Source organism: Streptomyces sp. NPDC050147, assembly GCF_040660195.1.
Lineage (GTDB): Bacteria > Actinomycetota > Actinomycetes > Streptomycetales > Streptomycetaceae > Streptomyces.
Genome location: NZ_JBFALJ010000009.1, coordinates 5,210 through 113,857 on the forward strand (window position 1 = coordinate 5,210; position 108,648 = coordinate 113,857).

101 protein-coding genes and 2 tRNA genes are annotated in these 108,648 nt (G+C 70.0%); 56 read left to right on the plus strand and 47 right to left on the minus strand.

Annotation, left to right across the window (positions count from 1 at the left end; genetic code table 11):
* Nucleotides 1-239: 239 nt before the first annotated feature.
* Entirely contained in the window at nucleotides 240-1,205 is a 966-nt protein-coding gene (locus AB0I94_RS15900; RefSeq protein ID WP_363310158.1) for an SGNH/GDSL hydrolase family protein, read from the minus strand.
* A gap of 199 nt (nucleotides 1,206-1,404) precedes the next feature.
* Between AB0I94_RS15900 and AB0I94_RS15905 the strand changes: the two genes are divergently transcribed.
* The gene (locus AB0I94_RS15905; RefSeq protein WP_363310372.1) at nucleotides 1,405-1,803 is read left to right on the plus strand and encodes a nuclear transport factor 2 family protein; all 399 of its coding nucleotides are present in this window, start codon (nucleotides 1,405-1,407) and stop codon (nucleotides 1,801-1,803) included.
* Nucleotides 1,804-1,807: 4 nt separating this feature from the next.
* Here the strand turns inward: AB0I94_RS15905 and AB0I94_RS15910 are convergent, their stop codons facing one another.
* Nucleotides 1,808-2,176: a PH domain-containing protein gene (locus AB0I94_RS15910; protein WP_363310159.1), complete on the minus strand. Its 369-nt coding sequence runs from the start codon at nucleotides 2,174-2,176 to the stop codon at nucleotides 1,808-1,810.
* 181 nt (nucleotides 2,177-2,357) lie between these two features.
* On the opposite strand from AB0I94_RS15910, the gene AB0I94_RS15915 reads away from it, so the two are divergent.
* Both AB0I94_RS15915 and AB0I94_RS15920 read left to right on the plus strand, forming a co-directional pair.
* Nucleotides 2,358-2,831: a carboxymuconolactone decarboxylase family protein gene (locus AB0I94_RS15915; protein WP_363310160.1), complete on the plus strand. Its 474-nt coding sequence runs from the start codon at nucleotides 2,358-2,360 to the stop codon at nucleotides 2,829-2,831.
* A 74-nt stretch (nucleotides 2,832-2,905) separates the two neighbouring features.
* Nucleotides 2,906-3,592, plus strand: a complete 687-nt coding sequence (locus AB0I94_RS15920; protein WP_363310161.1) for a helix-turn-helix domain-containing protein — start codon at nucleotides 2,906-2,908, stop codon at nucleotides 3,590-3,592.
* A 157-nt stretch (nucleotides 3,593-3,749) separates the two neighbouring features.
* On the opposite strand, the gene AB0I94_RS15925 is transcribed toward AB0I94_RS15920, so the two are convergent.
* A tRNA-Gly gene (locus AB0I94_RS15925) sits at nucleotides 3,750-3,823 on the minus strand.
* Nucleotides 3,824-4,338: 515 nt separating this feature from the next.
* On the opposite strand from AB0I94_RS15925, the gene dcd reads away from it, so the two are divergent.
* Entirely contained in the window at nucleotides 4,339-4,914 is a 576-nt protein-coding gene (gene dcd, locus AB0I94_RS15930) for a dCTP deaminase (protein WP_363310162.1), read from the plus strand.
* 8 nt (nucleotides 4,915-4,922) lie between these two features.
* Complete coding sequence (locus tag AB0I94_RS15935; RefSeq protein WP_363310163.1) at nucleotides 4,923-5,420, plus strand: phosphoribosyltransferase; 498 nt, start codon at nucleotides 4,923-4,925, stop codon at nucleotides 5,418-5,420.
* A 79-nt stretch (nucleotides 5,421-5,499) separates the two neighbouring features.
* Here AB0I94_RS15935 and AB0I94_RS15940 read toward each other — a convergent pair whose 3' ends face one another.
* The 8 genes from AB0I94_RS15940 to AB0I94_RS15975 all read right to left on the minus strand — a co-directional run bounded on the left by AB0I94_RS15940 (nucleotide 5,500) and on the right by AB0I94_RS15975 (nucleotide 18,240).
* Nucleotides 5,500-6,468 carry a Yip1 family protein gene (locus tag AB0I94_RS15940; protein WP_363310164.1) on the minus strand — a complete coding sequence of 323 codons (969 nt, stop codon included), beginning with the start codon at nucleotides 6,466-6,468 and terminating at the stop codon, nucleotides 5,500-5,502.
* Nucleotides 6,469-6,605: 137 nt separating this feature from the next.
* A complete protein-coding gene (locus AB0I94_RS15945; protein ID WP_363310165.1) occupies nucleotides 6,606-8,078 on the minus strand; it encodes an FG-GAP repeat protein in 1,473 nt (490 codons plus the stop codon).
* A 173-nt stretch (nucleotides 8,079-8,251) separates the two neighbouring features.
* The gene (locus AB0I94_RS15950) at nucleotides 8,252-9,685 is read right to left on the minus strand and encodes an integrin-like protein (RefSeq protein WP_363310166.1); all 1,434 of its coding nucleotides are present in this window, start codon (nucleotides 9,683-9,685) and stop codon (nucleotides 8,252-8,254) included.
* A gap of 55 nt (nucleotides 9,686-9,740) precedes the next feature.
* The gene (locus AB0I94_RS15955) at nucleotides 9,741-11,150 is read right to left on the minus strand and encodes an FG-GAP-like repeat-containing protein (RefSeq protein ID WP_363310167.1); all 1,410 of its coding nucleotides are present in this window, start codon (nucleotides 11,148-11,150) and stop codon (nucleotides 9,741-9,743) included.
* Nucleotides 11,151-11,228: 78 nt separating this feature from the next.
* A complete protein-coding gene (locus tag AB0I94_RS15960) occupies nucleotides 11,229-12,713 on the minus strand; it encodes an FG-GAP repeat protein (protein WP_363310168.1) in 1,485 nt (494 codons plus the stop codon).
* Nucleotides 12,714-12,962: 249 nt separating this feature from the next.
* Nucleotides 12,963-14,333, minus strand: coding sequence for an FG-GAP repeat protein (locus AB0I94_RS15965; RefSeq protein ID WP_363310169.1), 1,371 nt, complete (start codon nucleotides 14,331-14,333; stop codon nucleotides 12,963-12,965).
* Between the two features lie 113 nt (nucleotides 14,334-14,446).
* Nucleotides 14,447-15,772 carry a VCBS repeat-containing protein gene (locus tag AB0I94_RS15970; protein ID WP_363310170.1) on the minus strand — a complete coding sequence of 442 codons (1,326 nt, stop codon included), beginning with the start codon at nucleotides 15,770-15,772 and terminating at the stop codon, nucleotides 14,447-14,449.
* A gap of 182 nt (nucleotides 15,773-15,954) precedes the next feature.
* Complete coding sequence (locus tag AB0I94_RS15975) at nucleotides 15,955-18,240, minus strand: (Fe-S)-binding protein (RefSeq protein ID WP_363310171.1); 2,286 nt, start codon at nucleotides 18,238-18,240, stop codon at nucleotides 15,955-15,957.
* Between the two features lie 368 nt (nucleotides 18,241-18,608).
* Between AB0I94_RS15975 and dnaK the strand changes: the two genes are divergently transcribed.
* From dnaK to AB0I94_RS16000, 5 genes are all read left to right on the plus strand, one after another.
* Nucleotides 18,609-20,483, plus strand: coding sequence for a molecular chaperone DnaK (dnaK, locus tag AB0I94_RS15980; protein ID WP_363310172.1), 1,875 nt, complete (start codon nucleotides 18,609-18,611; stop codon nucleotides 20,481-20,483).
* Nucleotides 20,480-21,238 (plus strand): nucleotide exchange factor GrpE, encoded by a 759-nt coding sequence (gene grpE / locus AB0I94_RS15985; protein ID WP_363310173.1) that lies wholly within the window; start codon nucleotides 20,480-20,482, stop codon nucleotides 21,236-21,238. Before dnaK ends, grpE begins: the two co-directional genes overlap by 4 nt.
* Nucleotides 21,239-21,279: 41 nt before the next feature.
* On the plus strand, nucleotides 21,280-22,485 hold the full coding sequence (dnaJ, locus tag AB0I94_RS15990) for a molecular chaperone DnaJ (RefSeq protein ID WP_363310174.1): 1,206 nt from the start codon (nucleotides 21,280-21,282) through the stop codon (nucleotides 22,483-22,485).
* 1 nt (nucleotide 22,486) lies between these two features.
* The gene (locus tag AB0I94_RS15995; RefSeq protein WP_363310175.1) at nucleotides 22,487-22,951 is read left to right on the plus strand and encodes a helix-turn-helix domain-containing protein; all 465 of its coding nucleotides are present in this window, start codon (nucleotides 22,487-22,489) and stop codon (nucleotides 22,949-22,951) included.
* A 100-nt stretch (nucleotides 22,952-23,051) separates the two neighbouring features.
* Nucleotides 23,052-23,567 (plus strand): hypothetical protein, encoded by a 516-nt coding sequence (locus AB0I94_RS16000; protein WP_363310176.1) that lies wholly within the window; start codon nucleotides 23,052-23,054, stop codon nucleotides 23,565-23,567.
* A 107-nt stretch (nucleotides 23,568-23,674) separates the two neighbouring features.
* Here the strand turns inward: AB0I94_RS16000 and AB0I94_RS16005 are convergent, their stop codons facing one another.
* Together AB0I94_RS16005 and AB0I94_RS16010 are read right to left on the minus strand one after the other, a co-directional pair.
* Nucleotides 23,675-23,854 (minus strand): DUF397 domain-containing protein, encoded by a 180-nt coding sequence (locus tag AB0I94_RS16005; RefSeq protein WP_363310177.1) that lies wholly within the window; start codon nucleotides 23,852-23,854, stop codon nucleotides 23,675-23,677.
* A 2-nt stretch (nucleotides 23,855-23,856) separates the two neighbouring features.
* A complete protein-coding gene (locus tag AB0I94_RS16010; protein WP_363310178.1) occupies nucleotides 23,857-24,753 on the minus strand; it encodes a helix-turn-helix transcriptional regulator in 897 nt (298 codons plus the stop codon).
* Between the two features lie 261 nt (nucleotides 24,754-25,014).
* Here AB0I94_RS16010 and AB0I94_RS16015 point away from each other — a divergent pair, with 261 nt between their 5' ends.
* Nucleotides 25,015-25,482 carry an ATP-binding protein gene (locus tag AB0I94_RS16015; RefSeq protein ID WP_363310179.1) on the plus strand — a complete coding sequence of 156 codons (468 nt, stop codon included), beginning with the start codon at nucleotides 25,015-25,017 and terminating at the stop codon, nucleotides 25,480-25,482.
* 370 nt (nucleotides 25,483-25,852) lie between these two features.
* Here AB0I94_RS16015 and AB0I94_RS16020 read toward each other — a convergent pair whose 3' ends face one another.
* Nucleotides 25,853-26,851: a helix-turn-helix transcriptional regulator gene (locus tag AB0I94_RS16020; RefSeq protein WP_363310180.1), complete on the minus strand. Its 999-nt coding sequence runs from the start codon at nucleotides 26,849-26,851 to the stop codon at nucleotides 25,853-25,855.
* 316 nt (nucleotides 26,852-27,167) lie between these two features.
* Between AB0I94_RS16020 and AB0I94_RS16025 the strand changes: the two genes are divergently transcribed.
* Nucleotides 27,168-27,560 carry a hypothetical protein gene (locus AB0I94_RS16025; protein WP_363310181.1) on the plus strand — a complete coding sequence of 131 codons (393 nt, stop codon included), beginning with the start codon at nucleotides 27,168-27,170 and terminating at the stop codon, nucleotides 27,558-27,560.
* Nucleotides 27,561-27,675: 115 nt separating this feature from the next.
* Here the strand turns inward: AB0I94_RS16025 and AB0I94_RS16030 are convergent, their stop codons facing one another.
* Entirely contained in the window at nucleotides 27,676-28,122 is a 447-nt protein-coding gene (locus tag AB0I94_RS16030; protein ID WP_363310182.1) for a TIGR03618 family F420-dependent PPOX class oxidoreductase, read from the minus strand.
* A 155-nt stretch (nucleotides 28,123-28,277) separates the two neighbouring features.
* Here AB0I94_RS16030 and clpB point away from each other — a divergent pair, with 155 nt between their 5' ends.
* Nucleotides 28,278-30,923 (plus strand): ATP-dependent chaperone ClpB, encoded by a 2,646-nt coding sequence (gene clpB, locus AB0I94_RS16035; RefSeq protein ID WP_363310183.1) that lies wholly within the window; start codon nucleotides 28,278-28,280, stop codon nucleotides 30,921-30,923.
* A 103-nt stretch (nucleotides 30,924-31,026) separates the two neighbouring features.
* Entirely contained in the window at nucleotides 31,027-31,566 is a 540-nt protein-coding gene (locus AB0I94_RS16040; RefSeq protein WP_363310184.1) for a YbjN domain-containing protein, read from the plus strand.
* A gap of 27 nt (nucleotides 31,567-31,593) precedes the next feature.
* Here AB0I94_RS16040 and AB0I94_RS16045 read toward each other — a convergent pair whose 3' ends face one another.
* Entirely contained in the window at nucleotides 31,594-32,130 is a 537-nt protein-coding gene (locus tag AB0I94_RS16045; protein ID WP_363310185.1) for an ATP-binding protein, read from the minus strand.
* Between the two features lie 175 nt (nucleotides 32,131-32,305).
* Between AB0I94_RS16045 and AB0I94_RS16050 the strand changes: the two genes are divergently transcribed.
* Nucleotides 32,306-33,220 (plus strand): helix-turn-helix transcriptional regulator, encoded by a 915-nt coding sequence (locus AB0I94_RS16050; RefSeq protein ID WP_363310373.1) that lies wholly within the window; start codon nucleotides 32,306-32,308, stop codon nucleotides 33,218-33,220.
* The gene (locus AB0I94_RS16055) at nucleotides 33,183-33,314 is read left to right on the plus strand and encodes a DUF397 domain-containing protein (RefSeq protein WP_363310374.1); all 132 of its coding nucleotides are present in this window, start codon (nucleotides 33,183-33,185) and stop codon (nucleotides 33,312-33,314) included. Before AB0I94_RS16050 ends, AB0I94_RS16055 begins: the two co-directional genes overlap by 38 nt.
* A gap of 74 nt (nucleotides 33,315-33,388) precedes the next feature.
* Here the strand turns inward: AB0I94_RS16055 and AB0I94_RS16060 are convergent, their stop codons facing one another.
* Nucleotides 33,389-34,594, minus strand: coding sequence for a pyridoxal phosphate-dependent aminotransferase (locus AB0I94_RS16060; protein WP_363310186.1), 1,206 nt, complete (start codon nucleotides 34,592-34,594; stop codon nucleotides 33,389-33,391).
* A gap of 720 nt (nucleotides 34,595-35,314) precedes the next feature.
* Between AB0I94_RS16060 and AB0I94_RS16065 the strand changes: the two genes are divergently transcribed.
* From AB0I94_RS16065 to AB0I94_RS16110, 10 genes are all read left to right on the plus strand, one after another.
* Nucleotides 35,315-35,833 carry a DUF2617 family protein gene (locus tag AB0I94_RS16065; RefSeq protein ID WP_363310187.1) on the plus strand — a complete coding sequence of 173 codons (519 nt, stop codon included), beginning with the start codon at nucleotides 35,315-35,317 and terminating at the stop codon, nucleotides 35,831-35,833.
* Nucleotides 35,834-35,947: 114 nt separating this feature from the next.
* Nucleotides 35,948-37,495, plus strand: a complete 1,548-nt coding sequence (locus tag AB0I94_RS16070; protein ID WP_363310188.1) for a polyamine aminopropyltransferase — start codon at nucleotides 35,948-35,950, stop codon at nucleotides 37,493-37,495.
* 46 nt (nucleotides 37,496-37,541) lie between these two features.
* Nucleotides 37,542-38,348: an SRPBCC domain-containing protein gene (locus AB0I94_RS16075; RefSeq protein WP_363310189.1), complete on the plus strand. Its 807-nt coding sequence runs from the start codon at nucleotides 37,542-37,544 to the stop codon at nucleotides 38,346-38,348.
* A 31-nt stretch (nucleotides 38,349-38,379) separates the two neighbouring features.
* Nucleotides 38,380-39,171 carry an aldose 1-epimerase gene (locus AB0I94_RS16080; protein ID WP_363310190.1) on the plus strand — a complete coding sequence of 264 codons (792 nt, stop codon included), beginning with the start codon at nucleotides 38,380-38,382 and terminating at the stop codon, nucleotides 39,169-39,171.
* A 30-nt stretch (nucleotides 39,172-39,201) separates the two neighbouring features.
* A complete protein-coding gene (gene pyrE / locus AB0I94_RS16085) occupies nucleotides 39,202-39,753 on the plus strand; it encodes an orotate phosphoribosyltransferase (protein WP_351167044.1) in 552 nt (183 codons plus the stop codon).
* A 130-nt stretch (nucleotides 39,754-39,883) separates the two neighbouring features.
* Nucleotides 39,884-40,915, plus strand: a complete 1,032-nt coding sequence (gene fbaA, locus AB0I94_RS16090) for a class II fructose-bisphosphate aldolase (protein WP_363310191.1) — start codon at nucleotides 39,884-39,886, stop codon at nucleotides 40,913-40,915.
* 78 nt (nucleotides 40,916-40,993) lie between these two features.
* Entirely contained in the window at nucleotides 40,994-41,407 is a 414-nt protein-coding gene (locus AB0I94_RS16095) for a DUF3151 domain-containing protein (protein ID WP_361829148.1), read from the plus strand.
* A gap of 158 nt (nucleotides 41,408-41,565) precedes the next feature.
* Complete coding sequence (locus AB0I94_RS16100) at nucleotides 41,566-42,387, plus strand: tryptophan 2,3-dioxygenase family protein (RefSeq protein ID WP_363310192.1); 822 nt, start codon at nucleotides 41,566-41,568, stop codon at nucleotides 42,385-42,387.
* The gene (gene kynU, locus AB0I94_RS16105; protein ID WP_363310193.1) at nucleotides 42,380-43,591 is read left to right on the plus strand and encodes a kynureninase; all 1,212 of its coding nucleotides are present in this window, start codon (nucleotides 42,380-42,382) and stop codon (nucleotides 43,589-43,591) included. Before AB0I94_RS16100 ends, kynU begins: the two co-directional genes overlap by 8 nt.
* Nucleotides 43,592-43,739: 148 nt before the next feature.
* Nucleotides 43,740-44,615: an alpha/beta hydrolase gene (locus AB0I94_RS16110; protein ID WP_363310194.1), complete on the plus strand. Its 876-nt coding sequence runs from the start codon at nucleotides 43,740-43,742 to the stop codon at nucleotides 44,613-44,615.
* A gap of 17 nt (nucleotides 44,616-44,632) precedes the next feature.
* Here the strand turns inward: AB0I94_RS16110 and AB0I94_RS16115 are convergent, their stop codons facing one another.
* From AB0I94_RS16115 to AB0I94_RS16135, 5 genes are all read right to left on the minus strand, one after another.
* Entirely contained in the window at nucleotides 44,633-45,850 is a 1,218-nt protein-coding gene (locus AB0I94_RS16115) for a cytochrome P450 (RefSeq protein WP_363310195.1), read from the minus strand.
* A 40-nt stretch (nucleotides 45,851-45,890) separates the two neighbouring features.
* Nucleotides 45,891-46,559, minus strand: a complete 669-nt coding sequence (locus AB0I94_RS16120) for a response regulator transcription factor (protein WP_363310196.1) — start codon at nucleotides 46,557-46,559, stop codon at nucleotides 45,891-45,893.
* Nucleotides 46,556-47,824, minus strand: a complete 1,269-nt coding sequence (locus AB0I94_RS16125) for a histidine kinase (RefSeq protein WP_363310375.1) — start codon at nucleotides 47,822-47,824, stop codon at nucleotides 46,556-46,558. Before AB0I94_RS16125 ends, AB0I94_RS16120 begins: the two co-directional genes overlap by 4 nt.
* An 887-nt stretch (nucleotides 47,825-48,711) precedes the next feature.
* The gene (locus AB0I94_RS16130; RefSeq protein ID WP_363310197.1) at nucleotides 48,712-50,325 is read right to left on the minus strand and encodes an ABC transporter permease; all 1,614 of its coding nucleotides are present in this window, start codon (nucleotides 50,323-50,325) and stop codon (nucleotides 48,712-48,714) included.
* Nucleotides 50,322-51,236 carry an ABC transporter ATP-binding protein gene (locus AB0I94_RS16135; protein WP_363310198.1) on the minus strand — a complete coding sequence of 305 codons (915 nt, stop codon included), beginning with the start codon at nucleotides 51,234-51,236 and terminating at the stop codon, nucleotides 50,322-50,324. The genes AB0I94_RS16130 and AB0I94_RS16135 overlap by 4 nt, the downstream gene beginning before the upstream one ends.
* Before the next feature lie 102 nt (nucleotides 51,237-51,338).
* Here AB0I94_RS16135 and AB0I94_RS16140 point away from each other — a divergent pair, with 102 nt between their 5' ends.
* Nucleotides 51,339-51,848, plus strand: a complete 510-nt coding sequence (locus tag AB0I94_RS16140; protein ID WP_363310199.1) for a helix-turn-helix domain-containing protein — start codon at nucleotides 51,339-51,341, stop codon at nucleotides 51,846-51,848.
* Nucleotides 51,849-51,882: 34 nt separating this feature from the next.
* Here AB0I94_RS16140 and AB0I94_RS16145 read toward each other — a convergent pair whose 3' ends face one another.
* Nucleotides 51,883-52,743 carry a diacylglycerol kinase family protein gene (locus tag AB0I94_RS16145; RefSeq protein WP_363310200.1) on the minus strand — a complete coding sequence of 287 codons (861 nt, stop codon included), beginning with the start codon at nucleotides 52,741-52,743 and terminating at the stop codon, nucleotides 51,883-51,885.
* A gap of 131 nt (nucleotides 52,744-52,874) precedes the next feature.
* On the opposite strand from AB0I94_RS16145, the gene AB0I94_RS16150 reads away from it, so the two are divergent.
* Nucleotides 52,875-54,158 carry an adenylosuccinate synthase gene (locus AB0I94_RS16150; RefSeq protein WP_363310201.1) on the plus strand — a complete coding sequence of 428 codons (1,284 nt, stop codon included), beginning with the start codon at nucleotides 52,875-52,877 and terminating at the stop codon, nucleotides 54,156-54,158.
* An 89-nt stretch (nucleotides 54,159-54,247) separates the two neighbouring features.
* On the opposite strand, the gene AB0I94_RS16155 is transcribed toward AB0I94_RS16150, so the two are convergent.
* From AB0I94_RS16155 to AB0I94_RS16175, 5 genes are all read right to left on the minus strand, one after another.
* Nucleotides 54,248-54,790: a hypothetical protein gene (locus AB0I94_RS16155; protein WP_363310202.1), complete on the minus strand. Its 543-nt coding sequence runs from the start codon at nucleotides 54,788-54,790 to the stop codon at nucleotides 54,248-54,250.
* Between the two features lie 76 nt (nucleotides 54,791-54,866).
* Nucleotides 54,867-56,414, minus strand: a complete 1,548-nt coding sequence (locus AB0I94_RS16160) for a substrate-binding domain-containing protein (protein WP_363310203.1) — start codon at nucleotides 56,412-56,414, stop codon at nucleotides 54,867-54,869.
* Between the two features lie 101 nt (nucleotides 56,415-56,515).
* Nucleotides 56,516-58,510 carry a serine/threonine-protein kinase gene (locus AB0I94_RS16165; protein ID WP_363310204.1) on the minus strand — a complete coding sequence of 665 codons (1,995 nt, stop codon included), beginning with the start codon at nucleotides 58,508-58,510 and terminating at the stop codon, nucleotides 56,516-56,518.
* A 79-nt stretch (nucleotides 58,511-58,589) separates the two neighbouring features.
* Nucleotides 58,590-59,129 carry a MarR family transcriptional regulator gene (locus tag AB0I94_RS16170; RefSeq protein ID WP_363310205.1) on the minus strand — a complete coding sequence of 180 codons (540 nt, stop codon included), beginning with the start codon at nucleotides 59,127-59,129 and terminating at the stop codon, nucleotides 58,590-58,592.
* The gene (locus AB0I94_RS16175) at nucleotides 59,126-59,722 is read right to left on the minus strand and encodes a DJ-1/PfpI family protein (RefSeq protein WP_363310206.1); all 597 of its coding nucleotides are present in this window, start codon (nucleotides 59,720-59,722) and stop codon (nucleotides 59,126-59,128) included. Before AB0I94_RS16175 ends, AB0I94_RS16170 begins: the two co-directional genes overlap by 4 nt.
* Before the next feature lie 154 nt (nucleotides 59,723-59,876).
* Here AB0I94_RS16175 and AB0I94_RS16180 point away from each other — a divergent pair, with 154 nt between their 5' ends.
* Both AB0I94_RS16180 and AB0I94_RS16185 read left to right on the plus strand, forming a co-directional pair.
* Entirely contained in the window at nucleotides 59,877-60,542 is a 666-nt protein-coding gene (locus AB0I94_RS16180; protein WP_363310207.1) for a DUF4956 domain-containing protein, read from the plus strand.
* Entirely contained in the window at nucleotides 60,539-61,351 is an 813-nt protein-coding gene (locus tag AB0I94_RS16185; protein WP_363310208.1) for a VTC domain-containing protein, read from the plus strand. The genes AB0I94_RS16180 and AB0I94_RS16185 overlap by 4 nt, the downstream gene beginning before the upstream one ends.
* On the opposite strand, the gene AB0I94_RS16190 is transcribed toward AB0I94_RS16185, so the two are convergent.
* Together AB0I94_RS16190 and AB0I94_RS16195 are read right to left on the minus strand one after the other, a co-directional pair.
* Nucleotides 61,284-62,636, minus strand: coding sequence for a HAMP domain-containing sensor histidine kinase (locus AB0I94_RS16190; protein ID WP_363310209.1), 1,353 nt, complete (start codon nucleotides 62,634-62,636; stop codon nucleotides 61,284-61,286). The two genes, AB0I94_RS16185 and AB0I94_RS16190, sit on opposite strands and share 68 nt — an antisense overlap.
* Nucleotides 62,636-63,397 carry a response regulator transcription factor gene (locus AB0I94_RS16195; RefSeq protein WP_363310210.1) on the minus strand — a complete coding sequence of 254 codons (762 nt, stop codon included), beginning with the start codon at nucleotides 63,395-63,397 and terminating at the stop codon, nucleotides 62,636-62,638. The genes AB0I94_RS16190 and AB0I94_RS16195 overlap by 1 nt, the downstream gene beginning before the upstream one ends.
* Nucleotides 63,398-63,469: 72 nt before the next feature.
* Between AB0I94_RS16195 and AB0I94_RS16200 the strand changes: the two genes are divergently transcribed.
* The 5 genes from AB0I94_RS16200 to AB0I94_RS16220 all read left to right on the plus strand — a co-directional run bounded on the left by AB0I94_RS16200 (nucleotide 63,470) and on the right by AB0I94_RS16220 (nucleotide 69,592).
* Nucleotides 63,470-63,961 (plus strand): hypothetical protein, encoded by a 492-nt coding sequence (locus AB0I94_RS16200; protein WP_363310211.1) that lies wholly within the window; start codon nucleotides 63,470-63,472, stop codon nucleotides 63,959-63,961.
* A 211-nt stretch (nucleotides 63,962-64,172) separates the two neighbouring features.
* Complete coding sequence (locus tag AB0I94_RS16205; protein WP_363310212.1) at nucleotides 64,173-65,534, plus strand: aspartate aminotransferase family protein; 1,362 nt, start codon at nucleotides 64,173-64,175, stop codon at nucleotides 65,532-65,534.
* Nucleotides 65,535-65,677: 143 nt separating this feature from the next.
* Nucleotides 65,678-66,391, plus strand: a complete 714-nt coding sequence (locus AB0I94_RS16210; protein WP_363310213.1) for a GntR family transcriptional regulator — start codon at nucleotides 65,678-65,680, stop codon at nucleotides 66,389-66,391.
* Nucleotides 66,388-68,832, plus strand: a complete 2,445-nt coding sequence (locus AB0I94_RS16215; RefSeq protein WP_363310214.1) for a dolichyl-phosphate beta-glucosyltransferase — start codon at nucleotides 66,388-66,390, stop codon at nucleotides 68,830-68,832. Before AB0I94_RS16210 ends, AB0I94_RS16215 begins: the two co-directional genes overlap by 4 nt.
* Nucleotides 68,833-68,941: 109 nt before the next feature.
* Nucleotides 68,942-69,592 (plus strand): hypothetical protein, encoded by a 651-nt coding sequence (locus tag AB0I94_RS16220; protein ID WP_363310215.1) that lies wholly within the window; start codon nucleotides 68,942-68,944, stop codon nucleotides 69,590-69,592.
* A gap of 186 nt (nucleotides 69,593-69,778) precedes the next feature.
* Here the strand turns inward: AB0I94_RS16220 and AB0I94_RS16225 are convergent, their stop codons facing one another.
* Entirely contained in the window at nucleotides 69,779-70,552 is a 774-nt protein-coding gene (locus AB0I94_RS16225; RefSeq protein WP_363310216.1) for an SLATT domain-containing protein, read from the minus strand.
* A gap of 344 nt (nucleotides 70,553-70,896) precedes the next feature.
* Between AB0I94_RS16225 and AB0I94_RS16230 the strand changes: the two genes are divergently transcribed.
* The 3 genes from AB0I94_RS16230 to AB0I94_RS16240 all read left to right on the plus strand — a co-directional run bounded on the left by AB0I94_RS16230 (nucleotide 70,897) and on the right by AB0I94_RS16240 (nucleotide 72,767).
* Entirely contained in the window at nucleotides 70,897-71,238 is a 342-nt protein-coding gene (locus AB0I94_RS16230; protein ID WP_363310217.1) for a YbaB/EbfC family nucleoid-associated protein, read from the plus strand.
* A 157-nt stretch (nucleotides 71,239-71,395) separates the two neighbouring features.
* The gene (recR, locus tag AB0I94_RS16235) at nucleotides 71,396-71,995 is read left to right on the plus strand and encodes a recombination mediator RecR (protein ID WP_125514107.1); all 600 of its coding nucleotides are present in this window, start codon (nucleotides 71,396-71,398) and stop codon (nucleotides 71,993-71,995) included.
* Nucleotides 71,988-72,767 carry a DUF5063 domain-containing protein gene (locus AB0I94_RS16240; protein ID WP_363310218.1) on the plus strand — a complete coding sequence of 260 codons (780 nt, stop codon included), beginning with the start codon at nucleotides 71,988-71,990 and terminating at the stop codon, nucleotides 72,765-72,767. The genes recR and AB0I94_RS16240 overlap by 8 nt, the downstream gene beginning before the upstream one ends.
* A gap of 71 nt (nucleotides 72,768-72,838) precedes the next feature.
* Here the strand turns inward: AB0I94_RS16240 and AB0I94_RS16245 are convergent, their stop codons facing one another.
* Nucleotides 72,839-73,240 carry a hypothetical protein gene (locus AB0I94_RS16245; protein ID WP_363310219.1) on the minus strand — a complete coding sequence of 134 codons (402 nt, stop codon included), beginning with the start codon at nucleotides 73,238-73,240 and terminating at the stop codon, nucleotides 72,839-72,841.
* An 84-nt stretch (nucleotides 73,241-73,324) separates the two neighbouring features.
* Between AB0I94_RS16245 and AB0I94_RS16250 the strand changes: the two genes are divergently transcribed.
* From AB0I94_RS16250 to AB0I94_RS16290, 9 genes are all read left to right on the plus strand, one after another.
* Complete coding sequence (locus tag AB0I94_RS16250; protein ID WP_363310220.1) at nucleotides 73,325-74,119, plus strand: helix-turn-helix transcriptional regulator; 795 nt, start codon at nucleotides 73,325-73,327, stop codon at nucleotides 74,117-74,119.
* Nucleotides 74,116-74,373 (plus strand): DUF397 domain-containing protein, encoded by a 258-nt coding sequence (locus tag AB0I94_RS16255; RefSeq protein ID WP_363310221.1) that lies wholly within the window; start codon nucleotides 74,116-74,118, stop codon nucleotides 74,371-74,373. The genes AB0I94_RS16250 and AB0I94_RS16255 overlap by 4 nt, the downstream gene beginning before the upstream one ends.
* Before the next feature lie 421 nt (nucleotides 74,374-74,794).
* Nucleotides 74,795-75,814: a hypothetical protein gene (locus AB0I94_RS16260; RefSeq protein ID WP_363310222.1), complete on the plus strand. Its 1,020-nt coding sequence runs from the start codon at nucleotides 74,795-74,797 to the stop codon at nucleotides 75,812-75,814.
* Between the two features lie 32 nt (nucleotides 75,815-75,846).
* Nucleotides 75,847-76,143 carry a plasmid partition protein ParG gene (locus AB0I94_RS16265; protein WP_363310223.1) on the plus strand — a complete coding sequence of 99 codons (297 nt, stop codon included), beginning with the start codon at nucleotides 75,847-75,849 and terminating at the stop codon, nucleotides 76,141-76,143.
* An 8-nt stretch (nucleotides 76,144-76,151) separates the two neighbouring features.
* Complete coding sequence (locus AB0I94_RS16270) at nucleotides 76,152-76,511, plus strand: hypothetical protein (protein WP_363310224.1); 360 nt, start codon at nucleotides 76,152-76,154, stop codon at nucleotides 76,509-76,511.
* Nucleotides 76,512-76,830: 319 nt separating this feature from the next.
* Complete coding sequence (locus AB0I94_RS16275) at nucleotides 76,831-78,102, plus strand: aspartate kinase (protein WP_363310225.1); 1,272 nt, start codon at nucleotides 76,831-76,833, stop codon at nucleotides 78,100-78,102.
* Nucleotides 78,099-79,163, plus strand: a complete 1,065-nt coding sequence (locus AB0I94_RS16280; RefSeq protein ID WP_363310226.1) for an aspartate-semialdehyde dehydrogenase — start codon at nucleotides 78,099-78,101, stop codon at nucleotides 79,161-79,163. The genes AB0I94_RS16275 and AB0I94_RS16280 overlap by 4 nt, the downstream gene beginning before the upstream one ends.
* 336 nt (nucleotides 79,164-79,499) lie before the next feature.
* A complete protein-coding gene (locus AB0I94_RS16285) occupies nucleotides 79,500-80,159 on the plus strand; it encodes a SigE family RNA polymerase sigma factor (RefSeq protein WP_363310227.1) in 660 nt (219 codons plus the stop codon).
* Nucleotides 80,160-80,449: 290 nt separating this feature from the next.
* Nucleotides 80,450-81,490 carry a hypothetical protein gene (locus AB0I94_RS16290; protein ID WP_363310228.1) on the plus strand — a complete coding sequence of 347 codons (1,041 nt, stop codon included), beginning with the start codon at nucleotides 80,450-80,452 and terminating at the stop codon, nucleotides 81,488-81,490.
* 133 nt (nucleotides 81,491-81,623) lie between these two features.
* On the opposite strand, the gene AB0I94_RS16295 is transcribed toward AB0I94_RS16290, so the two are convergent.
* Together AB0I94_RS16295 and AB0I94_RS16300 are read right to left on the minus strand one after the other, a co-directional pair.
* Nucleotides 81,624-82,526 carry an SURF1 family protein gene (locus tag AB0I94_RS16295; RefSeq protein ID WP_363310229.1) on the minus strand — a complete coding sequence of 301 codons (903 nt, stop codon included), beginning with the start codon at nucleotides 82,524-82,526 and terminating at the stop codon, nucleotides 81,624-81,626.
* Nucleotides 82,527-82,615: 89 nt separating this feature from the next.
* Nucleotides 82,616-84,391, minus strand: a complete 1,776-nt coding sequence (locus AB0I94_RS16300; protein ID WP_363310376.1) for a prolyl oligopeptidase family serine peptidase — start codon at nucleotides 84,389-84,391, stop codon at nucleotides 82,616-82,618.
* A 141-nt stretch (nucleotides 84,392-84,532) separates the two neighbouring features.
* On the opposite strand from AB0I94_RS16300, the gene AB0I94_RS16305 reads away from it, so the two are divergent.
* Complete coding sequence (locus AB0I94_RS16305; protein ID WP_363310230.1) at nucleotides 84,533-85,372, plus strand: class I SAM-dependent methyltransferase; 840 nt, start codon at nucleotides 84,533-84,535, stop codon at nucleotides 85,370-85,372.
* 55 nt (nucleotides 85,373-85,427) lie between these two features.
* Here the strand turns inward: AB0I94_RS16305 and AB0I94_RS16310 are convergent, their stop codons facing one another.
* The 3 genes from AB0I94_RS16310 to AB0I94_RS16320 form a co-directional block, all read right to left on the minus strand.
* Nucleotides 85,428-86,027 (minus strand): hypothetical protein, encoded by a 600-nt coding sequence (locus AB0I94_RS16310; protein WP_363310231.1) that lies wholly within the window; start codon nucleotides 86,025-86,027, stop codon nucleotides 85,428-85,430.
* A gap of 103 nt (nucleotides 86,028-86,130) precedes the next feature.
* Nucleotides 86,131-86,688, minus strand: a complete 558-nt coding sequence (locus AB0I94_RS16315) for a hypothetical protein (protein WP_363310232.1) — start codon at nucleotides 86,686-86,688, stop codon at nucleotides 86,131-86,133.
* Nucleotides 86,689-86,801: 113 nt separating this feature from the next.
* Nucleotides 86,802-87,251: a DoxX family membrane protein gene (locus AB0I94_RS16320; RefSeq protein WP_363310233.1), complete on the minus strand. Its 450-nt coding sequence runs from the start codon at nucleotides 87,249-87,251 to the stop codon at nucleotides 86,802-86,804.
* A gap of 177 nt (nucleotides 87,252-87,428) precedes the next feature.
* Here AB0I94_RS16320 and AB0I94_RS16325 point away from each other — a divergent pair, with 177 nt between their 5' ends.
* A complete protein-coding gene (locus tag AB0I94_RS16325; RefSeq protein WP_363310234.1) occupies nucleotides 87,429-88,679 on the plus strand; it encodes an amidohydrolase family protein in 1,251 nt (416 codons plus the stop codon).
* Between the two features lie 117 nt (nucleotides 88,680-88,796).
* On the opposite strand, the gene AB0I94_RS16330 is transcribed toward AB0I94_RS16325, so the two are convergent.
* Both AB0I94_RS16330 and AB0I94_RS16335 read right to left on the minus strand, forming a co-directional pair.
* Nucleotides 88,797-89,729, minus strand: coding sequence for an FkbM family methyltransferase (locus AB0I94_RS16330; protein ID WP_363310235.1), 933 nt, complete (start codon nucleotides 89,727-89,729; stop codon nucleotides 88,797-88,799).
* 92 nt (nucleotides 89,730-89,821) lie between these two features.
* Nucleotides 89,822-90,760 (minus strand): alpha/beta hydrolase, encoded by a 939-nt coding sequence (locus tag AB0I94_RS16335; RefSeq protein WP_363310236.1) that lies wholly within the window; start codon nucleotides 90,758-90,760, stop codon nucleotides 89,822-89,824.
* Between the two features lie 163 nt (nucleotides 90,761-90,923).
* Between AB0I94_RS16335 and AB0I94_RS16340 the strand changes: the two genes are divergently transcribed.
* Nucleotides 90,924-91,544: a TetR/AcrR family transcriptional regulator gene (locus AB0I94_RS16340; protein ID WP_363310237.1), complete on the plus strand. Its 621-nt coding sequence runs from the start codon at nucleotides 90,924-90,926 to the stop codon at nucleotides 91,542-91,544.
* Nucleotides 91,545-91,547: 3 nt separating this feature from the next.
* On the opposite strand, the gene AB0I94_RS16345 is transcribed toward AB0I94_RS16340, so the two are convergent.
* The 5 genes from AB0I94_RS16345 to AB0I94_RS16365 form a co-directional block, all read right to left on the minus strand.
* A complete protein-coding gene (locus AB0I94_RS16345) occupies nucleotides 91,548-92,309 on the minus strand; it encodes a glycosyltransferase family 2 protein (RefSeq protein WP_363310238.1) in 762 nt (253 codons plus the stop codon).
* Between the two features lie 3 nt (nucleotides 92,310-92,312).
* The gene (locus AB0I94_RS16350; RefSeq protein WP_363310239.1) at nucleotides 92,313-93,101 is read right to left on the minus strand and encodes a GntR family transcriptional regulator; all 789 of its coding nucleotides are present in this window, start codon (nucleotides 93,099-93,101) and stop codon (nucleotides 92,313-92,315) included.
* A gap of 586 nt (nucleotides 93,102-93,687) precedes the next feature.
* On the minus strand, nucleotides 93,688-97,710 hold the full coding sequence (locus tag AB0I94_RS16355) for an AAA family ATPase (protein WP_363310240.1): 4,023 nt from the start codon (nucleotides 97,708-97,710) through the stop codon (nucleotides 93,688-93,690).
* Between the two features lie 610 nt (nucleotides 97,711-98,320).
* Nucleotides 98,321-98,394, minus strand: a tRNA-Pro gene (locus AB0I94_RS16360).
* A gap of 131 nt (nucleotides 98,395-98,525) precedes the next feature.
* A complete protein-coding gene (locus tag AB0I94_RS16365; protein WP_363310241.1) occupies nucleotides 98,526-99,452 on the minus strand; it encodes a metallophosphoesterase in 927 nt (308 codons plus the stop codon).
* Nucleotides 99,453-99,527: 75 nt separating this feature from the next.
* Between AB0I94_RS16365 and AB0I94_RS16370 the strand changes: the two genes are divergently transcribed.
* Nucleotides 99,528-99,992 carry a GatB/YqeY domain-containing protein gene (locus AB0I94_RS16370; protein ID WP_363310242.1) on the plus strand — a complete coding sequence of 155 codons (465 nt, stop codon included), beginning with the start codon at nucleotides 99,528-99,530 and terminating at the stop codon, nucleotides 99,990-99,992.
* A gap of 132 nt (nucleotides 99,993-100,124) precedes the next feature.
* Here AB0I94_RS16370 and AB0I94_RS16375 read toward each other — a convergent pair whose 3' ends face one another.
* The gene (locus AB0I94_RS16375) at nucleotides 100,125-102,401 is read right to left on the minus strand and encodes a transglycosylase domain-containing protein (protein ID WP_363310243.1); all 2,277 of its coding nucleotides are present in this window, start codon (nucleotides 102,399-102,401) and stop codon (nucleotides 100,125-100,127) included.
* Between the two features lie 416 nt (nucleotides 102,402-102,817).
* On the opposite strand from AB0I94_RS16375, the gene AB0I94_RS16380 reads away from it, so the two are divergent.
* The gene (locus AB0I94_RS16380) at nucleotides 102,818-103,162 is read left to right on the plus strand and encodes a WhiB family transcriptional regulator (RefSeq protein ID WP_167828965.1); all 345 of its coding nucleotides are present in this window, start codon (nucleotides 102,818-102,820) and stop codon (nucleotides 103,160-103,162) included.
* Between the two features lie 97 nt (nucleotides 103,163-103,259).
* Here the strand turns inward: AB0I94_RS16380 and AB0I94_RS16385 are convergent, their stop codons facing one another.
* Both AB0I94_RS16385 and AB0I94_RS16390 read right to left on the minus strand, forming a co-directional pair.
* Complete coding sequence (locus AB0I94_RS16385) at nucleotides 103,260-104,678, minus strand: ArsA family ATPase (RefSeq protein WP_363310244.1); 1,419 nt, start codon at nucleotides 104,676-104,678, stop codon at nucleotides 103,260-103,262.
* On the minus strand, nucleotides 104,675-105,655 hold the full coding sequence (locus tag AB0I94_RS16390) for an ArsA-related P-loop ATPase (RefSeq protein WP_363310245.1): 981 nt from the start codon (nucleotides 105,653-105,655) through the stop codon (nucleotides 104,675-104,677). The genes AB0I94_RS16385 and AB0I94_RS16390 overlap by 4 nt, the downstream gene beginning before the upstream one ends.
* 82 nt (nucleotides 105,656-105,737) lie before the next feature.
* On the opposite strand from AB0I94_RS16390, the gene AB0I94_RS16395 reads away from it, so the two are divergent.
* The 4 genes from AB0I94_RS16395 (at nucleotide 105,738) to AB0I94_RS16410 (ending at nucleotide 108,485) form a co-directional block, all read left to right on the plus strand.
* Complete coding sequence (locus tag AB0I94_RS16395) at nucleotides 105,738-105,899, plus strand: DUF4177 domain-containing protein (protein ID WP_003975360.1); 162 nt, start codon at nucleotides 105,738-105,740, stop codon at nucleotides 105,897-105,899.
* On the plus strand, nucleotides 105,896-106,366 hold the full coding sequence (locus AB0I94_RS16400; RefSeq protein ID WP_363310246.1) for a RidA family protein: 471 nt from the start codon (nucleotides 105,896-105,898) through the stop codon (nucleotides 106,364-106,366). The genes AB0I94_RS16395 and AB0I94_RS16400 overlap by 4 nt, the downstream gene beginning before the upstream one ends.
* A gap of 87 nt (nucleotides 106,367-106,453) precedes the next feature.
* A complete protein-coding gene (locus AB0I94_RS16405; protein WP_363310247.1) occupies nucleotides 106,454-107,320 on the plus strand; it encodes an NUDIX hydrolase in 867 nt (288 codons plus the stop codon).
* Between the two features lie 334 nt (nucleotides 107,321-107,654).
* Nucleotides 107,655-108,485, plus strand: a complete 831-nt coding sequence (locus AB0I94_RS16410) for an MBL fold metallo-hydrolase (RefSeq protein ID WP_363310248.1) — start codon at nucleotides 107,655-107,657, stop codon at nucleotides 108,483-108,485.
* Nucleotides 108,486-108,648: the final 163 nt, after the last annotated feature.

A 108,648-nucleotide genomic window follows, 5' to 3' on the forward strand; every position in this document is an offset into this window, starting at 1 on the left:
CGTTCAGGGGCGCGGGGAACGGCGCGATCAACCACGACGCACCCGCAGTCAAAAGACGACGGCCGGGCCCCGTCAGGGGCGCGGGGAACGGCGCGATCAACCACGACGCACCCGCAGTCAAAAGACGACGGCCGGGCCCCGTCAGGGGCGCGGGGAACGGCGCGATCAGCCACCACGCACCCGCAGTCAAAAGACAGACGGCACCCACCCCCCCCGGGCCCCCCCGCCCCCCAGCGGAGCTACCCCGCCGAGGCGATGACCCGGGTAATCTCCGCAGCCATCCGCCGGATGCCGGGCGAACGCGTAGGACACGGCCGGGACTTGGCAGTGGTAGGCGCCAAGCAGAAGTGCAGATAGTCGTCCCCACGGTGCATGGCCGCCCGGCCAGAATCCGTGCAGTAGGCCGGGTGCGACCTCTCGTACGCCGTGCACGGCAGCTTCTCCACCCAGGTGTAGCGGTCCGAGGCGGGGGCGACAGTGCGACCCGCGTCGGCGATGACATCACCCGAGGCTTCGGCCTGCGCCGCGTAGATTCCGTTGACGCGCCGCACGCGATCGGGCGTGATGGGGTCGGGGCCCTGGAGGACCCACACGATGCGCGGCCCCCCGCCACCACCCCCACCCGCACCATGGATCTCCGCGGCCAGCGCCCTCGCATCGGCGGCGTACCGGTCGAAGTACTTCTGCCGCGCCTTGTCGTACGTGATGCCGTCCATGCAGGGCGTATAGCCCCACGCGTTGCCCCAGAACTGGAGCACCACGTAGTCCGGCCGCTGCTCGCGCACCAGCGCGGCGGCCTTGTCCTTGTCGGGGACGAGGGAGTCCTCGCCGGAGCCGTCGAGATAGTCGCAGAGGGTGGTGCCGGAGTAGGGCGCACTGCGGTAGCGCGCGCCGAGGTCGGCGCGGAGGAGGTCGCCGAGGACGTTCTGGTTCTCCATGGCGAGGGAGTCGCCGAGGTAGAGCACCTTCGGGGCGCCCGCGCGCCGTGGTTTCTTCGCGGCGCGGTGCCGGGTGGTGGACGAGGGCGGCGAGGAGGGCCGCGAGGCGGACGGCTCGGCGGCGGGCTCGCCCCGCCCGGCGTCGGAGCTGCGCGCGGCGGCGGGAGGCTCCGGAGCTTTCGCGGGCGCGCCCCCGGAGCCGGGGTCACCGCACGCCCCGAGAAGCAGCACAGCGGCCAGCACCCCACCGACCCACGCCTTGCGCATATGCCAACTCCCGTTCAGGCGACCGAAACAGCCCCTTAGGCAAGCACAGTCGCCCGCGTGTGAGAAGGCAGCGGGGTGCGTTGGCGGCCCGGCATTACCCCTGACGTAATCGACCTGGTCCGCGCCGCACGGCAAGCTCAAGTCATCGCAAGTCACTGAAGGAACAACCCGGATGAACGAGCCGCAGGAGGCACCCGCCATGTCCGCACACGACACTTCCGCACACGACACTTCCGCGTACGAGACCGCCGTCGCCCGCTACTTCGAGGCCTGGAACGCGCAGGGCTCCGATGACCTGGCCAAGGCCGTCGCAGCGGCCTGGAGCGAGGACGGCAGCTACACGGACCCGCTGGCCGACGTCGCCGGGCACGCGTCCCTCGCCGCGGTGATCAATGGGGCCCACGAGCAGTTCCCCGGCTTCGAGTTCCGGCAGACGGGACCGGTCGACGGCCACCACCACATCGCCCGCTTCGGCTGGGAACTGGTGTCGGTCGCCGACGGCTCCGCGCCCGTCGCCGGTTTCGACGTCATCACGCTCGCCGACGACGGCCGCATCCGCACCGTGCACGGCTTCCTGGACCGCGTGCCCTCGGCCTGAGGCGTCAGCGCGCCACGTACTGCGTGAGGATCGCCTGCACCTCGTAGATGTCGACGCCCTTGGTGAAGGTCTTCTGGATGGTGGGCAAGGGGGTCCCGGAGATCCAGATCTTCAGCTCGGCGTCGAGGTCGAAGTGCCCGGCGGTCTCCACCGCGAAGTGCGTGATGCTGCGGTAGGGAACCGAGTGGTACTCGACCTTCTTGCCGGTTATCCCCTGCTTGTCGACGAGGACGAGGCGACGATCGGTGAAGAGCATGGTGTCCCGGATCAGCAGGAACGCGGCCTGGACCTGCTCGCCGTGGCCCAGCAGACGCGCGTAGTCCTGCTGCGCGGTCATCGGATCGATCGTGTGCGCGTTTCCGAACAGTGCCATGAGAAACCCCCCATTTAGTTGAACTCACAGGAACACGGAACACCCGACTGTAACGCGCGCCCCGCGAGCAGGGGCCGCCGAACTGAAGGACCGCCGAGCTGGGTTTTCCCCCTGCTGTCACATCTTGCCGAGCGCCTCCGTCAAAGGAGTGGAAGCATCGGCAACGGCATAGGAGATCACCATGGAAGCTCGTCTGAACCTCTTCGGCAGCCCGCTCGCGGCCAAGGTCCTCAAGCACATCAACTCGGCGGGCAGGGTCGTGGCCGACTCGTCCCTGCCCGCTGCGACACAGGAACTGGTGAAGATCCGCGCGAGCCAGATCAACGGCTGCGGTTTCTGCACCGACATGCACACGAAGGACGCCACGCACGCGGGCGAGACCTCGACGCGCCTCAACCTCGTCGCCGCCTGGCGCGAGGCCAAGGTGTTCACCGACGCCGAGCGCGCCGCCCTGGAGCTCACCGAGCAGGGCACCCGCATCGCCGACGCGGCGGGCGGGGTCACGGACGAGGCATGGGCGAACGCCGCCAAGCACTACGACGAGACCCAGCTGGCCGCCCTGGTGTCACTCATCGCCCTGATCAACGTCTACAACCGCGTGAACGTCATAGTCCAGCAGCCGGCGGGGGACTATCAGCCGGGCCAGTTCGGCTGACGGGTTCCGCCGGTAGCATCCCTGCCGGGGAGTGGTCCCCGTTTGGCGTTCGGCGTTCGGCAGGGAGAGTGACGATGACGGGCGGCTCACACCGTGCGACGCCCCCACGGCGACGCGATGCGCGACGCAACTGGGATCTCCTGGTGGGGGCGGCCCGCGAGGTCTTCGCGGAGCAGGGGCTCGAGGCGCCGCTGGACGTGATCGCCCGCCGGGCGGGCGTGGGGAACGCGACGCTCTACCGGAACTTCCCCACCCGCGCCGCCCTCGTCGACGCCGTCTTCCGTGACCTCCTGACGGGGACGATGACCGCCGGTGAGCAGGCGCGGAAGGCCCCGGACGCCTGGGCGGCGCTGAACACGTACCTCCGGGTCGTCTTCGTCACGCTGGCCGCCGACCGCGGCACCAACGACCTCATGACCACCCACCTGGAGGGCATCGAGGCGCTGCAGGCCGTGCACGCCCACAACCGCGAGACGATGGACGTCCTGCTGAGCCGGGGCCGCGAGCAGGGCACGGTCCGTGCCGACGCCACGACGGAGGACGTCCTGTTCGCGCTGGCGGCCCTGGGCCGCGCCATCCCGGCCCTGACATCGGCGACCACCCCCGACGCCTGGCACCGCCCCCTGGCCCTGCTCCTGGACGGACTGCGCGCCGCACCGGCCACGCCACGGTTGCCCGACGCGCCGCTGACCGCCGAGCAACTCGCTTCGGTGCTACAGGAGTTGGGCCCACACCGCGCGCCGCGAGGCACCGCGGGGTGACGTAGCCCACCGGGTGAGGAATCCCACCGGCCCTGGCCGCTCGCCAATGCATGGCCATTACACGGAACGGCGGGCTCGGCCAGAACGATGAGCCGGCAGGAGCGAAGAGGTCGATCCGAACGAAAAGGCCCAGGTCGCTTGACCTGGGCCTGAACTGTGGAGCGGGTGACGAGAATCGAACTCGCACTCTCAGCTTGGGAAGCTGATGTTCTACCACTAAACTACACCCGCGAAAGACACCGTCTGTGGCGGTGTCGTAACGTCGCACACTCTACCTCATCCCAGGCCCCGGGCGCTTTTGCCACGGGGCCCGCGTGCTGTCCGGGGCGTGGATGGCGCTGCGGGACGCGGGAGTTGGGGCGTACCGTGAGTGGCCGGAGTGCCGCCTGGAGGGGCGCCCCATTCGTCCCGTAATGTGGCCTTTCGTCGTCGGCTCGCTCGCGAGCGGATCCCGGCGTGCTGCGAGCTCAACTACGGCTTTGGGGAAGGGACTCGAGGACTTGATGGAGCGCACCGTCGTCCGATGTGCCGAAGGGCACGTGTTCAGCACTGCTTCGTTCCCGATGCAGAAGGCCGACCGGCTCGGACCCGGCCGACTCATCCGCTGTCCACGATGCGCCCGATTGCGGCATGCCGTGCCGGTCGCGTCACAGAAGCGGTAACGACAGCTACGGCTACAGCTACAGCGGGAGCGCGCGGGGCCGTCCGATTGGGGCGGGCCCGCGCGCTCTGCGTATCCTCGGTGCGTGCTTCTCTCAGACAAGGACATCCGGGCCGAGATCGACGCCGGACGAGTACGGATCGCTCCGTACGACGAATCCATGGTGCAGCCCTCAAGCATCGATGTGCGGCTCGACCGCTACTTCCGGGTGTTCGAGAACCACCGCTACCCCCACATCGACCCCGCCGTGGAGCAGGCAGACCTGACACGGCTCGTGGAGCCCGAGGGCGACGAGCCGTTCATCCTGCACCCCGGTGAGTTCGTGCTGGCCTCGACGTACGAGATCATCACCCTGCCCGACGACCTCGCGAGCAGGCTCGAGGGGAAGTCCAGCCTGGGGCGGCTCGGGCTTGTGACACATTCCACGGCCGGTTTCATCGACCCCGGCTTCTCCGGGCACGTGACGCTGGAGCTCTCCAACCTCGCGACGCTGCCCATCAAGCTCTGGCCCGGCATGAAGATCGGCCAGCTGTGCATGTTCCGGCTGACCTCGCCCGCCGAGTCGCCCTACGGCTCGGAGCGGTACGGATCGCGTTACCAAGGGCAGCGCGGGCCGACCGCCTCCCGTTCCTTCCTCAATTTCCATCGGACCCAGGTGTGACATCCAGCATGAGTGACGTGCGCGAGAACCTTACGTACGAGAAGTTCGGCGACGCGGTGCGTGAGCTCGCGCAGACCATCGCCGACGACGGGTACCAGCCCGACGTCATCATCTCCATCGCCCGCGGTGGCGTCTTCGTCGCGGGCGGGCTCGCGTACGCGCTCGACTGCAAGAACATCCACCTGGTGAACGTGGAGTTCTACACCGGGGTCGGGACGACCCTGGAAATGCCCGTGATGCTGGCGCCCGTGCCCAACGTCATCGACTTCACCGACAAGAAGGTGCTCATCGCCGACGATGTCGCCGACACCGGGAAGACGCTGAAGCTCGTGCACGACTTCTGCCTCGACCACGTGGCCGAGGTACGGTCCGCCGTCATCTACGAGAAGTCGCAGTCGCTCGTGAAGTGCGAGTACGTGTGGAAGCGCACCGACGACTGGATCAATTTCCCCTGGAGTGTCGAAGAGCCCGTCGTGAAGCGTGCGGGGCAGGTTCTCGACGCCTGAGCAGCGGCGGACCCGAGCAGCGGCAAAGGAGACGGGCCCCGGCGGAGTGATCCGCCGGGGCCCGTCTCTTCGTACGTCGCTAGAACGTGCCCAGCTTGATGATCGCGAGCAGCGCGAGCAGCTGGATCGACGCCGCGCCGAGCGCCTTCGGCCACGGCAGGTCGTGCGACTTGCTCACCATCGCCGTGAGCAGCGCGCCCGCCGCGACCCAGGTCGCCCAGCCGAGGAGCTGGACGAACGGCTGGCCGCCGCCGAGGAACATCGCGACGACCACGCGGGGCGCGTCCGTGATGGACATGATCAGCATGGAGAGGCCGACCGTCGGCTGCCAGGCGCCGTCGCCGCCGAGCTGGCGGGCGAGGGTGTGCGTGACCACGCCCAGGATGAAGGCGCTGATCGTGATCGCCACCGCCGTCGTCAGGACGTACGGGACGGCCGTGGAGAGGGTGGCGCTGATGGCGTCCTCGCGGGCGCCGTCGAAGCCGAAGATCGCGAGCAGGCCGTAGAGGAACGTCACGATGGCGGCCGGGGCCCACATCGCGTAGTCCCGCATCTGGAGGAAGGTCGGCCCCGGGCGCAGCACGATGCCGCGCAGGAGGTCCTTCCAGTGCAGGCGCGGGCCCACCGGCGCGGGGGCCTGGCCCGCGCGGTAGGTGTCGCCCTGGTTGTACGGGTCCTCGCCCACGGAGAAGGCCTGGGTGTGACCGGGGTTGTTGGCGGCGTACGGATCGAAGCCGCCCTGACCGCCGTGGGCCGGGTCTCCCTGCCCCCCGAAGTACTCCGGCTCCCCGTGGTTGCCGCCCGCCTGCGGCCATTGCTGTCCGCCGTATCCGCCCTGGCCCCGGCCGCCCTGGGGCTGGCCTCCCGGGGGTCGGCCGTACGGCGGCTGCTGCCCGCCGTACGGCTGCGAGGACGGCTGAGGGTAGCCGTACGGGGGCTGCTGGCCCTGGGGGGCCTGCTGCCCGTACGGCTCCTGCCGCGGTCGTTGTTGGGGTCGCGCTTGCGGGGTGCGGTTGTCCCGGCCGCGTCCGATCCTGAATCCAGCCACGAATCGAACGTACCTGGTCTGGAGGGCCCGGGTCGTCCCTCCCCGGGAGGAGAGAGGGCTTTGCCGCTGACCTGTGACAACCCCTAGGGGGACCCTGAGGGGTTTGCCCCAGGGCCCTTGGTGTCGCCCGCCGCCCGTCAGTGACCGAGGACCGCTCCGTAGGCGTACGGGTCCAAGGAGGCGGGCAGGCCGAGGGAGTTCGGTGTGACGACCGAGCCTCCGGCCTTCGCGCCGGGAAGGTCCCAGACGCCGCCGGCGGCGGAGTTCTCGCCGGGTGCGGCGACGGAGAGGTCCGGGACGCCGTCCCCGTTGTGATCACCGAAGGCGAGGGCGCCGCCGAAGAGGTCGCCCGCCTGGGCGGCGCCCGGGATGCCGGGGGAGTTCTGCTGGTAGGCGACCGTGCCGGGGTTCGCCGCGCCCGCCGGGTCGAGCAGGCCCATCTCGCCGCCCTTCAGGACGGTGACACTGCCCGCCTTCGCCGCGCTGCCGATGGCCTCGCCGGGGGCGCCCGCGATCAGGTCGTCGTGACCGTCGGCGTCGATGTCCGCCACGGCGAGCGCGTCACCGAAGCCGTCACCGGTCTCGGCGACGCCCGGCATGCCCGCGGTGTCCTGGTTGAACGTCTGCTGCTCCCAGCCGAAGCTGCCGTTGGCGCCGCCGAAGCGGATGTGGATGCCGCCGCCCTTGGTGAGCTCCTCGGGGCCGCACGGGTCGTCGATGTTCTCGTCGGCGTTCTCGCGGCAGTTGCCGAGGGCGAGGTCGTCGTAGCCGTCGCCGTTGAAGTCGCCGGACGCGAGGGCGTTCGCGGCGCTGTTGGAGTTGTTCCAGAAGTTGAGCATGGAGCCTTCGTCCTTGTTCCAGCCGTAGAGGCGGACGTGGGACTGGGTGTAGGGCTGGTTCTTCGTGTAGTAGCCGAGGGCGAGGTCGGGGCGTCCGTCGGTGTCGTAGTCGCCGGTCGTCATGGTGGGGGCGCGCCCGCCCATGCGGTCGGCCATGATCGGCTGGGTGCGGGCGACGAGCGGGTGGGTGTTCGCGACGACCTGGTCCTTGCCGCCGATGGCGAGGTCGACGTCCGTGTCACCGGTGAAGTCGGCGGCGACGAGGGCGTTCCCGTACGCGTCGCCGGTCTTGGTGCCGCGGGCGGCGGTGTTGGCCCCGGAGAAGCCGTCGCCGGTGCCGTACAGGACGGTGACGGACCCGGCGTCGGTCTTGGCGTCGATGTCCTCGCCGGGGGCGCCGATGACGAGGTCGGCGTACTTGTCGTCGTCGATATGAGCGGCGACGACCGACCCGCCGAACCGGTCACCGGCTTCCGGGGTGCCGGGCACCTCGACGGTGGCCTGGGTGATCCGCCGCACACTGTGCGGGCCGGGCCCGTGCCGGCCACCGAACACCACACTCACGAACCCCGCCTTGGCCTTGTCACCGACACTGCCGCTGGGCACACCGACGAAGAGGTCGTCGTATCCGTCCCCGTTGAAGTCGGCGGTGAGGGGAGCGGGGGCGGCGGCGGGAGCGGCGGTCGCGGTGGCCGCGAAGGGGAGGGTCAGGCCGGTGGCGGCCAAGGTGGTGGCGGTGGCGACGGCGATGGTGCGTGCGCGCAGAGGCACGGAGGACTCCAACTCTAAGATGATCAAGGGGAGTTGGCCGCCGGGGGTGTTACACGGCTTCACTCTTGGGTTGGTTCACCTGTGTGACACTTGGAGTTGGGGAAGGGTTGCCCTGCGCGCACGACTCATGCACACCTCATAAGGACGGACAGGCGTACGTCCCAGGCGCCCGGTCAGTCGTTGACGGCGTCGCCCAGTTGCGAGCCGGCCCCGAGGCCGTAGTCCGCCGCGCTGAAGACGTCGGCCCCGGCTGTCGAGAGCCCCGCGCCCGCCCCGTGCAGCTGCCACACCGCTCCGTTCCCGGAGTCCTCGTACGGAGCTGTCGCGGCGAGGTCGGCCCTGCCGTCGCGGTCGAAGTCCGCGAGCCGGACCTGCGCGCCGAACTCGTCGTTCGACTCCGCGGCGCCCGGCACCCCGGTGGTGTTCTGCGAGAAGCGCTTCGCGCCGGTGGTGGTCGGGCCGGTGGCGGCACCGCGCAGCACCAGGATGTCGCCGACGCGGGTGCGGCCGTCCAGGGACTCGTACGAGACGCCCACCGCCAGCTCCGCCCGGCCGTCTCCGGTGACGTCGGCGATGGAGAGGTCGGCGCCGAACTGGTCGCCGGCCTCGTTGTCACCCGGGATGCCCGCGGTGCCCTGGTGGTAGGTGTGGCGGGTGCGGCCGAGTCCGCCGGTGGCGTCAGCTCCTTCCACGCCGTGGAAGACCATGACGTAACCCGCTTCGTGGCTCGGGTCCGTGATCCCGTTGCTGTTCAGGTCGGGACTCGGCAGGCCCACGGCGAGGTCGGTGCTGCCGTCGCCGTTCAGGTCGCCTGCCGCCGAGGTGGTCCCGCCCGGGAGGGCCGCTCGGTCGTAGAACTCCGAGGGCTCGCCCGTCGGGCCGCTGCCGTAGATCACGGTCGTGCCAGGAACGGTCACGGCGAGTTCGTCCTTGCCGCCACCCGAGAAGTTCCCCACCGCCAACTGGCCCCAGCCCACCCAGTTGTCGCTGTTACGGGCCTCCAACGGCTTCGCTTTCGGAAGGGACGTGCGGCTGAAGGCCCCGTCGAGCAGCCACAGGCCCGACGCGTCCGCGATCACCACCTCGGGTGCCGCGTCACCCACAAAGTCACCGATGGCGGTATCGGCGCCGAAGAACTGCTGGTCGTAGGCGCCTGAATCGGCGAGGTTCGCGCCGCCGCGGAAGGGTGTGGGGCCGCCCCACAGGACGGTGACGGCACCGCGGAGAGACAGATCACCGACGCTCTCACCCTCACTGGTGACGAGCAGGTCGGCGTATCCGTCGCCGTCGAGGTCACCGCTGGAGAGGTCGGTCCCGAACAGGTCCTCCGTCTCGGCGTCGCCGGGGACACCGGAGGAGTTCTGGGTGACGTACACCCGCTTGCCGGTGAGCCCGGAGGCCGAGCCGAAGGTCACGAGAACCGCTCCGGCACGCTTCTTGCCGCCGACGGACTTCTCCGGCATGCCCACGGCGAGGTCCCTGTAGCCGTCGCCGTTGAAGTCGTCGGCGTATCGGGCCGGGGCGGCTGACGCCGTGGTGGACAGAGCCAGTGGGGTGAGTCCTGCCGCTATGAGCGTGAGCGCCGCTGTGGTGACGCGGGTGCGCATGAAAAGGATCTCCAAGTCGGTGACGGGGACGAGACGCAGGAAGGGAACTGGAGCTTCAGCGGGCGAGGACGGAGCCGAACGCGGCGTAGTCGCCCGTTACGCCCAGCTTGTCGGCGCAGAGGTAGAAGGAGCCTGCGACCGACGTGCCGCGGGTGTTCCAGGTGCAGCCGGTGCCGTTCTCGCCGGGGACGCCGACGCTCAGGTCCGCCTTGCCGTCTCCGTTCCGGTCCGCCAGATCGACCGCGGCGCCGAAGGAATCCGAGGTCTCCGCGGCACCCGACACTCCCTCGGTGTTCTCGTGGATTGCCTTGGCTCCCGAGCCGGTCAGCCCTTGCGCGGAGCCGAGCAGGACCGTCACCGAACCGGTGGAGTCCTTGCCGTCAATCGCCTCACCCGGGGCTCCGACGACGACGTCACTGAATCCGTCGTTGTTGGTGTCACCGGTGCTCACCGAGAAACCGAACCGGTCACCACGTTCGCCCGTGCCGGGAATACCGGCGGTGTCCTGATGGATCAGGGTCGGAGTACCGCTGGGATCGATGCCGGCGGGGCCGCCGTACCAGACGGAGATCTGCCCACCGATACGGGCGTCGGGCCGATCCCTCTCCGGGTCCAGTCCGTCGCCGAGAACCAGGTCGCCATAGCCGTCGCCGTTGACGTCGCCGACCGAGCCGGTCGTACCGTCCGCACGCGTCAACTCGGTCCGCTTGTAATGCCCTTGGGCCCAGTCGTCGATGTAGACACGGCCGCCTGGGTCGTCGTCGTACAGCCCGGGCAGCATGATGCGTTCCGCGGTCTTGTCGCTGTCGACGCTGCCCGTGACCGCACCGCGTGTGGAGCCGAGTTGATGGTCTCTGTCATGTGTGAGGGGAACGCCCCGGCGGGTGAACGGTCCCTGGAAGTGCTGGGCGCCGCAGCGCGACCCCACCGTGATGTCGGCGGCTCCGTTGGCATCGGTGTCCCCGGCGGTCAGTGCTTCGGCGAACGCGCACCCGTCGTCCGGTACGGCGGACGGCTTGACCGTTGCTCCGGCACCGAGGCCGGATGCGCCGCCCCAGACGATGGTGAGGCTGCCCGCGTCACGATCGGAGTCCAGGTCTTCGCCCGGCGCGCCGATGAGCAGATCCGCATGGCCGTCCAGGTCGAGGTCACCGGTTGCGAGCGTCTGGCCGAACCTGTCATTGGTCTCCGCCGCGCCCGGTATCCCGGTGCTCGACTGCGAGAGGGTCTGTCGGCGGTCGGCGCTCAGCCCGTTCGCCGAACCGTAGAAGACGACGACCGTACCTGCGGCAACCTTGCCGGAGACGGTGGCCTCGGGGGCGGCTACCACGAGGTCGCGGTAGCCGTCTCCGTTGAAGTCGCCCGAAAGGCCGGACGGGGCGGCGGTGGCGGCGGAGGGCAGGGCGGTGAGCAGGCCCGCGGCGAGCGTCGCGGCAGGCAGGAGTACACGGGCGGGGTGGCGCATGAGGGCTCCGGAGGCATGGACCGGGCCCGCACGGAGGGGTGCGGGCCCGGTGTTCAGAGGGTGACGGGGGAGGGTGGGTCAGTCCGCGAAGTTCGTGCCGAGGCGCGGGGTGCCCGTGGCCGAGATGCCGACCGTGGACGTGTAGACGCCGGAGGTGCCGGCGAGGGTGCCGTCGGGCAGGGCGTCCAGGACGTAGAACGCGCCGTTGGAGCCGTTCTCGCCCGACGCGCCGACGGAGACGTCGCCCCGGCCGTCCGCGTTCAGGTCGTCGATGTGGACGTCGGACCCGAAGAAGTCGTTCTTCTCGTTGGCGTTGGGGATGCCCGGGGAGTTCTGGCTGTAGAGCGCCGAGCCGGCCGTGGAGAGGCCGGAGCCGTCCGCCGCGCCGTAGATGACGGTGATGGAGCCCGCGTCGGCGACGCCCTCCAGGTCCTCGCCGGGAGTGCTCGCGACCAGATCGAGGTGACCGTCGCCGTTGATGTCGCCGAGGTCGAGCTCCGCGCCGAAGGAGTCGCCGTTCTCGCTGCCGCCCGGGATGCCCGCCGTGTCCTGGGTGATGGCCTGGCTGTCGCCGTACGGGCCGTTCGCGTTGCCCTTGACGACGTACACCGTGCCGCCCTTGTTGGCGCCGGCGATGCCCTCGTCCCAGGTCAGGCCGATGATGACGTCGCCGTAGCCGTCGCTGTCCGTGTCGCCCACGTCGGTGATGTGGCCCGCGGGAAGCCGCTGCACGCCGGTCGTGGTGACGCCGTTCGTGCTGCCCGGCAGCCAGAGGTTGGCGTTGTAGTCGTCGGCGGTGGAGAAGCCGTTGACGATCAGGTCGTCCTTGCCGTCGCCGTTGACGTCGCCGGAGTGCAGGTTGAAGGGGCCCGCGTCTTCGCCGCTGTGGATGGGCGGGAGCACGGTGTAGCGGCCGCCGGTGGCGCCGGTGCGCTTGATGCCGCCGTCGAAGATGTCGATGGTGGCCGCGCCCGACGCGGCCCCGACGGCGAGGTCGTCCTTTCCGTCGCCGTCGAAGTCACCCGCCTGGAGGGGGCCGCCGAACCCGTCGTGCTTCGTGGGGCGCGGGTCCGCGATCGTGGAGCCGCCGGAGAGGCCGCTCGGGGAGCCCCACAGGACCTGGACCGTGCCGCCGTCCACGTCGCTGCCGACGTCCTCGCCGATGGCGCCGACGGCGAGGTCGTCGTAGCCGTCGCTGTCGAAGTCTCCGTACGCGGTGTCGGCGCCGAAGAAGTCGCCCTTCTCGGCGGTGCCGGGCACGCCCGCGCTGTTCTGGCTGTAGGTGACGTGGCGCTGCTCGGCGCCACCGTAGGTGACGACGACCTGGCCTGCCTTGTCCTTGCCGCCCACGTTGGCGTGCGGCGCGGAGGTGGCGAGGTCGGCCGCGCCGTCGCCGTTGAAGTCGGCGTCGTCCGGCTGGGTCGCCGCGGCGGGCGCGGCGGTCGCCGTGGTGGCCGTGAGAGTGAGGAGTCCGCCCGTCAGCGCGGCGGCGGTGGCCCTGGCCGCCGCGAGGCGGCCGCGTCTGGATCGGGGGAGCGGGGAAGTGCGCTTGTGCTTGGGCATGGCCTGCGTCTCCTGCGGGTGTGACTGGGGCGGTTGTCGTCGTTTGCCTGGAGTTGGGCCCGATGACACGGCCCCGTCGGCGAGGAGAAGACCGTTGACGGGGGGCAAGGGTTGTATGGGGGGAGGGAGTTGGCTGTGTTGTGAAGTGTGCGCCGTGTGCGGGTAGTTGAGGTGCGTTGCGGGAGTTGAGGTGCGTTGCGGGTGAAACACCGGCTCCGCCGCGTTCGTCCTCGAACGCGGCGGAGGGGGTCAGCGCAACGTCGTGCCGAAGCTCACGCCGCCGAAGCCGAAGTCCGTCCCGTTGAAGGAGGCCGCGTACGACGACGTCAGGCCCGTCGTCGTGCCGCGCAGGACCCACACGGCGCCGGCGTCCACCGTCGTGCCGATGTCCTCGCCGATCGCGCCGGCGGCCAGGTCCGCCTTGCCGTTCTTGTTGATGTCCTTGAGCCGGACGGAGGTGCCGAAGCTGTCGCCCGCCTCGGCGACGCCGGGTACGCCCGCGGTCTCCTGGTGCCAGGCCTTGCCCGAGGTGAACTTGCCCGCGGTGGACTTGAGGAGCGTCACGCTGCCGGTACCGCCCGCCGTGCCGACCTGCTCGCCGGGCACGCCCACCGCGAGGTCCGCGAGGCCGTCGCCCGTGACGTCACCCGCGGCCACGGACCAGCCGAAGCCGTCGTACGCCTCGTCGGCGCCGGGGATGCCCGTACTGGCCTGGTCGTACGTCAGCGGGGCGCCGAACTTGCCGTCGCCGCCGAACCGCACGGTGACCGAACCGCCCTTGCTGCCCCCGGGGTTGCCGGTGACCAGATCGGCGTAACCGTCGCCGTCGACATCACCGGTGGCGGCGGTGTCGCGCGTGGCCGTCGGGTCGGCGCCCTCGCCGAGGATCTCGGCCCGGTAGCCGTAGTCACCGGCGCCACCGTTCATGTGCGCGGTCCAGGCGCCGCCGTCGGCGCGCTCGCCGTACAGGACGAGACCGATGCCGTCCTTGCGCTTGAAGTTGCCCGAGACCATGCCGTCCAGGTGGGCGCCCTCGGGGATGAAGTCGACCTCCAGGCCGTACGCCTGTCCCTGCGCACCGGAGTAGTACCACCAGTTGTCGCCGCTGATCACGGCCAACTGGGGCGCACCGTCGTCGTCGAAGTCGGACCAGGTGGTGGCCTCGCCGAAGCGGCCCGCGGTGTCCTCGGGAGCGTTGACGTGGCCGCCGGAGGTGAAGGCGTTCTTGCCGCCCTTGATGACCGTGACGGAGCCGGAGGGCTTGCCCTCGACCTTCTCGCCGGGTGCGCCGACGATCAGGTCGGCGTAGCCGTCCCCGTTCGTGTCGCCGCTGGTGACGTTCTCGCCGAACTCGTCCTCGGCCTCCATGACCCCGGGCACGCCGGCCGTGTTCTGGGTGACGGTGACGGAGCGGCTTTCGGAGACTCCGGAGGCCGAACCAAACGTCACGGTCACGGAGTTGGAGTTGGGTGTGCCGACCGCGAGGTCGCGGTAACCGTCGCCGTTGTAGTCGTCCTTGAGCGTCGACGCGGCGCTCGCCGTGCCCGCGAGGGGCAGTGTCAGGCCGGTGGCCGCCAAGGCCGCGACGCTCGCGGCGATGGCCAGGTTACGTACGCGCACGTGAGGCTCCCGGGAGTGGAGGACTGCTTCCGGGGATGTGACATGCGGGGCGTACGAATGGTTGTGCGACAGGAGAGGCCAGGTGTCCTGCGGGTGAACGCCGGGTCGGGTCGTCAGGCGCCGTCCCCCAGCGCCAGGAACTCAGCGGTGGAGAAGGTCAGCCGGGGCTTGCGCGAGACCAGGTCGGTCTTCACCCCCGGGTAGACGCCGATCGTGTCCTCGCCGTCGCTCCGGTAGGTGCGCAGGATCAGATCGGCCCGCTCGTCCCCGTCGAAGTCCGCGAGGGCGAGCACCTGCGTGGTGCCCTTGGCCGAAGGGACCACGAGCGCCGAGGCGTTGCTGTCGAGCGGCCCCGTTCGTCCCCTGAAGACGCGGACCTCGCCCGTACCGCCGCCGTCCCCGCTGCTCCCGCCGCTCAGGACGAGCTCGCTCAGGCCGTCGCCGTCGAGGTCACCCGTGTCCACGGCGACGTTCTTGGACTCCATGGCGGCGCGCGCGGTGCCGGGCACGTCATAGCGCAGGGCGACCCCGGCCGGACCCGCGACGGCGGCGTCCATGCCCTTGCCCCTGCCGAAGCGGCCGAACGCGGTGTCCGTGCCCGCGGGGAAGAGCACCCCGGTCTCGGCGGGGCCCTGCGGTCCGCCCAGGACGAGGGCGCCGGCTGCGGCGCCGGACGCGTTCGCCGCCTTGCGGACGAGCAGGTCGTCGTAGCCGTCGCGGTCGACGTCCGTCGCCCTGCCGGTCACGAGGTCGTTGCCCGGCGCGGGCAGCGGCTTGCCCGCGGCGCGCGGGGCGCCGGTCCGCTTGAACGGGCCCCGCAGGTAGCTGAGCCGGGCGCCGCTCGCGTGCAGGACCAGGTCGCTCGCGCCGTCCCCGTCGAAGTCCCCGCACACCGGCTGGTCGGACCAGTCGTTGCCGATGCGGGACTGCGCGGGCACCTTGACCTTCACGGCCTTGCCCTTCAGGCCCTGGGGCGAGCCGAAGAGGATCTGCAGCGGCACGGGCGGGCGGCCGATGCCGTCGTAGGGCGGGTCGGTGGAGACCAGCAGATCGGTGAACCCGTCCTTGTCGAGGTCACAGGAGGCCTCGGACTCGAAGGCGGCGGGCAACTCACCCTTCGTACGCGCGCCGTTGGCCCGCGCGCTCAGCAACTGCCGTGCCCCGGGCCGCAGTCCGCTCTCCGACCCGTAGACGACGCCGATGCCCGCGTCGTCGCCGTGGCCGCTGTGCACGAGGTCGTCGAGTACGAGGTCCGGGGCGCCGTCACCGTTGAAGTCGTCGTCGACCTTGCTGCCCTCGCCCTGCGGGACGGGCTGCTGGGGAGCGCCCTTGCCCTCCATGCTGACGGGCCGGTGCCGGGCGTCGGGCTTGCCCGCCTCGTCGCTGCCGCCGCACCCGGCGAGCAGCAGCGCGCAGCTGACGACGGCTGCCGTGCCCACGACACCCCCGCGCCGCGTCCGTCTGACGCCACGTTCGTCACGTATCCCGGCACTCCGCATGCCCATCACCCACCCCGACCGCCCCACGGACAACAACCAGCACATGATGCTCCCCTTCCGCCCACGCGAAAAGACCGGCCCCGCCCCTAAGGGCGGAACCGGCCTCGAGCAGCAGGACTGCCTTACTTCACCGGCTCGGGCGCCGGTTCGTCCGCGGCCTCGGACTCACCGGCGGGGTCCACCGGGGTCTTCACGGAGTCGAGCAGCAACTGCGCGACGTCCACGACCTGGAGGGACTCCTGGGCCTTGCCCTCGTTCTTCTTGCCGTTGACGGAGTCGGTGAGCATCACCAGGCAGAACGGGCAGGCGGTCGACACGATGTCGGGGTTGAGGCTGAGCGCCTCGTCGACCCGCTCCGTGTTGATGCGCTTGCCGATCCGCTCCTCCATCCACATCCGCGCGCCACCGGCACCGCAGCAGAAGCCGCGCTCCTTGTGGCGGTGCATCTCCTGCTGGCGCAGGCCCGGGACGGCGGACATGATCTCGCGCGGGGGCGTGTAGATCTTGTTGTGCCGGCCGAGGTAGCACGGGTCGTGGTAGGTGATGAGGCCCTCGACGGGCGTCACCGGGATCAGCTTGCCCTCGTCGATGAGGTGCTGAAGCAGCTGCGTGTGGTGGATGACCTCGTAGTCACCGCCGAGCTGCGGGTACTCGTTGCCGAGCGTGTTGAGGCAGTGCGGGCAGGTCGCGACGATCTTCTTCGCGGTCTTCGGCTTGGCCGACTCGGGCGTGGTCCTGCCGTCGTCGTCGAGCTCCTCGCCGAACGCCATGTTCAGCGCCATCACGTTCTCCTGGCCGAGCTGCTGGAACAGCGGCTCGTTGCCGAGGCGGCGTGCGGAGTCGCCGGTGCACTTCTCGTCGCCGCCCATGATCGCGAACTTGACGCCCGCCATGTTGAGCAGTTCCGCGAAGGCCTTGGTGGTCTTCTTGGCCCGGTCTTCGAGTGCGCCCGCGCAGCCGACCCAGTAGAGGTACTCGACCTCGGTGAGGTCCTCGATGTCCTTGCCGACGACCGGCACCTCGAAGTCGAGCTCCTTGAGCCACTCGAGGCGCTGCTTCTTGGCGAGACCCCAGGGGTTGCCCTTCTTCTCCAGGTTCTTGAGCATCGTCCCGGCCTCGGAGGGGAACGCGCTCTCGATCATCACCTGGTAGCGGCGCATGTCGACGATGTGGTCGATGTGCTCGATGTCCACCGGGCACTGCTCGACGCAGGCGCCGCAGCTGGTGCAGGACCACAGGACGTCGGGGTCGATGACGCCGTTCTCCTCGGCGGTGCCGACGAGGGGGCGCTCGGCCTCCGCGATGGCGGCGGCCGGAACGTCCTTGAGCTGCTCGGCCGTCGCCTTCTCGTTGCCCTCCATGTCCTTGCCGCCGCCCGCGAGGAGGTACGGGGCCTTGGCGTGCGCGTGGTCGCGCAGCGACATGATCAGGAGCTTCGGGGAGAGCGGCTTCCCGGTGTTCCAGGCGGGGCACTGCGACTGGCAGCGGCCGCACTCGGTGCACGTACTGAAGTCGAGGAGCCCCTTCCAGGAGAACTGCTCGACCTGGCTGACACCGAACACGGCGTCCTCGGCCGGGTCCTCCCAGTCGATCGGCTTGCCGCCGGACGTCATGGGCTGGAGCTCGCCCAGCGTCGTGGAGCCGTCCGCGTCGCGCTTGAACCAGATGTTCGGGAAGGCGAGGAAGCGGTGCCAGGCGACGCCCATGTTCGTGTTGAGCGCGACGGTGATCATCCAGATGAACGACGTCGCGATCTTCACCATGGCGAAGAAGTACGTGAGGTTCTGCAGCGTGGAGAGGTCCATGCCGCCGAACCACGAGACGAACGGGTACGAGATGAAGAACGACGCCTCGTAGCTGTCCACGTGGTGCTGGGCACCCTCAAGGGCGTGCAGCGTGAAGATGCAGATGCCGACGATGAGGATGACGGCCTCGACGAAGTACGCCTGGCCCTTCTTGGAGCCCGCGAAGCGGGACTTGCGGCCCGGATTGTTGTCGGGCTTGCTCAGCTGCCGGATGACGATGAGCGTCAGGATGCCGACCACCGTCATGGTGCCGATGAACTCGACGAACATGTTGTACGGGGCCCACTCGCCGATGATCGGCAGCATCCAGTCGGCCTTGAAGAGCTGGCCGATGGCGTTCACGATGGTCAGGAGGAGTGAGAAGAAGCCCACCGCCACGAACCAGTGCGCGACGCCGACGACGCCCCAGCGGTTCATGCGGGTGTGGCCGAGGAACTCCTTGGCCACGGTGACGGTGCGCTGCACGGGCTGATCGGTGCGGGTGCCTGCCGGGACGGGCTGACCGAGCCGCATGTACTGGTAGATCTGCACGATGGCACGGCCGAACAGCGCGACGCCGACCGCGATTAGGACCAGCGACACGATGATCGCGGCGAGTTGCATTTGGGGGCTCCTCGGGCCTGCGAGGCGAACTATTACTAAGCGGTAACTTATGCAGTCCGTCTGAGACTACCCACTTACTCAGCCGCACTGTAGCCAGCGAGGCGGTGATCTGCGTCGCTCAGGCATGCCTTGCCGCGTCGCGGGCCGGGGGAGCGCCGCGGGGGAGCGCCCGAAGGGGCGCGGGGAGCGGCGCGACCAGCCACATTCGACCCGCAGGCGGGTGCCTGTGTTACAGCGGAGGGGCGCCTAGTTGCGCGTAAGACCGGGATAAGAGTTGAGCGGCCTCGACTCAGCTCTGTTGACTCCGGCGAAGCGCTAATGCATCCTTGAGTCAGATCCACTCAAGAAGTACATCTGGAGGAACCGAAATGGCACGTGCGGTCGGCATCGACCTGGGCACGACTAACTCTGTCGTCAGCGTTCTTGAAGGCGGCGAGCCCACCGTCATCACCAACGCCGAGGGCGCCAGGACCACGCCGTCCGTCGTCGCCTTCGCGAAGAACGGCGAGGTGCTGGTCGGCGAGGTGGCCAAGCGCCAGGCGGTCACCAACGTCGACAGGACCATCCGGTCGGTCAAGCGCCACATGGGCACCGACTGGAAGGTGGACATCGACGACAAGGGGTTCAACCCCCAGCAGATCTCGGCGTTCATCCTGCAGAAGCTGAAGCGCGACGCGGAGTCGTACCTGGGCGAGAAGGTGGCCGACGCGGTCATCACCGTCCCGGCGTACTTCAACGACTCGGAGCGCCAGGCCACCAAGGAGGCCGGCGAGATCGCGGGCCTGAACGTCCTGCGCATCGTGAACGAGCCGACGGCCGCCGCTCTCGCGTACGGCCTCGACAAGGACGACCAGACGATCCTCGTCTTCGACCTCGGTGGCGGCACCTTCGACGTGTCCCTCCTGGAGATCGGCGACGGCGTCGTCGAGGTGAAGGCCACGAACGGCGACAACCACCTCGGTGGTGACGACTGGGACCAGCGCGTCGTCGACTACCTGGTCAAGCAGTTCAACAACGGCCACGGCGTGGACCTCTCCAAGGACAAGATGGCGCTCCAGCGCCTGCGCGAGGCGGCCGAGAAGGCCAAGATCGAGCTGTCCTCCTCCACGGAGACCTCGATCAACCTCCCGTACATCACGGCGTCCGCCGAGGGCCCGCTGCACATGGACGAGAAGCTCACGCGCTCCCAGTTCCAGCAGCTCACGTCCGACCTTCTGGAGCGCTGCAAGACGCCGTTCCACAACGTCATCAAGGACGCGGGCATCCAGCTCTCCGAGATCGACCACGTCGTTCTCGTCGGTGGCTCGACCCGTATGCCCGCCGTCGCGGAGCTCGTCAAGGAGCTGACCGGCGGCCAGGACGCCAACAAGGGCGTGAACCCGGACGAGGTCGTCGCCATCGGCGCCGCGCTTCAGGCCGGTGTCCTCAAGGGCGAGGTCAAGGACGTCCTGCTCCTCGACGTCACCCCGCTGTCCCTCGGCATCGAGACCAAGGGAGGGATCATGACCAAGCTCATCGAGCGCAACACCACGATCCCGACCAAGCGCTCCGAGATCTTCACGACGGCCGAGGACAACCAGCCGTCCGTCCAGATCCAGGTCTACCAGGGCGAGCGCGAGATCGCGGCGTACAACAAGAAGCTCGGGATGTTCGAGCTCACGGGCCTGCCGCCGGCCCCGCGCGGTGTCCCGCAGATCGAGGTCGCCTTCGACATCGACGCCAACGGCATCATGCACGTGACGGCCAAGGACCTCGGCACCGGCAAGGAGCAGAAGATGACCGTCACCGGCGGCTCCTCGCTGCCGAAGGACGAGGTCGACCGCATGCGCCAGGAGGCCGAGCAGTACGCGGACGAGGACCACAAGCGCCGCGAGGCCGCCGAGTCCCGCAACCAGGGCGAGCAGCTCGTCTACCAGACGGAGAAGTTCCTCGCGGACAACGCGGAGAAGGTCCCCGGTGACGTGAAGACCGAGGTCGAGTCCGCCGTCGAAGAGCTGAAGGAGAAGCTCAAGGGCGAGGACACGGCGGAGATCCGCACGGCCACCGAGAAGGTCGCGGCCGTCTCGCAGAAGCTCGGCCAGGCCATGTACGCGGACGCGCAGGCCGCCGGTGCCGAGGGCGCTGCCCCGGGTGCCGAGGGCGGCGAGGCCCCGAACATGTCCAAGGACAAGGACGACGACGTGGTCGACGCCGAGATCGTCGACGACGAGAAGCCGAACGACGCGAAGGGCGGCGCCGCATGACCGAGGAGACTCCGGGCTTCGGCGACAACGCCGAGAAGCCTGACGTCCCCTCCGGCGCCACCCCTGATGACGCGGCGCCGCAGGCCGCCGAGCCCTCCACTGAGGAGGGCCCGGCGGCCCCGGCCGGGGACGCAAACAAGACATCTGACCAGTCCGGTCAGTCCGGTCAGTCCGCCCAGTCCGCCCAGTCCGCTCAGGACGTCGGTCTGATCGCCCAGCTGGACCAGGTGCGTACGGCGCTCGGTGAGCGCACGGCGGACCTCCAGCGACTGCAGGCGGAGTATCAGAACTACCGCCGCCGTGTGGAGCGGGACAAGGTGACGGTCAAGGAGATCGCCGCGGCGAACCTCCTGTCCGAGCTCCTCCCGACCCTCGACGACATCGGCCGCGCCCGTGAACACGGCGAGCTGGTCGGCGGTTTCAAGTCGGTCGCGGAAGCGCTGGAGACGGTCGTCGCCAAGATGGGCCTCCAGCAGTTCGGCAAGGAGGGCGAGCCCTTCGACCCGACGATCCACGAAGCCCTGATGCACTCGTACGCACCGGACGTCACCGAGACGACGTGCGTCGCGATCCTGCAGCCGGGGTACCGCATCGGTGAGCGCACCATCCGCCCCGCGCGGGTGGCCGTGGCCGAGCCGCAGCCGGGCGCGCAGACGGTCAAGGGTGACGCGGAAGCCACCGGGACCGCTGCTTCCACGGACTCCGCCGACGAGGCGGAGGACAAGGAGACCGGTGGCGGCCCGGACGAGGGCTGACGTATCGGAGTTGTTGTGAAGCGAGAGGAGGGACGTCGGGGATGAGCACCAAGGACTTCATCGAGAAGGACTACTACAAGGTCCTCGGCGTCCCCAAGGACGCCACCGAAGCCGAGATCAAGAAGGCGTACCGGAAGCTCGCACGCGAGAATCACCCGGACGCCAACAAGGGCAACGTCAAGGCGGAGGAGCGCTTCAAGGAGATCTCCGAGGCGAACGACGTCCTCGGCGACCCCAAGAAGCGCAAGGAGTACGACGAAGCGCGTGCTCTCTTCGGCAACGGCGGCTTCAGGGCCGGTCCCCCGGGCGCCGGCAGCGGCGGCTCGTTCAACTTCGACCTGGGCGACCTCTTCGGAGGCGGCGCCCCGGGCGGCGGTGGAGCGGCCGGCGCGGGCGGCTTCGGGGGCGGTCTGGGTGACGTCTTCGGGGGCCTGTTCAACCGAGGCGGCACGGGCGCGGGCGGCGCGGGCACGCGTACGCAGCCCCGGCGCGGCCAGGACGTCGAGTCCGAGGTCACGCTGAGTTTCACGGAGGCGGTGGACGGGGCCACGGTCCCGCTGCGGATGTCCTCCCAGGCGCCCTGCAAGGCGTGTTCCGGCACCGGCGACAAGAACGGCACACCGCGCGTGTGTCCGACCTGCGTCGGCACGGGACAGGTCACGCGGGGCGGAGGCGGCGGTTTCTCCCTCACCGACCCCTGCGTGGACTGCAAGGGCCGCGGGCTCATCGCCCAGGACCCCTGCGAGGTCTGCAAGGGTTCGGGCCGGGCGAAGTCGTCGCGCACGATGCAGGTCCGCATCCCCGCGGGCGTGTCGGACGGCCAGCGCATCCGCCTCCGGGGCAAGGGCGGCCCGGGTGAACGGGGCGGCCCGGCAGGCGACTTGTACGTGGTCGTGCACGTCGACACCCATCCGGTCTTCGGCCGCAAGGGCGACAACCTGACGGTGACGGTGCCGGTGACGTTCGCCGAGGCGGCACTGGGCGGCGAGGTGAAGGTCCCCACGCTGGGCGGCCCGCCGGTCACCCTGAAGCTGCCTCCGGGCACCCCCAACGGTCGTACGATGCGGGCGCGGGGCAAGGGCGCGGTGCGCAAGGACGGCTCGCGGGGCGATCTGCTGGTGACGGTGGAGGTGTCAGTCCCGACATCCCTCTCCGACACGGCGAAGGAAGCCCTGGAGACCTACCGCGAGGCGACTGCGGACGACGATCCGCGGGCAGAACTGTTCCAGGCCGCGAAGGGAGCATGAGATGGACGGCCGTCGTCGACAGTCCAGTTTTGGGCGGGCGTACCAACTGACCGACGAGACGCCGGTCTACGTCATCTCGGTGGCCGCCCAGCTTTCGGGGCTCCACCCGCAGACCCTGCGCCAGTACGACCGTCTCGGCCTGGTCTCACCGGACCGCACGGCGGGCCGCGGCCGACGCTACTCCGCCCGCGACATCGAACTGCTGCGCACGGTGCAGCAGTTGTCGCAGGAAGAGGGCATCAACCTCGCCGGCATCAAGCGCATCATCGAGCTGGAGAACCAGGTCGCGGCGCTGCAGGCGAGGGTGGCGGAACTGTCGTCGGCGGTGGAGGGCGCGGCTACGGCGATGCAGCAGCGCGAGGCGGCGGTGCACGCGTCGTACCGCCGTGACCTGGTCCCGTACCAGGACGTGCAGCAGGCGAGCGCGCTGGTGGTGTGGCGTCCGAAGAGGACGACGGAGCAGTAGGCAGTAGCGCTTAGTAATCTGATGCGTAGGGGCCGGGAGGTGGCAACCTCCCGGCCCCTACGCGCAGTTTGACCGTTTCTCCGGGGGAGTTGAGCCGACGATGGCCATGGTGGGCCTGTTCTGGATCGCCGAGGGCGATGTGTACGTGGGCGCGAAGCCGTCGGGTCTGGCGGCAGGGGTACGCCTGACACCGGAAGGCGTGGTGGCCCTGGGCGACAAGCAGTCGGCGTTCTACCCCTGGGACGAGGTGCGCTCCCTGACGGTCGAGGACGCCCCCGTGAAGTCCCTCAAGCGCCAGGTGGGCGTCCTGGTGGACCTGGCCCTCACGGTGGGCCTCGGCGGCTCGGACGACGCACCGGCGATGACGGTACGGCTCGCGAGGCCGGAGTCCGAGGCAACGGAGCTGACGGCGTACGTGGCAGCGGCAACGGGCTACTCCCAGGCGGAGTACGACCTCTCCCTGACGCTCCTGACCCGCATGACGGAGGGCGAGGCAACGCTCCGCACGACGCTGGCGGCGATGGCGGAGTGGGGCCGAACCCGCGAGGGCGGCTCCCCCCGGGCCCCGGAGCGGGAGACGCTGCTGAGGGAGTGGGCTGAGGGGGGCGCGGCGTAGGAGGGCGGGTACGGCGGCCGGTTGCAAAAAAGTCCCACGCGTGGCGGCTGACTCACCGCGCTGACGTGCGGGAACGCGCACGGGCGGTGGGATTTTTCTGCAGTTCCTCAGCCCTCCTGGGAGAGGGTCTTCAGGAGTGCGGCGAGGGGGTCGCGGGTGGTCGTCAGGATCGTGTCCGGGGTGTCGCTCTCGCGGAGGCGGAGGGTTCCGTCGGGGGCGGTGGCTATGTAGAGGCAGTTCGCCTGGTCCTCGCTGAACGACGACTTCTGCCAGGTGAGTTGGGGCATGGCTAGTCCTCCTGGAGGATGTAGAGCAGATGCTGGATCAGGCTCAGGGAGTCGCGTGACTCGTGAGCGGAGGCGGAGACCGCTGGGTCGATGGGCGGCAGGGCCGCGGCTGCCAGGCGCGCGAAGCGGGACCGGTACTTGGCCACGGCGTCGCTCTCGTGCACGTACAGCGATGTCGCAGGGGTCTCCACGAGCACGGTCTCCAGCGCGGACCCGTGCGACTCGACCATGAGGAACGGAGTGCTGAACGCAGAGAGGCCCTCCGCGGTGAACGGCAGCACCTGAATGGTGATGTGGGGCGGTTCGGCCATCCGAATCAGGTGCAGGAGTTGCTTGCGCATGACGGCTGCGCCACCGAACCGCACGTGCAACGCCGCCTCGTGGATCACGGCATGCAGAGCCGACGGCCGCTCGCGGATGAGGATCTGCTGGCGTTCACCGCGAAACCGGACGGCCCCTTCGAGGTCTTCAGCCGACCGTTCGTCCTGGCTGGACCGGAAGATGGAGCGCGTGTACTCGGGGGTCTGTAGAACGCCTGGGATGAACAGGGACTCGTAGGAGAGCAGGGCGTCGGCTGCTGCTTCCAGTTCCGCCAGGTCCAGGGCCGTCTGCCCGACGACGTGGCGGTACTGCGTCCACCAGCCCTTGCCCTTGTCCTCACCCATGGCGACCAACGCCTCGACGAGCGGTGCTCGCGTGCACCGGTATGCCCGGCACAGCATGCGCAGCTTGTCCGAAGGAATGGCGGTGCGCCCGGCCTCCACATGGCCGAGGTGGGCGCGGCCCATGCCGATGGAGTCCCCGCCCTCCGTCACCGAGAGACCGGCCTGTTCGCGAAGCTTTCGCAGCTCCGCGCCGAGGCGGCGCTGCCGTTCAGTGGTGCTGGTGCGCAGTGCCAACGTGCTTCCTCTTCCCGGGGCTTGGCGTCAGTGTGCCTCGCTTGAGGTACACGGTCCACTTAATCCAGCGAATAGGTCGCACACGTTAACCCTCAGTCATTACCGTGTGTGAGTCGACAGACACGTACTGAAGCCGCTAAACCTCCCCTGCCCATAAGTCGAAAGGCACCCGAGGCCCAGTCAGGGGCCCACGGGCAACGCCATCGCCCGGCGCGGGGTCGTCACCGCACTCACTCCGCACCCCGCGACGGGAGCCGCCCCATGCCCACAGACCGCCTCCGCACCGCTCACCGCCCGGCCCAACTGACGTACGACTACAGCCTGTTCACCCCGGGCGACACGACATCCCCCAAGGTCTGCCGAGACTTTGTACGCACAGTGCTCCGCACCCTGGACCGAGAGGCGCTGGTCATGCCGGCGACCCTCTGCACCTCGGAACTCCTCACGAACGTGCACCTGCACACCAAGGGCTCCGCGATGCTCCGCGTCTTCCTGACCCTCACCCGCCTACGGGTAACCGTCTTCGACGAGAACCAGGACCCACCGGTTGTGGCACGCCCCGCCGCCGGGGCAGCCGCCTGCTGGGGCCGAGGGCTCGCTCTGGTCGCGGAACTCGCCGACGCGTGGGGCGTCGCGGAGGACAGGGCGGGGCGGTACGCGAAGGGGGTCTGGTTCGAGCTGGGGGAGAACGGCGCCGGGGACCAGTTCCGCCCTCACCGCATCGGGTGATCAGGGGCCGTATCCCCTGGTCGGCCCCACCCACGTACCTCACGATCGGCGAGGCGGTCACGGGGGCGCGGCGCGGGTGAGGGACCTCGCCGCTCTGCGGAAGAAGGCTTTCCTTCGCCAAGGAGTCGCCGCGGTCGCGGTAACTCCGAGGCTCAGAAAGAGGACCGAGGCCAGCGGGGTGGCCCAACCGAGTTGCGGCCCCCGCACGGCGGTGGACAGCAGGGCCAAGCCCAGCCAGATCAAGAGGGACCGGACGAAGACTACGCAAGGGAGTTGTGTCACAGGCGGGATTGAAGCCCGGACGTCGGCTTCATCTGCCTCGGTCTATGACGGCCGGCGATGCGAATGCGGCTCAACCATCAGGTGCCCGTCACTCCCTGACGGAGCCGGCGTCCTTTTCCAGGACCCCGGACTGGGCGATCAGGTAACCGAGTTGAGCTCGGCTGCCACTGCCCAGCGCGGCGGCGATCTTGGCGATGTGGGCGCGGCAGGTGCGGACGTTCATGCCCAGGCGGCGGGCGATGGCTTCGTCCACGTGGCCGTCGATGAGGAGCTTGGCGATGGTGCGTTGAACGCCGGTGATGCCGTTGTGCGCCGGGCTGTACGGGGTTTCTTCGCGCAGAGGTGTTGCCTGCTGCCAGAACTGGTCGAATACGGAGACGAGGTACTCGACGAGGCCTGGATGGCGAAGTTCGAGGGCTACTTGCCGGTCACGGCGGGCAGGGATGACAGCGGTCGACCGGTCGAAGATGATCATGCGGTCGATGAGTTGCTCGAGCGTCCTGACCTGGATCTGGCGGGGGTCGAGCTGCTCCAGGTAGGCAAAGACGCCGGGGCCGTGGCGCACCGTGTGCTGGTACAGCGTGCGCATGCGTACGCCTCGGTCGAGGGGTTCCCGCACGCGTGCCAAGGACTGGGAGAGCATGTCGCCGCCGCGGACCCCGCCGGGCTGGATGGTGAGTATCTCGTCTTTGCACGCGGCGGTCGCCGCGTCCAGGGTGGCGTTGATACTCGCCAATCCTTCGAGGACCGTGATTGCGTGTGTGGCCACCGACGGTTGTGAGCTGATGTTCATGAAAGGCTCAAACACATCGGTCAGTTCAATGGTGAGCTTTCTGCGGTCCCGGATCTCACGCTCGATGGGGTGGAGGCGCTGCGCGAGTATGGCCGACGGCGGTACGGGGCGAAGCCAATTCGCATCGTCCGGGTCAGGATGCAGCAGCGCGAATTCCACCAAGCACGGAGCTGGTTCGATCTCCGCCCGTGCGATCCGTCCAGCGCTGAGAGCGCTTGTGTAGAGCCGCGCCCCCTCATCACAGAGCTCGGTAATGGGGTGGGGATGTGTCGGTTTCGTGCTTGTTGTGACCAATTCTCCACCCCCCAGGGTCCTGTACGTACAGGAACATGATGCATCGATCCTGTGGCCTCGACGTGCTGGATTAAGACATCGTCTTCCTGGAGCCGGGGGATAGGACCTACCAAGTGAGGACGAAGCTGACGATGTTCACGAGAATGCTTCGCTCGGCGCTAGTCATGACCGTCGCTGCCGCGGCGTTCACCCTTGCAACCACGGGTGACGTTTCCTGGAACTCCTCAGGGGGTGCCTCAGGAAAGGGTGTCGCTACGCAGGCCGCCAAGGGGGATGTCTCTTGGAATGTCCTGCCTGGTGCTGAGGGCGTCGCGTCATGAGCACTCCCCCCGACGACCGCACCTTCCGCCGAGAAATGGCCACCGCCTACCGCTCTGGTTGGCATTTCATCGATCTCGCCACCGCGATACCCCACGCCGGCGACTCCTTGATGGTCACTCTCCTCGGCGAGCCGATCGTCGTCACCCGTGACGACGAGGAGGAGATCCGGGCCTACCGGTGCCTCCGCAAGCCGCGTGGCGCCCCCCAGCCCGTGCGGTGTGCCATCCGGTACGGGATGGTCTTCGTCAATCTTGACCGGCGTGACCACCAGCTGGTCGGTGAGCCCGGGCAGCCGGGCGGCCGCCAGGGCCAGGACCAGCAGAGTTCCACCAGTTCCACCCGCTCCACCACTACAAGAACCATTACAGCCACCCCCCGCAGCGCCTGACGCGATCCCCCGTCGTTGTACATCGCGCAGGTGCTTCCCCCAGCAGCGGCGCCACCGTGGACCTGAACACGGTGGCGCCGCTGTGTTGTGTGCCGGGACCGGCGCGGGGCCAGGCCTAAGCCACCGCCCCCGCCGACCCCACCGTCACCGCCCGCGCCCCCATCGCCCGCGTCAGCGTGATCTCGATCAGCACCCGGTCCGGATTCGGCCTCGGCACCCTCCCGTACCGCTCCGCGTAGCGCCGCATCGCCTCCGCGATCTCCGCCTCCTCCGTACGCACCTGCGCGTACCCCTCCAGCGTCGCCCAGCGCCGCCCCTCCACCTGGCAGACCGCCACCCGTGCCCCTGCGCCCTCGGCGCCCGTCGCCGCCCTGACGTTGCGCACCTTCGCGCTCGCCTTGTTCGCAAGCACGCGGGCCACGCCCGCCTCCGGGTCGTACGTGACACCGACCGGCACCACGTGCGGGGAGCCGTCGGGGCGCGGTGTCGTCAGCGTGCACAGGTGCCGTTCGCGCCAGAAGCTGAGATAGGCGGCGGTCGGGTGGTGTGGATCCATGGCCATGGCTCCAGAACCTAGCCGCTCTCCGGGCGTCTCCCGGCGCCCCCGACCCCGAACGGCTCCTTGAGTGGAATAGGCTCAACTTTATGTACGCTGTTTAAGTCAGGTGGGCCAGGGCCACCCGTACGGCAGGGACTCGCAAGGAGGAGACGACTCACGTGGACGCCGAGCTGACCAACAGGAGCCGGGACGCGATCAACGCGGCCAGCAGTCTGGCCGTGAAGGACGGGCATCCCGATCTCACCCCCGCGCATCTGCTGCTCGCACTGCTGGAGGGGCAGGACAACGAGAACATCACCGACCTGCTCGCCGCGGTCGAGGCCGACCAGGCCGCTGTCCGTGCCGACGCCGAGCGCGCACTGAGCGGCCTGCCCAGCGTCACGGGCTCGACCGTCGCGCCACCGCAGCCCAACCGCGACCTGCTCGCGGTCATCGCCGACGCCTCGCAGCGGGCGAAGGAGCTGGGCGATGATTACCTCTCCACCGAACATCTGCTGATCGGCGTCGCCGCCAAGGGCGGCCCCGCCGCCGAGGTCCTGAGCAAGCACGGGGCCACCGCCAAGAAACTGCTCGACGCGTTCGAGAAGGCAAGGGGAGGACGTCGGGTGACCACACCGGACCCGGAGGGTCAGTACAAGGCCCTGGAGAAGTTCGGCACCGACTTCACCGCCGCCGCCAGGGAAGGGAAGCTCGACCCCGTCATCGGGCGTGACCAGGAGATCCGGCGCGTCGTGCAGGTCCTGTCCCGGCGCACCAAGAACAATCCCGTCCTCATCGGCGAACCCGGCGTCGGCAAGACCGCAGTCGTCGAAGGGCTCGCGCAGCGCATCGTGAAGGGGGACGTTCCCGAGTCCCTCAAGAACAAGCGGCTCGTCTCCCTCGACCTGGGGGCCATGGTCGCCGGCGCGAAGTACCGCGGTGAGTTCGAGGAGCGGCTCAAGACCGTCCTCTCCGAGATCAAGGAGAGCGACGGGCAGATCGTCACCTTCATCGACGAGCTGCACACCGTCGTCGGCGCCGGGGCGGGGGGCGACTCCGCCATGGACGCGGGCAACATGCTCAAGCCCATGCTGGCCCGTGGCGAGCTGCGGATGGTCGGCGCGACCACCCTGGACGAATACCGGGAGTGGATCGAGAAGGACCCGGCTCTCGAGCGGCGCTTCCAGCAGGTCCTTGTGGACGAGCCGACCGTCGAGGACTCCATCGCCATCCTCCGCGGGCTCAAGGGGCGCTACGAGGCCCACCACAAGGTCCAGATCGCCGACAGCGCGCTCGTCGCCGCCGCCGCGCTCTCCGACCGGTACATCACCTCGCGCTTCCTGCCCGACAAGGCCATCGACCTGGTCGACGAGGCCGCCTCCCGGCTGCGGATGGAGATCGACTCCTCCCCCCTGGAGATCGACGAGCTTCAGCGTTCCGTCGACCGGCTGAAGATGGAGGAGCTCGCGCTCAGCAAGGAGACCGACCCGGCGAGCAAGGAGCGCCTCGAAAGGCTGCGGCGCGACCTCGCCGACAAGGAGGAGGAGCTGCGCGGGCTCAACGCCCGCTGGGAGAAGGAGAAGCAGTCTCTCAACCGCGTCGGTGAGCTGAAGGAGAAGCTCGACGAGCTGCGCGGACAGGCCGAACGCGCCCAGCGTGACGGGGACTTCGACACCGCGAGCAAGCTGCTCTACGGCGAGATCCCCTCCCTCGAACACGATCTGGAGGTCGCCTCCCAGGCCGAGGAGGAGGTCTCCAAGGACACCATGGTCAAGGAGGAGGTCGGCCCCGACGACATCGCTGACGTCGTCGGTGCCTGGACCGGCATCCCCGCCGGCCGCCTCCTGGAGGGCGAGACGCAGAAGCTCCTGCGCATGGAGGACGAGCTCGGCAAGCGGCTCATCGGCCAGACCGAGGCCGTGCGCGCGGTGTCCGACGCCGTACGCCGCACGCGCGCCGGGATCGCCGACCCCGACCGCCCCACCGGGTCCTTCCTCTTCCTCGGGCCGACCGGCGTCGGCAAGACCGAGCTGGCGAAGGCCCTCGCGGACTTCCTCTTCGACGACGAGCGCGCCATGGTCCGCATCGACATGAGCGAGTACGGCGAGAAGCACAGCGTGTCCAGGCTGGTCGGCGCCCCGCCCGGGTACGTCGGCTACGAGGAGGGCGGCCAGCTCACCGAGGCCGTACGCCGTCGCCCGTACAGCGTCGTGCTCCTGGACGAGGTCGAGAAGGCGCACCCGGAAGTCTTCGACGTGCTGCTCCAGGTCCTCGACGACGGGCGGCTCACCGACGGGCAGGGGCGGACGGTGGACTTCCGCAACACCATCCTCGTCCTGACCTCCAACCTCGGCAGCCAGTACCTCGTCGAGCCGGCGACGTCGGCCGAGGAGAAGAAGCAGCAGGTCCTGACCGTCGTGCGGTCCTCTTTCAAGCCGGAGTTCCTGAACCGCCTGGACGACCTCGTCGTCTTCTCGGCGCTCGACAAGGACGAGCTCGCGCACATCGCCGAGCTGCAGATCGGCCGCCTGGCGGCCCGGCTCGCCGAGCGGCGGCTCACGCTGGAGGTGTCGCCCGAGGCGCTGGCGTGGCTGGCGTCCGAGGGCAATGACCCGGCGTACGGCGCGCGGCCGCTGCGGCGTCTCATCCAGACGTCCATCGGCGACCGGCTCGCCAAGGAGATCCTCGCGGGCGAGGTGAAGGACGGGGACACGGTCCGCGTGGACAGGTTCGAGGATGGTCTGATCGTCGGTCCCGCGACCGGCGGGACGGCCGGCGCGACGGGCGGAAGCACTGCCGGAAACACCGCCGGGAAGTCCCTGTGAAGGACTCCAGGAGGGCGTAACCCGGTCACATCGGGGGCGGGGGTTGCGGGCCCCCGCCCGACATGGGGCAGGATGGCGGAATCCGTACGAAGGGACTAAGCACGTGAGCATCGACCCGTCCTCGATTCCGAATTTCGGGGGACAGCCCGAACCGCAGCAGGGCGATGGACCGGCGGGCCCCGTTGTCCCCGACCAGGACCTGGTCAAGCAGCTCCTGGACCAGATGGAGCTCAAGCACGTCGTCGACGAAGAGGGAGACCTCGCGGCGCCGTGGGAGGAGTTCCGCACGTACTTCATGTTCCGTGGCGAGGACGACCAGCAGGTCTTCTCGGTGCGGACGTTCTACGACCGCGCGCACGGGATCGAGGAGAAGGCCAAGCTCCTCGAGGCGATCGACGACTGGAACCGCCGCACCCTGTGGCCGAAGGTCTACACGCACACCCACGATGACGGCACCGTCCGCCTCATCGGCGAGGCGCAGATGCTGATCGGCACCGGCGTCGCGCTCGAGCACTTCGTGTCGTCGACGGTCAGCTGGGTGCGGGCCGCGATCGAGTTCGACCGCTGGCTCGTCGAGCAGCTCGGCCTTGAGGCCGAGGTCGACGGCGCCGAGGGCGAAGAGAAGCCCGGCGACGAGGCCTAGGCCACGCGGCCGGCCCACGTCGCAACGTCACAGCGAGAGCCCGGCAGGGCGCCCACCACTGGGCGCCCCGGCCGGGCTCTCGTCGTGACCGGGGCCCATGCCGGGGCTCATGCCGGGGCTCACGACCGGGACGGGCACCTCCGCCCACACTGTCTTGCCGAGGGGCCGACGAGGCGCCGACCCCCATCGCGCGGCCAGGACATCCACCATGAGCAATCCTCGTCCGGACTCCCCATCGGGGCACGACAAGGGAGGGCCCACGGGTGGCCGCTTCTCCGAGGCGGCGTCCGCGACCTCGATGCGGACGAGGCCCTCAGCCGCGTCGAGAGCGATCCGCAGGCCGAAGTCATGTCCGGGAACCCGGCCATGCTGTACGGCGTTCGCCGTGAGTTCGCCGACGACGAGCGCGACCGCGCACGAAGCGTCGGACACCGGTGGGTAGCCCCACTCCTCCATACGCCGGACGGCGAGCCGCCGGGCCAGCCGCGCACCCCGCGGAGAGGACGTGAACTGCTGGGCGAGCGCGAAGGGCTCGTCCTCCGGAGTGATCGTTCCTGTCAGCACGGCTTGTCCGTCCTTCGCTGTCGAGCCGGGGCATCCCGTGACGTACGCGCTTCGTCACGTTCCGTGTCCAAGAGTCGTCCGATCGCCCTACGCTCGACAGGTGACACAGCCTTACTTTTCAGGCCGTAAGGACGGAAGTGACGCTTTGGCCGACGGAATTGACCCCAGTACGTCGATGGCGGCGCTTTTCGGCACGCGGGTGCGCAAGCTCCGCACGGCGGCCGGACTGACCCAGGCCGAGCTCGGCGCCATGACACACGTGGTGAGTACGCGGATCACGCAGATCGAGCGGGCATCCGGAGCGAAACCGACACTGGAGCTGGCGCGTGCGCTGGACGTCGCTCTCGTCGCCGACAACTTGCTGGTGGAGCTGTGGCCGTACGTGTACCGGGAGGCGTTTCCGGACTGGTCGCGGAGGTTCATGGAGTACTCGGAGCGTGCGGTGACGATCCGTGAGTACGCGGCTCATGTGGTGCCGGGTCTGTTGCAGACGGAGGACTATGCGCGGGCGGTGCTGCGAGTCGGCCGAACGCTCGGCAACAGAGAGCAGTTGGAGGAACGAGTCACGCTTCGCATGGGACGGCAGGGGCGGCTTACTTCCCCCGATCGACCTGAACTGTGGGTAGTTCTCGACGAGGCGGTACTCAGGCGACCGGTCGGCGGTCATGCGGTGATGCGCGCGCAGTTGGCGCGGCTGGTCACCACAGCGGCGGAGGCGTACATCACCGTGCAGGTACTGCCGTTCGACCAGGGCGAGCACGAAGTCATGGGCGGCTCCCTCACGGTGCTCACCATGCCGGACGGCTCGGAGGGCGCCTACACAGAAGGCGCGCACTACGGCCAACTCATCGAGGATCCGGACGAGGTCAGGCGCTTCGCGCTGGCCTACGATCGAATTCGGGCGGCAGCTCTGCCGCCGCTCATGTCAGTGGACATGATCCGATCCGTGATGGAGGGCAACCACCGTGGAGCGAAGGTCCCGTCCCGATCTGAACGGCGCCGCCTGGCGCAAGAGCAGCTACAGCAATCAGGAAGGCGGCAACTGCGTGGAGGTGGCCGACGGATTCCGGGGCGTCGTCCCGGTCCGTGACAGCAAGGTCCCGCACGGCCCGGCACTGTGCTTCGAAGGTGGCTCCTGGGCCGACTTCATAGGCGAGTTGAAGGCTGGGCCCCACCGCCACTGAGGCAGCCGGTTTCTGGCCGCGGCCCGCCTCATGGACTCACCACCGTCGGCGTCGCTACGTGGCCGCCCTGACCGTCAGGCCGTCAGGCGCTGCAGTCGGCTGACGGCCTCCTTGAGGACGTCGTCTTTTTTGCAGAACGCGAACCGCACGAACGGCGCCCCCGCCTCCCGGTGGTCGTAGAAGACCGCGTTCGGGATGGCGACCACGCCGACGCGCTCGGGCAGGGCCCGGCAGAAGGCGAAGCCGTCGGACTCTCCCAGGCGGCGGATGTCGGTCGTGACGAAGTACGTGCCCGCCGGGCGGTAGACGTCGAAGCCCGCGGCCGTCAGGCCCTCGCTCAAGAGGTCCCGCTTGGCGCGCATGCCCTCGGCGAACGACGTGAAGTACGAGTCGGGCAGGGCCAGGGCCTCGGCGATCGCGTACTGGAACGGGCCCGACGACACGTAGGTGAGGAACTGCTTCGCCGAGCGGACCGCCGTCACCAGCTCCGGCGAGGACGTGATCCAGCCGACCTTCCAGCCCGTGTACGAGAACGTCTTGCCGGCCGAGCCGATCGTCACCGTGCGCTCGCGCATGCCGGGGAAGGAGGCGAGCGGGATGTGCGCGGTGCCCTCGCCGTCGTCGAAGACGAGGTGCTCGTACACCTCGTCCGTGACGACGAGGAGGTCCCGCTCGACCGCGAGCCTCGCGATCTCGGTCAGCTCCGCGCGGGTCAGGACCGTGCCGGTCGGATTGTGCGGGGTGTTGAGCAGCAGCAGCCGCGTCCGGGGCGTGATCGCGTCGCGCAGCTCGTCCAGGTCGAGGCGGAAGCGCCCCTCGGCCGCGTCGGGGCGCAGCGTCACGGGGACCCGCTTGCCGCCGGCCAGGGCGATCGAGGCGGCGTACGAGTCGTAGTACGGCTCCAGGGCGATGACCTCGTCGCCGGGCTCGACCAGGGCGAGCAGGGACGCGGCGATGGCCTCGGTGGCGCCCGCGGTGACAAGGACCTCGCGGTCGGGGTCGTACGCGAGGCCGTACCTGCGCTGCTGATGGTCGGCGATCGCCGCGCGGAGCTCTGGGACGCCGGGGCCGGGCGGGTACTGGTTGCCGCGGCCGTCGCGCAGGGCGCGGACCGCGGCCTCGCGGATCTCCTCGGGGCCGTCCGTGTCCGGGAAGCCCTGGCCGAGGTTGATGGCCCCCGTTTTCACCGCCAGAGCGGACATCTCGGCGAAAATCGTCGTACCGAACTCGGCGAGGCGGCGGTTGAGCAGCGGGCGCCCGCTCCCGGATGTGGAGGTCATGACCGCCATCCTGCGCCGAACCTCTGGATTCGCTCAACTCTGCTTTGGGTCGGCTTGCGCGGGGGCATTCCCCTCTCACACGAGAACAACATGCAGAACAGCACGAGAGAAGGCGGACCCACGGGGGGCCTGCTTCGGGGGAACGGAAAGGGGCGTCAAGGTCATGGTCTTGATCTTCGTGGTTGTCGTGGTGGGCCTGATCGCCGGACTCGCGGCGTACGCCGGTCGGGGGAGCGGCAGCCGCTCGCACTCCGGTGCGGCCGGAGCGTCGGGGTCCGGCGGCAGTTGGTGGGCCGGCGGCGGTGACAGCGGCGGTGGCTCCTGTGGTGGTGGTTCGTCCTGCGGCAGCAGCTCTTCGTGTGGCGGCGGGGGCGGCGGCGGGGGCGGTTGTGGCGGTGGCGGAGGCAGCTGACACGGGGCAGCTGGTCCGTCCCTCTTTCGAAGTGCCCGGCGGGAGCAACTCCTGCCGGGCACTTCCTCGTTGACCGGTTGAACAGTTGAACTGTGGAGCCCTCGCGGGGGTGGAAACCCTCCGAAGTTGGGTAAAAGCGCAGTGGCAGGGCAGCAGTCCATGATTCCCTCTTAACCGTCAGCACCGCCCTCGGACGGACGACTTGGACATCAGGAACGTCCTCGTGGGCACGAGCCGGCATTCCGACCACTCGTTCTCCGACCGAGTGCGCCGGCACCCCCTCCATTGCGTGTTAGCGGAGCCGACCCATGCTCACGACCCTGAAGACTGTCTATACCGACACGTGCGCCGCGGACCTCGCCTGGACCCTTGGGCGCGAGCCGCTGCCCGCGCTCGCCACACTCGAACTGGAACTCGCCGACGCGAGAATGGAGCTGAGGCTTCTCGGCGCCTCGCACCAGGTGCTCCTCGAAGAGGAACGGGGTACCTGCTCCGAGACCGTCGCCTGCATCCCCGGCAGCAGCACGCCACTTCCGCTCGGTGTCTCCAAGCGCCTCGGCGAGTGGGAGTACGAATTCGCGGCGCGCGTCGAGACCCTCTCGCGCGGCCAGTTCGCGGGCCGCGCACAGGAGTTGCTCGCCCTGGTGGCCGAGCACCCGCACGGCCTGGCGGGGGTCTTTCCCGGCAGCCCGCACGCGTTCACGGCCATGCTGGCGCAGCGGCACGAGGGGGCGGTGCAGTGGCGCACCTGGCACGCCTACCCGCAGGACGGGCAGCTCGTGGCCACCCGCACCCGCGTGGGGGCGCGCATGCCGACAGTGGTCTGACCGTCGCGCTCCCCTACGTGCTCAGGCGCCGTTTCGCACTCTTGTGGGTGACCAGTTGTGTGGGTTCGGTGACGTAGCGTTCCCAAGGTGACCGAGCCCTTGACACATTTACCGGTGACGCCCCGGACAGGGCGGTTCTGCGTCCTGGTGGGCGTCTTCATCTGCGCGGCCTGCGGTCTGGTGTACGAGCTGGAACTCGTCGCCCTCGCCTCGTACTTGGCCGGTGACTCGGTCACGCAGGCGTCGGTGGTCCTCTCGGTGATGGTCTTCGCCATGGGCGTCGGCTCCCTGCTCGCCAAGCGCCTGCGATGCCGTGCCGCGGCCGGGTTCGGCCTGGTCGAGGCGGCGCTCGCGCTGGTCGGCGGGCTGAGCGCGATGGGGTTGTACGCGGCGTTCGCCTGGACCGGCGACCGGGGCGAGGTCTGGGCGAGCGGCTCGCGGTATCTGCTCGTCGCGTTCTCGCTCGCCATCGGCCTGCTCATCGGCGCCGAAGTGCCGCTGCTCATGGTGCTCATCCAGCGGATCAGACGGCAGGACCCCAGCGGCGCCGTGTCGGACCTCTTCGCCGCGGATTACGTGGGCGCGCTGGTGGGCGGACTCGCTTTTCCCTTCCTCCTGCTCCCCATGTTCGGGCAGTTGACCGGTGCGCTGGTCACCGGCGCGGTCAACGCGCTCGCGGGCGGCGCGCTCGTGTTCGGCCTGTTCCGGCACGACTTGAGCGTGCGCGGCCGGTGGGTACTGGCCGTCGCGAACGTCACGGTCCTCGGCCTGCTCGCCTCCGCCGCCGCGCTCGTCGGCGACTTCGAGGCGGCGGCCCGCCGGGCGGTCTACGGCAAGGACGTACGCGTCGCCGTGCAGACCGACGTCCAGGAAGTGGTCCTCACCGGCGGCAGGCACGATTCTCTCGACCTCGACCTCTACCTCGACGGGCGCCTGCGGGTCAGCGGCAGTGAAGAGCACCGCTACCACCGGGCGCTCGTCGGCCCCGCGATGAGCGGACGCCACGCGCGCGTGCTGATCCTCGGCGGCGGCGACGGCCTTGCGGCGCGCGAGGCGCTGCGGCACCCGGGGGTACGACGGGTGGACGTCGTCGAACTCGACCCGGGTGTGGTGCGGTTGGCCCGCCGGGACCCGGCGCTGAGCGAGCTGAACGGCCGCGTGTTCAGCGACCCCCGGGTGCGGGTGGTGTACGCCGACGCTTTCCACTGGCTGCGCTCGCCCCCTCGTACGTACGACGTGGTGATCTCCGACCTGCCCGACCCCGCGATCACCGCCAGCGCCAAGCTCTACTCCCTGGAGTTCTACGGTCTGGTGAGGCGGGCCCTGGCCGAGGGTGGCCGCCTCGCCGTGCACGCCGGGCCGATGGCCGACAAGCCGCGGGTCTTCTGGACGGCGGAGGCCACCATGCGGTCGGCGGGGCTGCTCACCGCGCCGTATCGCGTGGACGGCGGGCTCTCCGGGTTCGCCGCGGGCCCGGGCCGGGCGGCGGGCGGGGCGTCCGCGCCGCGCGACTGGGGCTTCGTCCTGGCGGCCAGGTCCTGCCCGCTCCTGGAACCGCCCGGGACGGCGGCGCTGCTGAGGGTGGGCGTGGCGTCCGCCGAACGGACGCGGATGCGTGGCCTCACCCCCTCCACGCTGGTGCATCCGCGGTATGCGAACTGACGAACTGACGTACATGCCGTCGCCCACGTGGGTAGGCTCGACTGCCATGGAGCATGAGGTGTTCGTTCCGGTTACCGTCGACCGGCTTCAGCAGGTGCTGAACGACCCCGAGCGGGTCGCTGGGGCGGTGCCCGGTCTGCAGCGCGACGCCGACGAGTCCGCGTCGCCGCTCTCCGGCCGTCTCAAGGTGCGGGTCGGCGGGCACGCGATCACGTATCGCGGCGCGGCGCGGGTCGCCTCGCGCGGCGACGGTTCCTTCGCGATCGAGGGCGAGGGCGTGGAGGTGCGGGGCGGCGGCTCCGTGAAGCTCTCGCTGACGGTGCGGCTCGAATCCGCCGAGGACGGCTCCGCTACGCAGGTGGTGTTCGCCGGGACGGGCACGGGGGAGGGGCGCGTCACCGAAAGTTCTCCACAGGCTGTGGAGGGGGCGGTGCGAAGGCTCCTTGAGCGGTTCACGGAGGGATTGGGGCGAGTGGCCACTCCCGAGCCGGAGCTCAAGCCTGAGCCCGAGATCGAGCCCGAGCCCGTCGTGGTCGAACCCGTCGTGGTCGAGCCCGTCGAGGCGCCGACCGTCTTCGAGACGGAGGTGCCGCCGTCGTCGTTCGACGAGGACGGTGAGGATGACGTGGACGAGATCGTGGTTCCTCCCGCGGAGGCCGCGCATGCCCGGCGGACGATGATCGGCCGGAGCGCCGAGGAGGTCGACCACGCGCCGCCCCGGGGGCGGTACGCGCCCGCGCCCGCGGCCGATTCGATGTCCACCTCCGCCACCCTGCGCTGGGCCGCGCCCGCTGCCGCCGTGGTGCTGGCCTCGGCGATCGTGGTGGGACGGGCGCTTCGGCGCAGGCGTTAGCCGCATCAGCCCCTGCCCGTAGGCTCACCCCGTGAGTAGCAATGAAGACGTGACACTGAACGCAGGCGACGCGGAAGTCACCGTGCAGGCCGGGAACGGCGGCCGGGTGGGGAGCCTGAGGGTCGGCGGGGTCGAACTGCTGAGGCAGGGCGAGCGCTACGGCTGCTTCCCCATGGCACCCTGGGCCGGCCGCATCCGCGAGGGCAAGTTCCGCAACGGCGGCACGCTCCACCAGATGCCCCTGAACTCCCCGCCCCACGCCATCCACGGTTTCGCCAGGGACGCCGCGTGGCGCACCGCCCGCGCCGGCAAGAGCGAGGCCGCGTTCACGTACGACCTCACCGACCCCTGGCCCTACGAAGGCCGCGTCACGCAGATCGTCGCGCTCACCGAGGACTCCCTCACCCTGACGCTCGGCATCGAGACCTACGGCGACTCCTTCCCCGCCCAGGCGGGCTGGCACCCCTGGTTCAGGCGGGACCTCGGGCAGCAGGACGTACGCATCGGCTTCGACGCCGCCTGGCAGGAGGAGCGCGGCGACGACCACCTCCCCACCGGCAACCGCGTCGCCCCGACCCCCGGCCCCTGGGACGACTGCTTCGGGATGCCCGACGGCGTCGACGTCGCCCTGACCTGGCCCGAGCAGCTCGAGCTCACGGTGAAGAGCCGTGAGCAGTGGGTCGTGGTGTACGACGAGCAGGAGGCCGCCGTGTGCGTGGAGCCGCAGACAGGACCGCCGAACGGGCTCAACACCGCGCCCCGGCTCGTCACGCCCATCGAGCCCCTGGAGACGTCGACGACCTGGACCTGGAGGCGGCTCTGAGCTGCTTGACGCGGCTTTAAGCTGACAGGCATGACTGACGACGTACGTGGCGCGCTGCTGCAGCAGATCAAGGACAAGGCCGTGGTGCACGGCAAGGTGACCCTCTCCTCGGGTCTCGAGGCCGACTACTACATCGACCTGCGCCGCATCACCCTCGACGGAGAGGCCGCCCCCCTGGTCGGCCAGGTGCTTCTCGACCTCACCGCCGACCTCGACTTCGACGCCGTGGGCGGCCTCACCATGGGCGCCGACCCCGTCGCGGGCGCGATGCTGCACGCCTCCGCCGCGCGCGGCAAGCGCCTGGACGCCTTCGTCGTGCGCAAGGCCGCCAAGGCGCACGGCATGCAGCGCCGTGTCGAGGGCCCGGACATCAAGGGGCGCCGCGTTCTCGTCGTCGAGGACACCTCCACCACCGGCGGCTCCCCGCTGACCGCCGTCGAGGCCGTGCGCGAGGCGGGTGCCGAAGTGGTCGGCGTCGCGACCATCGTGGACCGCGCCACCGGCGCCGGCGAGAAGATCACCGACGGTGCCGGGGTGCCGTACCTCTTCGCGTACTCCAAGGACGACCTCGGCCTGGACTAGAACTGGACCGGATCCGGTATGGGCGGACGGCCTGAGCCGCCCGGCAAGTCTGGAAAGATGGGGGCGACGATGACGTCGCCCCCTTAGGTCAGGGCCAAGCACACACCCGCACATCACAAGGAGCGGACACATGCCCATCGCAACCCCCGAGGTCTACGCCGAGATGCTCGACCGGGCGAAGGCAGGCAAGTTCGCCTACCCGGCCATCAACGTGACCTCCTCGCAGACGCTGCACGCCGCACTGCGCGGCTTCGCGGAGGCCGAGAGCGACGGCATCATCCAGATCTCCACCGGTGGTGCGGAGTTCCTGGGCGGCCAGCACAACAAGGACATGGTGACGGGCGCCGTGGCCCTCGCCGAGTTCGCGCACATCGTCGCCGCGAAGTACGACATCACCGTCGCGCTGCACACCGACCACTGCCCCAAGGACAAGCTGGACACGTACGTCCGTCCGCTGATCGACGTCTCCGCCGAGCGCGTCAAGGCCGGCCGTAACCCGCTCTTCCAGTCGCACATGTGGGACGGCTCCGCCGAGACCCTCGCCGACAACCTGGCCATCGGCCAGGAGCTGCTCGCGAAGGCCGCCGCCGCGAAGATCATCCTCGAGGTCGAGATCACCCCGACCGGCGGCGAGGAGGACGGCGTCACGCACGAGATCAACGACGAGCTCTACACGACCGTCGACGACGCGCTGCGCACGGCCGAGGCCCTCGGCCTCGGCGAGAAGGGCCGCTACCTCCTGGCCGCGTCCTTCGGCAACGTCCACGGCGTCTACAAGCCGGGCAACGTCGTCCTGCGCCCCGAGCTCCTCAAGGACCTCCAGGAGGGCGTCGCCGCCAAGCACGGCAAGGCCGCCGGCTCGCAGCCGTTCGACTTCGTCTTCCACGGCGGCTCCGGCTCCACCGCCGAGGAGATCGCGACCGCCCTGGAGAACGGCGTCGTGAAGATGAACCTCGACACGGACACGCAGTACGCCTTCACGCGTCCCGTCGCGGACCACATGTTCAAGAACTACGACGGCGTCCTGAAGGTCGACGGCGAGGTCGGCTCGAAGAAGACGTACGACCCCCGCACCTGGGGCAAGGCCGCCGAGGCGGGCATGGCCACGCGCGTCACCGAGGCGTGCGCGAACCTGCGCTCCACGGGCACGAAGCTGAAGTAACCGCCACGGCGGTCCGTACGGGCCCGGCACCCTTCCCTGGGTGCCGGGCCCGTACGCGTATGCAGCAGACTGGAACCCATGGCCATTCACAAGGATCTGCTCGGGGGACCGCCCCCGACCCACCTGCCCGACGACCCGGAGCCGCGCGAGCTCCTCGCCAACGGCGCCGCGCCCGCGGACGTCGCCGCGAAGTACCCCACCTCCTCGCTCGCCTGGGCGCAGCTCGCCGACGAGGCGTTCGAGCGGGGCAGCGTCGTCGAGTCGTACGCGTACGCCCGCACCGGCTACCACCGCGGCCTGGACTCGTTGCGCCGCAGCGGCTGGAAGGGACACGGCCCGGTGCCGTGGGAGCACGAGCCGAACCGCGGCTTCCTGCGGGCCCTGCACGGCCTCGCACGCGCCGCGCAGTCGATCGGTGAGCAGGAGGAGTACGAGCGCTGCGCCGGCTTCCTGCGGGACTCGTCCCAGACGGCCGCCGACACCCTGGGTTAACCACCGCATACGCGCGTGACCTGCCTGGACGCCTGTGTGACCAGGCAGGTCTTGCCGTTTTGTGGGATGTTGCGGAGGATGCCGTTGGGGACCGGGGCCCCCGTGTCGGTAACGGCAGGGGCGGACCGCTACCCGGAGTACGTATCAAGGAGATCGCGATGTCCCAAGACGTGGACACCCCGAACCTCGACTTCGCAGGAACCACCCCGTACGAGGATTACGTCCAGGCGGACGTCCTCACGCACCTCCAGCACCTGCGTTCCGATGACCCCGGAGAGATGGTCTTCCTGGTCACCACCCAGGTGATGGAGCTGTGGTTCACGGTCATCGTGCACGAGTGGGAGACCGCGTCGCACGCCCTGCGCCGCGACGAGATCCCCACCGCCGTGGCCGCGCTCAAGCGCAGCTTGCGCGAGCTGGAGGCGCTGAACGCCTCCTGGCGCCCGCTGGCGCAGCTCACCCCCGCGCAGTTCAACTCCTATCGCGGAGCGCTCGGCGAGGGGTCCGGATTCCAGTCCGCGATGTACCGCCGCATGGAGTTCCTGCTCGGCGACAAGTCCGCCTCCATGCTGGTGCCGCACCGGGGCGCGCCGCGCGTCCACGCGGAGCTGGAGAAGGCGCTTCAGGAGCCGAGCCTGTACGACGAGGTCCTCGCCCTGCTCGCACGCCGCGGCCACGCCGTGCCGGCCGCCGTGCTCCAGCGCGACCTGACGAAGAAGTACGAGCCGTCGCCCGAGGTCGAGAAGGTGTGGACCGACCTCTACGCGGGCGACGAGAGCGATGAACTCGCCCGCCTGGGCGAGGTGATGACGGACGTCGCCGAGCTGGTGTGGCGCTGGCGCAACGACCACCTGGTGGCGACCCGGCGCGCCATGGGCTCCAAGACGGGCACAGGCGGCTCGGCAGGGGTGGCGTGGCTGGAGAAGCGCGCACAGAAGAACGTCTTCCCCGAGCTGTGGACTGCGAGGAGCCATGTCTGAGGCCGACCTCAAGGCGCAGGCGGAGAAGCGGGACGGCGACGACGAACTGCGCGCCAAGCGCGAGGAGTTCGTCCTGGACGACACCGTCTATCTGGACGGGAACTCCCTCGGCGCCCTGCCTGCCGTCGTCCAGGAGCGGGTCGCGGACGTCATCTCCCGGCAGTGGGGGCAGCTGCGCATACGCTCCTGGGACGAGAGCGGCTGGTGGACCGCTCCCGAGCGCGTCGGCGACCGCATAGCGCCCCTCGTGGGGGCCTCGCCCGGCCAGATCGTCGTCGGCGACTCCACGAGCGTGAACGTCTTCAAAGCCCTGGTGGCCGCCGTACGCATGGCGCGTGAGTCGGGCGAGGGGCGGGACGAGATCGTCGTCGACGCGACGACCTTCCCCACGGACGGGTACATGGCCGAGTCCGCGGCCCGGATGACGGGCTGCCGTCTGGTGCCGGCCGCCCCGGGCGAGGTGCGCGACGTACTCGGCCCGCGTACGGCCGTCGTCCTGCTCAACCACGCCGACTACCGCACGGGACGGCTGCACGACCTGCCCGGTCTCACGGCCGCCGTGCACGAGGCGGGCGCGCTCGTGGTCTGGGACCTGTGCCACACGGCGGGTGCGCTGCCCGTGGGGCTCGACGAACACGGCGTGGACCTGGCCGTCGGGTGCACCTACAAGTACCTGAACGGCGGGCCGGGCTCGCCCGCCTACATCTACGTACGGGCGGATCTGCAGTCACGCTTCGACTCCCCGCTGCCCGGCTGGAACTCGCACGCCGAGCCCTTCGGGATGCGGCCCGGATTCGAGGCGGCGGACGGTGCCCTGCGGGGGCGGGTCGGTACGCCGGACATCCTGTCGATGCTGGCGCTCGACGCCGCGCTCGACGTCTGGGACGGCGTGTCCATCGAGGCCGTACGCGCCAAGTCCCTCGCTCTGACGGACTTCTTCGTCGAGTGCGTGAGGGCTTACGTCCCCGAGGGGCGGGTCGAGGTGCTCACCCCGGCGGCGCACGCCGAGCGGGGCAGTCAGGTCGCCCTGCGGTCCGATGACGCGGGTGACGTGATGCGGCGCCTCGTCGAGCAGGGCGTGGTCGGCGACTTCCGGGCGCCGGACGTGCTGCGGTTCGGCTTCACGCCGCTGTACGTGGGCTTCGCCGACGTGGAACGGGCGGCGGGCGTGCTCGCGCGGACGCTGGCCGGGGCCACCGGCTGACAGCCGGAGCGGAACCCGTCCCGGCCCGGCTCCTCTCCTCGGGGGGAGCGGGGTTCGGGGCGCGCCCCCGGTACCGGCAGGACAGCGGGGTAGGGGAAGATCAAAAGTCAGAAGAGCCGCACGCCCATCCCCGCAGAGAGGCCCTCGCATGCCGGACGACGCCGCCGTGGCCCGCGATGCCGCCGAGGCCGACGCCGCCTTCTCGCACCCGGCGGTGACGCCCGACGCCACCGCCGCGTACGGCGAACACGCCGACCAGGTGATCGACTTCTACGCACCCAGGACCGGCGGCGACGCCCCGGCCCCGCTGGTCGTCGTGTTGCACGGCGGCGCCTGGCGCGCTCCGTACGACCGCCTGCACATCACGCCCTTCGCGGACTTCCTCGCCCGGCGCGGTTTCGCCGTGGCCAATGTCGAGTACCGCCGGGGCAGTTCGATCCCGGCCCAGGGGGCGGGCCCCGTCGCGGGGCGCTGGCCCGAGACCTTCGACGACGTGGCCGCCGCCTTCGACGCGCTGCCGGGTCTCGTACGGGAGCACCTGCCGACGGCCGACACGCGCCGCACCGTCGCCACCGGCCACTCCGCAGGCGGCCACCTCGCCCTGTGGGCCGCCGCCCGCCACGTCCTGCCCGAGGGCTCCCCGTGGCGCGTCGCCAGGCCCGTGCCCTTTCGCGGTGTCGTGGCCCTCGCGCCCCTCGCCGACCTGCGCACGGCGCAGGAGCTCGGCGTCTGCTCGGACGCGCCCCTGCAACTGCTCGGCGGCAGGGAGAAGTTCGAGGAGCGGCTGCCGCATGCCGACCCGGCGGCCCTGCTGCCGACCGGCATCGCCACGACCGTCGTCCAGGGGCGCGGCGACATCGTCGTGCCGCAGGCGGTGGCCGACGCGTATGCCGACGCCGCGGCGAAGGCGGGCGAGGTCGTCGGGGTGACGCTTCTCGAAGACGTCGGGCACTTCCCGCTGATCGACCCTGCGGCCGACGCGTGCGCGGTGGTGGCGGAGGAGATCGCACAGCTGGCGTTCTGAGCGCGCGGCTGTGGGGCTCAGACCCGCACGCGGAGCTCCCGTAGCCCTCGGATCACGAAGTTCGGCTTCCGCTCCGGCTCGGCGGCGAGCGTCAGGCGCGGCGCCCGGCGCAGCAACGCCCCGAGCGACGCGGCCAGTTCGATGCGGGCCAGCGGCGCGCCGATGCAGTAGTGGATGCCCGCGCTGAAGGAGATGTGCGGGTTCTCGGCGCGGGCCAGGTCCAGTTCGGCGGGGGCGGTGAACACCGCCGGGTCGTGGTTCGCGGAGCCGAAGAGGAGGGCGACCTCGCTGCCGCGCGGGACCACGGTGCCGTCGACCTCGATGTCGTCGAGCACCCACCGCTCGAAGAGCTGGAGCGGGGTGTCGTACCGCATCAGCTCCTCCACGGCGGTGGGGACCAGGCGCGCGGGGTCGGCGCGCAGGGCGGCGAGCTGGGCGGGGTTGCGGAAGAGGGCGTACCAGCCGTTGACGGTGGCGTTGACCGTCGCCTCGTGCCCCGCGTTGAGCAGCAGCACGCAGGTGGAGATCATCTCCTGTTCGCTGAGGGACTCCCCTTCGTCGTACGCGTGGATGAGCCCCGAGATCAGGTCGTCGGCAGGCTTCTCGCGGCGGGCGGCGATGAGTTCGCGCAGGTAGGCGGAGAATTCGAGCGAGGCCTTGACCGCGCGGCGCGCGGTCTCCTCGGGCGGGTTCAGCTCGTACATGCCGCAGATGTCAGCCGACCAGGGCCGCAGCTGGTCCCGGTCGGCCTCCGGGATGCCCAGCATCTGCGCGATGACGGCCACCGGCAGCGGTTCGGCGACCCGAGCGGCGAGATCACCGCCCCCGTCGTCGACGAGCTCGCGCACCAGACGGTCGGCCAACTCTTCGACGTAGGGCCTCAGTCGCTCGACCGTGCGCGGTGTGAACGCCTTCGACACCAGGCGCCGGATGCGGGTGTGCGTGGGCGCTTCCAGGTCGAGCATGCCGTTGTCGTTCAGGACGTGGAACGGCTCGTGCTCGGGCGGCGGGGCCTGCCGCCCGAACTCCTCGTGCGTGAAGCGGTGCAGATAGGTACGCCCGAGCCGGCGGTCCCGCAGCAGCGCGGACACGTCCGCGTGGTGCGGGACGAGCCACTGGCCGGTGGGTTCGAAGTAGTGGACCCGCCCGGCGGCCCGCAGCCGCGCGTAGGCCGGGTAGGGGTCGGCGACGAACTCCGGTGACCAGGGGGAGAAGCCTGCGCTGAGGGCGTCCATGGAGGGACGGTAGCCGCCCGCGCGGCTGCCCAGGAAGAGGTCAGCCCGGCGTGACGAGCCGTGCCTCGTACGCGAAGACCGCGGCCTGGGTGCGGTCCCGCAGGCCCAGTTTCACCAGGATGCGGCTCACGTGGGTCTTGATCGTCGACTCGGCGACGACGAGACGCGAGGCGATCTCACCGTTGGACAGGCCCTGGGCGATGAGGACGAGCACCTCCGTCTCGCGCTCGGTGAGCTCGCCGTACTGCTGCGCCTGCACCGTCGCCGAGAGGCGCGGCACCTCGCCCAGCTTGGAGAACTCCGTGATCAGGCGGCGCGTCACGGAGGGCGCGAGCAGGGCCTCGCCCGCCGCCACCACCCTTACGCCGTCGGCGAGTTGGCGCGCGGACGCGTCCTTCAGGAGGAAGCCGGACGCCCCGGCACGCAACGCCTGGTAGACGTACTCGTCGAGGTCGAACGTGGTGAGGACCAGGACCTTCGAGGCGACGTCGGCCGCGACGATCTCCCGGGTCGCCTCGATGCCGTTCAGTTCGGGCATGCGGATGTCCATCAGGACGACGTCCGGGGTGAGCTCGCGGACGCGGTCGACGGCCTCGCGGCCGTTGACCGCCTCGCCCACGACCTCGATGTCCGGCATCGCGTTGAGCAGGACGGAGAAGCCTTCGCGGACCATCATCTGGTCGTCGGCGATCAGTACGCGGATCGTCATTCCTGGCCTCCGGTGGGTTCCGACGCGGACGCGACCGGCAGGAAGACGGTGACTTCGTAGCCGCCGTCGGCGGTCTCCTCGGCTCTCATCTCGCCGTCCAGCATCGTGACACGCTCGCGCATGCCGGTGAGACCGTGCCCCGCTCCGGGCGAGGGTTTGACCAGGCCGGTCGGGGGCCCGTTGACGATGCGCAGTCCGAGGCCACCGAGCACATAGCCGACCTCGACGCGGGCCGTGGCGCCGGGCGCGTGGCGCAGGGTGTTGCTCAGCGCCTCCTGGACGATGCGGTACGCGGAGAGCTCGACGCCCTGCGGGAGTTCGCGGACGGCACCGGTGACGGCCTTCTCGACGTCGAGGCCGGTGTCGCGGACGTTGGCGATGAGCCGGTCGAGGTCGGCCAGCGTGGGCTGCGGGGCGTCCGGCGCCTCGTAGTCCTCCGCCCGTACGACACCGAGGACGCGGCGCAGCTCCGTCAGCGCGGCCACGGCGTTCTCGCGGATCGTGACGAACGCCTGCTCCAGCTCCGGGGGCGGGTTCTCGACGCGGTAGGGGGCGGCCTCCGCCTGGATGGCGACCACCGACATGTGGTGCGCGACCACGTCGTGCAGTTCGCGCGCGATGGTCGTCCGCTCTTCGAGGAGCGTGCGCTTGCCGCGCTCCATCTCGGTGACGGTCCGCTGGACGCTGACTTCGCGCTGGGCCTCGCGGCGGATGTGCACGAGGGAGGCGGCGAGGAGGGCGAACGCGGAGACGATGAGCATCTCCGGGGTGTTCGTGCTGTAGCCCGGGCTGAGGAAGACCTCGGCCGCGATGCCGTACACCGCTGTGCCGACCCACATCCACGCGCCGACGCGGGGGCGGGTCCGCAGGGTGATCAACGTCATCACGGTGATGTGCGCGAAGAAGACGCTGTCGGCCCACGGATAGCCGCTGTCCCAGTGGCTGCCGATGGCGCCGGAGAAGGGGGTGGTCGCGAGCAGGGCCCACCAGGCGGCGACGGGCCTGAGCAGGGTCATGGCGACGGCAGCGGCCGGGATGAGACCGGTGAGGACGTAGTCGAGGCCGCCGGTGTCGTCCGCGTAGCCGATGAGGAAGGCGAAGAAGGCGGCGGCCAGGACCGCCGCGTGCGGGGTCCAGCCCGCGTACTGGCGTATGCGGGCGGGAAGGCGCCGGGAAAGGGCGCCGTCCGTACGCATCTGGGGCAGTGGCCGGTAGGCGAAGGCACCACGGAAGAGGTCCTGGCGGAGCCCTCCGAGAGCATCCATGGCCAGGCGGAACTCCGGGCTGCGGTTGCTGCCGGGGGCGGTCTTGGTCGCGTCAGTCACGCTTACGAAGGTACGGGGGCGGCCTTGCCGGGGGCGTCCCCTCTGGGGTGGGTTCTGGGGGGTCCGTCGCAGGTACTACTTGGGGCTTGGGCGGTGCGGTTTGTGTCCGTCTTGGGGGTGCGGGGGTCCGGCGGCTCGGGTGGTGCGGTTTGTGTCCGTCTTGGGGTGCGGGGGTCCGGCGGCTCGGGTGGTGCGGTTTGTGTCCGTCTTGGGGTGCGGGGGTCCGGCGGCTCGGGGGGTGCGGTCCTTGTCCGTCCTGGGGGGGGGCGGGGGTCCGGCGGCTCGGGTGGTGCGGTTTGTGTCCGTCCTGGGGGGGCGGGGGTCCGGCGGCTCGGGGGGTGCGGTCCTTGTCCGTCCTGGGGGGGGGCGGGGGTCCGGCGGCTCGGGTGGTGCGGTTCCTGTCCGTCTTGGGGTGCGGGGCCGCGCCGGTATGTCCGTCCTCGCTATCGTCCGGTGGGCGCGGGGCTGCTTCGGCTCCGGAGTGCCGCGAACCGTGCTCCGGGCGGACAAACCGACACGTCCCCTCGCGTCTCGTTGCCGACTGCCGACGCGTGGGGGCCCTCCCAAGGCTGAGGCGGTAGCACTACACCCCGACCGTGCGCTCCTGCCCCACCCCTCTGGGCCCACCCCTCCCCTGGCCCACCCCCCTGGCCCGCCCCTCCCACATACCGCGGGGCATTCGCGCGGGAGGCGGGAAAGGCCTGTTCGACCAGGGGCGCTGCGGGGCAATCGGGTGGGTGGGTGGGAAAGCTTGTTCGTTCAGGGGGCGCTGCGGGGTGATCGGGTGGGTGGGTGGGAGAGGCGTTAGGGCAAGTAGGACCGCGGGGTCACGTGATCAGGTCCCGGCGGCGAAGTCCCGCCAGGCCCGCGGCAACCAGCACCCCCGCAAGGGCGAGAAGCACCCCCACCGGCCCCCACGTCATGGGAGAGCCCGGCACCTTCGGAAGGTGCCCGAACGGAGACACGTCCATCGCCACCTGCGGAAGGTCAAGCGCGGGGCCGATCCAGCCCACCGCCAGGCAGACCCCGGCCGCCCCCCAGGCAGCCACCGCCGCCCGAGGGAAGGCCCCCACCAACAGCACCGCGAGCCCGCCCAGCGCCCAGATCGCGGCCACCTGCACCAGGCAGGCCCCCAGGATCGGCCCGAGGTCCTTCCCGTACCCGAGAGCAAGACCGAGCCCACCCACCAGCATCAGCAGCACCGCACCGCCGAAGGCGATCACGAGATGCCCCCCGGCCCACCGCAACCGCCCCACCGCGTTGGCGAGGACAGGCTCCGCCCGCTGTGACGTCTCCTCGCCGTGCAGCCGCAGCACCGAAGCGACCACGTACAGCGAGGCGACCATCCCGAGCAGGCCGACCATCGTGGCGAGGAAGGCGTCCGTGATGCCGGACTGACCGCCCATCCGCTCGATGACGTCGCGGGTGTCGGCGTTGTCGCCGACGATGTCCGCCACGCCCTCGACCATCCCGCCGAAGACGACGCCGGACGCCAGGAACCCCAGCGTCCAGCCGAGCACGCTGCCGCGCTGCAGCCGCCACGCGAGCGCGCCCGCCGTGCCGATCCCGCCCTTCGCGGGCCCTGGCCGCGTCGGCAGGAAGCTCATGCCGACATCGCGCCGCCCCGCCAGGCCGTACGCGACGGCGCCCTGCGCCACGATCGCCGCGGCGGTCAGCAGCAGCACCCACCACCGCTCACCGGCGTAGGCCCGGAGGTTCTGGGCCCAGCCGAGCGGTGAGAGCCAGGTCAGCGCGGACTCGCCGCGCTCGCTCCCCGCGTCACCGGCGGCCTTGAGCACGTACGCGGCGCCGAGCACCCCGGACGTCAGCCCCTTGGCGAGCCGCGCGCTCTCCGTGAACTGGGCGACGATCGCCGCCATGGTGGCGAAGAGCATGCCGGTGCCCGCGACGCCGAGCCCCAGCGCGAGCGCACCGGCCGAGCCCTGCCCGGCCATCCCGCCGGTGATGAGCAGCCCCACGGCCGCGTTCGCCACGAACGCGGCGAGCAGCGCGGCGGTCAGCGGCGCACGCCGGCCCACCATCGCGGCGGAGAGCATCTCCTGGCGGCCGGTCTCCTCCTCCTCACGCGTGTGCCGTACGACGATGATCAGGCTCATCACGGCGGCGAGGATCGCGGCGTACACGCCGATGCGCCAGGCGGACAGCGCGCCGATGGAGTCCCCGAACACCGGCGAGTACAGCGCCCGCATCGAGGAGTTGGCGTTCATCGACCGCATGGCGTCGGCCCGCTCGGCGGCGGTGCCGTACGTCCCCTCCAGGGAGCCCGGCATCGCGAGGACCAGGCCGGCGACGACGATGATCCAGACCGGCATCATGACGCGGTCGCGGCGCAAGGCCAGCTTCAACAGGGCGCCGGTTCCGGAGAGTTGGCGGGAGGTGCGGGGGGCGAACTCCGTCGGCGCGGCGGTGTGGGCGGTCATCGCGCGACCGCCCGTACGTCCTCCTGGTAGTGCCGAAGGAAGAGTTCTTCGAGCGTCGGCGGCGTGGAGAGGAGGGAGCGGACCCCGGATTCGGTGAGGGAACGCAGCACGGCGTCCAGTTTGTCGGTGTCGACCTGGAGCTTGACGCGATGCCCGGAACGACCGCCGGATACGTCGACGTCGTGCACGCCGGGCAGCCCCGCGAGCCCGTTGGGCGGCCCCGCCAGCTCGGCGGTGACGCTGGTCCGCGTCAGATGGCGCAGGTCCGCGAGGGAGCCGGTCTCGACGGTCCGCCCCTTCCTGATGATGCTGACGCGGTCGCAGAGCGTCTCCACCTCGCTGAGGATGTGCGAGGACAGGAGGATGGTGCGGCCCCTGTCCCGCTCCTCCTCGACGCACGCCTGGAAGACCTCCTCCATGAGCGGGTCGAGCCCGGAGGTGGGCTCGTCGAGGATCAGCACGTCGACGTCGGACGCGAAGGCGGCGACGAGGGCGACCTTCTGCCGGTTGCCCTTGGAGTACGTGCGCCCCTTCTTGGCCGGGTCCAGTTCGTACCGCTCGACGAGGTCCGCCCGGCGGGCCCGGTCGAGCCCGCCGCGCAGCTTCCCGTACAGGTCGATGACCTCGCCGCCGGAGAGGTTGCGCCACAGGGTGACGTCGCCCGGTACGTACGCCACGCGCCGGTGCAGCTCCACCGCGTCGCTCCACGGGTCCTTGCCGAGGAGCTGGGCGGCGCCGGAGTCGGCGCGCAGCAGGCCGAGGAGGACCCGGATGGCCGTGGACTTCCCGGCGCCGTTGGGGCCGAGGAAACCGTGCACCTCGCCGGCCTCGACGTCCAGGTCGAGGCCGTCCAGCGCGTGCGTCTGCCCGAACGACTTGTGCAGTCCGGAGACGGTGATTGCCTTCGTCATGTTTCAGAACGTACGCTCACTTCACAAATTTGTGAAGTTAAGGAAGCGTATAAACTCGGGCCACGGAGGACCGCACAACCGGACAGGGGAGAGGATCAGTACATGCCCAAGGAGCCCGCGCCGGCACCACTGCCGGGCGAACGTGACGGCGAGCTCGTCGGCCGCTTCGTCGAGCAGTTCGCGTCACAGCTCGTCGAGGCGGGGATGCCGAGGATGCCCGCCAGGGTCTTCGCGGCGCTCCTCGCCTCGGACTCGGGCGCACTGACATCGGCGGAGCTCGGCGAGCGGCTCCAGGTGAGCCCGGCGGCCGTCTCGGGCGCCGTCCGCTACCTCACGCAGCAGCACATGGTGGCCCGCGAGCGCGAGCCCGGTTCGCGCCGGGACATCTTCCGCGTGCACAGCAACCAGTGGTACGAGGCGATGGGCAGCCGGGAGGGCGTGCTCAAGCGCTGGGAGGCCGCCCTGCGGGACGGCGTGTCCAGCCTCGGCCCCGACACCCCCGCGGGACAGCGGCTCGCCGAGACGCTGGCGTTCTTCGAGTTCGTCCAGGACGAGTTCGCGGGCATGATGGAGCGCTGGCGCGTGCGCCGGGAGAGCTTGTTCGGCAAGTAGGCCGACCGCTCGCCACAAGGGTTCACCACGGCGCTCACCCCGGCAGCGTCAGGCTCCAGGCAGCGGCCCGCACCGACCACGTACGCGTCCGCACCGGACCCCCCACCACCGTGTCCGCCCGGTAGTGGAAATCAGCCCCGGACACCGTGACCGTCCGGGCCCGCACCAGCAGCGGCGACGCCTCGGCGCCCACGGACGAGGGGCGCACCTCCACCTCCGCGAAGCCGTCGTCGGCGGGGTTCACCGCGACCCTCTCGACCGGCTGGTCCAGGTCCACCACGACGACCCCGTCGGCCTCCACCCGCAGCCGCGCCGGAGCGGGCCCCGGCGCCGCCACGACCCGCGGGGGCCGCGCGGTGAGCGTGCGCACGAAGGACTGGCAGGTCCGCAGCCACGGGTGACCGTCCACCGGTATCCCCCCGGTGGCCGAAGCGGCGATCGGCGGAATCCGCAGCTCTCCGAGGACCACGCCGTCCCGGTCGTCGACGAGCAGATCAAGCCGCCGCTCGGCTCCTTCGAGCACCGCCCGCGCCGCCGCGACCGCTCCCACGGGCACTCCGAGCGCCCTCGCGAGCGTCTGCGAGGCGCCTACCGGAACTACGGAGAGTGCGCATCGCGCGAGCTCCCGCTCCCGGTGGAGCACCCCCACGGCCCGCGCCAGAGCGCGGTCGTCACCGATCACCACAGGGCGCCGCGCACCCCGCCTGATCAGGGCTTTCGCGAAGTCCTCGGGCCCCTCGGGCAGACAGAAGCGGACGGACGCGCCCGCGCCGAGAACGTCCTTCGCGATCCTTACCGACTCACCGTCCGTGCGCCGGGCGACCGGGTCGATGACGACTAGCAGCTGGTCGCGAGCCGACAACGTGCGCCCCTTTTCTGAGACCTCGGGTAGCATCTTTGTGCAAGAGCCCCTTGCGCTATTGCGCCAGGGGCTTCGTCTATTCCGGGGCAGCATCCAAGGCACACCCATATGGCGGCTACGGCCCCTGACCTTGGACATGCCCCGCCCGGAAGGGGTGTACGCCTGTGCCCGCACTTGTGCTGCTCGGTGCTCAGTGGGGTGACGAAGGCAAGGGAAAGGCCACTGACCTGCTCGGTGGCTCCGTGGACTATGTAGTGCGTTACCAGGGCGGCAACAACGCCGGCCACACGGTCGTCGTGGGCGACCAGAAGTACGCGTTGCATCTCCTCCCTTCCGGGATTCTCTCCCCGGACTGCGTGCCTGTCATCGGCAATGGAGTCGTCGTCGACCCGTCGGTCCTGCTCTCCGAGCTGAGCGGTCTGAACGAGCGCGGCGTCGACACGTCGAAGCTGCTGATCAGCGGCAACGCGCACATCATCACGCCGTACAACGTGACCGTCGACAAGGTGACGGAACGCTTCCTCGGCAAGCGCAAGATCGGCACGACCGGCCGTGGCATCGGCCCGACGTACGCCGACAAGATCAACCGCACCGGCATCCGCGTCCAGGACCTCTACGACCAGTCGATCCTGGAGCAGAAGGTCGAGGCGGCTCTCGAGGTCAAGAACCAGCTCCTGACCAAGCTCTACAACCGCCGCGCCATCGAGGTCGGCCAGATCGTCGAGCAGCTCCTGGAGCACGGCGAGAACATCAAGCGGTACGTCGCCGACACCACGCTGATCCTCAACAACGCGCTGGACGAGGACAAGGTCGTCCTCTTCGAGGGCGGCCAGGGCACCCTCCTGGACGTGGACCACGGCACGTACCCCTTCGTCACCTCCTCGAACCCGACCGCGGGCGGCGCCTGCACGGGTACGGGCGTCGGCCCGACGAAGATCAGCCGCGTCATCGGCATCCTGAAGGCGTACACCACGCGTGTCGGCGCGGGCCCGTTCCCGACGGAGCTCTTCGACCAGGACGGCGAGGACCTGCGCCGTATCGGTGGCGAGCGCGGTGTCACCACCGGCCGTGACCGCCGCTGCGGCTGGTTCGACGCGCCGATCGCGCGTTACGCGACCCGCGTGAACGGCCTGACGGACTTCTTCCTCACGAAGCTGGACGTCCTGACGGGCTGGGAGCAGATCCCGGTCTGCGTCGCGTACGAGATCGACGGCAAGCGCGTCGAGGAACTCCCGTACAACCAGACCGACTTCCACCACGCGAAGCCCGTCTACGAGTACTTCCCCGGCTGGTCCGAGGACATCACCAAGGCCCAGACCTTCTCCGACCTGCCGAAGAACGCGCAGGGTTACGTGAAGGCCCTGGAAGAGATGTCCGGCGCCCCGATCTCCGCGATCGGCGTGGGTCCGGGCCGCACGGAGACGATCGAGATCAACTCGTTCGTCTGACGGCTGCCGCTGTACGACGCGAGGGGCGCCCCGGCCTGGCCGGGGCGCCCCTTCCGTTGCGCCGCCCGGGTCTGTGCTCAGGTCTGCGCTCAGGCGCGCCGACGGCGGTAGTAGGCGTAGGTGAGGACGAGGAGCAGCGGGCCCCAGAGGTTCATCAGGCCGCTGACCGTCATCGCGAGCACGTCCCAGCCCGCGGCGTACGGCCAGGCGCCGGGCCCCTCCCCGATGGCCGTGACCAGCCACTCGACGCCGATGCCGGTGAGCAGGAGCCCGCCGATGGCCGCGGGCACGACGGCGGCGGCCACCGGCACGCGCCGCCCGCCGAGCCACGGCATCCACCGCGGCACGACCTCGCCCCATCCCCGTACGAGGCCGAAACCGAGGAGCGCGAAGAGCTCGGTGAAAATGCTGAGCCCGAGGACGTAGGGGATGTTGAACCACGCGGGGTCCATGGTCTGGCCGCCCATCCCGTAGCCGAAGCCGATGGGCAGCCGCCAGACGCAGACGGGGAGGGCGACGAGGGGGATGGCGTGTGCCATCCGCTCGGCCCAGCGGGGAACGGGCCGTGCGGTGCCCTTCGACGCCGTGGTCGTCCGGGCCGCCGTCTCGTGCGCCGCGCAGGTCGTGGTCATGGCTCCAGCGTGGCGGGCGGCGCGCCGCGCCGGATCGACGCCGCGGTGGATCTTCCTCCGCCGTGCGGGCTAGGCCTCACTCCTCCTCCCCGCACATCCGCAGCCCCACCGGCGTCTGGCAGGGCAGGTGGCCGTGGGTGCGGACCACGTCCTGGCCGTTCCCGCGGATCGCGTACGCGAGGAAGCTGGACGCCAGGGAGTCGGCGGGCGGGCTGCCGTAGGTGTAGGCGTACTCGATCTCGCGGTAGGGGTAGCCGCTGGACTGAATGTGGTCGATGGACGGGGCATGACCGTTCAGGTTCAGGCGGTGCATGCCCTTGAGCGTGATCGTGTCGCGCAGTTCGCTGTAACCGATCGCGCCCGGGGTGGTGGCGACGGTGTCCAGGACCTGGTCCGTGTCGTCGAGTTCGCAGCGGATCACCGGGGCGGCCGGGCTGATGTCCTTGGTCAGGCAGTCGCTCGAGGACTCCTGGATCTCCGACCCGCCCTTCAGGACCTGCCGTTGCAGGGTGACTCGGGTGCCCGAGCTGGAACCGCGGCTCACCAGGACCACCGGGCGGTCCGGGCCGCCGGGGAGCTCGTTCCAGTTGCGGATCTCGCCCCTGAAGAGACGGCCCACGTCCCGCGACGAGAGGTTCTTGAGCGGGACGTCGTCGTTCAGGACGAGGGCGAAGAGGGAGACCGCCACCCTCGTCTCGCTCAGCCGCGTGTAGCTGGAGGGGCGTGGCCCGTCGGAGAAGGCGATCACCGGCGGGGAACCGTCCTCGTCCCCGGCGGATTCGGTGCCCATGGCCGCCAACTCCCTTATCCCGCTGCGGCTCCCGTGCGCGTTCACCTTGATCGTCGAGCCGTCGCAGGCCGACATGTACTTCTCCGCGAGCTCGGACGCGACCTCCTCGAACGCCGTGGAACCCGTCAGGGTCAGCGTGCCCGTCTCGCAGTACGAGGGCGGCGGCTCGGCGTCGGGGCGCAGGATGAGGCCCGCGAGGCCGAGGATCACCAGGCTCAGCGCGATGGCCACCCGCTGCGACAGCCTGCTGAACACCGGGGGCTTCTCGTCGGGGGCCGCGCTGTGGTTCTCGTGCGTCTCGCCGCCCTGGATGCCGCCGATGACCGTGTAGCCGCTGTCCACGGGGCCGCCGGTCAGCAGGACCAGGAGCTTGTAGTACTCACCTCGGTTGAGCGGTACGCGCGGGATGTGCAGCCTGCCGGACTCGTAGCCGAGGCCGGTGCCGGGCGCGAAGTGCTCCATCAGGTGGTCGGCCTCGGGCGGCAGCGTCACCGCCACCGCGCGGATCGTGCGGTGCTCGAAGACCGCCGTCAGGCCGTGCGGCGAGCGGCCCGTGTAGTCGGCCACGTCGATGGGCAGCGAGCCGTCGTTCTCGACGCGGAGCAGCACCAGCGTCGCGTCCGACATCTCGGGGGCCTCGTCGAAGAGACCGAGGCGCGCGTTCGCGTCCCCCGTACGGACGTTGTCGCCTATCGCCGTGTCCATCTGCTTGCGGTAGCCGATGCGCTTGCGGCGCGGTACGCGGCGTTCGAGCAGCACGGGGACGAACGCGCCGGCGACGCCGACCAGGATGGCGAGCACGGCGATGATGTTTTCGGTGCTCAACCAGTTCATGGGCGGCACGGTAGGCGGCGGGGCCGACCACCGGGCGACGCTTGTCCCTCCGGACGTGATCTGTTCGCCAGGAGTTCAACTAGCCGCGTGAGCGGGGTCGTTCAGCCCTTCTTGTCATACGTCAGCCCCTTGTCCGTGCCCGTGCTCTCCCGGTGCAGCCTGCCGTTCGAGAGCAGCGTCACCGTGCTCGCCTGGCCCGGCCTGCAGGAGCTCGCGGGCTGCCCGACGATCACGTCCGTCGGCCCGATGCGCAGGGTGTTGCCGCTCGCCGACTCCAGCTTGCCCTGGAACACGCAGTGGTACGTGCCGCCCGTGTCGGTCGGGCCGTCCGCCGTGATCGAGAGGACGGTGTCGCCGACCTCGCCCTGCTGGAGGACGAGCTGCCGGGGGTTGTCGCCCAGGTTGTTCTGGATGGACCCGCTCCAGGTGCCGAGGAACTTGTCCGGGATCGTGCCCTCGTCGTCCTTGTCGTCCTTGTCGTCCTTGTCCTCGGACGCCGGGGACGTGGGCGGGGCCTGGGGCTCCGACGACCCGTCCTCGGAGGGCGTGCCCGGCGTCGAGGGCGCGCTGCTGGTCGGGGACGGGGAGCTCGTGCCGCCCGCCTTGGTGGTGTCGTCGCCCTTCATCACCGCGTACACCGTGCCGCCCGCCCCTATGGCCACTATGACGGCCACCGCGATGAGCGCGGCCGTGGACCGGCCGCTGCGGCGCGGTGGCTCGCCCTGGGGGTGGACGAGGGGGCCGTACGGAGGCGTGGGGCCGTAGGGAGGCGTGGGGCCGTACGGGCCCTGCTGGGGGTAGCCGTAGCCGGGCGGCGGCGGCTGCTGGGGGTGCTGCTGCGGCTGGGGGTGCTGTTGCGGATAGCCGTATGCCTGGCCCGGCGGGGGAGTGGGCGGTGGTGCCTGCCCGGTGATCATCGTGGGGAGGTGGTCCAAGGGGGCCGCCTCGCCCGGCTTGCCGGGCGGCGGCGGGGTATCGCCGTCGGACGGGCCCGGCTTGACGCCGTTGACCTCGGCGGAGGCAGCCGCGGCTCCGGCGGCAGCCGCCCCGGCCGCCGCGGGAGTGGCGCCCCCGCCTCCCGCCGCCAGCTCCTTCGGCGGCGCGAGCGACACCGGCGCACCGGAGCCCGTCGCCGGCGGACCCTTCACGGACGGCGCCTGCGCGCCTGACTCGTCCGGATTCTCCGTGTCCAGCAACTGCACCGCATGTCGGCCGAGTTGGGCGACGAGCGCGCCCGGCAGCCACGGGTCCCGCGTCCGGCCACCGTCGCCGAGCGTGTCCTCGGCCCCCGTCCGCTCAAGGAGCTGCCGCAGCGTCGGCCGGTCCGCGGGGTTCTTGCGCAGGCAGTCGCCGACCAGCTCGGCCAGCTCCTCCGGCAGCCCCTCCAGGTCCGGTTCCTCCTGCGCGATACGGAACATCATCGCGTGCACGCCGCTGTTGGCCGTGCCGAACGGCAGCGCGCCCGAAGCCGCGTACGCGAGGACCGAGCCCAGGCAGAACACGTCGCAGGCCGGGGTGATGCGGTCGCCCCGCACCTGCTCGGGTGCCATGAAGCCGGGCGAACCGACGAGCGCGCCGGTGCGGGTCAGGCCGCCGTCGGCCACGGTTTCGAGGGCGCGGGCGATGCCGAAGTCGATGACGCGGGGCCCGTCGATCGTGACGAGGACATTCGACGGCTTGAGGTCGCGGTGGATGAGACCCGCCGCGTGGATGTCCTTGAGCGCGTTGGCGAGCCCGGCCGCCAGTATCTTCACGGACCGCTCCGGCAGCGGCCCGTGGTCGTGCGAGATGACGCTCTGCAGGGAGGGGCCCGCGACATATCCCGTGGCCAGCCAGGGGATCGCCGCCTCGGTGTCCGCGTCGAGGACCGGTGCCGTCCACGCGCCACCGACCCGCCGGGCCGCCTGCACCTCCTGCCGGAAGCGGTTCCTGAACTCCTCCTGCTCGGCGAGCTCTTCCCGCACGAGCTTCACCGCGACCGTACGTCCTCGGTCGGACCGCGCGAGATAGACGTGCCCCATGCCGCCCGCGCCGAGACGCGCGAGCAGCCGATAGGCGCCTATTCGCTGTGGATCCCCGGACCCCAGTTTCTCCATCGCCGCGCCGCCCTCCCCCGTTGGTGTGCAACAGAACGAGGATAGTGGGGCGGTAGGACATCGGGGCGCGGACTGCCTGCTACGGCTCCGTAACGGGTTGTTCCGTATCCGCCGCCGAATTCCTCTTCAAAGCCGCCGAACCCCCCTCCAAAGGGGGGAGGATCGCCTCGGCAAGCACCCCGGAAAGCCGCTCCAACACCCGTACGGTCTCGGCGAATTCCTTCTCGCCGAGCGCGTCGGCGAGCCGGGCGGCCACTTCCGCGTGGCCGGGGTCGATCTCCCTGACGGCAGCCAGGCCCTCGTCCGTGGGGCGCAGGAGCTTGGCGCGGCGGTGGGCGGGGTTCGCCACGTACTCGGCGAGGCCGCGCCGCACGAGGAGGTCGGCGATGCGCTGCACGCTCTGCCGGGTGACGCCCATCGCGCGGGCGATCCCGGCGACGGGCAGGGGCTCGCGCAGGACGGCGCCGAGCACCTGCCACCAGGCGGCGGTGAGGCCGCCGGGCCTGGCCAGCTCGTCGGCGACCGTGAGGAACTGTCCGTTGAGCCGGAAGACGCCGAGGGCGGTGCGGGAGAACAGCTCCTGCTGCTCCCGCACCCCGTGGTTCGCGCGGTCGCTCACGATTCGAGCACCTCGTACGCCGACGCGTCGGAGTCGTGGAACAGGCGGTACCAAGCGTCCAGCTTCTCCCCCTCGAAGGCTCCGAGCCGCCCGAGGATCTCGCGCGCGAAGGCCACGGGCTCGGTCGGCCCCGCCGTGGTCAGCCCGCCGTCGGTGACGGCGTCCGCGTCGACGTACCGCTCGCCGCCCTTGTATCCGGTCGCCGCGAGGTAGAACGACACCGCGCTGGTGTGTGCCCGCTCGTCGAGCAGCCCCTCCCTGGCGAGTCCGGCGGTGGCCCCGCAGATGGCGGCGACCGGCACGTCCGCGTCGAGGAAGGCGCGGGCCGCGCGGCCGAAGGGGGCGAGGTCGTCGCCCGCGTCCCACAGGTCGGCGCCCGGCAGGATGAGCAGCGCGCTGTCCTCGGGCCGCAGGTCGGCGAGGGTCAGGTCGGGCTGGATGCGGACGCCGCCGATGGTGGTGACGGGGTCGAGCGACGCGGCGGCGACGGTGCGGATCTCGTACCCGTCGCGGGCGAGGAACGCGGTGGCGTATCCGGTCTCCCAGTCGGCGAGCGTGTCGTAAACGGCGAGGTGCACGGGCTTGCGGGACATGGCTGCCTCCGTTGGCTGAGCTCAGGCGGGCTGTTCTGTAAGCATGCTGTCATCGCGACAGCATGCTGTCAATAGCCGAAGGGCTTCGGTGCGCGCCCGCTCGTTAACCCTCACCAGGGGCGGCCTTAACCCGCCGGTCCCTAGCGTCCTGGTCATGGACAGCGCAGAGAACCTCGGACAGATGGCCGCCCACCTCGGCCTCGACCTGCTGGCCGTGACCCTCCTGACCTTCGGGGTCTTCTATCCACGGCACCGCAGAAGGGAGTTGGTCCCCGCCTACCTCGCCCTGAACGTCGCGCTCTTCGCGGTCGTCTCCGCCCTCGCGAGCGCCGACGGCAACGGCGGCCTCGCGCTCGGGTTCGGGCTCTTCGGGGTGCTCTCGATCGTGCGGCTCCGCTCGGACGCCCTGCAGCACCAGGAAGTGGCGTACTACTTCATCACCCTCGTCCTCGGCCTCCTCTGCGGGCTTCCGGGCCTCGACCTGCCGGTCGCCGCCGGGCTCGCGGCCGTGCTGCTCCTGGTGATGTACGGCGCCGACCATCCCCGCCTCTTCGCCGGTGACCGGCGTGCGGTCATCACCCTGGACGCCGTGTACCGCGAGGAGTCGGCGCTGCGCGCCGAGCTCGCCCGGCGGCTGGGGGAGCCGCTCGGCTGGACCGTCCAGGAGGTCGACTACGTACGGGACCTGATGGTTCTGGAAGTCCGTTTCCGGCAGCCGGAACCTTCCGAGCGGGGCGGGGAGTTCCTACGGACAACACCACGACGCCGCACGACCCGGTCCCGCACGCCTGCCGTCCCCCACCAGAAGGAGACCGTGTGAACCCCGCCGTACGCGCCATCGGACGGGCCGCGCTCGCCGCTCACCCCATCGCGCTTGACGAGGTGAACGCGCGGGCCGAACTGCTCGCCCGCTACGACAACAGCTATCTCGTGCCGGTCGAGATCTTCGACGACGTGGCCGCGCTGCTCACGGACCCGCGCCGTCGCTCGGGCCCCTTCCGGGCCCTGAGCATCGGCGGAAAGCGCTGGTTCAGCTACCACTCGACGTACTACGACACCCCCGAGCTGCTGACCTACCACCACCACCGGCAGGGCAGGCGGCTGCGCTACCGCATCCGGGAGCGGGTCTACCAGGACAGCGGTGAGCGGCAGTTCGAGATCAAGCTGAAGAGCGGCCGCGGCGAGACGGTCAAGCACCGGCAGCGGCTCCAGGGCGACGACAGCGTGCTCGACACCGCACGCCAGGGGTTCCTCTCCGGCGTGCTGCGGGGCTCGTACGGGATCGATGCGCCGGACGGTCTGACGACGGCGCTGGTCACCGAGTACCAGCGGGCGACCTTCGTGGCCGACGGCCAGCGGATCACGTGCGACGCGGGGCTCGTCGTGCGGGACGTGGCCACGGGGCGGTCGGTGGAGGCCGACTCCGGGCTCGTCCTGGTGGAGACCAAGACGCGGGGGCATCTGACGGAGGCGGACCGTGTCCTGCACCGGTACGGGGTGCGGGCCGCGGAGTTCACGAAGTACTGCGGCGGTTTCGCGGCCCTGCGCCCCGAGTTGGGGGTCAATCGCTGGGCCCGGGCCGTGCGGGTCGCGTTTCCGCGGGCCGTCGGGTCGTCCGGGGGAAGGTGAGGGTCACCCGGGTGCCGCGGGTGGCGTCCGACGCCATGTCGAAGGTGCCGCCCGCGTCCTCGGCCGTGCGGCGTGCGATGTCCAGGCCGAGGCCCGTGGAGCCACCGCCGCTGGTGCCGCGCCGCGCCGAGTAGGTGGGCGGCAGGCCGGGGCCTTCGTCGGCGACGGTGAGTTCGGCCTCGCCCGCGGTGGTGGTGCGGACGGTGACGCGGAACGGGGTGCCCTGGGGGGTGTGGTCCAGGACATTGCCGATGAGGGCGTCGATGGCGGCGGTCAGATCGTCCTCGGCGACGGGGACGGGGTGTACGTCTTCCGGCGCCGTGATTTCGGTCGTACGCCCCTGATCCTCGGCCAACGGCAGCCAGAACGTCGCGCGTGCGCGAGCCACGGCGGCCAGGTCCGCGTGCGGGGCGTCCCGCAAGGGGCGGCGGGCCTTGCGGATCACGTCGTCGACACTGCGCTCCAGGGCGGCGACGTCCGCGGCGATGCGGCCCGCCTCCTCCGGGTCGTGGAGGGTCTCGGCGTCCAGGCGGAGGGCGGCGACGGGGGTGCGCAGGCGGTGGGCGAGGTCGGCGGCGTTCTCGCGCTCGGCGGCGAGGAGTTCGCCGATGCGGGTGGCGAGGCGGTTCAGCTCGCCCGCGACCAGGCGGAGCTCGGGCGGGCCCTCGGGGGTGGCGCGTGCGGTGAGGTCACCCGCGGCGAGGCGGTCCGCGGTGCCGGCCAGGCGACGGGTGGCGCCGACCAGACGGGCCCCGAGCCGGTCGGCGAGGAGCAGCCCGATGAGTACGAGACCGACCCCGATCCCGGCGAGCACGAGCCAGGACGTCATGGTGCCCGCGTACAACTGCCGTTCGGTGAGCGTGACCTGCACGACAGCGGTGCCACCGGCGGCGCCCTGGACGGGGACGAGGACCTGGCGGCCACCGGTGGAGGGCTCGTAGGTGAAGGCTCGGCCGGTGCGGGCCAGGCGGACGGCGTCCGTGACACGGGCCCGGGGCTGCTGCCGGGGAGCCGGCCCGATGACGGTGCCGTCACCTAGGAGAAGCGAAGTGGTGGGCAGATTCTGCGTGTTGACGCTCTCGACGGTCTGCTCGGCGGTCTCGCGCTCGTCCGGGGTGGCGAGGGCGGGCCCGAGCGCGTGCGCCACCCACTGAGCACGGGCGGTGGCCTCGGCGGTGGCGCGGTCGGCGGCGTGGGTGCGGGTGAGGAGGGTGAGAGGCACGAGGAGGGCAGTGAGCACGAGAGCGGTGGTGGCAGCGGTGAGCAGCAGCAGCCTGCGTCGCATCAGCGGGCCCCGGGGCCTTCGGCGGGGGGCCCACCGGCGGTTTCCCCGGAGGCTTCCTCGTGCGCTTCCTCGTGCGCTTCCTCGGGTGGAGTCAGCTTGATGCCCACCGTGCGGACCGTGTGGAGGTACCGAGGGGCCTGGGCGGTCTCGCCGAGTTTCCTGCGGAGCCAGGAGAGGTGGACGTCGACCGTCTTGTCGGCGCCGCCCAGGGGCTGTTGCCACACCTCGGCGAGGAGTTCGCGGCGGGATATCACCTGGCCCGGGCGGTGGGCGAGGTAGGTGAGCAGGTCGAACTCGCGCGGGGTGAGGTCCAGGGGGCGCGCGTCCAGGGTGACGTCACGGGAGGCCGGGTCGATGGCCAGGCCTCCGACGCGCAGGGGCTCCTCCGTCACGTCCGTCGCGCCGAGTCGCCGCAGGACGGCCTTGATGCGGGCGTCCAGCTGGGCGGCGCCGAACGGCTTGACGATGTAGTCGTCGGCCCCGTCCTCCAGGATCGCCACCATCTCGGGTTCGTCGTCCCGCGCGGTCGCGACGATGACGGGTACGTCGCTGACGGCGCGGAGCATACGCAGGACCTGGGCGCCGTCCACGTCCGGCAGCCCCAGGTCGAGGACGACGAGGTCGGGGCGGTGGGTGACCGCGGCGTCCAGGCCCGCCATGCCGCTCGGCGCGGTGGCGACGGCGTGCCCTTTGTCGCGCAGGGCGCGCACCAGGGCACCGCGCAGCTGGGGATCGTCCTCCACGACAAGAAGATGGGCCATACATCCACCGTAGTCAGGTGCCTTGGGCAGCCCTTAACCGGGCGTTAGGAAACTGTGCGGCACAGTGGCCGCATGAGGAAGTGGCGCAGCGCGGTCGTGACCGCGGCATGGGTGGGGGTGGGAACGGCCGCCGGGGCGCTGGGCGCCTGGCAGTTGGCCACTTCGGACAGCGGGGGCGCGGCGCACAGCCGCCCTCTGGACGAGGCCGCGGTGGAGAGGGCGCTCGCGGCGACCTCGGCGTCGCCACCGGCCTCCTCCTCCCGGCCCGCGTCGCCTTCACCGTCCGCGGCACCCTCGAAGACGCCCCCCGACCGCTCCACCCTGCGGTTCACGGGTGGGACGGCGACGGTCGAGTGCAGGGACGACGGGACGGTGTATCTCGTCTCGTGGAGCCCGGCGGACGGCTTCCACATCGACGACGACGTGGAACGGGGCCCGGGCCCGGTGGCCCGCCTCGAAGCAGAACCGAGCGACGACGACGAGCGGGACGATCTGCCGTACGAGATCCGCTGCGGGGAGGACGGGCAGCCGCGGGCGAGGGTGGTGGCGGACGCGGACGACTGATGGCTTTCAGCCCGTCGGGCGCCTTCAGCCGGTCCGGCGTTCGAGGACGAACTCGGCGGAGCCGGTGATTGCCGCGCCGATGAACGAGGCCTCGCACCGGCAGGGGGCAGAGCCCCCACCCGGGACCCCGACACACTGTCCAGTGCCCCCCGCCCCCGCGAAACAGACCGCCCATGTCCCATCCGCATCGTGGACATTTACCCTCGCCCACATGACCCCTCAGCCGAATCCCCAGGTCGGCGCAGCCGTCAAGGCCGCGGACCGCGCGCACGTGTTCCACTCCTGGTCCGCACAGGAGCTGATCGACCCCCTCGCCGTAGCCGGCGCCGAGGGCTCGTACTTCTGGGACTACGACGGCAACCGCTACCTCGACTTCACCAGCGGCCTCGTCTTCACCAACATCGGGTACCAGCACCCGAAGGTCGTCGCCGCGATACAGGAGCAGGCGGCGCGGATGACGACCTTCGCGCCCGCCTTCGCCGTGGAAGCCCGCTCCGAGGCCGCACGCCTCATCGCCGAGCGGACCCCCGGCGACCTCGACAAGATCTTCTTCACCAACGGCGGCGCCGAGGCGGTGGAGAACGCGACCCGTATGGCGCGCCTCCACACCGGCCGCCCCAAGGTCCTCTCCGCCTACCGCTCGTACCACGGCGGCACCTCCACCGCGATCAACCTCACCGGCGACCCCCGCCGCTGGCCCTCCGACAACGGCTCGGCGGGCGTCGTCCACTTCTGGGCGCCGTTCCTCTACCGCAGCCCCTTCTACGCCGAGAACGAGCGGCAGGAGTGCGAGCGAGCCCTCCAGCACCTGGAGGACACCATCGCCTTCGAGGGCCCCCAGACTCTCGCCGCGATCATCCTGGAGTCCGTCCCCGGCACGGCGGGCATCATGACCCCGCCGCCGGGCTACCTCAAGGGCGTACGCGAGATCTGCGACCGCCACGGCATCGTCCTCATCCTGGACGAGGTGATGGCGGGCTTCGGCCGCACCGGCAAGTGGTTCGCCGCCGAACACTTCGACGGCGGCGTGGTCCCGGACCTGCTCACCTTCGCGAAGGGCGTGAACTCCGGTTACGTCCCGCTCGGCGGCGTCGCGATCTCGTCCGCCATCGCCGAGACGTTCGCCCGCAGGCCCTACCCGGGCGGCCTCACGTACTCCGGGCACCCGCTGGCCTGCGCCGCCGCCGTGGCGACGATCAACGTCATGGAGGAGGAGGGCGTCGTCGAGAACGCCGCCCGCGTCGGGACGGAGATCATCGCCCCCGCCCTCGCGGAGCTCGCCGAGCGCCACCCGAGCGTCGGCGAGGTCCGCGGCCTCGGCATGTTCTGGGCGCTTGAGCTGGTCAAGGACAAGGAGACCCGCGAGCCCCTCGTCCCGTACAACGCCACGGGCGAGGCGAACGCCCCGATGGCCGCGTTCGGCGCCGCCGCCAAGAAGCAGGGCCTGTGGCCCTTCATCAACATGAACCGCACCCACGTGGTCCCCCCGTGCAACATCACGGACACGGAGGCGAAGGAGGGCCTCGCGGCGCTGGACGTAGCGCTGACGGAGGCGGACAAGCACACCGCGTAACCGCTCCCACGTCGTACCCCTTGCGGGTCCCCGCTGCCGGGCGCCGGGAGACCGGGCGCCCGGGGCGGGGAACCCCGACCGCGTAGTCTGACGTGCTCGTAAGCGAACGACGACCGCCAAGACGACTCCGCGAGGGAACCCAGATGCCCGGCACCGACGGCTCCGCCGTCATCCGCAGCACTCTGCGCCAGCAGATCGCCGACGCGCTGCGCGACGAGATCCTCGGCGGCCGTCTGGAGCCGGGGCAGGAGTTCACGGTCAAGGAGATCGCCGAGCAGTACGGCGTCTCCGCGACCCCCGTCCGCGAGGCCCTGGTGAACCTCGCCGCGCAGGGCCTCCTGGACGCCGACCAGCACCGCGGCTACCGCGTCCACGAGCACTCCCTCGCCGACTACCGGGGCATGCTGGAGGCCCGCGGCCTCGTCGCCGACGGCATCTTCCGCGACCTCGCGAAGAAGGGCACCCCGCTGGGGCCCAAGTGCCGGCAGGAATTCGCCGCCGCGCTGATCTCCGTACGCCGCCGTGGCGAGGAAGCCGCACGCGCCGCCTGCGCGGGCGACCTGAACGTCCTGATCGGCTACGACCTGCGCTTCTGGCGCGAGCTCAGCGCCCTCTTCGGCAACCCCTACCTCTCGGACTTCCTGCACCGCATCCGCGTCCAGTCCTGGGTCTGCGCCGTCACCTACCTGCGCCGCGCCGTCGAACGCGGCGACGGCGACCTGCGCGGCACCCTCTGGGCCCGGCACACCGAGCTCGTCGACGCCCTCGCGCACCGCGACCCCAAGGCCGCGCACGCGATCATCGACGAGTACAACGCCCACTCGCTCGCCCTCATCGAGCGGCTGGCCGCTGCATGAGCGTGGATCTGACCGTCGTCGTCCCCGCCTACAACGAGGAGCGGCGCCTGGCCCCCACGCTCGCCGCGATCCGGGCGTACCTGGAGGACGGGACGCATCTCGTGGACGGGGCCGAGGGAGGCGACCGCACCCGGTGGGAGCTGATCGTCGTGGACGACGGCTCCACCGACGCCACCCTCGACATCGCGGCCGACGCCGAGGCCGCCGACCCCCGCGTCCGGCTCATCCACAGCGACCGCAACCGCGGCAAAGGCCACGCCCTGCGCCTGGGCGTCCTCGCCTCACGCGGCGAACGCGTCCTGATCACCGACGCCGATCTGGCCACCCCGATCGAGGAGCTGGAGTGCCTCGACAAGGCGCTCACCGACGGCCACGCGGCCGCGATCGGCTCACGCGCGGGAGCCGGTGCCACGATCGAGGCCCACCAGCACCGGCTGCGCGAACTCCTCGGCCGTACCGGCAATTTCCTGATACGAACGGTCGCCGTCCCCGGAGTCCGCGACACCCAGTGCGGTTTCAAGCTCTTCGACGGCGACCGTGCCCGTGAGGCCTTCGCCGCGTCCCGCCTGCGCGGCTGGGGCATAGACGTCGAGATACTGCAGTACTTCCGCCGCTTCGGCTGGCCGGTCGCCGAGGTGCCGGTGCGCTGGGCGCACCAGGAGGGCTCGAAGGTCCGCCCCTTCGACTACGTGAAGGTCCTCGCCGAACTGACCTCGCTCAAGGCCCGAGCCGTCCGTCCGAGAGACCTGCTCGTCGCGGCGCTCTTCCTGGCCATGGCGGTCACCCTCTACTCGGGCCGCTGGGTCGCACCCGGCGCCCGCTATCTCCCCGACTCCCTCCAGGACCAGAACCAGTGGGAGTGGTTCTTCGCGGTGACGGCGGACAACGTCCGCCACTTCCAGAACCCCCTCTTCACGACCCTCCAGAACCATCCCGACGGCGTGAACCTCATGGCCAACACGGTCATGCTCGGCCTCTCCGTCCCCTTCGCCCCCGTGACCTGGCTCCTCGGCCCGGCCGTCGCGCTCAACGCGGCGATGACACTGGGCCTGGCCGTGACCGCCGTCGCCTGGTACTGGCTGATCCGCAGGCGTCTCGTGCGCCACCGGGGCGCGGCGGCCGTCGGCGCGGCACTGGCCGCCTTCGCGCCACCGATGATCAGCCACGCGCACGCGCACCCGAACTTCATGGTCCTGTTCATGATCCCGCTGATCATCGACAGGGCGCTGCGGCTCTGCGAGGGCACCAGGGTCGTGCGCGACGGAGTCGTCCTCGGGCTCTTCACGACGTACCAGATCTTCCTCGGCGAGGAGCCGCTGCTGCTCGCGGCGGTGGGCATGCTGCTGTTCGCGGCGGCGTACGGGATCGTGCGCCGGGACGTGGCGAGGGAAACGTTTCGGCCCCTGGCGCGCGGCCTCGCGGTGGCGGTGGCGGTGACCGTGCCGCTGGTCGCCTTCCCGCTCTACTGGCAGTTCTTCGGGCCGCAGAGCTACACGAGCGTGCTGCACGGCGACAACGCGGGCAACAGTCCGCTGGCGCTCATCTCCTTCGCGGAACGTTCCCTCGCGGGCACCGAGGAGACGGCGGCGGCCCTCTCCCAGAACCCCACCGAGCAGAACGCGTTCTACGGCTGGCCCCTGGTCGCGCTGGCCTTCGCGATCGTCGTACGTCTCTGGGAGCGGGCGGTGGTGAAGGCGCTGGCCTGCACGGTGCTCGCGGCGGCTTTCCTCTCCCTGGGCCCGAAGTTCCGCATTCCGCTGACGGACGTCGTGCTGCCCGGCCCATGGGCTCTCCTCGCCCACGCGCCCCTCTTCGAGTCGGTGATCGAGTCGCGGGTGGCGATGGTGTGCGCTCCGGCGCTCGGCATGCTGGTGGCGCTCGCGCTGGCCGGGCTTCTCACCTCGGCGCGCCACGTGACGGCCACGCGGTACGCGGGCGTGGCGGCGGTCGCCCTCGCGCTCCTGCCGATCGTGCCGGCGCCGCTGAAGGCGGTGGAGCGGGCACGGCCCCCGGAGTTCATCGCCGACGGGACGTGGCGCAACTACCTGGGCGAGGGCGAGACCCTCGTACCGATACCGCTGCCGGATCCGGCGGGCGCGGAGGCGCTGCACTGGCAGACCACCGCGGACCTTGGCTTCCGCCTGCCAGGCGGCTACTTCAACGGACCGTGGGGCCCGGACCGCGTCGGCATCTACGGCGCGCCACCCCGCAACACCTCGAACCTCCTGCGGGACGTCCGCTCGGCGGGCCGCGCCCCGCAGATCACGGAAGCGTGGCGCAGGGCGGCGCGCGAGGACCTGGCGTACTGGAACGCGGGCGTCCTGGTCCTGGCCCCCCAACCGCACGACGCCGCGCTGCGGGAGACGGTGGAGGAACTCCTTGACCGCCCCGGAAAGTGGGTAGACGGGGTGTGGATCTGGGATCTGCACAAGGGGAGCTAGGGGGCGACCGCCCGGACTACGCTGCCTGAACGCGCGGAACATCCGACGTCCGATATGCCGTCAACGCATGAGCCCGACTTCACGTGCGAGTCTGACTTGAGGAGCACCCTTGGCCTGTGACCTGTGGCTGGTCCCGCTCGTCGACGTGCTGTGCCACAGCCCCGACAACCCCTTCGCGGAGGAGATCGCGGCGTACGACAAGGCGCTGCACGCGGCGGGTCTGCCCCCCGTCCCCGTCTTCGCCTACATGCCGGGCCTCTCCGGGGACGTGGCCCCGATCGCGGGCTTCGACTACGACGCGCTGCATTTCCTGCGCCGGGCGTATCTGCTCCAGGTCTGCGGCCTCGAGGTCACGCCTGTGGACGAACTGGGCGGGGACTATGAGCAGTTGCTGGAGATGTTCGACACGACGGCTCAGCAGTCGCATCTGGTCTGGCACTACGACCATGCGGGGGCGTACGTCCCTGTCGACTTCCCCGCGCCTCTCTCGAACGACGAGCTCCTCTCGGGCGGTGGGCCACTGGGCTCGTCCCAGGCGCTGCTGCGGGAACTGGAGTTCGTGGCCCCGTCCATCGGCATCGACGCGTCCAACCCCCCGCGCCCGCCGACCCCGCCCGAGGCCCCGACCTCCCTGGAGGAACCGGCGGCCCCGGCCCCGCCGGACGACAGCCCCTTCGCGAGGGAACGCCACGTATGGCTGGGCCTGCACGCGGCCACGACCCGGAGCCTGGCGCAGGGCTCAATGATCATCTACAGCTGACTGGGCGGCGGTCTTTTTTCAGCCCGTCCGGCGTTTGAGGACGAACTCGGCGAAGCCGGTGATTTACCGAGCCACGTACGGGGTCCGGGGCTGGGCCCCGGTTTCGGGAAGGGGTGGGATCGGGGGAAGCCCCGCAGGGCCCGCCCTGACCCGCACCCGCCCCACGCCCACGCTCCTCCGGGCCCCTCACCGCGGCTCCGGCGGCCGCTGCCGAGGCATGTTCGGCCGAGCCCCCGGCGGGAGGGCGGCGGCCCGAGCAGGAACAGTCCCGGCCTCCCCCCGGGAGGCCGGGACCACGGCCTGCATGGCCAACGGCGCAGGACCGGACCGGAACTCCACCATCCAGTCCGCGGTCTCGGCCCGCACAAGCTCCGTCACATCCTCCGAGAAACGCCGCAGCACCCCGAGACACCGCTCGGCAGCCTCACTGGCAGTCCCCTCGGTGGGCCCGAGGACCTCCCGCACACTCTCCGACGCCCAGTCGAACTGCAGCGCCTGAAGCCGCCGCTGCACGGCCTGCGCGGTGGCCACGTCCCGCATCCACCCGGACGTGAGCCCGAAGAACCGGTCGCACGCCACGCACGCCGCCCCCGCGAGCAGCGAGACGAACCCCCAGTTCGCCACACCCCCCACCGCCCCCGCCAGATCAAGCAGCGGCAGCACCCCCGCCCCCACGGCCCCCGCCGCCGCCCCCACCCGCGCGAGCCGCGCCCCGCGCCGCTTCCACGCCCGGTCGGCCAGGTACCACTCCGCGGTGTTGAGCGCCCCTCGCTCCACCCACCGGTACAGCTCGTCGAGCCGCAGGGCGGGCTCACCCCAGTCGCCGAGGGGAAAGGCCCGCCCCGTCAGATCCCCGAGCCGAGAGCCGCCCCCACCACCAGGAACGTCCTGGTGCGCACCCGCCCCGGCACCCTGCCCCTCGTGGGGCACCCCCTCGGGCTGCATCTCCGGCTGGCTCACCCGGCACTCCCTCTACCTCTACGAGATCCCTGACCGTCACCTGCGGCGATTCCATGCGGTGTGCACGCCGCACTGTGACAGTTGGTACTGATGGCGCTTCTGGTGCTGACGCGACTGATGTCATCCACGCATGCGCGTGCGCATGAGCAGCCCCAGTCCTACCGCCCAATGGGTGGCCGTGAGCCCGATTTCACGGTATTTCCGCCCGGAAGAGGCGCTTGATCAGGTATAGGAGGACGGCTGGTCTCACTCGAAAGAGTGCCGGGGCGAGGGCACCCTCGACCACGTAGGCTCATTCCAGGTGGAAAAAGCACCGCCCAGACCTACCAAAACAGGAGCTGATCGTGATCCCCGGTGGTGGCCAGCCCAACATGCAGCAGCTGCTCCAGCAGGCCCAGAAGATGCAGCAGGACCTCGCGACCGCGCAGGAGGAGCTCGCGCGCACGGAGGTCGAAGGCCAGGCGGGCGGCGGCCTCGTCAGGGCGACGGTCACTGGCTCCGGTGAGCTGCGCGGCCTGGTGATCGACCCCAAGGCGGTCGACCCGGAGGACACCGAGACCCTGGCGGACCTGGTCGTCGCGGCGGTCCAGGCGGCGAACGAGAACGCGCAGACGCTCCAGCAGCAGAAGCTGGGCCCGCTCGCGCAGGGCCTGGGTGGCGGAGGCATCCCGGGCCTTCCCTTCTAAGAGGGCCACGGGCCAACTACCGTACGTACCAGAGCGCGATACTCGACAGAACGTGAGACGCGGCAAATCCTGAGGCTCGGTAAAACGCAAGCCTCGGTAAAAAATGAGCCTCAGTAAAACGTGAGGCTCGGTAAAGCAGGAAAGGGAAAGGCACTCCGTGTACGAAGGCGTGGTTCAGGACCTCATCGACGAGTTGGGCAGGCTGCCCGGCGTCGGTCCCAAGAGCGCGCAGCGGATCGCCTTCCACATCCTCCAGACGGAGCCGACTGACGTACGCCGCCTCGCGCACGCCCTCCTTGAGGTGAAGGACAAGGTCCGCTTCTGCGCGACCTGCGGGAACGTCGCGCAGGAAGAGCTCTGCAACATCTGCCGCGACCCGCGCCGCGACCTCAGCGTCATCTGCGTGGTCGAGGAGCCGAAGGACGTCGTGGCGATCGAGCGTACGCGCGAGTTCCGGGGGAAGTACCACGTACTGGGCGGAGCGATCAGCCCGATCGAAGGGGTCGGCCCGGACGACCTGCGCATACGAGAACTCCTCGCGCGCCTGGCGGACGGCACGGTCACGGAGCTGATCCTGGCCACGGACCCGAACCTGGAGGGCGAGGCGACAGCGACGTACCTCGCTCGGATGATCAAGCCCATGGGCCTGAAGGTCACCCGCCTGGCCAGCGGGCTCCCTGTCGGGGGAGATCTGGAATACGCGGACGAGGTCACCCTGGGCCGCGCCTTCGAGGGGAGACGACTCCTAGATGTCTAAGAAGCAGCCTGAGAAGCCCAAGCCCACAGGGCCGGAAGAAATCTCGACCCAGGTCCAGACCCAAGCCACCGCCCCGGCCACCGCCCCGGCCACCGCCCCGGCCACGGCCCCGGAGCCGACCGTCCTGCTGCACGCGTCAGCCCAGGACCCGGACTCCTTCGCGGTGCAGATCTCGGACCAGATCGAGAGCTTCATCGTGGCGGTGACGGAGGTCGCGAAGGGCGACGAGCCGGACTCGGCCGTGCCCTTCCTCCTCCTGGAGGTCTCCCAGCTCCTCCTCGCCGGCGGCCGCCTGGGCGCGCACGAGGACATCCTCCCCGAGGAGCGGTACGAACCGGACCTCGGCCCGGAGGGCGACGTGGACGACCTGCGCGAACGCCTGGCCGCCATGCTGGAGCCGGTCGACGTCTACTCCGAGGTCTTCGATCCGTACGAGCCGCGCAAGGCCCCGGTGGCGGCCCGCATCTCGGACGACCTCGCGGACGTGGTCGCGGACCTCTCCCACGGTCTGGCCCACTACCGCGCGGGCCGCACGACCGAGGCCCTGTGGTGGTGGCAGTTCTCGTACTTCTCCAACTGGGGCTCCACGGCCTCGGCCGCCCTCCGGGCCCTGCAGTCCCTGGTGGCCCACGTCCGCCTCAATCAGCCTCTCGAAGACCTCGACGGCCTGGACACGGACGAGGACCTGGCAGAGGAGTCCCTGGCGGAAGCGGCGGGCAAGGTCATGGCCGAGGAGATCGCCGGGCCCCTGGGCCTTCGCACGGTCAAGTAGCCGACAACTCCGGTCCGGGCCCAACCGCCCGGACCGGTCTTGTCCCGCCGCCCGAACGCAAGCGCCGTCGCCTACGGACCGGCCAGTCCGCCCAGCGCCCCCAGCAGCTGCCCCGCCTCCACATACGGAGCCGTAGGCGTCGGTTCCGAGTACCAGCCCAGCGGCCACGTGTTGCCGGCCAGCGCCGGGATGCCGATGTACGTCATCGTGCGCGGCGTTCCGAAGCGTTGTACGCCGAGCGGCCAGCGGTGGTCCTTGGCCGTCCCCGGCGCCACCAGGAAGTACATCCACCGGCCGCCCGATGCTTCGCAGACGACGGGCCCGGCGTCACCCTCCGTCTGCGCGATCAGCTGCGCGGCTACCTCTTCCCCGCGTACGCCCTGGATGCGGATGGCGTCGAAGTGGACGCCGGATACGCGGAGTTGATGGCCCGCCAGGGGGACCCACTCGGGCCAGTGAATTGCGTGCGTCATGGTCACAGGGTGCGGAGGGCGGGGCTACGCTCGGTAGTGACTGAGGGGGTACACGCGTAGGTGTATCCGGTGGAGGGGGCCGCTGTGTCCGTTCAGTACAACCCGACTTGGCGCTACAGCGGCAACCAGATGAAGCGGTGGCGTACGAAGGCGAACGTCACGCGCGAGGAGCTGGGCGCCGCTGCCAATTATGCTCCGGACACGATCAAGGCGATGGAGCAGGGCGTACGGATGCCTACGGCGCGCGCGCTGGATGCGGCGGATGAGTTGTGCCATGCCGAAGGTCTCCTGAGCGCCGCCAAGGATTACGTGAAGGCGGAGAGATTTCCCGCCCGGTCGCAGGACTTCATGCTGGTCGAACGCGGAGCTATCAGCTTGTGGTCGTACGAGACCCTGCTGATCCCTGGCTTGTTGCAGACGGAGACGTATGCAAGGGCTCTGATCGGAGACTTCACACCGCCGCTGGACGAGGAGACCGTTGAGCAGCGGGTCGCGGCGAGGCTGGGGCGACAGGACCTGCTGACCCGTAGGCCGCCGGTGGCGTGCAGTTACGTACTACATGAGGCGGCCCTGCGGGACTCACATGTCGACAACGGGCAGTTGTTGCACCTGCTGAAGATGGGGCGACAGGGCAATGTCTCTATCCAGGTGCTGACCTTCGGCCGGGCCATCCCGGCTGCTCTCGGCGGGCCGATGGTCCTGCTGGAGACCAGCGACTATGAACGCCTCGCACTATCGGAGGGCCAGTCGGTGACTCAACTGACCGACGACCCCAAGGTCGTCAACTCGCACACTGAGCGGCTTAGCATGATCCGCGCAGTGGCGCTCAGCCCAGCTGAGTCGGCCGAGTTCATCGAGCGGATGGTGGTGGATCTGTGAGCGCCCAGTTGAAGTGGTTCAAATCCAGCTACAGCGACGCTGAAGGCAGTAACTGCGTCGAAGTCGCCCTCGACTGGCGCAAGCCCACGTACAGCGAAGGCGACGACGAAGCCTGCGTAGAGATAGCACCCCGCACCCCCACCACCATCCACATCCGCGACTCAAAGCTCCCCACGGACACCGGCCCCCACCTGACGCTCCCCGCCCCGGCCTGGTCCGCGTTCCTCGCGACGTACGCGCGACGCCGACGCTGAGCCTGTGCTCCGATCGGCGATTGGCAGAAAAGTCCCGCCCAGCAAGCCCTCCACCTGGGCCTAGCCCGGGATTTTCCTGCGAAGGGCTGGACCGCATGGGACGGCGCGTCTTCGCAGGTCGGCCCGGAGCTCAAGCCCCGGGCTCCGGGCCCCGAGCTTCGAGCTCTTCCCTGGGTTGGTTTGGCTGGGAAGAAAAACCCAACCAACCATCCGGCAGTGGCAGTTGACGCCCCGTCACTCTCAAGGGTGACGTTCCGTGATCAGCTTGCGCCGCAGCGTGCAGCCGCTCTACGTTCGCGGCAATAGAACGGCCCCGGCCGGTGCGCCAACACCGAATCCGAGGCCTAGTCCTACGATCGATCCGAGGTCGACCGTGGCTTACGCCAAGCCTAATCCCGCCCTGCCGTTCCCGTCGCACCCCATGGCCAAATCGGGCTACGGCAAGCGCCTCGCGGATGACGAAGAACCGTACGCCGAAGCCGTTTTCGAGCACCTGTGCCCGCAGGACGCTCATGTCGCCGTCTACGTCGACCACCTCGAAGCCGGCGCCGCGATGGGCTACAAGGACCTCGCCGCCGCCCATCCCCAGTACGGCCAGCAAGCCATCCGTACCTCCCTGCGGCGGCTGACCGAGGCAGGACACCTTCGCTGGATCAAGGAGCACCTCACCGTCGAGGACAACTCGATGCGCTGGGTGACCCGGACGTACTGGTCGCGTATCCCCAGGCCGGAGGAGTGGTGGGCCGAGTTCGCCCGCGCCCGGCACGGGCGGGACGTCACGCACGACCTGCAGCCGGGCCTCGCCCGCACCGACGAGCCGACCCCGGAGCCGGAGCCGGAGCCGGAGTCGGAGGAGGCGCAGGCCTCCGAAAACACCACCCCCGCCTACCGCGCCCTCGCGAGCCTCCGCACCGCCGACCCCCGCATGGCCCTGTCCGAGGGCGAATGCAAGCAGCTTCAGCCCCGCGCAGCGGAGTGGCTGGCCCGCGGCGCGACCCCGCAGGACATCACCCTCGCCCTCACCGCGGGGCTGCCGCCCACCGTCACGAACCCGGGCGGCCTCGCCCGCACCCGACTGGAGAGCAAGATGCCCCCCGCGCCGACGCCCGACCCCACCGAGGCTCCGCTCCGTGCCCGTGTCACTCGCGTCGTGATGATCTGCGGTGGCTGCGAGGAGGAGGAGACGACGACGAAGCTCACCGACGGGCTGTGTGATGACTGCCGGGGACAGATGAAGGTGGACGCCGAGGACGCCGCGTACATCGGCAACCTGGCGGCTCGCCTCTTCCGGGAGAAGCGCGAGCGCAGGACTGGCGGGCCCGTGGCCGACACCTTCCGTTCCTTCCCCATGCAGGCCCAGGTGGACCAGGACATGCACCGCCATGGGGCCGGGATCGCCGCCCGGTTCCTGGGGAAGCAGGCAGAGCAGTGGGAGTCGTGACGCGTACAGCGGCCTCGCTGTACGGTGGAAGCATGTCGAGACACGTGACCATCCGTCTGGACGAGGAGTTCCACGAGCGGCTGAAGGCCCGCGCGGCAGCGCAGGGGACCACGGTCACCGCGCTGATCGCCGAGGTGACCAAACGGGAGCTGGACGAGGACCGCGAGCAGTTCCTCGCAGGGGTCGACGAGTTCGCCGAGAACTGGGACTACTTCCAGGAGCGCTTCGGGAAGTCCGCGGGGCCAGGGAAGTCCGCGGGGCCAGGAAAGCCCGCCGGGCCAGGGAAGCTCGCCGGGCCAGGAAACTCCGCGGGGGCCACCGGCCAGTGAAAATCACCATGGAGTGGGCCTGGTCCGCTCTCACGCATCACCTGCCCTCGGACCCCGCCGTCTGGGATCCGTCGGGGCTGGTCGCGGCCGTCGCCAGACACCAGAACGACCTGGTGCTCGTGCCGGAACAGCCAGAACCGGACATCGCCTGGCGAGCCGCCGCTTTCCTGCACACCCTCGCGGTCTGTCCGCCGCTGGACTCGCCGATGAACGAGTTCTACGCGGCGGCGGCGACGCGTTCCTACCTTCGGGTGGCGGGGGCGAAGTCCCTGCCGTCCCCCGCTCTCCTCGGCGATCTGGTCGAAGCGGCCAAGGCAGGGCGTGCCGACGTCTTCGCCGTGGCGGAGCAGTTGCGGGCAGCCCTGTGACCCGCCGCCCGATCCCTCGGCCGAGCCGCCGCCCGAGCCCTGGGCTGATCCCCCGCCCGAGCCCCCGCCCGAGCCCCCGGCCTGGACGGGCTCGGGCCTGTGACCCGCCCCACTTTGCGAGTGCTCCACTCCCCAGCGGGCATGTGCCAAGCCGAGCGGTCGAAACGTACGCCCCGAGCAGCGGGAGCGTATGCCGAGGGAAGATCACGTTGTGGGCGGGACATCTCACCATGCGATATCCGTGCGGCGAATTTCGGCCGCTCGTTAAACTGAGCCGACCGCAGCAGTGCGGTGAAGACGGACTGAGCGAGGAGCGCACGTGAGCCTTGTCGTGCAGAAGTACGGAGGCTCCTCCGTAGCCGATGCCGAGGGCATCAAGCGGGTCGCCAAGAGGATTGTCGACGCCAAGAAGAACGGCCATCAGGTCGTTGTCGTGGTGTCCGCCATGGGTGACACGACGGATGAGTTGATCGATCTTGCCGGGCAGGTGTCCCCGATCCCTGCCGGGCGTGAATTCGACATGCTGCTGACCGCCGGGGAGCGGATCTCCATGGCCCTTCTTGCCATGGCGATCAAAAACCTGGGTCACGCGGCCCAGTCGTTCACGGGCAGCCAGGCCGGTGTCATCACCGACTCCGTCCACAACAAAGCGCGGATCATCGATGTCACGCCGGGCCGCATCCGGGCCTCGATCGACGAGGGCAACATCGCCATCGTCGCCGGGTTCCAGGGTGTCAGCCAGGAGGGCAAGAACATCACCACGCTCGGTCGTGGTGGGTCCGACACGACCGCTGTCGCTCTCGCGGCCGCGCTCGACGCCGAGGTCTGCGAGATCTACACGGACGTCGACGGTGTCTTCACCGCCGATCCGCGTGTGGTGAAGAAGGCCCAGAAGATCGACTGGATCTCGTTCGAGGACATGCTGGAGCTCGCGAGCTCCGGGTCCAAGGTGCTGCTCCACCGCTGCGTGGAGTACGCCCGCCGTTACAACATCCCGATTCACGTGCGCTCGTCCTTCAGCGGACTTCAGGGCACGTGGGTCAGCAACGAACCGCAAGGGGACCGCAAGGTGGAGCAGGCCATCATCTCCGGTGTCGCGCACGACACCTCGGAGGCCAAGATCACGGTCGTCGGCGTGCCGGACAAGCCGGGAGAGGCCGCCTCGATCTTCCGCGCCATCGCGGACTCCGGGGTCAACATCGACATGATCGTCCAGAACGTCTCGGCCGCTTCGACCGGACTGACGGACATCTCGTTCACGCTGCCCAAGGCGGAGGGTCGCAAGGCCATCGACGCCCTGGAGAAGACCCGCGCGAACATCGGGTTCGACTCGCTCCGCTACGACGACCAGATCGCCAAGATCTCCCTGGTCGGCGCGGGCATGAAGACGAACCCCGGCGTCACCGCCGCCTTCTTCGAGGCGCTCAGCGACGCCGGCGTGAACATCGAGCTGATCTCGACCTCCGAGATCCGTATCTCGGTCGTGACCCGCGCCGATGACGCGAACGAGTCCGTGCGCGCCGTGCACACCGCCTTCGGCCTCGACTCCGACACGGACGAGGCCGTGGTCTATGGAGGCACCGGACGATGACCGGAAAGCCGACGCTCGCGGTCGTCGGAGCGACCGGGGCCGTCGGCGCGGTCATGCTCCAGATCCTGTCGCAGCACGCCGACATCTGGGGCGAGATCCGACTCGTGGCCTCACCGCGCTCGGCCGGCAAGAAGCTGGCCGTGCGCGGTGAGGAGATCGAGGTCCTCGCACTGAGCGAGGAAGTCTTCGACGGTGTCGACGTGGCGATGTTCGACGTCCCCGACGAGGTCAGCGCGCAGTGGGCTCCCGTCGCCGCGTCCAAGGGCGTCGTGGTGGTCGACAACTCCGCCGCTTTCCGGATGGACCCGGACGTGCCGCTGGTCGTCCCGGAGGTCAATCCGCACGCCGCGCGCGTACGCCCGCGCGGCATCGTCGCCAACCCCAATTGCACGACCTTGTCGATGATCGTGGCCATCGGCGCGCTGCACGCCGAGTTCGGTCTTCGCGAGCTGATCGTCTCCTCGTACCAGGCCGTGAGCGGTGCCGGGCGGGACGGCGTGGAGACCTTGCGCCGCCAGATGAAGCTGGTGGCCGGCTCGGAGCTCGGCACGAGCCCCGGTGACGTACGACGTGCTGTCGGCGACGACACCGGGCCCTTCCCCGAGCCCGTGGCGCTGAACGTGGTGCCGTGGGCCGGGACGCTGCGGGACGACGGCTGGTCCTCCGAGGAGATGAAGGTGCGGGACGAGTCCCGCAAGATCCTCGGCCTGCCCGACCTGAAGGTCGCGGCGACCTGCGTACGCGTGCCGGTCGTCACCACGCACTCCCTGACCGTGCACGCCCGCTTCGAGGACGAGGTCACGGTGGACCGCGCGCGCGAGATCCTGGCCACCGCTCCCGGAGTCGTGCTCTTCGACGATCCGGCCGCCGGGGAGTTCCCGACGCCCGCCGACGTGGTGGGGACCGACCCCACGTGGGTGGGTCGCGTGCGGCGCGCGCTCGACGATCCGACGGCCCTGGAACTCTTCGTGTGCGGGGACAATCTGCGCAAGGGAGCCGCGCTGAACACGGCCCAGATCGCGGAGCTCGTGGCGGCGGAGTTCACCGGGCGTCAGCCCTGACCGTCCCCGGCGCGGAAGCCTCTGTGGGATCTGTGTAAGTTCTGTGTCCAACTTGGTGGCCGGGATCGCTTGATCTGGACCATTGCCGTGTTCGAAGATTCGCCCTACGCGTTCGAAGATATTCGTCCCCGTCCTCTGCAACCAGCGGTAGGGCGGGGCACGTCTTTGCGAACGCCCTCCCGGGGGCGTGACCTGAGCGCTGCGAAAATTGGGCATAGGGGAAGAGCTGGTACGCATGGGGGCAATTGATGCATCGTCACCGACGGCGACGATGCCTGCCGCAAACGCGCCGCGCGATGCGTACAACCCTCCAGGGGGTAAGCGTGTCCAACAGGCGTGGCAGAGGTACTCGATTTCACAGCGGTTCAGGCGAGGGGCGCGACCCTGCGTCCACCTCGCCGTCCCCGTGCGCCCGCCGGCATGCCGGTGATCGCCCCCATGCCCACCACGAGACCGGCCCGCATCCCGACGCAGCGCGAGGGCGCTGAGGAGGCAATGAGCGCGGGCACCACAGTCGACCACCTGACCGAGACCTACCGCGCCCACTACAGGTCGCTCCTCGGCCTGGCCGCGCTGCTTCTCGATGACACGGCCTCCTGCGAGGACGTCGTGCAGGAGGCGTTCATCCGGGTGCACTCGGCGCGCAAACGCGTGCGGGACCCGGAGAAGACGCTCGCCTATCTGCGGCAGACCGTCGTGAACCTCTCCAGGTCCGCGCTGCGTCGCCGCATCCTCGGGCTGAAGCTGCTCTCCAAGCCGATGCCCGACATGGCGAGCGCCGAGGAGGGTGCGTACGACCTCCTGGAGCGGGACGAGCTGATCAAGGCGATGCGCGGCCTCCAGCGCCGTCAGCGCGAGGTTCTGGTCCTGCGGTATTTCGCGGACATGACCGAGGCGCAGGTCGCCGAGACCCTGGGCATATCGCTGGGGTCGGTGAAGGCGTACGGCTCGCGCGGGATCGCGGCTCTGCGGGTCGCCATGGAGGCACCGGCATGAGCAAGCATGAGTACGGGCGCGAGCAGGACGAGAGCGCCGAGTTTGAGCAGCGTGCTGGGGACGGAACTGTGAAACACGGCCAGGGCGACGAGCCCACCGCGTCCGAGGGCGGGTCCGGGTCCGAAGCAGGGGCCGAAGCCGGGTCCGGGTCCGGGGGCGAAGGCGGGACCGTGGGCGAAGGTGGGACCGGGCCTGAAGGCGGGGCCGGGCCCGAAGCTGGAGCCGAGGGTGAGTCCGGTGCTGAGGCTGGTCCTGAAGCCGGTGCTGAGGCTGGTGTCGGTGCCGGTGTCGTGAGCGGCTTGAAGGGTGACTCCACGGTGGAGTCCCTGTTCGGCGGTGACGAAGGCTCCGACGAGCTGGCGCTGCGCAGGCTGATGCGCTCGGCGGTCCAGGAGATCGAGCCGGGAGACCGCGCCCTGGAGCGTCTGCGGCATGCGGTGCCGGCGCGTCGGCAGCGCAAGCGGCAGGCCGTGGTCGGCATGGCGGCCGCCGCGCTCTTCATCGGCACCGCCATCCCCGCGCTCGTGCACGTCACGAACTCCGGCGGCGGCTCGGACGACCGGCCGTCGATCGCGGGCAACAGCGAGCAGACGCAAGGCGGTTCGAGTCAGGGCGGCAAGGGTCCTGACGGCGGGGAGAAGGGCAAGGGCAGCGACTCCGGCCCCTCCAAGTCCAAGGACAAGAAAGACAAAAAGGGCAAGAAGGACGGCAAGGGGAAGGGTGAGGCCAGCGGTGGCGCGACCGGTGGTCCCGACCCGGCGGGCACAGAAACCGCCGGCACGCCCGCCTGCGCGGTGGGCCAGCTCGGCAACGCCGCCGGTAGCGCGGGCCCGCCGGAGGCCGACGGCAAGGTGTACGGCACCTTCCGCATCGCCAACGTCTCCGGCAGCAGCTGCACGGTCAGCGCCCCGGGCAGCGTGAGCACGGCGACGACGGGGGCGGCCGATCCCGCGAAGATCGTCGTCACCGACCACGTGGCGGGCGACCCGGCGACGGCCCTCCCGGACCCGTCGCAGGCGGTCAGCTCCCTGGTCCTTCAGCCGGGCGCCGCGTACGAGGTGAAGTTCGCCTGGGTGCCTTCGGAGGCATGCCCGACGGACAGCGGCGAGCCTTCGCCCGACCCGACCCCCACCGAGGACAGCGGCGGCGGCACGGACGGCGGCGCACCGGGTGGCGTGGAGCCCCAGATGGTGCGCGAGGACGGCGGCGTACTGGACGGCGGCGTGACGGTGTCCCTGACGGCGCCCCAGGGGTCGCCCTCGGCCGGCGCTTCGATCACCAACGCGTGCGCGGGGACGGTGTACCGAACGGGGATGTTGTCAGCGTCGTAGGCGAGACCGCGGACGGACGACGGCCGGGCCGGACCCTGTGAGGGGTCTGGCCCGGCCGTCGCCGCGTCGTCGGATCGGGAGTCGGCCGGATCGGGAGTCAGTCGGATCGGGAGTCGGCCGGATCGGGAGGAAGTCAGCCCGCGCGGACCCCGGCCGCTCCGTCAGCTGCTCCATCGGCCGCTGTGTCGGCCGCTGTGTCGGTCGCCGCGCCAGGCGCCCCGTCGTCCGCCCCGGCACCCGACGCGTCAGCCCCGGCGGGTTCCTCCGGCAGAAGCCCCAGCTCGGCGTCGCGTGCGAACTCCCGCTCCCGCCGGAACAACCGGAACCACATGAAGACGACGAACCCCGCGAACACGAACCACTCCCCGGTGTAACCGAGGTTCTGGAAGGCCTTGAGGTCGAGCCCGGAGTTCTCCGGCGCGGCCGCGGGCACCGCCTTCATCCCGGAGTCACCCTTCTCCAGAGTGACCCAGGCGTCGTACACATCGCCCTGGACCAAGTTGACCAGCGAGGCCGCGCTGATGGCGCCCAGCTGGCCGTCCGGCAGCCCTCCGGCGGCGCTGACCCCGTTCGAGCCGGGGCTTTCGGAGGCCTGCAGCGCGCCGGTCACGGTGACCTCACCGGAAGGCGCGGCGGGAGCTTTCGCCGCACTCGCCTTGCCGGGGAGCCAGCCGCGTACGACGGGCAGGTCCTTGCCGTCGTCGGTACGCAGCAGTGTCAGGACGTAGTACCCCGACTTGTCGTCCAACTCCCGGCCCGGCACCAGCAGTTGCCTGCCGTACTGCCCCGTGGCCGTCACCCGCTCCCCGGACGTCTCCTGGTCCACGGGGAGCATCGAGTCCAGCGGCCGGGGCTTCTGCTCCGACCGGGTCGGCGACACCTGCCGGTCCGCCTGCTGCTGCGCGGCGTCATGCGCCTCTACGCGGTCCTCGAACCGCCCCAGCTGCCATGACCCCATGAAGACGCAGACGGGGATGGCCAGCAGTACGAAGACGTTGATCCCCCACCAGCGGGGCGTCAGCAGGAACCGGTACACACCCCCACGGTACGGGGCAGCCCGCGGGGAAGAGCCCGCGGGGTTGACGAAGCCACCGCCCCAAGCCGCGACCCGGCCGAGCCCCCCGGCTAGCGAAGGTGTCGCTCGGCGAAGTCCAGTTCCAACCGCACCTGCTTGATCCGTTCGTCCACGACGAGTGAGCCGTGCCCCGCGTCGTACCGGTACACCTCGTGCACCGCGTCCCGGGCCTTGAGCCGGTCCACGTAGTTCTCCACCTGGCGGATCGGGCAGCGCGGGTCGTTCACGCCCGCGGAGATGTAGACCGGGGCCTTCACCGCGTCCACGTACGTCAGCGGGGAAGAGGCCTCGAAGCGCTCGGGGACCTCCTCGGGCGCACCGCCGAGGAGCGTGCGGTCCATGGCCTTCAGGGCCTCCATCTCGTCGTGGTACGCCGTCACGTAGTCAGCGACCGGGACCGCGGCCAGGCCCACCGCCCAGGAGTCGGGCTGGGTGCCGACACCGAGCAGCGTGAGATACCCGCCCCAGGAGCCGCCGGCCAGGACGATGCGGTCCGGGTCCGCGAGGCCCGACGTCACGGCCCATTCCCGCACCGCGGCGATGTCCTCCAGCTCGATCAGGCCGACCCGGTGCTTGAGGGCGTCCGTCCACTCCCGGCCGTACCCCGTCGAGCCGCGGTAGTTCACGCGCACCACCGCGTACCCGTGGTCCACCCAGGCCGCCGGGCCCGCGGCGAACGCGTCGCTGTCGTGCCACGTGGGGCCGCCGTGGATCTCGAAGACCGTGGGAAGGGGGCCGGTCGCGTCGGCGGGCTTCTGCACGAGGGCGTGGACACGGCCGCCGGGGCCCTCCACCCAGACGTCCTCCACCGGCACCGAGGCCGGGGCCTTCATGCCCGGGGGGTCCAGCACGACGCCACCCGACGTCGAGCGCACCACCGGCGGCTCGGCCGCCGACGACCACAGGTACTCCACGCTGCCGTCCGGGCGCGCCGTCGCCCCCGACACCGAGCCCGCGGGCGTCTCGACCCTGACGAGATCACCCGAGGCGAGTCCGTACCGGAACAGCTCGCTGCGGGCCTCGAAGCTGTGCGCGATGAGCAGGGCCGAGCCGTCCGGATACCACTCGGCGCTCACGTCGCCCGGCAGGTCGAGCGCCAGGTCCGTCTCCTCGCCCGACGCGACGTCCCACACCATCGGCTCCCAGCGGCCGCGCCGCTGGTGCCCGACGAGGAGCCGCGTGTCTCCGTCGACCGGAGCGAAGCCGAGGACTTCCAGGCCCAGCTCGACCGTGCCGCCCTCGGTGTCGTCGAGCTCGGCGACGGTGGAGCCGTCCGGCCTGATCACCCGGAGGGCGGAGTGCATCGCGTCGCCGTGCTCCGTGTGCTCAACGGCGATCAGGGAGCCGTCGTGGGAGAGGTCGCCGACGCCCGCGGACTCGCGGTGGCGGTAGATCTCGACGGGGTCCGCGCCCGGGGAGAGTACGACATGGATCGTCGACCCCTCCTCGTCCGTCGAGCGGCCCACGACGGACATCCGCCCGTCCCGGGCGAGGGCGAGGCCCGCGGGATACGACGCGTCGAGCCCCGGCACCGCGGGCTCGTCGGCGCCGCCGCCCGTGAACGGCTGGCGCATCCACACGCCGAACTCGTCGCCGTCCGTGTCGTTGAACCACCAGATCCACTCGCCGTCCGGCGTGAGCACTCCGTCCGTCGTGCCGTTCGGCCGGTCCGTCACCTGGCGCTGCTCGCCGGTCGCGCGGTCCCACGCGTACAGCTCGTACGTCCCTGTCGCGTTCGACACGAACAGAGAACGGTCAGGGGCGTCCTCCGCCCAGTCCGGCAGGGACACCCGCGGCGCACGGAACCGCTTCTCCCAGTCCGGCATCTCCGCCCCCGCGTCCCCGCCCGCAGTCGCACCCGACGTCTTCCCCGCACCCGCACCCAAGTCGCTCATGGACCCCATAGTGCACGTACGCGCCGACAATCCGCTGGCGAGGGTCCCCAGCCTGTGGATAACTTTCTGAGCATGTACTCACCGACCCCCTCCGACTGGCGCGAGGCCAACCGAAAACGCTGGGACGAGCGCGTCCCCCTCCATCTCGCCAGCGACTACTACGACCTCGAAGCCTTCCGCTCCGGCAAGGACCCGCTGCGCGCCTTCGAGCTCGCCGAGGTCGGTGACGTCACCGGGCGCTCCCTGCTCCACCTCCAGTGCCACCTCGGCCTCGACACCCTCTCCTGGGCGCGGCACGGCGCCTCCCGCGTGGTCGGCCTGGACTTCTCCGAGCCCGCCGTGGACGCGGCCCGCGACCTCGCCGCCGAACTGGGCCTCAGCGCCGACCAGGCGTCCTTCGTCACCGCCGACGTGTACGACGCGGCGGACGCGGTGCCGGACTCCTCGTACGACATCGTCTACACCGGGGTGGGCGCCCTGTGCTGGCTCCCCGACATCCAGCGGTGGGCCGAGACCGCGGCCGCGCTCGTCACGCCCGGTGGCTTCCTCTACCTCTCGGAATTCCATCCGCTCGCGGACATCCTGGACGACGCCACGGGCTCACGGATCGAGTACGACTACTTCGCCCGCGACGCCTGGATCGAGGAGACACCCGGCGGTTACGCGGACACGACCACCCCCACGGTCCACAACCGCACCGTGGAGTGGCAGCATCCGGTGGGCGAGGTCGTCTCGGCGCTGGCGGCGGCAGGCCTGCGGATCGAATTCCTCCACGAGCACGACACCACGCTCTTCGAGCGCTTCGGGGCCCTTGAACGCCGCGACGGCGTCTACCAGTTCCCCGTGGACCGCCCTCGCATCCCCCTGATGTACTCCCTGAGGGCGAGCAAGGAGCGCGAGGCGACGGCCTGAGCCCCAGCGCCACACGCGCACTCGCATGCGGCGCATTCGCACTCGGCGACGCCGCTCAAGCCACCATCGTCAGCGGCCGCATCCATCCCTCCCACACGAGCCCGTCAGGTTTCGCCGCCTCGCGCTCTCCCCGGCGGGGCGGGGCCGCCGAACCCGGGCCACCCGGATCGAACTCCCCGAGCTTCGTCCAGCCCCACGAGCGCAGGACCTCGCGCCCCAGGTCGTCGTCCCGTTTGATGACCGCGACGACCAGATCTTTGCTGTGACGTACGAGCAGCAGCGTGCGCAGACGTTCCGAGACGCCCTGGCCCCGGTAGGCAGGGACCACCATCAGCTCCGTCAGGACGAAGACGCGGTTCGAGGCCGTGCGTTCCTCGACCTCCGGGGGCAGGACGCCGCGGAACCCTTCCCACCAGTCACCGGTCCGCGCCGCGCGGTAGCCGTAGAGACAGCCGACCAGGCCCCCCGCGTCGGCGACGACCATGTCGAAGTCGGGCCGCTGCACGGTGTTCTCGAAAAGGCGCAGGAACCCCTGCCGGTCCCGGTACTCGGCGCCGGCTTCTCCTTCGTATGCCTCGACGTATACGTCGGCGACCGCTTCCCGCTGCTGCTCCGCCTGCCACCGGGACAACCGCCGCAAGAACACCTCTGCCATTCGTTCCTCCACCCCCGTCGAGGGACCCCCTCGACGCCCCTGGACTCCGCATCGTGACACCACGAAAGGACGAGCGGAACGGGGCGTGTCGGGGCCACTTGAGTCAGAGGTGGAGCATCGACATGACCTCGGGGCTTCGGACACCCGTCGAGACTGCCGGGACATCCACACCGGGACGGATCCAGCCGGCGCGCTCCGCTGCTGCGACAGCCAGCTTCTCGGCTTCGTCCGCCTGGGAGTTCAGCTCTTCGTCCGCGCCGAGGGAGCTCGCCCCTGCTGCTGCGGATGCGGCCAGGGAGGCCTTGAGTGCGGCCTTGCCCGCGGCGAGAGACGGTTCGGAGTCGCCGTCGACGAGCTGTCCCATCTGGGAGGCCTGCGCGGCAGACGCAGCGGAGTTCCTGGCGCAGCGTGCGTCTGCGGCTGGATCAGGTGTGCTCTCGGAGAGCACGGCGAGCGCTTGCGCGGCCACACGCGCGGCGTGAGCTGCCTTCCACACGGCGTTCTCGCCGACTGCGTCGCCCTCTGGCCGCTCTCCCGCGACACCCTCGATGTAGTGGCTGATGGCTGCCGCCCGAGCGGCTGCGCTCTCAGCCCGTGCGGCGTGGCCGTGCCTGAGGACCGACGCCTCAGGCCCGTGCATCTCCCGGTCGCGTTCGCTCATCGGCCTCTCCTCATCTGCCAGAACGATGGTGCGCCGTACGCAGACCGCCTGCCCCCAGCGTGGTCCACAGTCCGTGGAAGGCGGATGTGCCGGGCAGGGTGGCACGGGTGCGGCTAAAGGAACAGCCCGAACGCGGCATCGAGCGACCAGACCTGCCAGCTCATGCCGAAGAGGGCGACGGCCGAGATCAGGGCCATCATGAGGTTCTGCCCCTGCTCGGCCCAGTCGTGGATCATCAGCACCAGGTAGATCAGGTTGAGTACGAGGCCGCCGATGAGCGCGATGGGCGTGAGGAAGCCGACGATGAGGCCGAGCCCGAGGGCCAGCTCCGCGTAGGCGACGATGTAGGCCATCAGCCGCGGTCGAGGTTTCACGGTCAGGTCGAAGCCGGACCGGACGAACTGCCAGCGGTGCTTCTCGGCGATGCCCACCGCCCAGCCGATGCCGCCTCCGGTGAACCAGGTCTTCTTGTCCTTGTGGCGCCAGCTCTCCAGCCACCACAGGCCGAGGCCGATCCGCAGCACGGCGCACCACTCGGCTCCGCTGAGCCACATTGTCTGCATCGAGTGCCCTCCCTCAACCTGAACTGACGGTTCGTCAGTTCAGCGGATCCGGCCCGATCGCGCAAGGGGTCGAGTTTCAAGCGGACGGTTGCCGTCACCGGTGCCAGCCCATAACCTCAATCTGATGGACCGTCAGATGCGTATAGGGGAAACCGGCAGGTAGTAGGGGGCATAGCAGTGGAGAACAACGAGGTCGGGGCCAAGGAGCTCCCCCGCGTCATCAGCGTGGACGACCACGTGATCGAACCCGCGCACCTCTTCGAGAAGTGGCTCCCGAGCAAGTACCGCGACCGGGGCCCGAAGCCCTTCACCGCAGGTATCGGCGAGCTCGAGTACATCGGCGGCAAGTACAAGTTCACGACGGATCCGGAAGGACAGGTCACCGACTGGTGGGAGTACGAGGGAGAGATCTTCCCGTACAAGCGCATCATCGCCGCCGTCGGCTTCTCGCGGGACGAGATGACGCTGGACGGCATCACGCGTGAGCAGATGCGCCGTGGCTGCTGGGACCCGAAGGCCCGCCTGGAGGACATGGACATCAACCATGTCGAGGCCTCCCTCTGCTTCCCGACGTTCCCGCGCTTTTGCGGGCAGACGTTCTCCGAGGCCAAGGACAAGGAGGTCGGGCTCGCCTGTGTCCGGGCGTACAACGACTGGATGGTGGAGGAGTGGTGCGGTGACAGTCGTGGACGACTGATCCCGCTCTGCCTCATTCCGCTCTGGGACGTGGACCTCGCTGTCGCTGAGATCAAGCGCAATGCGGCTCGCGGCGTGCGAGCCGTGACCTTCAGTGAAATCCCGACGCACCTCGGACTGCCGTCGATCCACTCCGGTTACTGGGACCCGTTCTTCGCGGCGTGCGAGGAGACCGGCACGGTCGTGAACATGCACATCGGGTCGTCGTCGCAGATGCCCGCGGCGTCGCCTGACGCACCCCCGGCCGTCCAGGCTTCCCTGAGTTTCAACAACGCGATGGCCTCGATGATGGACTTCCTCTTCTCCGGAGTCCTGGTGAAGTTCCCTCGTCTCAAACTCGCCTACAGCGAGGGCCAGATGGGGTGGATCCCGTACGCCCTGGAGCGCGCGGACGACGTCTGGGAGGAGCACCGGGCCTGGGGCGGGGTCAAAGATCTGATCCCGGAGCCCCCGTCTTCGTACTACTACCGGCAGATCTTCTGCTGCTTCTTCCGCGACAAGCACGGCATCGCCTCGATCGAGACGGTGGGCGTCGACAACGCCACCTTCGAGACCGACTATCCGCACGTCGACTCGACGTGGCCGCACACGAAGGCAGTGGCTGAGGATCACGTCGGCCACCTCCCTGAGGAGGTGGCGTACAAGCTGCTCCGCGGGAATGCCATTCGCATGCTGGATCTGCCATTTGACCGGGATCGGGGCCGGGACCGAGGTCGGGACCGGGGCCTGTAGGCACGCTCACTCGTGGTGGGCCGGTGGGAGCCGGCTCCACCACCGGGCAAGAGCGTTCGGACAGCGGGTGGAGACCGAGCTGCGTCAGCTCAGCGTCGGCGCCGCGTCATCGCTGCGTCAGCTCAGCGTCTCAGCGTCGACACGGGAAAAGATCAGCTCGGTCTCGCCGACGACGGGACCACGCCACCGGATCGGAGGCTCCGGCCGACGCAGGGCGCGGGGGTAGTTCTCCGGCCTGTAGTCGGTGGGCAGCCGGTACGTGCGAAAGCCATGCCGAGCCATGGTCTCCAGCAGCTCGTCGATGGAGTCGCCGAGCTGAGCCATGCGGTCCGGAGTGACCTCCACGGCGAGCTCCACATCCGGGCGGAGCCGCCCCAGGGCGGGAGCCAGCCCTCTGACGACGCCACCCTCGGCACCCTCGACGTCGATCTTGATCACACGGGCCCTGCTGAGCTCGTCCTCGTCCAGGATCTCGGGCAAGGGCCGGGCCTCCATCTCGAAGCTCGACTCGGCCGGACCGTCGTACGGGACGATCGAGTTCGCGCCCATGTTGTTCGAGCTGGCGAGCACGAAGGTCAGCTTCTTGTGGCTGTCGGAGACTGCTGCGTTGACGGCGCGGACGTTGTCGCAGTCGTTGAGCTCGACGTGTTGCAGCACGCGGTTGTGGAAGGTGGGGGACGCCTCGATGGCCACCACCCGCCCCTTGCTGCCGACGAGCCGAGAGCCCAGTACTGCGAAATAACCGACGTTGGCGCCCACATCGATGAACGTGTCCCCGGAGCCCAGACGGCTCTGCAGCCACCGTGTCATGTGCGGCTCCCACACACCGTAGAGGCTGATGAACCGCTGGATGAGGTCGCGGGAGTCGCAGGCGAACCGGGCGTCGAACCGCGCCTCGACCACGCGCCGGCGCGGATGGTCGCGCAGGTACGGGTTGAGGAATCGGGCAGCGAGCGGGCCCTTGAGCAGTGAGCCGGGTGCGTTGCGCACGTAGCCGCGGCCGAGGGTGGCCAAGAGATCCGACGCGTAGCCGGGGAGAGCGGGAGGCATAGCCGTGACCGTACGAGTGCGCCACAGCTGGGGCAAGATCCGATCAAGGCAGGCCGCTGCGGAGCGCCACTTTGAACGTAGGGGTGGGTGTGTCAGTCGTCGTCGGTGATGAAGTCCGCTATCGCGGCAGCGATGGCTTCGGGCTGCTCGTCGGGGATGAAGTGTCCAGCGTCGGGCACGACGATTCGAGTGGTGTTGTCGGCCCATGGGCTGATGGAGGCGGCCATGTCCGGAACGGAGCCGTGGCTGCTGGAGATTCCGAGGACCGGCACAGTCAGGTGCCGCAGCTTGAGCGCCTCGCGGTTCTTACGCGCTGACTCCGCGGCGTCTCGGTAGTACGCGAGGGAAGCGCGCAGGCCGCCGTCGACGGCGACGGCCGCCGCGTAGTGGTCGATCTCGGCGTCGTCGAACGTGTCGGGAGACAGGGCCTTCACCTTCAGGAACCAGCCGACGTACTCGCGTTCGCGGCCGGCAAGCAGCGTCTCGGGCAGGTCGGGCACGGTGTGGAACGCGAAATGCCAGGTTTTCCACGCTCGATCCGGGTCGGTGGGAATCGCCTCCGGGAGAGTGATACCGGGAATTCCGGCGTCGAGCAGAGCGACCCCGCGCAGGTGGCTCTCGAAGTTGAGGGCGAGGGAGAAAGCGACCCAGGCGCCGATGTCGTGGGCGGCCAGGGAGTAAGTCGACACTCCGAGAGCCTTCACGGCGGCGTGGACGTGCGCGGCGACCGCGTGGGTGTCGTAGCCGCGCTCCGAACGCTCGGAGTGACCCTGCCCCGGCAGGTCGATCGCGATGACGCGGAACCGGTGGGCGAGGCCGGGCATCACCTTTCGCCAGGCCCACCATGTTTGCGGGAATCCGGCGAGCAGGACGACGGCCGGGCCGCTCGCTCGTCCGCCTTCGACGGCGTGAAGGCGGACGCCGTCCGCGTCGACCCAGCGGTGAGTGAATCCGGCCAGATGCTGAAGGGGCAGGTCGCGGACGGGGTTGCTTTCGGAGACGTGCGGAGTGCTGGTCGCCGGGCTGGTCACGGGGTTCCTCCATCGGTGTCAGGCGCGCCTGCAGACTACAGATCTTGAACTGATCAGTACAAGATAAAATGGCGCGCAACACAGGCCGCAACACAGACCGCAACACAGATGGCAACACCGTCCGAACCATCGACGCATCGACGCAACGGCAAGGAAGTGCCGCGTGGCAGGCAAGAAGCAGTTCGACATGGACTCGGCGCTGGACGCCGCGATGATCCAGTTCTGGCGCGACGGCTACGCCGACACCTCGTTGGACGATTTGTCTCGGGCGACCGGCCTGAACCGCAGTTCCATCTACGCCTCCCTCGGCGACAAGGACACGCTCTTCCTGCGCTGCCTGGATCTCTACGCCGCACGCTATGGCGAGAAGTACGACGCCGCGCTGTCGTGCGCAGCCTCGGAACCCGTTGCCGCCTTTCGTGCGTTCTTCGACGTCACCCTCAAGCGCATCGCCGATCCCGAAGTACCTGATGGATGCCTGATCGCCCAGTCGGCCATGGCGATCCCCGTACTGAGTCCGAGGGTCGCAGCGCATGCCAAGCAAGCGCTCGGCTTGCAGTGCCTGCGCCTGCGCACCGCGCTGAAGGCCGGCCGGCTGACCGACCAGGACGCCGAAGCCTTCGCTGTACACGCGGCGGCTGTGAACCAGTCGCTCGCCGTCATGAGCAGGGCCGGGGCGAGCCCGGCGCAGCTCCTGGCTGTCGTGGGCGTGACCATGGACGCGCTGTCGCGGGCGCTGCGCGCCGGCCGGAGCCCGGACACGCCTGCGCCCCTCGATCAGTGAGGCTCAGTCAGAGCTGACGGGATAGCGCCACTGGAAGCGGTCCAGTGCTCGCGCCCTCGCCTCGACGACAGCCATGCGTGCCTCGCGCTCTGCCGTGTCGATGTGCGCGGCTTGGCCCGTCGCCTGGCCTTCCCACTTGCGGTAGAGCATGCCGACCTCGGACGAGAACCAGCCGCGTGATGCCGCGTTGAGTGCGAGGAGAAGGCCCGTGTCCTCGGACGCGGGCAGCGCCATCCAACCGCCCAGCGCCACGAGCAGGTCGCGGCGGACGAAAAGCGTTGCCGGATGGACCTGCGCGCGATAGTCGTGAGACGCCCAGTAGTCGAGTACTTCCTGACGCTCCACCGGCCCGGGCTCCGGGTCGCCGGGGAAACCGGCGGTGGTCCCGTCGGGGAGTAGATCGAGCACGCGAGACGTCGCCCAACCGATGGTGCGATCAGCTTCGAGAGCCGCGAGGTCGCGGGCCAGTGCGCCAGGCGCCAGCTGGTCATCGGCGTCCAGGACCTTGACGTATTCGCCGTCCGCGTGGGCCAAGGCGATGGTTCGAGCAACCCCCGGGCCGCCGGGGCGTCCCTGCTTGAACGTGATCCGGTCGTCGTCGGGGACGTGGGGCGCGACCTGGTCGGTCGTCCCGTCCTCCTGGATCAGCCAGTGCCACTCCCAGCCGGCGGGCAACTCCTGCTCACAGATGGACTTGTACGCGTCAGCCAGGAAGTACGCCGATGGTGCATGGACGGCCGTGACGATGATGATGCGCCGGCTCACGGCTCACCACCTTTCCAAGGGAGTCGTGAAGAGCATTTCCGTGCGGTCGCCGGGCAGCGTGATGTCAGACATCTCGACAACGCGGTTGTCCGTGTCGTACTGGGTCTTGCGCACGACGAGAACCGAGGCGCCGGGCGGCAGGCCCAGCTCCTCCGCCTCTTCCACCGTCGGCGGCCGGGCTGTCACACGCTCTTCCATACGGTCGATCTCAATGCCCACGGTGTACAGCTGGTTCCCGGTCCCGCCTGGCCAAGGCTCCTTCGTATCGTCAAGGAGGTCAGGGTTCGCCTTGACGATGTCGCGGATCAGATACGACGTGACGAGGCTGAACGGGTTCCGCTCGGCGCTGTGTCGCGTCCGGTAGGTCCGCTCGACGAGGGCCGTGCCTTCGTCGACGCCCATGGCCGCCGCGATCTCCGTGGGTGCCTCGATCTCGCGGTACGCCGCGTGAAAGACGAGGTCGTCGACCTCAAGACCGGTGTCGTGCTCGGTCACACCTGTTGCCCGGCGCTGCTGCTCGGAAGCGCGAGCACGGTCCTTCTCCCACTGGTGCCGCGTGTTCGCACGCCGCACCATCGTGCGCGGCCGACGGACGAAGGTTCCACGGCCGTGCTGCTCCTCGAGCAGTCCTTCCGACCGGAGCAGACGCAGAGCCTGCTGGACGGTCGGCCCGCTGCACCCCGTGCTCCTCACGAGGTCCGATTCGGATGGCAGTCGGTCACCGGGCCCGAGACGGCCTGCGCGGATCTGCGCGCGGAGCTCGTCCGCGATCTTCTCGTAGGCCTTTGCCATGCCTGCTCACCGTCCTGTCGTGCGACGCGCGCCTCAGCGTACGACTCCTCAAGAGGCCTTGATGATCTGCTCAGATCTGGCCGATAGGCGGCGACACAGCCAAAATAGGCGGCATTTTCAGGCCATCGTGCGTCATTCAGGCGCGGTTCGCTAACGAGCGAGCCGGGCCTGATCTGCGTTTATGCAAAGCCCACCGGCGCGAAGCATGGCCCAGCCAACCAGTTGGTTCAGGGAAGGTCGGCCGGTAGCGCCCCAATTTGGCCGGCCTGGCCAGTCGTGCCGAAAAGCGTCATGAACCGCATGCCTTGCATGAACCGCATGCCTTGTAGGTGATGGCCTCGCGGTAGCCGCTGAACGGTGGGAGCACGAAAGCGCCCGACCGCTGGCGACGGGGGATGCACCAGCGATCGGGCTGTGGCCAACCGTAACAAGGCTGTTCGCGTAAGGGGAGGCAACTGCTCCGTCGAAAGGCCGAGTTGTGACCGGGATCACGCAACGTGATCCGTAGGGGGATGGATGGTGAGGATGGGTGGTGAGGACGGATGGTGAAGCGCGTGCAGCGTTGTTAGTCGCAGGGCGGCCGTTGTTAGTCGCAGGGCGGCGCGTACGAGAGACGTGGCAGATACTCGTGCCATTTTTCCTGCGTAAGAACACCGTGAGTGGTTGAGCAGATCCGGCGAATCGCCTCGTCGGCGTCCAGGTTCCAAAGCCGGACAGTGTCCGTGCCGCTCGAAACTCCGAGCATGTCGCCCCGAGGGCTGAACGACAAGAAGCTGCCCGTCTTGGCGTTGGGGCTCATGGATTGACCAATGGGGGAGGCGTCGGAGGGCTGGGCGACATCCCAGAGGCGGACCGTGTTGTCGTCGCCGCCACTCGCCAGCGTGCGGCCGTCCTGGCTGAACGTCAGTGACACCAACGCGTCCGTGTGGCCGGTGAGGGGAGAGCCAAGCCGAGTTGCCTTACGGGGATCGGCGACATTCCACAGGCGTACTGTGCCGTCGTCACTGCCGCTGGCCAACGTACGGCCGTCCGGGCTGTAGGCGAGCTCATTGATGGGCCCCAGATGCCCCTTGAGCGGCTTACCGAGCCGGTCGGCATGGCCCGGGTCGGTCACGTTCCAGAGCCGGATCGTGCCGTCCGCGCTGGCGCTGGCGAGAGTACGTCCGTCCTTCCCGAAGACGAGGGAATTGACGTAACCCTTGTGGCCCGTGAGCGGCGCGCCGAGCTTACGCAGATGAGACGGGTCGCTGACGTTCCACAATTGGATGGTGCGGTCGGTGTCGGCGGTCGCGAGCGTGCGCCCGTCCGGGCTGAAGGCCAGCGCAGCCGCGAAGCGTGTCCGCAGGGCGACAGGCGGTCCGTTGGGGACGGGACGAGTCGGGTCGCTGACGTTCCACAGCTGCACCGCGCGGTTTCCCGTCAGCACCGCGAGTGTGTGGCCGTCGGGGGAGAAGACGGGTGAACGCACCTCGCCGTCGCGGGACTTGAACGGCTTGCTCAGCGCCACGGGCCGGTTGGGACGCTCCACGTTCCACAGCCGAAGCCGTTCGTCGCGCGCGGCCGTGGCGAGCACCTTCCCATCAGGGCGGAACGCTCCGATCCTGCCCACCATGTCCGACGTCGGTATCGACCACAGGCGGACCTTGTTGTCGCCGCTCCCCGTGGCGAGGGTTCGCCCATCGGGGCTGAAGCCCAAGGCGTACATTTCCCCGCTACTGCCCGCCAGAGGCTCACCGACCTGCGACGGGTGTGCCGGATCACGGACGTTCCACAGGCTCGCCGTGCTGTCCGCGCTGGCGGCCGCGAGCATGGTCCCGGCGGGGTTGAAGGACACCGACCACACGGCGCCGGTGTGGCCGGTGAGTGGCTCGCCGAGCGATTTCGCCCGGCGTGGGTCGCTCACCTTCCAGAGCCGGATGGCGTTGTCCTTACCGCCGCTGGCGAGGGTGCGGCCATCGGGGCTGAACGCCACGGAGTGCACCGTGCCCCTATGGCCGCTCAGTACCTTGTCGATCGGCTTCGGGCGACGTGGATCGGTCAGGTTCCACAGTCTGATCGTGCCGTTGTCTCCACCGGCTGCCAGCGTTCGGCCGTGGGGGCTGAAGGCCACGGAGCGCACGGCGGCGGTGTGGCCGGTCAAAGCGCCGATTTTCCTCGGCCGGCTCGGATCGCCCACGTTCCACAGGCGAACGGTGTGGTCGTCACTGGCGGAGGCCAGAGTGCGCCCGTCCGGACTGAAGGCGACCAGATAGATCGCGCCTTCATGGCCGGTCAAGGGGGAACCAAGCGGGCGCGGATCACCGGGGTCCCGGACGTTCCACAGCCGGACCGTGCCGTCGTCCGAAGCGGTGGCGAGGGTGTTGCCGTCCGGGCTGAAGACCGCGCTGCTCACCCAACTCTTGTGGCCGGTCAGGGGCTTGCCCAGGGGTTTGGGACGGGACCGGTCCGAAACGTCCCACAGCCGTACGGTCCTGTCGTAGCTGGCGGTGGCCAGGAACCGTCCGTTCGGGCTGAACGAGGTGAGGTAGACGGCGCCCTTGTGGCCGAGGAGCGGGGTGGCCAGGGGCGCGTTCACGATCGACAGCAACCGGTTCGTCGTGTCTTCGTCGTCAGGCCGCAGATCGCGCGCGACCAGGTCGAGTTGGGCGGACAGCGACGGATCCGTGTCCTGGACGCGATCGGCCTCGGCGACCACTTGCTCGAACACCGCGTCGTCTCGCTGCTGCCACGCGACCACTGCCGAGACGACGGCCACCATGGCGAGCACGACCAGAGCTGCCACCGCACCACGGGTGATCAAGACCGTGCGTCTGCGGAGTCTGGCCGAAGCAGCCAGGAACTCCACCGCGCCTCTGGTCAGGAACGTGCCACCGGCGGTCTTCCTCCAGGCACGGGCCTGCTCGAGGCGGGAACCCCGGTAGAGCAGCGACGTATCGCGGTCGGCGTCCTCCCAGGCCCTGCCGTCCTCCTCGAGGCGCTGGCGCAGCAGGTTGTCGTTCCTGTCCTCGTCGATCCAGTCGCGCAGACGGGGCCAGGCGTGGAGCAGCGCTTCGTGCGTGATCTCCACGGTCTCCGCGTCGAGTGTCACCAATCGAGCGCGTACCAGTGCTTCGAGCGACTCCTCGGTCTTGCCGGGGTCCGTCGACTCTTCGGCCAGTTGCCGCCGCGCCCCCCGCCTGCGAGTGGCCTGGGTGTCCTCGCCGAGCCGGACCAGCCTGAGGAGGAGCAGTCGCGCGGCCGTGCGTGCGGCTGGATCGAGGTCGGACCAGGCCCGCTCGGCGCTCGCCGCGACCGCCCCCTGGATTCCCCCCGCCGCGCGGTAGCCGGCCAGGGTCAGCCTGCCGGTCTTCCGCCGCTGCCAGGTGGCGAGCAGGGCATGGGAGAGGAGCGGCAGCACTCCCGCGTCGTGCGTCCCGCGGGGTCCGTCCGTGCTCACTTCCCGGACGATCAGTTCCGCAAGACCCGGTTCGAGCTCCAGCCCCACCGCTTTGGCCGGGCTGGTCACCGCGTCGCGCAACTCGGTGGTGGTCAGCGGCCCGAGCACCATGTGCCGGTGCTGCAGCGCGTCGGCCAGTTCGGGGTACCGGAGGCAGTGCTCGTAGAAGTCGGCGCGTATGCCCAGGACCACGAACGCGGGAGCTGGGTCACCGGCGTCACCGGCGTCGCCGGGGGAGCACGCAGCCTGAAGGACCTGGATGAAGGTGCGCCTGCTCGCCTCGTCGGAGCAGAGGGTGAACGTCTCCTCGAACTGATCCACGATGACGACCGGCCGGGCGTCGCGGGACGTCTGGCGCCGGGCCCAGGCCGTGACGGATTCCCTCACCGCGTGAGCGAATCGCGGAGTACTACGGCCCTTGGAAGCGGGTTCCTCTGCCGAGGAGATGGCCTGCGCGAGCTCAGGTATCTGGCGGATCAGCTCGGCGAGAGGGTCGCTGCCCGGCACGAGCTGAAGCACCGGGCCCACCAGGCTGTCCTCGTCGCTCAGCGCGCCGCTCTCCAGGGAGGGCACCAGGCCGGCGTTCAGAAGGGAGGACTTTCCCGCTCCCGAAGCACCCACGAGCATGACCAGGCCGCCCGTCTCCTCCGCGGCGCGGAGCTGAGCGACGAGGGCGTCCGTACTGCGCTCCCGTCCGAAGAACCACCGGGCGTCTTGTTGGCGGTACGAAGCCAGCCCTCGGTACGGACACACACTGTGGACGCCGGTCAGAGCCTCGGCCTGAAGCCGTTCCTCGTCTTCCGCGGCGGATGCCGGGGCAGCCCGCCCGCTGACCGGGTCGGCCACGGCGCGCTCCCACAAGAGCTGCCACTGCGCCACGTCGTACAGACCCGCGGAAACCGGAGCGGGCCGCTCGCGCCGTGCTTCGGGTATCAGCACATGGAGCACGGCAGAGAGGGCGGCAAACTGGGCAGGCACGTTCTTGGCCCGCCGCCAGTCACTGATCCGCTGGGCGGACACCCGCACGATCCGCCCGCGTTCGTCGACCCACTGATGACGGACGACCGCCTCGGCCACGCGCTGGAGGGGAGGGTTACCGGCTTCCTTGTACAGCAGCGCGAGACGTTCCGCGAAGGCTGTGCGTGCCCCTGAGTCGGGACTCAAGGCCTCCACCCCTTACTTCCCCAGCACCTGGACATCCGGACCGGAAAACTCACCTTATACGGCTGACCTGCGGCTACGGGGTCCGGACGATGACGGAACCTCCTCTTCCGGCACCCCAACTGGCAGGATCACGAACCGGTAGTGAACCAACCGCGCAGCGTCATGGCAGGTCACCAGCCCAGGGTGACCCGCAGAGGTGCACCGCGACGCTGCAAGTCCTCGGCTGGTTTTCGCCGATCACCTCCGGACCGTTGTCGCGTGGACTGCGGATCCGTCTTTCCTCGATCCGCGCCGTTACGCCGACATGGCGTGGATCGATGCAGCCGCGTCGTTCGGTACCGGTCCCCACAGGGGAGGGACCGGTACCGAAACGACGCGGCAGTGGCGGGGGGAGGGGGCGCGGGCACGACGGACGGGTCGACAGCCCTTGCGGGGGACCCATCGCCAATACGCCTTCGCTTGGCCCCATCGCCAACACGCTTTCGACTGTGGTGGGGGAAGCTCTACCGTCGAGCCGACCGTGACGTGCCTGCCGCCCCAAGGGCCCCAGACGCCCCAGAGAACGAGTCAGGCCCGATTTCCATTTCTGGAAACCGGGCCTGACCTGGTGTTTCAGCTGTCGGGGTGGCGGGATTTGAACCCACGACCTCTTCGTCCCGAACGAAGCGCGCTGCCAAGCTGCGCTACACCCCGATGTCGTTGTTCCACTTGCCCGCTGCGCAGGCCGTGGCGACATCGATTACTTTAGCGGACCGGCGCCCGGAGACGAAATCCGGTTTTCGGGCCCCGGGGGTCCCCTGCCGGAGACCCCGCGGTCCGAGGCCTCAGGGCCGGGCCGTCAGGGTCAGGAGCGTTGCTTCCGGGGGGCACGCGAAGCGCATCGGGGTGTAGCGGTTCGCGCCGCAGCCCGCTGAGACGTGCATGTAGGACGTCCGGCCTTCCGCCTCGTGCTTCGACAGCCCCTTCACGCGCTCCGTGTCCAGGTCGCAGTTGGTGACCAGCGCCCCGTAGAAGGGGATGCACACCTGGCCCCCGTGCGTGTGGCCCGCGAGGATCAAGGGGTAGCCGTCGGCCGTGAAGGCGTCGAGCGCGCGCAGGTACGGGGCGTGCACGATGCCCATCGAGAAGTCGGCGCCCGCGTCCGGACCGCCCGCCACGCGCGCGTACCGGTCACGTTTGATGTGCGGGTCGTCCAGGCCGGTGAGGCCGATCTCGTAGCCCTCGACCTTCAGCGCGCCCCGCGTGTTCGTCAGGTTCACCCAGCCCGCGGCGTCGAAGCCGTCGCGCAGGTCCTCCCACGGGTTGTGGATCACGCCGACGGCGGGTGCGTTGCCGTTCAGGCCGTGCTTGCCCTGGGACTTCTCGACCAGGTAGCGGACGGGGTTGCGCGGCTTGGGTCCGTAGTAGTCGTTCGAGCCGAAGACGTACGCCCCGGGGAACTGCATCAGCGGGCCGAGCGCGTCCAGCGTCTCCGGCACGCCCTCGGGGTCGGAGAGGTTGTCCCCGGTGTTGATCACGAAGTCGGGCCGAAGGCCGGCGAGCGAACGCAGCCAGCGCTGCTTCTTGCGCTGCCCGGACACCATGTGGATGTCCGACACCTGGAGGACTCTGAGCGGTCGCATCCCTGGCGGAAGGACCGGCACCGTGATCCGTCGCAGTCGGAAGAAGCGGGCTTCGATGCCCACCGAGTAGGCCAGACCGGCGGCGGCCGTCGCCGCGATTCCCAGGGGTACTGCGTATTGCGCGCGCATCCACCCATCGTGTCAGACCCGAAGGCCCCGTAAATCAGCGGGCGTCGGGCCGTACGCACCTGCGACAATCACCGCATGACCACGCTCAAGTCGAAGCTCCAGGAAGACCTCACCGCCGCGATCAGGGGGCGTGACGAGCTGCGCTCCTCCACGCTCCGGCTGACCCTCACCGCCATCACGAAGGAGGAGGTCTCGGGCAAGACGGCCCGCGAACTCTCCGACGACGAGGTGCAGAAGGTGATCGCCCGCGAGGCCAAGAAGCGTCGCGAGGCCGCGGAGGCCTTCGCCCAGGGGGGTCGCGCCGAGCAGGCCGCCAAGGAGAAGGCGGAGGGCGAGGTCCTTGCCGAGTACCTGCCGAAGCAGCTCTCCGAGGACGAGCTCCAGGCGATCGTCGCCCAGGCCGTCGAGGAGGCCAGGGCCGCCGGCGCCGAGGGGCCGCGCGCCATGGGCCAGGTCATGAAGATCGTCAACCCGAAGGTCGCGGGCCTGGCCGAGGGCGGCCGCGTCGCCGCCGTGGTCAAGAAGCTGCTCGCGGGCTGAGCGCATCCGCTCGCGGGCCGAGCGCGTACGTACGTCCGCTGAGTGCATACGTACGTCGTACGGGAACGATGAGGGCGCCCCCTGAAACCAGGGGGCGCCCTCACTCACGTACGGGAGAGTCCGGGGAACCGGCTAGCGGCCCCAGCCCCCGATGCCGCCACCGCCCCCGTTGCCGTTTCCGCCGTTCCCGCCACCGCCGATGACATCCGGCGGCAGGGAGATGTCCGGCCAGGGATCGCCGCCCCCGCCGCCACCGCCGTTGCCACCGCCGCCGCCACCACCGTTGCCGCCGTTGCCGTCACCCGGCGGCTTGTTGTCCTCGTGGGGCTTGTCCTTGTCCTTGCCGCCGTCCGGGATGTGGACGGTGTTGAAGCCCGGCGCAGGCTTGCCCGCGAGCGCGCCGCTCATCGCGTCCCGCCAGATCGGACCCGGCACCTCGCCACCGAAGACCTTGTCGTACGTGCGCCCGCCGATGGGAATGTTGACCATCCGCCGCTTGTGCTGCGGGTCGCCGACCCAGACCGCGCCCGACATGTTCGGGGTGTAGCCCACGAACCAGGCGGCGTAGCGGAAGTCGGTCGTACCCGTCTTGCCCGCGCTCGGCCGGGAGCCGAGGCCGGCCTGCTTGCCGGTTCCGTCCTCGACCACGCCCTTCAGGAGGGTGTTGATCGTGTCCGCCGTCTTCGTCGACATCGCACGCGTGCACGTCGACTTCGGCACCGGCAGCGTCTTGCCGCCCGGAGCGGCGATCGACTCGATCGCGACGGGCGAGCAGTACTTACCGCGTGCGGCGAACGTCGCGTACGCGCCCGCCATCGTCAGCGGCGACATCTCCTGGGTGCCGAGCGCGATCGACGGGGCCTGGTCGATCTTCCGGCCGTCGGCCCGCTCGACGCCCATCTTCTCGGCCATCTTCGTCACCGGGCAGATCCCGATGTCGCCGATCATCTCGACGTAGTACGTGTTGACCGACTTCGCGGTGGCTTCCCTCATGTCGTACGGGCCGACCTCGGACTCGTTCTCATTGGTGAGCTTCGCACCCCCCGAGTTGAGCCACTTCTTGCCGTCGCAGGCCGCGACGCTGTCGGGGTACGGCATCTCGTACGGAGAGCCGTAGCTCTTCGTGGGCGGCATTCCGCCCTCCAGGGCGGCCGCCGCCACGATCGGCTTGAAGGTCGATCCCGGCTGGTAGCCCGCGCCGCCGCCCATGGAGTTGTCCACGGACAGGTTCATCGAGGTCTCGTTGTCCTTGAGGTTGATGCCGTAGGGCCGCGACTGGCCCATCCCCAGGATCTTGCCGGTGCCCGGCTCGACGATGGTGGCCGCCGTCGCCACGTCGTCCGACTGGTTGACGTGATCCTTGATCGAGGCCTGCACGGAACGCTGTGCCTTCGGGTCGAGGGTCGTCTTGATCCGCAGACCACCCTGGTTCCAGACCTTGGCCCGCGCCTCCTTGGTCTTGCCGAAGACCGGGTCGGAGAGGAAGACCTCGCGTACGTAGTCACAGAAGAACCCGGCGCCGCTGACCGCCGTGATGCAACCGTTCTTGGGCCTGCTCACCTTGAGGCCGAGCGGCTTCTCCTTGGCCGCGGTGGCCTCCGCCTGCGTGATGTCGTGCGTCTCCGCCATCCGCTGCAGCACGACGTTGCGCCGCTTGGTGGCTTCCTCCGTGTCGTTCACGGGGTCGTACCTGCTGGGGGACTGCACGATGCCGGCGAGCAGCGCGGCCTCCTGGACCTGCAGGTCCTTGGCGGACTTGGAGAAGTAGCGCTGGGCCGCGGCCTCGACGCCGTACGCCTGCTGCCCGAAGTAGGTGATGTTCAGGTAGTTGCTGAGGATGCGCTTCTTGCCGAGCTTCTCCTCGACCTGGATCGCGTACTTCAGCTCGCGGATCTTGCGTCCGAGGGTCTGCTGGGTGGCCTCGGCGACCTTCGTGGGGTCGTCACCCGCCTCCTCGACGAAGACGTTCTTCACGTACTGCTGGGTGAGCGTGGACGCGCCCTGGGAGACGCCGCCGCTCTGCGCGTTCTGGTTCAGCGCGCGCAGGATGCCCTTCGCGTCGATCGCGCCGTGCTCGTAGAAGCGCGAGTCCTCGATCGCGACGATCGCCTTCTGCATGTACGGCGAGATCTCTTTGAGGGGGACCACCGTGCGGTCACGCGAGTAGACCGTGGCGATGGAGCCGCCCTCGCTGTCGAGGATCGTGGTGCGCTGACTCAGCGGCGGCTGCTCCATGGTGGACGGGATCTCGTCGAACTCCTCCACCGAGCCCTTCGCCGCGAGGCCGAGCGCCCCGGCCGCGGGCAGCGCGATGCCTGCCAGCACGGCTCCCGCGAGCACGCTGACCCCTAGGAACTTCGCGGCCTGCTGAGTTGGTGACAGACCACCGCCCGAGCGCTTCTTTCCCATGGGGGCAGCCTACGTTCTGATTCGCCGGACACGCCTCAATGCCTTGGCCTAAGCTGCTCTCAACTGTCACAGCAGTGCGGTTCGGCAACAACCCCTCCGTCGGTCCCGAGTCCCGAACGGGGTCCCCCTCTGGTCGTCCAGGTGGCTTGGGGAAGTGCCCGAATTGGCCTCATGCGGCATTCGATGCCCGTTGTGACCCAGCTGAAGTGCCCGCATTTGCCGGGTTAATCACGCATGTCACCAGCTCACTCCGTCGGGTGATCTGCCGCTTACGCATAGTCCGTTCGGACCATTCAAGATTGGGCCCGAAGGGGGTGTTGCGCTGTGCCCACCTTCCGTAACGTCCTCAACTGGCGGCGGTGAATATGCCGCTGCCGCCGTGGGGGAGCCTCGATTCGGGAGAGGACGGCGCCGGTATGGGCTGGGTAACCGACTGGAGTGCGCAGGCGGCCTGCCGCACTACCGATCCAGATGAACTGTTCGTTCAAGGAGCAGCGCAGAACAGGGCCAAGGCGGTGTGCACCGGTTGCCCGGTGCGCACGGAGTGCCTGGCCGACGCGCTGGACAACCGCGTCGAATTCGGCGTGTGGGGTGGCATGACTGAGCGGGAGCGCCGCGCACTGCTGCGCAGGCGTCCCACGGTCACCTCTTGGCGCCGTCTGCTGGAGACGGCGCGCTCCGAGTACGAGCGTGGCGCGGGCCTGCTGCCCGTGGACTTGGAGGACGACGAGACGTACGAGAGCTACGCGGCAGTGGGTTAGCGCCCCTCGGCCGCGTGACGGTGGAGGAGAGCCTCCACCGTCCGTGTGGCAGTGGGTGAGATCCACCGCTCAGGCAGCGGCGGGCGGGACCCGCTGCTCAGGCAGCTCCGGCCGAATCACCACCGGCCGCGAGCCGTTCCCCGATGGCCCGAAGGCCTGCCAGGTCGTGCACGTCACCCGGCAGCGCCGTCACTTCGGCCACTGGCACCTCGGGGTGAAGCGCGGTGAAGCGATCGCGCGTGCGCTGTTCGCGCACGAGCAGCTGCATGCGTTCCGCGTGCAGCCGCAGCAGCCCGGCGGTCAGCTGTGCCACGGGCGGCTGTGCCACGGGCGGCTGTGTGTCGTGGGATTGCGTGTCATGAGGTTGCGTGTCGTGGGGTTCGACAGGGGCTTCAGAGGTCTTGTCAGAAAGTGCGGGGGTCTCGGAACTGCCGCGGGCCTCAGGGGACTTGCCGGGAGCCTCGGGGGATGCCTCGGGGGAAGCCTCGTGGGAGCTACGCACTCCAACCTTCCCGTCCTCCTGATCCACAATGCGGCTCTCATCAAGATTTTCCGCGGCGGCAAGCGCCCGCTCGGCCGACAGTTGGGCGGCGCCGCTGCTGTGCACCCTGTTGAGCACGAGACCGGCGAGCGGCATGTCGTCGGCCGCCAGACGCTCCACGAAGTACGCCGCTTCCCTCAGCGCGTCCCGCTCCGGCGACGCCACCACGAGGAACGCCGTGCCCGGCGCCTGGAGCAGCCGGTACGTGGCGTCCGCGCGGGTGCGAAACCCGCCGAACATGGTGTCCATCGCGGCCACGAACGTCTGGACGTCACGCAGCAGTTGACCGCCGAGCAACTTGCCCAGGGCCCCCGTCATCATCGACATCCCGACGTTCAGGAACTTCATCCCGGCCCGGCCGCCCACCTTCGCGGGGGCCATGAGCACCCGGATCAGCTTCCCGTCCAGGAAGGAGCCGAGGCGCTTCGGCGCGTCGAGGAAGTCGAGGGCCGAACGCGACGGCGGCGTGTCGACGACGATCAGGTCCCACTCGTCACGGGAGCGCAGCTGCCCCAGCTTCTCCATCGCCATGTACTCCTGCGTGCCCGCGAAGCCCGCCGAAAGCGACTGGTAGAAGGGATTGCCGAGGATCGCGCTCGCCCGCTCCTCGTCCGCGTGCGCCTCGACGATCTCGTCGAAGGTGCGCTTCATGTCGAGCATCATGGCGTGCAGCTCACCGTCGCCGGAAGCGCTCTCGATGGCCTTGACCTGGCGCGGGACGTTGTCGAGCGAGTCGATGCCCATGGACTGCGCGAGCCGTCGCGCCGGGTCGATGGTCAGGACGACGACCTTGCGTCCCCGTTCGGCTGCGCGCAGCCCGAGCGCGGCGGCCGTGGTCGTCTTGCCGACGCCCCCGGAGCCGCAGCACACCACGATGCGGGTCTTCGGGTCGTCGAGAAGGGCGTCCACGTCGAGTGTGCGGGTCGGATCCAGGGGGCGTGTCGTGTCCGGGTGTCGTGCCGGGTCCGAGGTCATGCGATCCCTTGCTTCCGCAGTTCCGTGGCGAGTTCGTAGAGCCCCGCCAGGTCCATTCCTCCGGCCAGCAGGGGGAGTTCGTGCAGGGGGAGGCCGAGATCGCCCAGAACGGCCCGCTGAGAGCCCTCCAGGGCGTGCCGCTCGGCGTACTCGGCGGCCTGCTCAAGGAGCGGGTCGACAAGACGCTCGGCGACGCCACCACGGCGGGCCCCGCCGAGCCCGGCTGCGGACAGGGACTTGGCGATGGCGGTACGCGGGGCCTGGTCGAGCCCGAGCTCCAGGGAGGCCTCGTCGAGGAGTGTGGGCCGCACCATGTTCACGATGACGCGTCCCACGGGAAGCCTGGCCGCCCGCAGCTCGGCGATCCCGTCTGCGGTCTCCTGGACGGGCATCTCTTCGAGGAGCGTCACCAGGTGGACGGCTGTCTCCGGAGACTTCAGGACGCGCATCACGGCCTGCGCCTGATTGTGTATGGGGCCGATCTTGGCAAGACCCGCGACTTCGTCGTTCACGTTCAAGAAGCGCGTGATGCGGCCGGTGGGCGGCGCGTCCATCACCACGCAGTCGTACGCGTAACGCCCGCTCTTGTCCTTGCGGCGTACGGCCTCGCAGGCCTTGCCGGTCAGCAGGACGTCCCGCAGGCCCGGCGCGACGGTCGTGGCGAAGTCGATGGCGCCGAGCTTCTTGAGTGCGCGTCCCGCGCCCCCCAGCTTGTAGAACATCTGGAGGTAGTCGAGCAGCGCCAGTTCGGGATCGATGGCGAGGGCATACACCTCCCCGCCCCCGGGAGCGACGGCGATCTTCCGCTCCTCATACGGCAGCGCTTCGGTCTCGAAGAGCTGCGCGATGCCTTGTCTGCCCTCCACCTCCACGAGAAGGGTGCGCTTGCCCTCCGTCGCGAGGGCGAGCGCGAGTGCGGCGGCCACCGTGGTCTTGCCGGTACCGCCCTTGCCGCTGACGACCTGGAGCCTGCTCACACTTCCGAGCCTAACCAGTCGCCGTCCGGGCTAAGCAGGAGGCCACCGTGACCAGCGCCTCACAACGGCTAGAGTCGGCCATATGACCAAGTGGGAATACGCAACCGTGCCGCTGCTCGTCCATGCCACGAAGCAGATTCTGGACACCTGGGGCGAGGACGGCTGGGAGCTCGTCCAGGTCGTGCCCGGGCCGAACAACCCTGAGCAGCTCGTGGCCTACCTGAAGCGGGAGAAGCAGGCATGAGCGGCAACGTCGAGGCGAAACTGGCCGAGCTCGGCCTGACGCTGCCCGAGGTGGTGCCGCCGCTCGCCGCCTACCAGCCGGCTGTCCAGTCGGGTGTGTACGTCTACACCGCGGGCCAGCTCCCAATGGTGGAGGGCAAGCTTCCGGTGACCGGCAAGGTCGGCGGGGAGGTGACCCCCGAGGAGGCCAAGGAACTGGCCCGTACGTGCGCCCTGAACGCGCTCGCCGCGGTGAAGTCCGTCGCCGGTGACCTGGACCGGATCGCCCGCGTCGTGAAGGTCGTCGGCTTCGTGGCCTCTGCCCCGGACTTCACGGGTCAGCCCGCGGTGCTCAACGGCACGAGCGAACTGCTCGGCGCGGTGCTCGGCGACAAGGGAGTGCACGCCCGCAGCGCCGTGGGTGTGGCGGTTCTGCCGCTGGACGCACCGGTCGAGGTCGAGATCCAGGTGGAGCTGACCGAGGCGTAGGGCAGCTCCGACGAGGCCTGATGGCTGCCTTCTGGCACCCGATAGTTGCCTCTCGAACATCAGCCCACCAGGGGATAGCCTCCGCCCATGGCTAATGGGCAGTGGTACCCCCCGGAGTGGCCCGACCGCATCCGTGCGCTGAGCAGCGGCGAACTGACGCCGGCGACTCCGCGCCGGGCGGCCACGGTCATGCTCCTGCGGGACTCCGTGGCGGGCCCCGCCGTACACATGCTGCGCAGACGCGCCTCCATGGCCTTCGCCGGAGGCGCGTACGCGTATCCGGGCGGCGGCGTGGACCCGCGCGACGACGATCATCTCGTGCGCTGGGCGGGGCCGTCCCTCGCGACGTGGGCGGCGCGCCTGGGCGTGGACGAGCCGGGTGCCCAGGCCATCGTGTGCGCCGCCGTCCGCGAGACGTTCGAGGAGGCGGGTGTACTGCTCGCGGGGCCGACCCCGTCGAGCGTGGTGGGCGACACCACCGGCGACGACTGGGAGGCGGACCGCGAGGCGCTGGTGGCCCGCGCGTTCTCCTTCGCGGAGTTCCTCGACCGCCGCGGCCTGGTCCTGCGCAGCGACCTGCTGGCGGCCTGGGCGCGTTGGATCACCCCGGAGTTCGAGCCGAAGCGCTACGACACGTTCTTCTTCGTGGCGGCCCTCCCGGAGGGGCAGCGCACGCGCAACGCCTCCACGGAGGCCGACCGCACGGTGTGGATCGCTCCGGGGGAGGCCACGGCGGGGTACGACAAGGGCGACCTCCTGATGATGCCGCCCACCATCGCGACCCTGCGTCAACTGAGCCCTTACGGATCGGCCGCGGACGCCCTGGCGGACGCCCCGGAGCGCGACCTCACCCCGGTCCTTGCGCAAGCGCGCTTCGAGGGTGACGAGTTGGTGCTGACGTGGCCGGGCCACGAGGAGTTCACCAAGCACATCCCTACGAGGGACTCGGCGTGACTGCGGGTGGGGCTGGGGTTGGGGCTGGGGCTGGAACGGGAACGAGGGCTGGGGCTGGGGTGGCTACGTCTGTTACTGCGGCCTTGTCTGCTGCTGCGGCCACGTCTGCAGCTGTGGCTACATCTGCTGCAGCTGTGGCTACATCTGCGGCTCTGCCTGCGGCTGCGTCTGCAGCTGCGCCTACGACCGCGGCTACACCCACGACCGCGGCCCATGCGACCACAGCCACGCCTTCGACCACGACTACGCCTGCGATTGCGGCCGTACCTTCAGTGACGGCCATACCTTCGACCACGGCCACGCCTGAAACGAACCGGACGGGAGCCACCCCCGCATGACCGAAGCCGCCGCCCTTCCCGGGCAGCCCCGGGGCGGAGTCCTCAGCGGTGCCGCCACCGCCCGCGCGGTCAACGTCCTGGCCCCCAACGCGTCCGCGATGACGCTGGACGGAACCAACACCTGGATCGTGTCCGAGCCGGACTCCGGGCTGGCGGTCGTCGTCGACCCGGGCCCCCTGGACGACGGGCACCTACGGCACGTCATCGCCACGGCCGAGAAGGCGGGGCAGCGGGTCGCGCTCACGCTCCTCACCCACGGCCACCCCGACCACGCGGAGGGCGCCGCCCGCTTCGCCGAGCTGACCGGCACCAAGGTGCGGGCTCTCGACCCCGCGCTGCGCCTGGGCGACGAGGGCCTGGGCGCGGGTGACGTCATCACGACGGGCGGCCTCGAGCTCCGGGTGGTCCCGACGCCGGGCCACACCGCCGACTCCCTCTGCTTCCATCTCCCGGCCGATCAGGCGGTCCTGACGGGAGATACGGTCCTGGGCCGCGGTACGACGGTCGTGGCGCACCCTGACGGCCGCCTGGGGGACTATCTGGACTCCCTGCGGCGCCTGCGGTCCCTGACGGTCGATGACGGCGTGCACACGGTCCTGCCGGGCCACGGGCCGGTCCTGGAAGACGCCCAGGGCGCCGTCGAGTTCTACCTCGCCCACCGCGCGAACCGCCTGGCCCAGGTCGAGACGGCCGTGGAGAACGGCCACGCGGCACCGTCGGACGTGGTCGCCCACGTCTACGCGGACGTGGACCGCTCGTTGTGGCCGGCAGCGGAACTGTCGGTAAGGGCGCAACTGGACTACTTGCGAGAACACGGCTTGATCTAGCCGCATCAAGGCAGCTCCCCACCCCCTCTCGCCCCGCCCCGCACCACGGGGCGATCGGGTGGGTGGGTGGGCGGGAAAGACTGGCGGAAGCGGGGGGGGGGGGGGGCCCCGAAAAATGGGGGGGGCCGCCCCGCCGCGGAAAAAAAAGAGAGCGAGAGCGGAG

What these genes read in the sequence shown, in the direction of transcription:
- AB0I94_RS16060 (WP_363310186.1), bottom strand. Translation starts at nt 34,594, where the DNA reads ATGACCTCCACATCCGGGAGCGGGCGCCCGCTGCTCAACCGCCGCCTC.
- AB0I94_RS15975 (WP_363310171.1), bottom strand. Translation starts at nt 18,240, where the DNA reads ATGCAACTCGCCGCGATCATCGTGTCGCTGGTCCTAATCGCGGTCGGC.
- AB0I94_RS16115 (WP_363310195.1), bottom strand. Translation starts at nt 45,850, where the DNA reads ATGGACGCCCTCAGCGCAGGCTTCTCCCCCTGGTCACCGGAGTTCGTC.
- AB0I94_RS16075 (WP_363310189.1), top strand. Translation starts at nt 37,542, where the DNA reads ATGGAGCATGAGGTGTTCGTTCCGGTTACCGTCGACCGGCTTCAGCAG.
- AB0I94_RS16320 (WP_363310233.1), bottom strand. Translation starts at nt 87,251, where the DNA reads ATGCAGACAATGTGGCTCAGCGGAGCCGAGTGGTGCGCCGTGCTGCGG.
- AB0I94_RS16005 (WP_363310177.1), bottom strand. Translation starts at nt 23,854, where the DNA reads ATGCCCCAACTCACCTGGCAGAAGTCGTCGTTCAGCGAGGACCAGGCG.
- AB0I94_RS15905 (WP_363310372.1), top strand. Translation starts at nt 1,405, where the DNA reads ATGTCCGCACACGACACTTCCGCACACGACACTTCCGCGTACGAGACC.
- AB0I94_RS16200 (WP_363310211.1), top strand. Translation starts at nt 63,470, where the DNA reads ATGAGGAAGTGGCGCAGCGCGGTCGTGACCGCGGCATGGGTGGGGGTG.
- AB0I94_RS16030 (WP_363310182.1), bottom strand. Translation starts at nt 28,122, where the DNA reads ATGGCCATGGATCCACACCACCCGACCGCCGCCTATCTCAGCTTCTGG.
- AB0I94_RS16095 (WP_361829148.1), top strand. Translation starts at nt 40,994, where the DNA reads ATGGCCATTCACAAGGATCTGCTCGGGGGACCGCCCCCGACCCACCTG.
- AB0I94_RS16165 (WP_363310204.1), bottom strand. Translation starts at nt 58,510, where the DNA reads ATGGAGAAACTGGGGTCCGGGGATCCACAGCGAATAGGCGCCTATCGG.
- AB0I94_RS16025 (WP_363310181.1), top strand. Translation starts at nt 27,168, where the DNA reads ATGAGCACTCCCCCCGACGACCGCACCTTCCGCCGAGAAATGGCCACC.
- AB0I94_RS16180 (WP_363310207.1), top strand. Translation starts at nt 59,877, where the DNA reads ATGGACAGCGCAGAGAACCTCGGACAGATGGCCGCCCACCTCGGCCTC.
- grpE (WP_363310173.1), top strand. Translation starts at nt 20,480, where the DNA reads ATGACCGAGGAGACTCCGGGCTTCGGCGACAACGCCGAGAAGCCTGAC.
- AB0I94_RS16405 (WP_363310247.1), top strand. Translation starts at nt 106,454, where the DNA reads ATGGCTAATGGGCAGTGGTACCCCCCGGAGTGGCCCGACCGCATCCGT.
- AB0I94_RS16100 (WP_363310192.1), top strand. Translation starts at nt 41,566, where the DNA reads ATGTCCCAAGACGTGGACACCCCGAACCTCGACTTCGCAGGAACCACC.
- AB0I94_RS16330 (WP_363310235.1), bottom strand. Translation starts at nt 89,729, where the DNA reads ATGCCTCCCGCTCTCCCCGGCTACGCGTCGGATCTCTTGGCCACCCTC.
- AB0I94_RS16300 (WP_363310376.1), bottom strand. Translation starts at nt 84,391, where the DNA reads ATGCCGGACTGGGAGAAGCGGTTCCGTGCGCCGCGGGTGTCCCTGCCG.
- AB0I94_RS16120 (WP_363310196.1), bottom strand. Translation starts at nt 46,559, where the DNA reads ATGACGATCCGCGTACTGATCGCCGACGACCAGATGATGGTCCGCGAA.
- fbaA (WP_363310191.1), top strand. Translation starts at nt 39,884, where the DNA reads ATGCCCATCGCAACCCCCGAGGTCTACGCCGAGATGCTCGACCGGGCG.
- AB0I94_RS16210 (WP_363310213.1), top strand. Translation starts at nt 65,678, where the DNA reads ATGCCCGGCACCGACGGCTCCGCCGTCATCCGCAGCACTCTGCGCCAG.
- AB0I94_RS16265 (WP_363310223.1), top strand. Translation starts at nt 75,847, where the DNA reads ATGTCGAGACACGTGACCATCCGTCTGGACGAGGAGTTCCACGAGCGG.
- AB0I94_RS15910 (WP_363310159.1), bottom strand. Translation starts at nt 2,176, where the DNA reads ATGGCACTGTTCGGAAACGCGCACACGATCGATCCGATGACCGCGCAG.
- AB0I94_RS16125 (WP_363310375.1), bottom strand. Translation starts at nt 47,824, where the DNA reads ATGGATGCTCTCGGAGGGCTCCGCCAGGACCTCTTCCGTGGTGCCTTC.
- AB0I94_RS16135 (WP_363310198.1), bottom strand. Translation starts at nt 51,236, where the DNA reads ATGACGAAGGCAATCACCGTCTCCGGACTGCACAAGTCGTTCGGGCAG.
- AB0I94_RS16140 (WP_363310199.1), top strand. Translation starts at nt 51,339, where the DNA reads ATGCCCAAGGAGCCCGCGCCGGCACCACTGCCGGGCGAACGTGACGGC.
- dnaJ (WP_363310174.1), top strand. Translation starts at nt 21,280, where the DNA reads ATGAGCACCAAGGACTTCATCGAGAAGGACTACTACAAGGTCCTCGGC.
- AB0I94_RS16310 (WP_363310231.1), bottom strand. Translation starts at nt 86,027, where the DNA reads ATGGCAGAGGTGTTCTTGCGGCGGTTGTCCCGGTGGCAGGCGGAGCAG.
- AB0I94_RS16130 (WP_363310197.1), bottom strand. Translation starts at nt 50,325, where the DNA reads ATGACCGCCCACACCGCCGCGCCGACGGAGTTCGCCCCCCGCACCTCC.
- AB0I94_RS16350 (WP_363310239.1), bottom strand. Translation starts at nt 93,101, where the DNA reads ATGGCAAAGGCCTACGAGAAGATCGCGGACGAGCTCCGCGCGCAGATC.
- AB0I94_RS16375 (WP_363310243.1), bottom strand. Translation starts at nt 102,401, where the DNA reads ATGGGAAAGAAGCGCTCGGGCGGTGGTCTGTCACCAACTCAGCAGGCC.
- AB0I94_RS15955 (WP_363310167.1), bottom strand. Translation starts at nt 11,150, where the DNA reads ATGCGCCACCCCGCCCGTGTACTCCTGCCTGCCGCGACGCTCGCCGCG.
- AB0I94_RS16380 (WP_167828965.1), top strand. Translation starts at nt 102,818, where the DNA reads ATGGGCTGGGTAACCGACTGGAGTGCGCAGGCGGCCTGCCGCACTACC.
- AB0I94_RS16110 (WP_363310194.1), top strand. Translation starts at nt 43,740, where the DNA reads ATGCCGGACGACGCCGCCGTGGCCCGCGATGCCGCCGAGGCCGACGCC.
- AB0I94_RS15950 (WP_363310166.1), bottom strand. Translation starts at nt 9,685, where the DNA reads ATGCGCACCCGCGTCACCACAGCGGCGCTCACGCTCATAGCGGCAGGA.
- AB0I94_RS16015 (WP_363310179.1), top strand. Translation starts at nt 25,015, where the DNA reads ATGCCCACAGACCGCCTCCGCACCGCTCACCGCCCGGCCCAACTGACG.
- AB0I94_RS16260 (WP_363310222.1), top strand. Translation starts at nt 74,795, where the DNA reads ATGGCCAAATCGGGCTACGGCAAGCGCCTCGCGGATGACGAAGAACCG.
- AB0I94_RS16410 (WP_363310248.1), top strand. Translation starts at nt 107,655, where the DNA reads ATGACCGAAGCCGCCGCCCTTCCCGGGCAGCCCCGGGGCGGAGTCCTC.
- AB0I94_RS16065 (WP_363310187.1), top strand. Translation starts at nt 35,315, where the DNA reads ATGCTCACGACCCTGAAGACTGTCTATACCGACACGTGCGCCGCGGAC.
- AB0I94_RS16195 (WP_363310210.1), bottom strand. Translation starts at nt 63,397, where the DNA reads ATGGCCCATCTTCTTGTCGTGGAGGACGATCCCCAGCTGCGCGGTGCC.
- AB0I94_RS16155 (WP_363310202.1), bottom strand. Translation starts at nt 54,790, where the DNA reads ATGACCACGACCTGCGCGGCGCACGAGACGGCGGCCCGGACGACCACG.
- AB0I94_RS16315 (WP_363310232.1), bottom strand. Translation starts at nt 86,688, where the DNA reads ATGAGCGAACGCGACCGGGAGATGCACGGGCCTGAGGCGTCGGTCCTC.
- dnaK (WP_363310172.1), top strand. Translation starts at nt 18,609, where the DNA reads ATGGCACGTGCGGTCGGCATCGACCTGGGCACGACTAACTCTGTCGTC.
- kynU (WP_363310193.1), top strand. Translation starts at nt 42,380, where the DNA reads ATGTCTGAGGCCGACCTCAAGGCGCAGGCGGAGAAGCGGGACGGCGAC.
- AB0I94_RS16175 (WP_363310206.1), bottom strand. Translation starts at nt 59,722, where the DNA reads ATGTCCCGCAAGCCCGTGCACCTCGCCGTTTACGACACGCTCGCCGAC.
- AB0I94_RS16305 (WP_363310230.1), top strand. Translation starts at nt 84,533, where the DNA reads ATGTACTCACCGACCCCCTCCGACTGGCGCGAGGCCAACCGAAAACGC.
- AB0I94_RS15935 (WP_363310163.1), top strand. Translation starts at nt 4,923, where the DNA reads ATGAGTGACGTGCGCGAGAACCTTACGTACGAGAAGTTCGGCGACGCG.
- AB0I94_RS16205 (WP_363310212.1), top strand. Translation starts at nt 64,173, where the DNA reads ATGACCCCTCAGCCGAATCCCCAGGTCGGCGCAGCCGTCAAGGCCGCG.
- AB0I94_RS16240 (WP_363310218.1), top strand. Translation starts at nt 71,988, where the DNA reads ATGTCTAAGAAGCAGCCTGAGAAGCCCAAGCCCACAGGGCCGGAAGAA.
- AB0I94_RS16190 (WP_363310209.1), bottom strand. Translation starts at nt 62,636, where the DNA reads ATGCGACGCAGGCTGCTGCTGCTCACCGCTGCCACCACCGCTCTCGTG.
- AB0I94_RS15915 (WP_363310160.1), top strand. Translation starts at nt 2,358, where the DNA reads ATGGAAGCTCGTCTGAACCTCTTCGGCAGCCCGCTCGCGGCCAAGGTC.
- AB0I94_RS15900 (WP_363310158.1), bottom strand. Translation starts at nt 1,205, where the DNA reads ATGCGCAAGGCGTGGGTCGGTGGGGTGCTGGCCGCTGTGCTGCTTCTC.
- AB0I94_RS16400 (WP_363310246.1), top strand. Translation starts at nt 105,896, where the DNA reads ATGAGCGGCAACGTCGAGGCGAAACTGGCCGAGCTCGGCCTGACGCTG.
- AB0I94_RS16145 (WP_363310200.1), bottom strand. Translation starts at nt 52,743, where the DNA reads ATGCTACCCGAGGTCTCAGAAAAGGGGCGCACGTTGTCGGCTCGCGAC.
- AB0I94_RS15960 (WP_363310168.1), bottom strand. Translation starts at nt 12,713, where the DNA reads ATGCCCAAGCACAAGCGCACTTCCCCGCTCCCCCGATCCAGACGCGGC.
- AB0I94_RS16370 (WP_363310242.1), top strand. Translation starts at nt 99,528, where the DNA reads ATGACCACGCTCAAGTCGAAGCTCCAGGAAGACCTCACCGCCGCGATC.
- pyrE (WP_351167044.1), top strand. Translation starts at nt 39,202, where the DNA reads ATGACTGACGACGTACGTGGCGCGCTGCTGCAGCAGATCAAGGACAAG.
- AB0I94_RS15920 (WP_363310161.1), top strand. Translation starts at nt 2,906, where the DNA reads ATGACGGGCGGCTCACACCGTGCGACGCCCCCACGGCGACGCGATGCG.
- AB0I94_RS16050 (WP_363310373.1), top strand. Translation starts at nt 32,306, where the DNA reads ATGGCGGCGCTTTTCGGCACGCGGGTGCGCAAGCTCCGCACGGCGGCC.
- AB0I94_RS16270 (WP_363310224.1), top strand. Translation starts at nt 76,152, where the DNA reads ATGGAGTGGGCCTGGTCCGCTCTCACGCATCACCTGCCCTCGGACCCC.
- AB0I94_RS16395 (WP_003975360.1), top strand. Translation starts at nt 105,738, where the DNA reads ATGACCAAGTGGGAATACGCAACCGTGCCGCTGCTCGTCCATGCCACG.
- AB0I94_RS16215 (WP_363310214.1), top strand. Translation starts at nt 66,388, where the DNA reads ATGAGCGTGGATCTGACCGTCGTCGTCCCCGCCTACAACGAGGAGCGG.
- AB0I94_RS16385 (WP_363310244.1), bottom strand. Translation starts at nt 104,678, where the DNA reads ATGACCTCGGACCCGGCACGACACCCGGACACGACACGCCCCCTGGAT.
- AB0I94_RS16365 (WP_363310241.1), bottom strand. Translation starts at nt 99,452, where the DNA reads ATGCGCGCGCAATACGCAGTACCCCTGGGAATCGCGGCGACGGCCGCC.
- AB0I94_RS15995 (WP_363310175.1), top strand. Translation starts at nt 22,487, where the DNA reads ATGGACGGCCGTCGTCGACAGTCCAGTTTTGGGCGGGCGTACCAACTG.
- AB0I94_RS16245 (WP_363310219.1), bottom strand. Translation starts at nt 73,240, where the DNA reads ATGACGCACGCAATTCACTGGCCCGAGTGGGTCCCCCTGGCGGGCCAT.
- AB0I94_RS16160 (WP_363310203.1), bottom strand. Translation starts at nt 56,414, where the DNA reads ATGAACTGGTTGAGCACCGAAAACATCATCGCCGTGCTCGCCATCCTG.
- AB0I94_RS16000 (WP_363310176.1), top strand. Translation starts at nt 23,052, where the DNA reads ATGGCCATGGTGGGCCTGTTCTGGATCGCCGAGGGCGATGTGTACGTG.
- AB0I94_RS16280 (WP_363310226.1), top strand. Translation starts at nt 78,099, where the DNA reads ATGACCGGAAAGCCGACGCTCGCGGTCGTCGGAGCGACCGGGGCCGTC.